The 113,806-nt window shown below is 68.0% G+C and carries 111 protein-coding genes and 5 pseudogenes (2 of these 116 running past the window's edge); 35 read left to right on the top strand and 81 right to left on the bottom strand.

Features of this window, described 5'->3' with window-relative positions; all coding sequences use genetic code 11:
• The 7 genes from OG210_RS34035 to OG210_RS34005 all read right to left on the bottom strand — a co-directional run.
• A protein-coding gene (locus tag OG210_RS34035) for a CpaF/VirB11 family protein (protein ID WP_331719892.1) crosses the window boundary here: on the bottom strand, positions 1-78 show its start. Its footprint begins 1,473 nt before the window's first position; the window shows 78 of its 1,551 coding nt (coding positions 1-78); it begins with the start codon at positions 76-78; its stop codon lies off the left edge, out of view.
• Positions 71-946, bottom strand: a complete 876-nt coding sequence (locus OG210_RS34030; protein WP_331719891.1) for a hypothetical protein — start codon at positions 944-946, stop codon at positions 71-73. Before OG210_RS34030 ends, OG210_RS34035 begins: the two co-directional genes overlap by 8 nt.
• A complete protein-coding gene (locus OG210_RS34025) occupies positions 943-1,638 on the bottom strand; it encodes an SAF domain-containing protein (RefSeq protein WP_331719890.1) in 696 nt (231 codons plus the stop codon). The genes OG210_RS34030 and OG210_RS34025 overlap by 4 nt, the downstream gene beginning before the upstream one ends.
• Before the next feature lie 35 nt (positions 1,639-1,673).
• On the bottom strand, positions 1,674-2,669 hold the full coding sequence (locus OG210_RS34020) for an ATP/GTP-binding protein (RefSeq protein WP_331719889.1): 996 nt from the start codon (positions 2,667-2,669) through the stop codon (positions 1,674-1,676).
• The gene (locus OG210_RS34015) at positions 2,663-3,037 is read right to left on the bottom strand and encodes a hypothetical protein (RefSeq protein ID WP_371540811.1); all 375 of its coding nucleotides are present in this window, start codon (positions 3,035-3,037) and stop codon (positions 2,663-2,665) included. Before OG210_RS34015 ends, OG210_RS34020 begins: the two co-directional genes overlap by 7 nt.
• Positions 3,038-3,519: 482 nt before the next feature.
• On the bottom strand, positions 3,520-4,104 hold the full coding sequence (locus tag OG210_RS34010) for a hypothetical protein (protein ID WP_331719887.1): 585 nt from the start codon (positions 4,102-4,104) through the stop codon (positions 3,520-3,522).
• A gap of 104 nt (positions 4,105-4,208) precedes the next feature.
• Positions 4,209-5,414, bottom strand: a complete 1,206-nt coding sequence (locus tag OG210_RS34005; RefSeq protein ID WP_331719886.1) for a helix-turn-helix transcriptional regulator — start codon at positions 5,412-5,414, stop codon at positions 4,209-4,211.
• 128 nt (positions 5,415-5,542) lie between these two features.
• On the opposite strand from OG210_RS34005, the gene OG210_RS34000 reads away from it, so the two are divergent.
• On the top strand, positions 5,543-6,235 hold the full coding sequence (locus OG210_RS34000; protein WP_331719885.1) for a haloacid dehalogenase-like hydrolase: 693 nt from the start codon (positions 5,543-5,545) through the stop codon (positions 6,233-6,235).
• A 68-nt stretch (positions 6,236-6,303) separates the two neighbouring features.
• On the opposite strand, the gene OG210_RS33995 is transcribed toward OG210_RS34000, so the two are convergent.
• From OG210_RS33995 to OG210_RS33975, 5 genes are all read right to left on the bottom strand, one after another.
• The gene (locus tag OG210_RS33995; protein ID WP_331740974.1) at positions 6,304-7,677 is read right to left on the bottom strand and encodes a hypothetical protein; all 1,374 of its coding nucleotides are present in this window, start codon (positions 7,675-7,677) and stop codon (positions 6,304-6,306) included.
• Between the two features lie 139 nt (positions 7,678-7,816).
• Positions 7,817-8,185 (bottom strand): hypothetical protein, encoded by a 369-nt coding sequence (locus OG210_RS33990; protein ID WP_371540806.1) that lies wholly within the window; start codon positions 8,183-8,185, stop codon positions 7,817-7,819.
• Between the two features lie 29 nt (positions 8,186-8,214).
• Entirely contained in the window at positions 8,215-9,159 is a 945-nt protein-coding gene (locus tag OG210_RS33985; protein WP_331719882.1) for a replication-relaxation family protein, read from the bottom strand.
• Between the two features lie 14 nt (positions 9,160-9,173).
• Positions 9,174-11,351 carry an ATP/GTP-binding protein gene (locus OG210_RS33980; RefSeq protein ID WP_331719881.1) on the bottom strand — a complete coding sequence of 726 codons (2,178 nt, stop codon included), beginning with the start codon at positions 11,349-11,351 and terminating at the stop codon, positions 9,174-9,176.
• Positions 11,348-11,815: a hypothetical protein gene (locus tag OG210_RS33975; protein WP_331719880.1), complete on the bottom strand. Its 468-nt coding sequence runs from the start codon at positions 11,813-11,815 to the stop codon at positions 11,348-11,350. Before OG210_RS33975 ends, OG210_RS33980 begins: the two co-directional genes overlap by 4 nt.
• Before the next feature lie 187 nt (positions 11,816-12,002).
• On the opposite strand from OG210_RS33975, the gene OG210_RS33970 reads away from it, so the two are divergent.
• A complete protein-coding gene (locus OG210_RS33970; RefSeq protein ID WP_331719879.1) occupies positions 12,003-12,458 on the top strand; it encodes a hypothetical protein in 456 nt (151 codons plus the stop codon).
• Between the two features lie 315 nt (positions 12,459-12,773).
• Here OG210_RS33970 and OG210_RS33965 read toward each other — a convergent pair whose 3' ends face one another.
• From OG210_RS33965 to OG210_RS33920, 10 genes are all read right to left on the bottom strand, one after another.
• Positions 12,774-13,880, bottom strand: coding sequence for a bifunctional lytic transglycosylase/C40 family peptidase (locus OG210_RS33965; protein ID WP_331719878.1), 1,107 nt, complete (start codon positions 13,878-13,880; stop codon positions 12,774-12,776).
• Positions 13,877-16,417 (bottom strand): hypothetical protein, encoded by a 2,541-nt coding sequence (locus tag OG210_RS33960; RefSeq protein WP_371540801.1) that lies wholly within the window; start codon positions 16,415-16,417, stop codon positions 13,877-13,879. Before OG210_RS33960 ends, OG210_RS33965 begins: the two co-directional genes overlap by 4 nt.
• Positions 16,414-18,969, bottom strand: a complete 2,556-nt coding sequence (locus tag OG210_RS33955) for an ATP-binding protein (protein WP_331719876.1) — start codon at positions 18,967-18,969, stop codon at positions 16,414-16,416. Before OG210_RS33955 ends, OG210_RS33960 begins: the two co-directional genes overlap by 4 nt.
• Positions 18,966-19,490 carry a hypothetical protein gene (locus OG210_RS33950; protein WP_371540798.1) on the bottom strand — a complete coding sequence of 175 codons (525 nt, stop codon included), beginning with the start codon at positions 19,488-19,490 and terminating at the stop codon, positions 18,966-18,968. Before OG210_RS33950 ends, OG210_RS33955 begins: the two co-directional genes overlap by 4 nt.
• A gap of 140 nt (positions 19,491-19,630) precedes the next feature.
• Positions 19,631-19,960 (bottom strand): hypothetical protein, encoded by a 330-nt coding sequence (locus tag OG210_RS33945; protein ID WP_328335763.1) that lies wholly within the window; start codon positions 19,958-19,960, stop codon positions 19,631-19,633.
• Positions 19,957-21,087 carry a conjugal transfer protein gene (locus tag OG210_RS33940; protein ID WP_331719874.1) on the bottom strand — a complete coding sequence of 377 codons (1,131 nt, stop codon included), beginning with the start codon at positions 21,085-21,087 and terminating at the stop codon, positions 19,957-19,959. Before OG210_RS33940 ends, OG210_RS33945 begins: the two co-directional genes overlap by 4 nt.
• The gene (locus OG210_RS33935; protein ID WP_328335765.1) at positions 21,084-21,347 is read right to left on the bottom strand and encodes a hypothetical protein; all 264 of its coding nucleotides are present in this window, start codon (positions 21,345-21,347) and stop codon (positions 21,084-21,086) included. Before OG210_RS33935 ends, OG210_RS33940 begins: the two co-directional genes overlap by 4 nt.
• Before the next feature lie 40 nt (positions 21,348-21,387).
• On the bottom strand, positions 21,388-22,278 hold the full coding sequence (locus tag OG210_RS33930) for a hypothetical protein (protein ID WP_331719873.1): 891 nt from the start codon (positions 22,276-22,278) through the stop codon (positions 21,388-21,390).
• A gap of 522 nt (positions 22,279-22,800) precedes the next feature.
• Complete coding sequence (locus OG210_RS33925; protein WP_331719872.1) at positions 22,801-24,465, bottom strand: DUF2637 domain-containing protein; 1,665 nt, start codon at positions 24,463-24,465, stop codon at positions 22,801-22,803.
• Positions 24,466-24,871: 406 nt separating this feature from the next.
• Entirely contained in the window at positions 24,872-25,399 is a 528-nt protein-coding gene (locus tag OG210_RS33920; RefSeq protein WP_331719871.1) for a hypothetical protein, read from the bottom strand.
• A 719-nt stretch (positions 25,400-26,118) separates the two neighbouring features.
• Here OG210_RS33920 and OG210_RS33915 point away from each other — a divergent pair.
• Positions 26,119-27,006 (top strand): hypothetical protein, encoded by an 888-nt coding sequence (locus OG210_RS33915; RefSeq protein ID WP_371540793.1) that lies wholly within the window; start codon positions 26,119-26,121, stop codon positions 27,004-27,006.
• Positions 27,007-28,042: 1,036 nt separating this feature from the next.
• Here the strand turns inward: OG210_RS33915 and OG210_RS33910 are convergent.
• The 3 genes from OG210_RS33910 to OG210_RS33900 form a co-directional block, all read right to left on the bottom strand.
• Positions 28,043-29,170, bottom strand: a complete 1,128-nt coding sequence (locus OG210_RS33910; protein ID WP_331719870.1) for a ParB/RepB/Spo0J family partition protein — start codon at positions 29,168-29,170, stop codon at positions 28,043-28,045.
• The gene (locus tag OG210_RS33905) at positions 29,167-30,429 is read right to left on the bottom strand and encodes a ParA family protein (RefSeq protein ID WP_331719869.1); all 1,263 of its coding nucleotides are present in this window, start codon (positions 30,427-30,429) and stop codon (positions 29,167-29,169) included. The genes OG210_RS33910 and OG210_RS33905 overlap by 4 nt, the downstream gene beginning before the upstream one ends.
• A 1,126-nt stretch (positions 30,430-31,555) precedes the next feature.
• The gene (locus OG210_RS33900) at positions 31,556-32,062 is read right to left on the bottom strand and encodes a hypothetical protein (RefSeq protein WP_331719868.1); all 507 of its coding nucleotides are present in this window, start codon (positions 32,060-32,062) and stop codon (positions 31,556-31,558) included.
• Positions 32,063-32,337: 275 nt separating this feature from the next.
• Here OG210_RS33900 and OG210_RS33895 point away from each other — a divergent pair, with 275 nt between their 5' ends.
• Positions 32,338-33,000: a hypothetical protein gene (locus OG210_RS33895; RefSeq protein WP_331719867.1), complete on the top strand. Its 663-nt coding sequence runs from the start codon at positions 32,338-32,340 to the stop codon at positions 32,998-33,000.
• A gap of 470 nt (positions 33,001-33,470) precedes the next feature.
• On the opposite strand, the gene OG210_RS33890 is transcribed toward OG210_RS33895, so the two are convergent.
• The 3 genes and pseudogenes from OG210_RS33890 to OG210_RS33880 all read right to left on the bottom strand — a co-directional run bounded on the left by OG210_RS33890 (position 33,471) and on the right by OG210_RS33880 (position 35,717).
• Positions 33,471-34,040, bottom strand: coding sequence for a maleylpyruvate isomerase N-terminal domain-containing protein (locus OG210_RS33890; RefSeq protein ID WP_371540829.1), 570 nt, complete (start codon positions 34,038-34,040; stop codon positions 33,471-33,473).
• Positions 34,041-34,084: 44 nt separating this feature from the next.
• A pseudogene (locus tag OG210_RS33885) lies at positions 34,085-35,204 on the bottom strand (IS630 family transposase).
• A 210-nt stretch (positions 35,205-35,414) separates the two neighbouring features.
• Positions 35,415-35,717 carry a hypothetical protein gene (locus tag OG210_RS33880; protein ID WP_331719865.1) on the bottom strand — a complete coding sequence of 101 codons (303 nt, stop codon included), beginning with the start codon at positions 35,715-35,717 and terminating at the stop codon, positions 35,415-35,417.
• A gap of 35 nt (positions 35,718-35,752) precedes the next feature.
• Here OG210_RS33880 and OG210_RS33875 point away from each other — a divergent pair, with 35 nt between their 5' ends.
• Positions 35,753-35,920: a hypothetical protein gene (locus OG210_RS33875; protein WP_331719864.1), complete on the top strand. Its 168-nt coding sequence runs from the start codon at positions 35,753-35,755 to the stop codon at positions 35,918-35,920.
• Positions 35,921-36,486: 566 nt separating this feature from the next.
• Here the strand turns inward: OG210_RS33875 and OG210_RS33870 are convergent.
• From OG210_RS33870 to OG210_RS33840, 7 genes are all read right to left on the bottom strand, one after another.
• The gene (locus OG210_RS33870) at positions 36,487-36,678 is read right to left on the bottom strand and encodes a hypothetical protein (RefSeq protein ID WP_328380714.1); all 192 of its coding nucleotides are present in this window, start codon (positions 36,676-36,678) and stop codon (positions 36,487-36,489) included.
• Between the two features lie 295 nt (positions 36,679-36,973).
• Positions 36,974-37,411 (bottom strand): hypothetical protein, encoded by a 438-nt coding sequence (locus OG210_RS33865; protein WP_331719862.1) that lies wholly within the window; start codon positions 37,409-37,411, stop codon positions 36,974-36,976.
• A complete protein-coding gene (locus OG210_RS33860; RefSeq protein ID WP_331719861.1) occupies positions 37,408-38,091 on the bottom strand; it encodes a GGDEF domain-containing protein in 684 nt (227 codons plus the stop codon). The genes OG210_RS33865 and OG210_RS33860 overlap by 4 nt, the downstream gene beginning before the upstream one ends.
• Before the next feature lie 89 nt (positions 38,092-38,180).
• On the bottom strand, positions 38,181-38,426 hold the full coding sequence (locus OG210_RS33855) for a hypothetical protein (RefSeq protein ID WP_331719860.1): 246 nt from the start codon (positions 38,424-38,426) through the stop codon (positions 38,181-38,183).
• Between the two features lie 163 nt (positions 38,427-38,589).
• Positions 38,590-39,402: a hypothetical protein gene (locus tag OG210_RS33850; RefSeq protein WP_371540787.1), complete on the bottom strand. Its 813-nt coding sequence runs from the start codon at positions 39,400-39,402 to the stop codon at positions 38,590-38,592.
• Positions 39,399-39,593, bottom strand: a complete 195-nt coding sequence (locus OG210_RS33845; RefSeq protein WP_331719858.1) for a hypothetical protein — start codon at positions 39,591-39,593, stop codon at positions 39,399-39,401. The genes OG210_RS33850 and OG210_RS33845 overlap by 4 nt, the downstream gene beginning before the upstream one ends.
• Positions 39,590-40,318 (bottom strand): AAA family ATPase, encoded by a 729-nt coding sequence (locus tag OG210_RS33840; protein ID WP_331719857.1) that lies wholly within the window; start codon positions 40,316-40,318, stop codon positions 39,590-39,592. Before OG210_RS33840 ends, OG210_RS33845 begins: the two co-directional genes overlap by 4 nt.
• 196 nt (positions 40,319-40,514) lie before the next feature.
• Here OG210_RS33840 and OG210_RS33835 point away from each other — a divergent pair, with 196 nt between their 5' ends.
• Positions 40,515-41,414: an aminoglycoside phosphotransferase family protein gene (locus OG210_RS33835; protein ID WP_331719856.1), complete on the top strand. Its 900-nt coding sequence runs from the start codon at positions 40,515-40,517 to the stop codon at positions 41,412-41,414.
• A gap of 127 nt (positions 41,415-41,541) precedes the next feature.
• Here the strand turns inward: OG210_RS33835 and OG210_RS33830 are convergent, their stop codons facing one another.
• The 8 genes from OG210_RS33830 to OG210_RS33795 form a co-directional block, all read right to left on the bottom strand.
• Positions 41,542-41,952: a hypothetical protein gene (locus OG210_RS33830; RefSeq protein WP_331719855.1), complete on the bottom strand. Its 411-nt coding sequence runs from the start codon at positions 41,950-41,952 to the stop codon at positions 41,542-41,544.
• Positions 41,949-44,096 carry an integrase gene (locus OG210_RS33825; protein WP_331719854.1) on the bottom strand — a complete coding sequence of 716 codons (2,148 nt, stop codon included), beginning with the start codon at positions 44,094-44,096 and terminating at the stop codon, positions 41,949-41,951. The genes OG210_RS33830 and OG210_RS33825 overlap by 4 nt, the downstream gene beginning before the upstream one ends.
• Positions 44,093-45,799, bottom strand: coding sequence for a hypothetical protein (locus OG210_RS33820; protein ID WP_331719853.1), 1,707 nt, complete (start codon positions 45,797-45,799; stop codon positions 44,093-44,095). Before OG210_RS33820 ends, OG210_RS33825 begins: the two co-directional genes overlap by 4 nt.
• A gap of 23 nt (positions 45,800-45,822) precedes the next feature.
• Positions 45,823-47,355, bottom strand: a complete 1,533-nt coding sequence (locus OG210_RS33815) for a site-specific integrase (RefSeq protein WP_331719852.1) — start codon at positions 47,353-47,355, stop codon at positions 45,823-45,825.
• Positions 47,294-47,647, bottom strand: a complete 354-nt coding sequence (locus tag OG210_RS33810) for an AAA family ATPase (RefSeq protein WP_331719851.1) — start codon at positions 47,645-47,647, stop codon at positions 47,294-47,296. The genes OG210_RS33815 and OG210_RS33810 overlap by 62 nt, the downstream gene beginning before the upstream one ends.
• Complete coding sequence (locus tag OG210_RS33805; protein ID WP_331719850.1) at positions 47,644-47,997, bottom strand: hypothetical protein; 354 nt, start codon at positions 47,995-47,997, stop codon at positions 47,644-47,646. Before OG210_RS33805 ends, OG210_RS33810 begins: the two co-directional genes overlap by 4 nt.
• On the bottom strand, positions 47,994-48,506 hold the full coding sequence (locus OG210_RS33800; RefSeq protein WP_331719849.1) for a hypothetical protein: 513 nt from the start codon (positions 48,504-48,506) through the stop codon (positions 47,994-47,996). The genes OG210_RS33805 and OG210_RS33800 overlap by 4 nt, the downstream gene beginning before the upstream one ends.
• Positions 48,507-48,601: 95 nt before the next feature.
• Positions 48,602-49,177, bottom strand: coding sequence for a hypothetical protein (locus OG210_RS33795; RefSeq protein ID WP_371540782.1), 576 nt, complete (start codon positions 49,175-49,177; stop codon positions 48,602-48,604).
• A gap of 262 nt (positions 49,178-49,439) precedes the next feature.
• Between OG210_RS33795 and OG210_RS33790 the strand changes: the two genes are divergently transcribed.
• Positions 49,440-50,021: a YrhB domain-containing protein gene (locus tag OG210_RS33790; RefSeq protein WP_371540778.1), complete on the top strand. Its 582-nt coding sequence runs from the start codon at positions 49,440-49,442 to the stop codon at positions 50,019-50,021.
• Here OG210_RS33790 and OG210_RS33785 read toward each other — a convergent pair.
• A complete protein-coding gene (locus OG210_RS33785) occupies positions 50,003-50,572 on the bottom strand; it encodes a hypothetical protein (RefSeq protein WP_331719846.1) in 570 nt (189 codons plus the stop codon). The genes OG210_RS33790 and OG210_RS33785 overlap by 19 nt on opposite strands.
• 233 nt (positions 50,573-50,805) lie before the next feature.
• Here OG210_RS33785 and OG210_RS33780 point away from each other — a divergent pair, with 233 nt between their 5' ends.
• Positions 50,806-51,423 (top strand): DUF6000 family protein, encoded by a 618-nt coding sequence (locus OG210_RS33780; protein ID WP_331719909.1) that lies wholly within the window; start codon positions 50,806-50,808, stop codon positions 51,421-51,423.
• A gap of 441 nt (positions 51,424-51,864) precedes the next feature.
• On the opposite strand, the gene OG210_RS33775 is transcribed toward OG210_RS33780, so the two are convergent.
• Positions 51,865-52,422, bottom strand: coding sequence for a hypothetical protein (locus tag OG210_RS33775; RefSeq protein ID WP_331740994.1), 558 nt, complete (start codon positions 52,420-52,422; stop codon positions 51,865-51,867).
• Positions 52,423-52,584: 162 nt separating this feature from the next.
• Between OG210_RS33775 and OG210_RS33770 the strand changes: the two genes are divergently transcribed.
• On the top strand, positions 52,585-52,746 hold the full coding sequence (locus tag OG210_RS33770; protein WP_331719844.1) for a hypothetical protein: 162 nt from the start codon (positions 52,585-52,587) through the stop codon (positions 52,744-52,746).
• Positions 52,747-52,866: 120 nt separating this feature from the next.
• Here the strand turns inward: OG210_RS33770 and OG210_RS33765 are convergent, their stop codons facing one another.
• From OG210_RS33765 to OG210_RS33705, 13 genes are all read right to left on the bottom strand, one after another.
• On the bottom strand, positions 52,867-54,954 hold the full coding sequence (locus OG210_RS33765; RefSeq protein ID WP_331719843.1) for a chromosome segregation protein ParM: 2,088 nt from the start codon (positions 54,952-54,954) through the stop codon (positions 52,867-52,869).
• 84 nt (positions 54,955-55,038) lie between these two features.
• Positions 55,039-55,461 (bottom strand): conjugal transfer protein TraB, encoded by a 423-nt coding sequence (locus OG210_RS33760; RefSeq protein WP_331719842.1) that lies wholly within the window; start codon positions 55,459-55,461, stop codon positions 55,039-55,041.
• A 16-nt stretch (positions 55,462-55,477) separates the two neighbouring features.
• Positions 55,478-57,226, bottom strand: coding sequence for an ATP/GTP-binding protein (locus tag OG210_RS33755; RefSeq protein ID WP_371540774.1), 1,749 nt, complete (start codon positions 57,224-57,226; stop codon positions 55,478-55,480).
• A 565-nt stretch (positions 57,227-57,791) separates the two neighbouring features.
• Positions 57,792-58,100: a hypothetical protein gene (locus tag OG210_RS33750; RefSeq protein WP_331719840.1), complete on the bottom strand. Its 309-nt coding sequence runs from the start codon at positions 58,098-58,100 to the stop codon at positions 57,792-57,794.
• Entirely contained in the window at positions 58,097-58,573 is a 477-nt protein-coding gene (locus OG210_RS33745; protein WP_331719839.1) for a hypothetical protein, read from the bottom strand. Before OG210_RS33745 ends, OG210_RS33750 begins: the two co-directional genes overlap by 4 nt.
• Positions 58,574-58,685: 112 nt before the next feature.
• Positions 58,686-61,157, bottom strand: coding sequence for a hypothetical protein (locus OG210_RS33740; RefSeq protein WP_331719838.1), 2,472 nt, complete (start codon positions 61,155-61,157; stop codon positions 58,686-58,688).
• Between the two features lie 198 nt (positions 61,158-61,355).
• Positions 61,356-61,895 carry a hypothetical protein gene (locus OG210_RS33735; protein ID WP_331719837.1) on the bottom strand — a complete coding sequence of 180 codons (540 nt, stop codon included), beginning with the start codon at positions 61,893-61,895 and terminating at the stop codon, positions 61,356-61,358.
• A gap of 103 nt (positions 61,896-61,998) precedes the next feature.
• Entirely contained in the window at positions 61,999-62,208 is a 210-nt protein-coding gene (locus tag OG210_RS33730; RefSeq protein WP_371540769.1) for a DUF5999 family protein, read from the bottom strand.
• A gap of 485 nt (positions 62,209-62,693) precedes the next feature.
• Positions 62,694-63,104, bottom strand: a complete 411-nt coding sequence (locus OG210_RS33725; RefSeq protein WP_331719835.1) for a hypothetical protein — start codon at positions 63,102-63,104, stop codon at positions 62,694-62,696.
• A 174-nt stretch (positions 63,105-63,278) separates the two neighbouring features.
• The gene (locus tag OG210_RS33720; protein WP_371540766.1) at positions 63,279-63,527 is read right to left on the bottom strand and encodes a hypothetical protein; all 249 of its coding nucleotides are present in this window, start codon (positions 63,525-63,527) and stop codon (positions 63,279-63,281) included.
• 40 nt (positions 63,528-63,567) lie between these two features.
• Positions 63,568-63,921 carry a hypothetical protein gene (locus OG210_RS33715; protein WP_371540764.1) on the bottom strand — a complete coding sequence of 118 codons (354 nt, stop codon included), beginning with the start codon at positions 63,919-63,921 and terminating at the stop codon, positions 63,568-63,570.
• A gap of 120 nt (positions 63,922-64,041) precedes the next feature.
• Positions 64,042-64,173 carry a hypothetical protein gene (locus OG210_RS33710; protein WP_331719832.1) on the bottom strand — a complete coding sequence of 44 codons (132 nt, stop codon included), beginning with the start codon at positions 64,171-64,173 and terminating at the stop codon, positions 64,042-64,044.
• 45 nt (positions 64,174-64,218) lie between these two features.
• Positions 64,219-64,968 carry a hypothetical protein gene (locus OG210_RS33705; RefSeq protein WP_331719831.1) on the bottom strand — a complete coding sequence of 250 codons (750 nt, stop codon included), beginning with the start codon at positions 64,966-64,968 and terminating at the stop codon, positions 64,219-64,221.
• 336 nt (positions 64,969-65,304) lie between these two features.
• Between OG210_RS33705 and OG210_RS33700 the strand changes: the two genes are divergently transcribed.
• Both OG210_RS33700 and OG210_RS33695 read left to right on the top strand, forming a co-directional pair.
• Positions 65,305-66,063 carry a GntR family transcriptional regulator gene (locus OG210_RS33700; RefSeq protein ID WP_331719830.1) on the top strand — a complete coding sequence of 253 codons (759 nt, stop codon included), beginning with the start codon at positions 65,305-65,307 and terminating at the stop codon, positions 66,061-66,063.
• On the top strand, positions 66,060-66,749 hold the full coding sequence (locus OG210_RS33695) for an AAA family ATPase (protein ID WP_331719829.1): 690 nt from the start codon (positions 66,060-66,062) through the stop codon (positions 66,747-66,749). Before OG210_RS33700 ends, OG210_RS33695 begins: the two co-directional genes overlap by 4 nt.
• Positions 66,750-66,787: 38 nt before the next feature.
• Here OG210_RS33695 and OG210_RS33690 read toward each other — a convergent pair whose 3' ends face one another.
• On the bottom strand, positions 66,788-67,426 hold the full coding sequence (locus tag OG210_RS33690) for a hypothetical protein (RefSeq protein ID WP_371540759.1): 639 nt from the start codon (positions 67,424-67,426) through the stop codon (positions 66,788-66,790).
• Positions 67,427-68,197: 771 nt separating this feature from the next.
• Here OG210_RS33690 and OG210_RS33685 point away from each other — a divergent pair.
• Positions 68,198-69,664 carry a helix-turn-helix domain-containing protein gene (locus OG210_RS33685; protein ID WP_331719827.1) on the top strand — a complete coding sequence of 489 codons (1,467 nt, stop codon included), beginning with the start codon at positions 68,198-68,200 and terminating at the stop codon, positions 69,662-69,664.
• Positions 69,657-70,346, top strand: coding sequence for a DciA family protein (locus OG210_RS33680; protein WP_331719826.1), 690 nt, complete (start codon positions 69,657-69,659; stop codon positions 70,344-70,346). The genes OG210_RS33685 and OG210_RS33680 overlap by 8 nt, the downstream gene beginning before the upstream one ends.
• A 100-nt stretch (positions 70,347-70,446) precedes the next feature.
• Here the strand turns inward: OG210_RS33680 and OG210_RS33675 are convergent, their stop codons facing one another.
• Positions 70,447-71,949: a hypothetical protein gene (locus OG210_RS33675; RefSeq protein ID WP_331719825.1), complete on the bottom strand. Its 1,503-nt coding sequence runs from the start codon at positions 71,947-71,949 to the stop codon at positions 70,447-70,449.
• Positions 71,950-72,346: 397 nt separating this feature from the next.
• Between OG210_RS33675 and OG210_RS33670 the strand changes: the two genes are divergently transcribed.
• On the top strand, positions 72,347-73,114 hold the full coding sequence (locus OG210_RS33670) for a phage Gp37/Gp68 family protein (RefSeq protein ID WP_331719824.1): 768 nt from the start codon (positions 72,347-72,349) through the stop codon (positions 73,112-73,114).
• Positions 73,115-73,206: 92 nt separating this feature from the next.
• Here OG210_RS33670 and OG210_RS33665 read toward each other — a convergent pair whose 3' ends face one another.
• On the bottom strand, positions 73,207-74,328 hold the full coding sequence (locus tag OG210_RS33665; protein ID WP_371540755.1) for a three-Cys-motif partner protein TcmP: 1,122 nt from the start codon (positions 74,326-74,328) through the stop codon (positions 73,207-73,209).
• 247 nt (positions 74,329-74,575) lie between these two features.
• On the opposite strand from OG210_RS33665, the gene OG210_RS33660 reads away from it, so the two are divergent.
• Together OG210_RS33660 and OG210_RS33655 are read left to right on the top strand one after the other, a co-directional pair.
• Positions 74,576-75,181, top strand: a complete 606-nt coding sequence (locus tag OG210_RS33660) for a hypothetical protein (RefSeq protein ID WP_331719822.1) — start codon at positions 74,576-74,578, stop codon at positions 75,179-75,181.
• Positions 75,182-75,448: 267 nt separating this feature from the next.
• Complete coding sequence (locus tag OG210_RS33655) at positions 75,449-75,874, top strand: hypothetical protein (protein WP_371540751.1); 426 nt, start codon at positions 75,449-75,451, stop codon at positions 75,872-75,874.
• An 80-nt stretch (positions 75,875-75,954) separates the two neighbouring features.
• Here OG210_RS33655 and OG210_RS33650 read toward each other — a convergent pair.
• A pseudogene (locus tag OG210_RS33650) lies at positions 75,955-76,037 on the bottom strand (IS5/IS1182 family transposase); the annotation flags it as partial.
• A 156-nt stretch (positions 76,038-76,193) separates the two neighbouring features.
• On the opposite strand from OG210_RS33650, the gene OG210_RS33645 reads away from it, so the two are divergent.
• Positions 76,194-76,394: a hypothetical protein gene (locus OG210_RS33645; protein ID WP_331719820.1), complete on the top strand. Its 201-nt coding sequence runs from the start codon at positions 76,194-76,196 to the stop codon at positions 76,392-76,394.
• 1,344 nt (positions 76,395-77,738) lie between these two features.
• Here the strand turns inward: OG210_RS33645 and OG210_RS33640 are convergent.
• Complete coding sequence (locus OG210_RS33640) at positions 77,739-78,437, bottom strand: GNAT family N-acetyltransferase (protein WP_331719818.1); 699 nt, start codon at positions 78,435-78,437, stop codon at positions 77,739-77,741.
• 1,049 nt (positions 78,438-79,486) lie between these two features.
• On the opposite strand from OG210_RS33640, the pseudogene OG210_RS33635 reads away from it, so the two are divergent.
• From OG210_RS33635 to OG210_RS33615, 5 genes and pseudogenes are all read left to right on the top strand, one after another.
• Positions 79,487-79,823 (top strand): annotated as a pseudogene (locus OG210_RS33635) (Uma2 family endonuclease); the annotation flags it as partial.
• Positions 79,824-80,137: 314 nt separating this feature from the next.
• A complete protein-coding gene (locus OG210_RS33630; RefSeq protein WP_331719817.1) occupies positions 80,138-81,088 on the top strand; it encodes a NucA/NucB deoxyribonuclease domain-containing protein in 951 nt (316 codons plus the stop codon).
• 61 nt (positions 81,089-81,149) lie between these two features.
• Positions 81,150-81,851 (top strand): hypothetical protein, encoded by a 702-nt coding sequence (locus OG210_RS33625; protein WP_371540747.1) that lies wholly within the window; start codon positions 81,150-81,152, stop codon positions 81,849-81,851.
• 624 nt (positions 81,852-82,475) lie between these two features.
• Positions 82,476-82,997, top strand: a complete 522-nt coding sequence (locus OG210_RS33620) for a hypothetical protein (protein ID WP_331719815.1) — start codon at positions 82,476-82,478, stop codon at positions 82,995-82,997.
• 396 nt (positions 82,998-83,393) lie between these two features.
• Positions 83,394-84,245: a hypothetical protein gene (locus OG210_RS33615; protein ID WP_331719814.1), complete on the top strand. Its 852-nt coding sequence runs from the start codon at positions 83,394-83,396 to the stop codon at positions 84,243-84,245.
• 197 nt (positions 84,246-84,442) lie between these two features.
• Here OG210_RS33615 and OG210_RS33610 read toward each other — a convergent pair whose 3' ends face one another.
• The 6 genes and pseudogenes from OG210_RS33610 to dnaE form a co-directional block, all read right to left on the bottom strand.
• Positions 84,443-84,991: a hypothetical protein gene (locus tag OG210_RS33610; RefSeq protein WP_331719813.1), complete on the bottom strand. Its 549-nt coding sequence runs from the start codon at positions 84,989-84,991 to the stop codon at positions 84,443-84,445.
• 347 nt (positions 84,992-85,338) lie between these two features.
• A complete protein-coding gene (locus OG210_RS33605; protein WP_328380642.1) occupies positions 85,339-85,758 on the bottom strand; it encodes a hypothetical protein in 420 nt (139 codons plus the stop codon).
• Between the two features lie 315 nt (positions 85,759-86,073).
• A complete protein-coding gene (locus tag OG210_RS33600) occupies positions 86,074-87,048 on the bottom strand; it encodes a hypothetical protein (RefSeq protein WP_328380640.1) in 975 nt (324 codons plus the stop codon).
• Between the two features lie 153 nt (positions 87,049-87,201).
• Positions 87,202-87,564: pseudogene (locus tag OG210_RS33595) on the bottom strand (IS21 family transposase); the annotation flags it as partial.
• A 404-nt stretch (positions 87,565-87,968) separates the two neighbouring features.
• Positions 87,969-89,192 (bottom strand): hypothetical protein, encoded by a 1,224-nt coding sequence (locus OG210_RS33590; protein WP_331719812.1) that lies wholly within the window; start codon positions 89,190-89,192, stop codon positions 87,969-87,971.
• 234 nt (positions 89,193-89,426) lie between these two features.
• Positions 89,427-92,972 carry a DNA polymerase III subunit alpha gene (gene dnaE / locus OG210_RS33585; RefSeq protein WP_371540741.1) on the bottom strand — a complete coding sequence of 1,182 codons (3,546 nt, stop codon included), beginning with the start codon at positions 92,970-92,972 and terminating at the stop codon, positions 89,427-89,429.
• A gap of 465 nt (positions 92,973-93,437) precedes the next feature.
• Here dnaE and OG210_RS33580 point away from each other — a divergent pair, with 465 nt between their 5' ends.
• From OG210_RS33580 to OG210_RS33565, 4 genes are all read left to right on the top strand, one after another.
• Positions 93,438-93,842 carry a hypothetical protein gene (locus OG210_RS33580; RefSeq protein WP_331719811.1) on the top strand — a complete coding sequence of 135 codons (405 nt, stop codon included), beginning with the start codon at positions 93,438-93,440 and terminating at the stop codon, positions 93,840-93,842.
• A 214-nt stretch (positions 93,843-94,056) separates the two neighbouring features.
• Positions 94,057-94,596 carry a hypothetical protein gene (locus OG210_RS33575; protein WP_331719810.1) on the top strand — a complete coding sequence of 180 codons (540 nt, stop codon included), beginning with the start codon at positions 94,057-94,059 and terminating at the stop codon, positions 94,594-94,596.
• 143 nt (positions 94,597-94,739) lie between these two features.
• Entirely contained in the window at positions 94,740-95,090 is a 351-nt protein-coding gene (locus tag OG210_RS33570) for a transposase (protein ID WP_331719809.1), read from the top strand.
• Between the two features lie 183 nt (positions 95,091-95,273).
• The gene (locus tag OG210_RS33565; RefSeq protein ID WP_328335841.1) at positions 95,274-95,519 is read left to right on the top strand and encodes a hypothetical protein; all 246 of its coding nucleotides are present in this window, start codon (positions 95,274-95,276) and stop codon (positions 95,517-95,519) included.
• Between the two features lie 79 nt (positions 95,520-95,598).
• Here OG210_RS33565 and OG210_RS33560 read toward each other — a convergent pair whose 3' ends face one another.
• A complete protein-coding gene (locus tag OG210_RS33560) occupies positions 95,599-96,459 on the bottom strand; it encodes an alpha/beta hydrolase (RefSeq protein ID WP_331719907.1) in 861 nt (286 codons plus the stop codon).
• Between the two features lie 220 nt (positions 96,460-96,679).
• On the opposite strand from OG210_RS33560, the gene OG210_RS33555 reads away from it, so the two are divergent.
• Complete coding sequence (locus tag OG210_RS33555; RefSeq protein WP_331719806.1) at positions 96,680-97,795, top strand: hypothetical protein; 1,116 nt, start codon at positions 96,680-96,682, stop codon at positions 97,793-97,795.
• A 60-nt stretch (positions 97,796-97,855) separates the two neighbouring features.
• Here the strand turns inward: OG210_RS33555 and OG210_RS33550 are convergent, their stop codons facing one another.
• From OG210_RS33550 to OG210_RS33540, 3 genes are all read right to left on the bottom strand, one after another.
• Positions 97,856-98,140 (bottom strand): hypothetical protein, encoded by a 285-nt coding sequence (locus OG210_RS33550; protein ID WP_331719805.1) that lies wholly within the window; start codon positions 98,138-98,140, stop codon positions 97,856-97,858.
• A 769-nt stretch (positions 98,141-98,909) separates the two neighbouring features.
• Entirely contained in the window at positions 98,910-99,620 is a 711-nt protein-coding gene (locus OG210_RS33545) for a hypothetical protein (RefSeq protein ID WP_328335843.1), read from the bottom strand.
• 7 nt (positions 99,621-99,627) lie between these two features.
• Complete coding sequence (locus OG210_RS33540) at positions 99,628-101,418, bottom strand: Hsp70 family protein (protein ID WP_331719804.1); 1,791 nt, start codon at positions 101,416-101,418, stop codon at positions 99,628-99,630.
• Positions 101,419-101,701: 283 nt separating this feature from the next.
• Here OG210_RS33540 and OG210_RS33535 point away from each other — a divergent pair, with 283 nt between their 5' ends.
• A complete protein-coding gene (locus tag OG210_RS33535) occupies positions 101,702-101,962 on the top strand; it encodes a hypothetical protein (protein ID WP_328335845.1) in 261 nt (86 codons plus the stop codon).
• A 352-nt stretch (positions 101,963-102,314) separates the two neighbouring features.
• Here OG210_RS33535 and OG210_RS33530 read toward each other — a convergent pair whose 3' ends face one another.
• From OG210_RS33530 to OG210_RS33500, 7 genes and pseudogenes are all read right to left on the bottom strand, one after another.
• A complete protein-coding gene (locus OG210_RS33530) occupies positions 102,315-102,560 on the bottom strand; it encodes a type II toxin-antitoxin system RelE/ParE family toxin (protein ID WP_328335846.1) in 246 nt (81 codons plus the stop codon).
• On the bottom strand, positions 102,557-102,814 hold the full coding sequence (locus OG210_RS33525) for a type II toxin-antitoxin system Phd/YefM family antitoxin (RefSeq protein WP_328335847.1): 258 nt from the start codon (positions 102,812-102,814) through the stop codon (positions 102,557-102,559). Before OG210_RS33525 ends, OG210_RS33530 begins: the two co-directional genes overlap by 4 nt.
• A gap of 132 nt (positions 102,815-102,946) precedes the next feature.
• Positions 102,947-103,120 (bottom strand): hypothetical protein, encoded by a 174-nt coding sequence (locus OG210_RS33520; protein ID WP_328335848.1) that lies wholly within the window; start codon positions 103,118-103,120, stop codon positions 102,947-102,949.
• A 384-nt stretch (positions 103,121-103,504) separates the two neighbouring features.
• Entirely contained in the window at positions 103,505-104,260 is a 756-nt protein-coding gene (locus OG210_RS33515; RefSeq protein ID WP_328335849.1) for a hypothetical protein, read from the bottom strand.
• 443 nt (positions 104,261-104,703) lie between these two features.
• Positions 104,704-105,393, bottom strand: a complete 690-nt coding sequence (locus tag OG210_RS33510; RefSeq protein ID WP_331719802.1) for an HNH endonuclease family protein — start codon at positions 105,391-105,393, stop codon at positions 104,704-104,706.
• A gap of 168 nt (positions 105,394-105,561) precedes the next feature.
• Positions 105,562-105,821, bottom strand: a pseudogene (locus tag OG210_RS33505) (hypothetical protein); the annotation flags it as partial.
• Positions 105,817-107,151 (bottom strand): hypothetical protein, encoded by a 1,335-nt coding sequence (locus OG210_RS33500; protein ID WP_328335851.1) that lies wholly within the window; start codon positions 107,149-107,151, stop codon positions 105,817-105,819. The pseudogene OG210_RS33505 and the gene OG210_RS33500, both read right to left, overlap by 5 nt.
• Positions 107,152-107,525: 374 nt before the next feature.
• Between OG210_RS33500 and OG210_RS33495 the strand changes: the two genes are divergently transcribed.
• From OG210_RS33495 to OG210_RS33465, 7 genes are all read left to right on the top strand, one after another.
• Positions 107,526-108,788, top strand: a complete 1,263-nt coding sequence (locus tag OG210_RS33495; protein WP_328335852.1) for a TfuA domain-containing protein — start codon at positions 107,526-107,528, stop codon at positions 108,786-108,788.
• A complete protein-coding gene (locus OG210_RS33490; RefSeq protein ID WP_328335853.1) occupies positions 108,775-109,923 on the top strand; it encodes a YcaO-like family protein in 1,149 nt (382 codons plus the stop codon). Before OG210_RS33495 ends, OG210_RS33490 begins: the two co-directional genes overlap by 14 nt.
• Positions 109,920-110,798: a class I SAM-dependent methyltransferase gene (locus OG210_RS33485; protein WP_331719801.1), complete on the top strand. Its 879-nt coding sequence runs from the start codon at positions 109,920-109,922 to the stop codon at positions 110,796-110,798. Before OG210_RS33490 ends, OG210_RS33485 begins: the two co-directional genes overlap by 4 nt.
• The gene (locus OG210_RS33480) at positions 110,795-111,808 is read left to right on the top strand and encodes an NAD(P)H-dependent glycerol-3-phosphate dehydrogenase (RefSeq protein ID WP_331719800.1); all 1,014 of its coding nucleotides are present in this window, start codon (positions 110,795-110,797) and stop codon (positions 111,806-111,808) included. Before OG210_RS33485 ends, OG210_RS33480 begins: the two co-directional genes overlap by 4 nt.
• 57 nt (positions 111,809-111,865) lie before the next feature.
• Positions 111,866-112,225, top strand: a complete 360-nt coding sequence (locus OG210_RS33475; RefSeq protein ID WP_328335856.1) for a hypothetical protein — start codon at positions 111,866-111,868, stop codon at positions 112,223-112,225.
• Entirely contained in the window at positions 112,209-113,066 is an 858-nt protein-coding gene (locus tag OG210_RS33470) for a hypothetical protein (RefSeq protein ID WP_328335892.1), read from the top strand. Before OG210_RS33475 ends, OG210_RS33470 begins: the two co-directional genes overlap by 17 nt.
• Before the next feature lie 165 nt (positions 113,067-113,231).
• A complete protein-coding gene (locus tag OG210_RS33465) occupies positions 113,232-113,381 on the top strand; it encodes a hypothetical protein (protein ID WP_328335858.1) in 150 nt (49 codons plus the stop codon).
• A 323-nt stretch (positions 113,382-113,704) separates the two neighbouring features.
• Here OG210_RS33465 and OG210_RS33460 read toward each other — a convergent pair whose 3' ends face one another.
• Positions 113,705-113,806: the 3' portion of a hypothetical protein gene (locus OG210_RS33460; RefSeq protein WP_328335859.1), read on the bottom strand. It continues 423 nt past the right edge of the window; the window shows 102 of its 525 coding nt (coding positions 424-525); the start codon falls outside the window, past its right edge; it ends in the stop codon at positions 113,705-113,707.

The following is a 113,806-nucleotide window of genomic DNA, read 5'->3' as shown; positions in this document are numbered from 1 at the left end:
GAGGAGCCCGGCGAGTTCTTCGCGGCCCATCGGCGCGGGATGCCCGTTGGTGCCGGGGCGCTGGTGGGTGTCAGCCACGGGGGCCGCCCGGCTTCTGCTGGCTGAGCCGCTGCAGCACACCGGCGAGCTGCGGGTTGGCCGGGCGCGGCGGGTACTCGCGCTGGATATGACGGCGCGCGGCGGCCGCTTCGAACGCCTCCGTGGCGGTACGCGCATGCCGCAGCAATGGACTGCGGCTGTAGCCGCGTGGAGGGCGGCCGCCCTGGGTGAGGTAGCCGGCCGTATCCGGGTCGAAGGGCAGCGCGGCCAGTACGGGCGTCTTGAGTGCCTCGGCGACCTGGTGCGCCCGGTAGGCGCCGTCCTCGATCAGCAGCAGGCCCAGGGCGTCGTCACCAGTACCGCGTTCACGCATTTCCGTGCGGAGCGGGTCGATGAGATGGCGAGCCAGTGTCAGGGACTGCTCGGTACCGCGGACAACCAGCAGGACGAGATCGGCCTGGTGGAGGAGCGGGGCGGGAGTCAGCGTGGGATGCAGGTGCCCGGACTCCAGGGCGAGGCGCCCGCCGTCGATGAACACGTCATACCCGGCCTCGGCAGAGAGCACCTGCAGGACGTCCGCGAGGGCAGGCCAGGTGCGGCTGAGAGCAGCCGCCTGAGCCGGATCGGTGAGACCGGGCAGAAGCTTGCGGTGCCCCGCCTCGTCCATCGGCCACAGGTGGTTGATGAAAGTGCTGGCCAGTGCGTCCGGTCCCGTTCGCTCGGCAGCCGCCAGGTGGTAGAGGCCGAACCCGGCGCTGACCGCGCTCTGGAGGAACCCGGCGCGGATCGTGCCGCCGCCCGGATCGCACTCAGCGAGCAGCGAGGCGCGCTTCGAAGCCAGAGACAGGGCCAGCGCGGTGGTGGTGACGCCGGAGGACTTCGCGGAGACAAGAGCGGTGACCGTCATCGGCTGCTCCGCGGTTCGCGGACCAGCGAGATCCGGCCCACCGCAGCGCGAGTGGCCAGGAGCGGGCCGTCAGTGGTCGCCACCGCGAGGTTCACGACCACGGTGCCGGACGCGTCCGGGCGGGACACCGACACGACGATCCCGTTCAGCGTCGACGGCGGCGCCTCGGCGCTCTTGCCGGTGGTGGTGTCGCCCTGGGCCGGGGTCGTCACTGCGAGGACCTTGTCGCCGGGGGCGAGGGTGCCGGCCGGTGACTGGCCGCGCTTGACCTGTACGCCGACCTGCTGCTTGTCATCGCCCAGCCCGGTCCCCGCGCCCAGCTGCGAGGAGGTCAGCAGGCCACCTTTACGCAGGTCGACGGCAGGGCGCTTGCCGACGATGCTGGTCCGCTGCCCGGCGGGGACCGGGGTCAGGGCGCCGTCAGCGGACACTTCGGCCACGACCAGGTCTGCATCGGTGATGGCCTGTCCTGCCGGCACGTCCCGGGCGATCGCGAGGACCTTGACCCGGTCGCTGGAGGAAGTGACGGCCGCGGCCGCCCCCAGCCCGCCGAGTACCGCCAGGACGATGCACAGGGCGGCAACCGACCAGCGGCGCTCGCGCTTGACCGGGGGCGTGGTGGTGATGGGGATCTCGGGGCGGCCGGGGCTCTGCGGGCGCGGCAGCGGCGGCGCGGCGACGGGGGGTTCCATGCGGCGAAGGGCCTTTCAAGTCTTTTCGTGAACGCTTAGTTGAGGACCTGGACCTCAACGACCGTGATGTCCACGGCGCTGTTCCTGACCTCGGTGAGCTGGCCGGTCTGGCCGCCGCCCTGCCAGTCGATCGACCAGGTCGATGTGGCGGTGACGTGGAACTTCCCCGACGGCTGGGTCGAGGACGGTTCGCTGTAGTGGTGGCCGCAGTCCGGCGAGGGGGCTTTGCCGTACTCGGCGCGGTAGGGGGTGCCGGCCGTGGTGCACGTGACACTGGACCCGTCACCGAGATTCCAGACGATTCTGGAGACCTTCGCGGTGGCCTTCACCGTCACACCCCCGGCCGAAGCACTGGCGACGTTCGGCCCGAAGGTCTCTGCACCTTTCGCCGTCCACATGTAGACCGGCATGCCCACGACACCCTTGCCGCCGGGCTTGGGTGTGATCCCGATTTTTGGCCCGAGCAGCGTCATCTTGTCGACGGCTTCCCGCGCGAGCTGTGCAGGGTCTACTGCTGCGGCCGCCGGAGGCTTGGCCATCCAAACGAAGCCCTGCAACTGGGTGTTGTTGGGATCGTCGGCAGTGCCGATGGGGCAGGTGCGCTGGTAGATAGCTCCGCTCCCAGGCTTGTGGCCCTTCCACGCTGGGTCGCTGGCCGGGGGCGGCGGCTGAGCCGGCTTGTAGTAACAGCCACCGGAGAACTGGCCGAGTTCAGGGTCGTTGCAGGGCATTTTGATTGTGCCGTCCTGAGGACCCTGGTCGCCCACGGTGACGTGACCAACGCCGGCGTTGACGGCGCAGGTTGGCTTCTTTCCCGGCTTCCGCGCTGCGGTCTTGCCGGTGCGGCCATGTTCCGGGGCGGCGGGCTTATTGTCCGAGCCATCAATGCCTGCCCCGATACAGACGGACATGTCGCCGCAGTCTGTGGGCGGGGCGACGGTCGGCTTCGGGTTGGGGTTCGCCACCGCGATCGGGGCACCGGCAAGCGTCAGTACGATCGCGAGCCCGGTGCCTGCGGCTCTCCTCAGCATGTGTGCTGCTTGTCGACTGCGTAGTCCACAACCATCCACCGATCGCCGATCGTGCGTACTGAGCCGGTCACTGTGTAGCGGTGGACCTGGTTGGGGCTGGTGACGTTCTTGCCGCTGTCCTTCTTCACCGCAGTCCAGTCCGTAGTGATGAAGCACTCGGACACCGTGGCCTTGTGGGGAGACTGTGCGAGATCGATAGCCGTCACCTTGGCGACACTCTTCGGCTTGCCCTTGAAGACGACGCCGGCCTGCCGGTACTGGAAAAGCTCACCTTCGATCTTGGCGAGTGCCTTGTCCGAGGCGTAGGTATTTAGCTTCGTCCCGGAGTCCTTTCCCACCGCGTACGCCTTCGTCTGCTCCTGCCGCATGCCGGCATAGGCAGTCAGTACAGCCCCCCGCGCTTTGGCTTCCTTCGCGTCCACGGTAGGCGAGGGGGAGGTACTGGTCGGCTTGTTTTCGACGGGATCGCCACCGTCGGAACTGCAAGCGGACAACGTTACGAGGGTGCATGCCGCGAGAAACACTACTGCGGGCCGAACTCCTCGGTTGCGAACCCGAAGGTGAGCTCGCTCCGATCGTGCTGGCTGTGCCACTACGCCTCCCCGTACGTTCTCGACGGCACCATGCTGACCTGCGGCGTGACGCGCTTGCTGGCTGCACCAGCAGCCACAGGTGACCGCCTGTTCCCCTACGTTACGCAAAGATCCCCCAACAACACAGCCCGTATTGCCAGTTCACACCACGCCTCGGGCCATAAACCGACACAATCCCGCACGGCGGGAAGAGCAGAGGCGATTCTTCGGCTGCCTGTCCCTTCTGGCGGGCTCCGGGATCAGAGCGCGCGGAGAATTCACGGGGCGGCATTGTCGATTCGTCGGCAGACGGGATTGCATGCCCACAGTTCGGTCGGATCCTGCAGTAGGAGGTCTCCTGTACAGAACACGCCGAGGCTTCGGGTCGCATACAGCCGCGCCCCGCATAGAGCGCATGCCAGTCCTTTGACCTGGTCGATGTTCTGCCTCTCAAGGTCCGGTCGGTCCTGGCTCTGTTCATTGTCGGGGGGTCGGGGCCCAAGGACGGTCCGCAGTGCGGCATGGAGAGCGTCCGCGCTGGTGCACAGGCGACCCCGTCGCGGGGAGACGAGCCAGTACGGACCGGGCGGGATTTCCTTGTCGTCGGCGGGAAGGACGATGTGGCTTGTCTCGCCGAGTGCCGTCGTCTGGGGCAGGTTCCAGGTTCGTGTGGTGCCGGGTGGAACGAGGAAATACACCCGCCGGTTGCCGGGATCCATCACGATCGCGCCTTCCTGCCCGACGAGGTGGTTCAGGGCCTGCAATCCGATGAAACGTGGGACGCGCACGGCGTCCCACCGCTGTCCAGCTGCCGCGATCAGTGTTCCGTTGTGGCCGGGGATTCCGGCTGCCGTTGGGCTCATGCGCATGCTTCCCGTGATCGGTCTTCAGAGGTGTGGGGACCGTACGGGCAGAGGGCCTGTTCCACCCGGACTGAGAGACCGGGTGTGCTCGCAGACCGGGCTCGTCAGAGCAGGCTGAGCCGCTCGGCCAGAGCCGTCGCCTGTTTGCGGTAGGTGGGCCGGGAGCGCTGCACCAGAGAGATGACGAGCTCCCGAGCGAGGGGACTGCGCTGGAGATCCTCGGGTGCGAGCACTTCGAGCTCCAGGAGGTGAACGAGGACGGCGGCGTCCTCTCTCCGCAGGGCGTAGCAGCGGGCTACCTCCAGGCCAAAGGTCATGCGCCGCTCGCGGGAGGGGAGCTGGTCGGTGTCGACCTTGTCGGCCAGGCGCAGGCCCTCGACCGCGTTGCCGTCGAGCATCTCTACGGAGACCGCATGGAGCTCGGTGTTCACAGGGCCGAAGACGGTCCACATGGTGTTCCCCTCCCCCGCTTGCTTCGCGAGCGGGGCGACACGGTTGGCCAGCCTGTCCCGGGCCGCCCAGGCGCGGTGGGTGCGGGCTTCTGCCACGACTGCCACCAGCTCCAGCGCGCCCTGGACGGCATCCGCCTCGGGGCCCTGCAGTTCGCGCTGGAGGGCGTCGGCTGCGCGAAGGGCGGTGTCGTGGGCGGCGTGTTCCTCTCCTGGCTGGGAGAGCAGTACGTGGCCGAGGTTCCATTGGGCTGCTGCGATCCGCAGCGGGTCGTCCGCGTCCTCGGATGCGCGGAGCGCCCGGTCGGCGACCATCAGCGCGAGGTCGAGGCGGCCGGCCCGGCGGCAGTATGAGCGCAGCAGTCCGTACAGGTCTGCGGAGATGCGCAGCAGCGCGCGACGCTCGCCGCTCTCGGTTGTGTGCCGGCTGGCTCGTACGGCGGTCTCCACGTCTGTGATCAGGTCCGGCAGCAGAAGTTCGGCGTCGGTGAACCGGGTGGGTGAGGTCTGCCAGATACGCCAGAGGTTCTCCACCCGCTCGCGCAGTGCCACCGCGTTGGTGGGCGCGGGGCCGGCGCTGGGCTGTTGACCCAGGAGCGCGCGCACCACGTCAGCCCCCGGCGTCGCCGGTGCGACCGGGAGGTCCTCGACGGGGTCGCCCAGCAACGCTCCTGCGGTCACTCCGAATTGGACGGCGAGCCTGGCGAGCACCTCGGACGAGGGAGTCTTCCGGCCGCGTTCCACCTGCGAGAGGTAGTCCTCGGTGATGCCGCACAAGCCGGCGACGACCGCCTGCGTGCGACCCTGCCGGAGACGGTGATGGCGGATGCGCTCGCCGATAGGAAGCGTGGGCAAGCTCATGTTCGGACCTCACTTCTGCCTGGCGTGCGACCAGCGTATGCGCCTGTATCAGGCGGGCAGTTGGAAGTACACCAACGTGTGACACCGTGATGCCCGGTGGGGAATGGCACGTAATCGGAGGCGGCAGAGTGAAGTTGGTTCTGTGGGATATCGACCACACGCTCATCGCCACACGTGGCGTCGGCCGTGGAATTTTCGCCGAGGGCTTCGAGCGGGTCACTGGAGTGGTGATGCGGGAGCAGGCCGCTGTCGACGGGATGACCGAGCCGGTCATCTTCCGTGAGACGGCGAGGCTTCACGGCATTGACAGTGACCGCCGGATGTTCGAGAGGTTCGCTCGCTGCTCCGCTGAGCTGCACCGAGCGCGTGCCGGGGAGCTGAGGGAGCGCGGCCATGCTCTGCCTGGCGCCGCGGCCGCACTGGATGCGGTGTCCGGTCTGAGCGGGGTGGTACAGACAGTGGTCACCGGCAATATCCGGGTAGCCGCTGAGGTGAAGCTCACCGTCTTCGGCCTGGATGCGCACATCCGCTTCGAGCTGGGCGGGTACGGCGAGGATCACGATGAGCGTGCGGAACTGGTGCGCGCGGCCATGAGACATGCTGGTGAGGGTCGCTCCGATGTCGCGGCGGATGATGTCCTTTTGGTCGGCGACACGCCTGCTGACGTCGCTGCCGGCCGTGACAACGGCGTGAGGGTGCTGGGTGTGGCCTCTGGACGCAGCTCAGAGCAGGATCTGCGGACAGCCGGTGCAACGGCGGTGGCACGTGACCTGACGGATCGCCGGGTACTCATGGACCTGATCACCGCAGCCTCGCGCTGATCTCTTCGAGACGATTCCCCTGGGCCGGCCGGTCCCCGCCCTGGTGCCCGGGCTCCTCCCCTGGCTCATCACTGAGCCTGAGCCGAAAGAGCGTGTTCGGCTTCCCAGTTCTCCAGTTCGGCGCGCAGCGCGGCGCAGGCGCGCTCTGCTTCCTGCTGGTCGCGTAGGTGCTCCAGCCATCCGCGGTCGTCCTCCGGCTCGGCACGGCCGGCGGGACTCGACAGTCCCATCGCGCGGGCCTGGTAGACGTCGCGCGCGGACACGTCTTCGCCCCAGGACTGAGTTGGCAGTGCCGCGGCGAATGCCCGTTCGCTCTCGCGGGTCATCGGCTGGTAGTCCACGCGCTGCGGGGCCCGCACTTGGGCGTTCGCGCGTACTTGGGCCTGCCGGCGACGTAGGTCGGGCCGGATCTCATTGAGGTAGCGCTGCCAGACTGGGTCGCTCTGTTCTTGTCGGCGGCGGAGCATGGACCGGTGGCGGAGACCGGTGTCGTCGACCTGGTCGTTCCGCACGGCTGGTGTGGCAGGGCCGGGCAGGCCGGCGTGTTGCTGGCGGCGCTGGAGCTCGTGACGTACGTATGCCGCCGGATCGCGAAGGTGGCCGGGTACACCCCAGGTCAGAAGCTCGGCGGCCAGTGCCTGAACGGTCCAGCCGCTGGTCGTCAGCGGGCGCAGGACGTAGCCGAGTCTGCGGGCGCAGCCGCGGTTCAGCCACCACACCTCTCGCTGCAGTTGCTCGGCGAGAGCGATCCCGCGGGCGCATTCGGCCGCGGAGACGCTGGGGTGAGTGGAGGACGGGAGGGAGGGCATATGCGGGTTCTTCGCGCGCTTGCGCGGGGTGTATTTCTTACCTCCCACTACCTGCATCTGACGGTGGTCCTGTGGGACCACCAAAGAAGGGGTGCACGAAGTGCTCCTGGCCTGGGTCTTCGTAGAGGCACGGCGGGCCGTGTCGATAGCGTGTGCCCGGCCCTGCTCGGTGACTCCGATGGGCCGGCCTGTGTAGCCGGTGCCGTCGATCCTGCGGCCCTCTGCGTCGTCCCAGACGGAGGGTGCGACTGCGGCGAAGATGGTGGCCGTGCGGCGGTACCCGTGTGCGGCTGTCCAGGCTGCACCGTGGCGCGTCCGCAGCGCGTTGGTCTTCGATCCGTGTTCCACGTAGGCGAGAAGGCCGAGCTCGCGCAGGTACTTCGCGTGGGCGAGAACCGTGCGCCGGCAGAGGCCGAGTTGCCGTGCGGTCGCCTCGACGCTGAACGGGAGGTGCCCGTCTTTACTCCGCTCCATGCGGGCCGCGAAGACCTCCGCGAGGCGCAGCGTCGTGCGGCCGGCCTTCGGATGGATACCCCGGCCGATCATGAACCGTGCGGCGGCTCGGAAGTCGCCGGCGCGGCGCAGTTGGCGGGAGGCGGTCGTGCCCATCTCGTGTTCGGAATCATCACGCACGAGAGTGAAGGCCGGGCCCGGAGCCGGCCGGTGCCGGGCCCGGCGGTCAGGTGTCACGTCGTTCAGGGGGCCTTGCCGGCCGCCCCTCCCCGAACGGGGAGGGGCGCAGGGAGTCTGCTGGATGGCCGGTGGTGTGTGCTCACGATGCAAGGTGGTGGTCCCGGGTGGCCGCGTTCTCGGCGGCCCGGGTTGTGGGGACTTCCGCCGTGCGGGATTGACGGGGGTGGATGAGGAGGTCGTCGATCGTGCCTTGATCGTCGGTCTGGTTCTGCCAGCCTTCGAGCAGGTGGTGGATGATCTGGCGGGCTGTCACCCGGTATTCCTCGAGGCACTTCTCGCTCTGGGAGAGTGCCCCGATGGGACGGGTGTGGCAGTACACGGCAAGCAGTTCGCCGATGAGCGGCGAGAACGGGCGGGTGAGGGCGCCGAGATCGTCGCAGGCGCGGTAGTCGACCGGGGCCGGTGCGGCCGGGGGCGGCGTTGACTTCCTGAAGCGGCTGAACAGCATGAGGTGGTCGTCCTTCCAGAAGGGGGCGGTCAGGCGGCGATGGGCTGCGGGCGCAGCCATGCGTCGCTGAGGTCGGGGCTGCCCAGCACGGGCGTGAAGACGGGGGCGAACGGGCCCCGGTCGCGGAGCTGGTCCAGGGTGGTCACACCAGCCCGCACCGCGGTGGTGGCGAGCATCGGGTCGCTGGCGGCGAGGCTGCGAAGGTCGGCGATCCTGCGGTCCAGGCGGGCTTCGGACGCGCCGGTGAGGACCAGGAGCAGTCGGGGGAAGACCGCGTAGCGGCTGCGCCAGGCGGGTGCGGAGCCGGGCCGGCGTACGGGGCGAGCGCCGCGGGGGACGGAGGGCTGGGGGGTGAACTCGTAGTAGGCGGCGTATGCATGGAGCTTCTGCGCGAGCCGGGCGATCGTCATCTGGGTGCGGTCGACCTCGATGAAGAAGGTCAGCAGGGTGCGCTGCCTGGCTTGGGTGTCGGTGTGGACGTAGCTGAGGACGGCGTCGGGGATGAGGCAGAGGTCTTCACCGGGGCGGCTGTCGTCGCGGTAGTGGTGCGCGGTCTCGGGGGACCAGTCGAGGGGGCCGCATTCGTGGCCGAGGCGTCGGGCCCAGTCGACGAAGGCGAGACCGGATTCGACGGTGGCCAGGGTGTGTTCCTGCAGAGGGCCCAGCGCTGCTTCGGGGCTCATCCGGTAGGGGCGCTGGGGCAGCAGGCCGACCGCCTCGACGGCCCGGGCGCCCTGGTCCGTGAGCCACCACAGCAGTTCGGTCTGCCCGGTCAGGCGTCTGCCCACCGTGTCGGCCATACCGGCTGCCCGCAGGGTGTGGAGCTGGCGGCGCAGGAACTCGGCGCGGGTGTGGTGGGGGGTGATGAGCTGGTGCATCTGCCGGGTGGAGACCAGGCGGTGCTGGTAGAGGACCTGCATGGCCTGCTGGGCGGTCTGTCCGAGCCCGGTGGGGCCGGTGTGCGGGTACGGCATGACGTTCTCCGGTGCTAGTCGAGGAGGGTGGTCGGGTCCCCAGCACGGCCGGGCTGGGATCCGGTGAAGTGGGCGAGGATGTTCGCGTCGAGGTCTTCGAGCTCGTCGAGGATCTCGGCGAGGGGCCGGCGGCTCATGCTGGCGTCGATCGCGGCATCGAGTGCGGGGACCCCGGCCGGGTTGTTGTAGTGGGCGAAGATCTCTTCGACGGGCAGGCCCCGTACCCGGAACGGTGTGCTCGGGGCGCCGTCCAGGTTGATCGACACCACGTAGTGGTACTTGGGCAGTTCAGTGATGGTCTCGGCGCTGACCTGCCCGTTCCAGCGGCGGGCCACGAACGTGGCTTCGTCGAAGTCGGCGGCGCAGGTCGACAGCATGGACTGGTTCTGCAGCAGCGCCTGGCGGGTGATCGCGGAAAGCCGCAAAACCATCTGTGTCATGCCGACGAACCGCACCTCGTACTTGCGCAGCTGCTCGGCGATCGCGGCGAGGAAGCCCTTGGAAGAGGAGTCCAAGGCGGTGAGTTCGTCTCCCCAGGCCCAGAAGGTGCGCCGTTGGTGGCGGTGGGTGTCCTGGCGGGAGAGGCCGGCACGGTGCAGGTCGTGGATGAGCAGGCAGGAGACAAGGTCGTCGGATTCCGAACCACTGGGGCACACGAACACGACCCGGCCGGTGTCCATGGCGGTGCGCACGTCGTAGCCGGAGCGCGGGGAGCCGAAGAACGCCTGCAGGGCCGGAGACGTGTCGAGGCGGTCAATGGCGTACGTGACGGTGGGCACCGAGTCCGACGCGAGCTTGGGAAAGGTCTTGGTCCAGTAGTTCTGCACCCGCCGGGGCAGTTGTGGCAGCAGCGCCTCGCGCCAGTCCTCGTCGGTCAGCCAGGACCGCACCTGGAACAGCGTGCACTGCAGATCCGGCCTTCCGGCCTCCACGGCCTTCATGTTGAGCAGAGCCAGCGCCTGGGCGGAGCGGGCGAGGATCGTCCGGGCCCGGGGGGCATGGTCGCCCCAGTTCTGGGCGGCCGCGATGCCCTCGGTGACCGCGCGCACGATCTTCTGGATGTCGGAAGCCTTGCGCCGCTCCATGGACAGCAGATTCCAGGAGACGACCAGCTGGTCCGGCTCGGCGGCGGCCAGATCGATCTCCCATACCCGGCACTGGATGTGCGGGTGAGCCAGGTACGGCTTCGCCCTCGCCCATGCCTCACCGTGCGGGTCCAGGAACCAGGTGCCGTACCCGTTGTGAGCGAGCGCGATGGCCTGGACGAGAGCGGCCTCTGTCTTGCCGTGCCCGCTCTTGCCGAGCAACAGCCCAAAGAGCAGGTCCTTCACACGGGCGGCGCCGATACGCTCGCGGCCGTCCGGGTAGGTCACAGCGCCGAGCGGCACCAGATCAGACTGGCCCGTGTAGACGGGGAGCTTCGCTGGTGCGGGCGGGACGAGACCGCCTGAGCGGACGACGCTGGAGGCGTTGCACTTGCAGGTCGGCGGTTTCAGGAAGCCGGTCAGCTCCGGGACCGTCAGCCACTGCCTCTTGTGCGGACGGAACTCGCCCCTCGCGAACCGCCGGTCGAAGGACTCAATGGCCCGGCGGGTACGCGGCTTACGGGGCTTGAAGTAGTTCTCCCCCGAGGTGATCGCGAAGGCCGCGAGCAGCTGATGCATACGTTCCAAGGCGGCCTGCGGGTGCGCGGCCTCGGTACGCAGCAAGACCTGCACGGCGAAGACGACACCCGCCCCCGGGCTGAACTTTCCCATGCCGTCACGGACATCCGTCATCCGTGGCAGACGCCCGGCACGCGATCCCGCAGAGGTCTTGCCCCCGTTCAAGCCGGCCGCGACGGACTCCAGCAGCCCTCCCCCGCTGAGACCTCCGGTGAGCTTCTCGCCGTACGCGGAGGGGCCACGCCTTTTCGAACGGGCCAGCAACCTGCGGCGACGGCGGGCAAGCTGACCTTCCCTGACCGGAATCAGATCGAGCACGACGTCGGCGTGCTGACCCGCTTCGGTGCGCACTGTGGCCATTGCGGCAGCGAGCTGTTGCAGCGGATCAGGGTTCAGGCCCAGCGACGCGAGCGGCTTCTGATCGGGCATGGCCAGCACGAGCTCGGCGCGCTCGACGTACCGCGGACCGGTCGAAGGCGGGGCGTTGTCGCTGACGGGTGGCTTAGCGAGGCTGACGGTCGCGCTCACTTCTCCCCCTCCCTCTGGACGGGAGGAGTAAAGCGGACCGGCTTGATCTGCTGCTCAGTATGCGCGGCGCGGACTTCCACTTCGGCGAACCCCTGCATGGCCAGTACGGCCCCGGCCCTTGCCGGCCCCTCGATGTAGCAGCGCATGTGACCCTCTTCAGCGCTGTAGCGCAGGCGGACACCGGCCCCGCGGGCAGGCGTCTTCGCCACGGAGTAGCGCGCCCGGCTCAGCTGGTGTGCGTAGCGCCCGACTTCGCCTTCGCTCGGATCGAAGGTGCTGGTGGGGATGAGCTCCACCGTGACTCGGCCGAGGAGGGACTCTCCGACTCGCCGGGCGCGCTGCCATTGCGTCCAGCCCCAGGCTGCGCCACCCAGGAGCACCATGAGTGCGAGGTACGGGGCTGACATGGCGATCCAGTGCGCGATGTCAAGCAGATGGCCCGGATTCGGGAGGGGGGTGTTCATGCCGACTGCCGGTCAGAGAAGCGGCAGGCTGTGGCGTCGTTCACGATGGCCTCCTGGGTGGTGAGGAAAAAAGTCCTTCACCCTGACCAAGTCCGGTCCGGAGGCTCATCCAGACATCACCCGAGAGGCTTTACCACTGCTTTACTCTTCTCGACTGCGCGACCGACGTTGGGCTCGTTGAGCAGACGTGAACGACGAGAAGGCAGAGTCATCAACGCCCTGGGCGCTGGCCGAAGAAGTACTCCTGGCTGAGTTCCAACGACAGGTGATGGCAGACCCGCAGCTGGCACTGGAGACCGTGAATCGGCTCGTGCTGAAAATGCACTCGGCATCGTGCGAGGCTACCGACGCGGCGCGGATGACAGGCACGGGCTGGCATGAGATCGGGCGCGCACACGCTGCGCTGGAGGGCGCAGGCATTCTCCTCCGGCAGGCGGCGGCGCTGTTCCTGGGCGGGCCTGCCGCTGATCGTGCCGCTGAATGGGAGATGCTCGCTCAAGCCCTCGGCGAGGAGCAGTGCGAGGGAGATGACGAGGCTCAGCTCCCCGAAGACGGATGCAGCACGCCTGTTGGTGAGGACATCTGGTCGGCGGCCGTAGGGCAGTTCCGGAGGAACACACGGTTTTCGCTACCCTCCCAGTAAGCGCCTTGTTCGCCAGCCCAGTCGACCGAGTTCGATGAAACGGACGCGGCTCGGCTCGTTGAGACGAGACAGACACCATCGAGCTCTACGCCGCCCACGGCCGCGAAGCCCGTCGGCCGCTCACCTGATCTCACGTCACAGGTACGGTCACCACCGCGTTTTCTTCGCAGATCGGAAGAATAGCGACGGACAGAATGGGGGCTCAGACGGGCGATCTCCGGCCCTCTGGTGTGATTGGACCTTGCGGACTCCTAGAGGCTGGCACGCGGGCTCTCGACGATTCTTCCCACTGCGACGAGCCTGTTCTGAGGCGAATTACAGGACCCGGCGGATGTCCCAGTCGAACTGCGTCCAGTATCCCGTGGTGACGGCGACCTGCTCGATTGGCTTTGACGGGTTGGGGGCGTCGATCATCTGGCCGCTTCCGACGTACAGGCCGACGTGTCCCCAGGCGCCGTCGTTGTTGAAGACGATGAGGTCGCCGGGCTGCAACTGGCTGCGGCTGGTGACTTTGGTTCCGACGGTGCGCTGGGTCTGTGAGGTGCGGGGCAGGGTGATGCCGGCGCCGTGGTGGAAGGCGTAGAGCATGAGGCCGGAGCAGTCGAAGCCGCCTTTGGTGGGGCCGTTGATGTCGCCTCCGCCCCAGACGTACTTGCCGCCGAGCTGGGCGCGGGCAGCCTCGATGACGGCACCGGCCCGCCCGCCGACAGCTGTGTCGCTGGAGGAAGCGCCGGTCTGGTCGTAGGTGCGGATCCAGCCGGTGACATCGTTGACGTAGGTATGGGAGTGGTTGTAGCGCAAGATCGCCTTGTCGAGCTGTGCCTGCTTGCTGAGGTCGGCGGCCCCGGTGCCGCACAGGTAGACGGCGGTGCTCAGGGCTGCGTCGAAGGCGTTGTGCGGGTCTTTGATGCCGTCGCCGTTCCCGTCCTGCCCGCTGGACCCGTTCCAGGTGCCGGGCAGGAACTGCATGGGGCCCACGGCCCGGTCGAACTGGGTGTCGCCGTCCAGGCGGCCGCCGTCGGTGTCGGTGATCGCGCTGGTGTTTCCGCCGACGCCGCTGCCGTCGAGGCGGGGGCCGAGGATGTGTGGGGTGATGGCTCCGTCGGCTGCGATGTGGCGGCCGGCGGCGTGGTTGGACTCGATCTTCCCTATGCCGGCGACGACCGACCACCGCATCCCCTTGCACTGGGGCCGGATCCGGGTGACGGATTGGGCAGCCTTTCCGTAGGCGTCGAGCATTATCGGGTTGATGCCGTCGACCTGTGCCGGAGTGGCCCACCCGGCGGCGTCTGCGCCGGTGTCGTCTTCGTGGTCGGCAGCACCGCCGGCGACAGCGGCCACGAACAGGGTGATCACTGCGAGGAGCAGCACTCCAGGGCACAGCAGGGCGCCGACGAGCAGAGCTGCTTTCTTTCCGTTCACGGTCGGCCCCCTCGGCGGGGCGCGGGCCGTGCCCGCGGTGGACGAACGGCAGGCGCCGCCGGTGGCGTTGGCTGGTGCGGCGGTGTCGCTGTCTGGCGGGTGCGGATGCGGTGCAGGCGCTGCTGCAAGGCAGCCTGAGCTGTACTGGCAGGGGGTTGCGGAACCCGCGCCGGAACGGGCCGGCGCCGCGCGGGCGGAACGGGAGCCGGGGCAGGGGCAGGGGCGGGGAACGGGGGGTGTGCAGGAACACCTGCTGCCGGAACAGCGGGTCGCCGGCGGGCAGGTGGGGGAGTCGGCTGGTGGCGTGGGATGTAGGGGCTTTGCTGGCTGCGGCCGGTGACGAGGCGGCCGAGGGAGCGCAGGTTGTGGGTGTACTCGCCGGTGAAGTTCTGCGCGGGGTGTACGTATCGCTGCTGGATGTCGGTCAGCCGCTGCTGAAGCTGCTGGACTCCGCCACTCACAGCGCTGGACGCCTGCGCCGGCAGCTGTCGTGCGGTCGAACCCACCAGCCGTGCGGCCCGCGGCCCGTACACCGGCAGCCCCACTGTGGACTTCAGCCCGACCTTCCCCAGCGCAACACCGCCTCTGAGCGCAGATCCTGTGGTGCTGGCGGCGGCCTTCACCGTGCCGCCGATAGCGCGGCCGCCACTGCGGCTGAGCCGGGCGGCCAGAGCGGCACTGCCGCGTACCCCGCCCGTGGTTCCCATGGCGGCGGAACCGGTGCCGCCGGTCGCTGCCATCGCACCGAGCATCAGCGCGCCGACCGCGAGCCTGCGGCCGAGGTGGCCCTTTGGGCTCTGCTGCCCGAGGTCTGCCGGCGCTGCTCCGCCGAGGGGGCTGGAGCCGATCCGGGCGCGAGCGCGCATGGCCATCTTCTTGGTGGTAGCGGTGAGGCGTTTGCGGAAGATGAAGCCGCCGATGCACAGGATGTCGATGACGATGAACCGCACGGTGAGCCCGCCGGGCAGGTCTTTCTCCGGGGTGTTGAGGATCGCCTTGATGACGACGATCAGCACAGCAAGGGAGACGACGGACAGCACCATCAGCGCGAGGGATTTGAGGACGGAGGCACCTCTGGCCCAGAGCCAGGCCCGTCCCGGCCCGGGCAGCACCCCGACGGTGAAGGCGACCCGGGCGATCATCGCTTCGAAAGCGATCCACACCTGAGACATCAGGAACGCTCCGGCCACGATGACGATGAACAGGCAGACCAGGAACGCGGCGAAGGTCATGAAGGCCGCGCCGCCGACCTTGTCCACGGACGCCTTCTTCAGCGCCCCGGTATCGCCCTTGACGCAAGTCTTCTCGAAGTCTTTTACGGGGCCCTCGCCCTGGACCAGGTCGCGCAGGCTGTCGGGGAGCGTGCTGCTGGCGTCGGGGATGAGCGAGCCGATCCAGGGCAGTTTCTTCAGCTGGTCGGTCGACTTGGAGTTCACCGCGTCGTCGACCTGGGCGTCCAGGACGGCCTGCCGGATGCGTGAGTCGCGGAAGCTCTTCGCGCATTTCCCGTCGAAGGTCTGCCCGTAGGAGAGCAGCATCGCCGGGCGTACGACGAACGCGTCGACCAGCTCGTCGGTGATCGGGCGGGCCAGACGGGCAGCGCTGACGGTTTCCCAGCCGCTCATCGTGGCCGGGCCTTTGGGGGTTTCCTCGTTCTGCAGGACCAGGGCGGCCACCTCGGTGGCCAGCTGTCGTGTGGTGCCGACGGCGCCGCTCTGCTCGGAAAGCAGCATCGTCGGCGGTGCGGCGAACGTGGTGAGAGCGAGCGCGGAGATCACCAGGGCGGCGGCTGTCTCACCCCAGCCGCGGACCCGGTTGCCGAACATGAAATGCCAGGCAGCAACGGTCCCGGCGTAGGTCAGGAACAAGCTGGGGAGGCCGAGCTGGACCATGACGTTGGAGTAGAGCGACGTGGACACCGCGAGGGCCGGCTTGAGAAAGAGGCCGGCCAGCTTGAACGACAGGGACCAGGCGATGAGGAAGCAGGCGAAACTGACCAGCCACTTCGAGGCGAGGAAAAGATTTTCGACGAGGAACGAATCGATGTGCAGGTCCCAGTCCTTCCAGCTGCCGGTATCGGAGAACACCCGGTAGGAGGAGACGGGGTTGCCATCCCTGTCCGTCACCTCGAACGCGGACAGGACTCCGCCGTTGCGCCGATCCTTCTTGTACTGCGCAACACGCTTGTCGAACTGGGAGAGCCGCTCCTTCTCCGTCTCCCCCTTGCTCGGCTTACTCGGTGTGCTTGTCGGCGGCGCCGGTGTAGCGGGTGCAGTCGTGCCGCTCGGGGAGGGCGACGCGGGCGGGAGGAGATTGGCCGGCCCGGCCGGCGTCAGTCCGGGAGTCGGGCCCGGGACAGGGGCTGTGTCGTCTGCCCCGGCCGACCCGGCGAGCAGCAGCGACGTGATGAGGGCGAGCAGCAGCATGACCACTGCGGCGAGCACGGCCCGCCCGGGGTGCACTACCCACCAGGCTCCGGCCCTGACATCTTGTGCCTGGCCTATGCGCGGCCGCTGTCCCGCTGTGTACCCGTTCATGCGGCAAGGACGGGCTGGGAATGGATGGCTTCTTCCACCTTCGGGTCGGCGGGGATGCCGACCTGCATGGTGCCGATACGGCCCATCAGGTCCCGGTGCAGGCACTCCCCTGCGCGTGCCGCCTGTTCCTCGTCCGACAAGTTGATCGGTGAGAGGCCGCTGGTGACCAGGGCGAGGAAGTCCTCGTCCTGCGGGTCGCAGCCCAGGAACTCCAGACCGCGCCGCGCGAGGGCGGCATCCTGGTGGCGGAAGAGGAACTTCCGGGGAATGAGCCCAAGGAGGATCCGTCCGAGTTCGCTGCTCGCGGGCCCGATGTCGTCCGGGTCGTGAGAGCCGACCAGGGCGCCGGTGTTGTGCTTGCGGCCGTCGCGGACGATCTCGACCAGGAGCTCCAGACCTTCCGGACTGGAGGTCAGCCACCAGCACTCGTCCCACACCACGGCGACGAACTCTTCCGGCCGGGCGTAAGCGATCTTCCGGCACAGGGCGGCGATCAGATACATCGCAGCCCGCCCGAACAATTTCTCCCACTCCATGCGGTCCAGCCGGCCGCCCTCCATCTCCCGCTTCTTGGGCAGTGCAAGCGAGGACACGGAGAAGACCACCGTGTCAGCGTCAGAGTCACGCACCACGGGAAGCGACTCGTCGAACAGCGCCCTCGAGAGGTCCTTGCGCTTGACCGCAGCCAGGCGCCGGTACACGGTCAGCGAATGCGGGTCCTCAGCGCCCCGGGTGGCGAGCTCCTCGGCCAGGCGCCGCAGGGAGGGCGCTTCCTCGGACAGGACCGACTCGATCGCCTCGGACAACGCGATCCCCTCGTCGTCCATCGGCGACATCCCCAGCAGCAACGTCAGGAAGGACTCGGTGAACCGCTGCGCCTCAGCTTTCTTGGTGAAGATCCGCAGCGGGTCCAGCGACACCGAGGCGGTGTTGTCGATGGTGATGACTTGCGTTTCGCCGGGGCAGGAGCGCGCGAAGCGCACCCATTCCTGCTGGGGCGTACGGTCCACGATCACCGCACGCCCCCGGCTGGTGCGCGACCCCGTCCGGTGGCCCGCGGCCAGGGCGAAATACACCGCAGCCTTCATCGCCACGGACTTGCCCGCGCCGAGCTCGCCGCAGTAGGCGGCGCTGGCCGAGGCGTGCTTGCGTGGGCCCCGGCTCCAGTCGATCAGGACAGGTCGTACCCCGCCGCCGGTCAGCTGCAGCCCGTACAGCGGCCCGCAGTCGTCGCCCAGGCCGCCGCCGGTGAAAGGGCCGGCCATCGCGAAGTCCCGGGCGAGGAGGTATTGCGCGTACTGCATCATCACTTTCGGGGTGCGGGCGCCGGGCAGCATCCCGTACCAGAGGCTCTCCTGCTCACCGCGCGGCCGGGCGAAGGTGTACTGGTTCCCGGCGAAGTACCCGGCGAGCTCACCGGCCCGCCGTTCTGCCTCCTGCGGGGTGCCGCCCCACACGCACAAGGCACCCATCGCCCGCACCTCTACCTCTGTGGTCGAGGCGGTCAGGCGCTCCCGGTACTCGTCCAGTCCGCCGACGGCCTTGTCGACAGAGGCCGGCACACCCGCGGTCTCGCCCTCGTACTCGCTGTACTGGTTGGCCAGCTCCCGCGCCTTGCGGCGGGTCTTTGCTTCCGCTGTGGCGCCGTCGCTCACCGACAGGCGCACCACCCAGTCCACGGGGAAGCTGAACTGGTCGAGGTTGGCGAAGTATTCGGAGCCGGGGAAGGTGAACGCTTCGGGCATCTCGGCCAGGGCGAGCATGGCCTGGTAGGAGGGCCCCCATTCGGTGGTCACCTCCAGCCACCGCCGGGCGAACGGATTTCCCGCACGCCGCCGCCCCCGGCTCTGGCCCTTCGCCTCCCTCAGGTCCTCGGCGATGTGCTCACCGCCTTCGGCTAGGACTACCTGCCCCAGGGCTGCCGCACCGCGGCCGCGGCCTCGTCCCGCCGTGGCGCGCTGGCCTTCCGGCAGCAGCGGCTCGAGGACACCGCGCCGGGCGCTGTGCCCGTAGACCCACAAGATCTCCGCCGATGTCGCGGGCCGCATCTGAATACCCGAGGGCCACATTGACGCGAGCGCCGCCGCCTGGTCCAGGCGCTCCATCTCATCGGCGGCTGAGATCGCAGCAGGCAGCAGCCCCAGCTGGAGGGCGACTTCGGCCCGCGCGGCTGCGACCGCGTCGCGGACCGTCTGCCGGCGCGATGCGGGCAACGGCACCGCGAGCCAGTCGGTCCGCCCGGTCAGCTCCAGCTGCTCCAGCTGGTCCAGGACCCGGTGCGCGAGCTGCGTGTACCGCGGGGAGGCGTCCATGTTGATGCCCGCGGTCATCTTCTTGACCACGGAGACCGGGTCGACCTGCGGGCACAGCGACAAAAGCATCGATTCGCCGCGCAGCTGCTTGACCAGAGACTCCAGCATTCCCAGCCGCTGCTGCTTGGCCTTGCGCGAGGTGTTCGCCTGATCGGCGCCCTGCACCCGAAACAGCGCCCACACCGTGCCGTTGACCGTCCAGACGACGTTCCCGGCCAAGTGGCGTACTGGCATCCTCATCGCGGCATCACTCCCTCATCGGTTGAAGATTCAGACAGCGGCCGCCGGGGGCTGTCGTCGATCGGGCGGGCGGCGAGCAATGCGCTTGCCCTCGACTGCACCCGCTGCTGTCCGGGCGGCCGGGCAGCAGTCCGAGCGGTGTTGGGCGCGGGCACCATGGGTGCGGCAGCCGCGATCACTCTCGGGGCCCGGGCGCGCGGGGCCCACGACGCGACGGGTCCCGGCGCTTCCTCCTCGGTGCGCTGCGGGTCCCAGGTGAGGGTGCAGGCCCCGATCAGCCTCCGGTGGCCGGGCGAGCTGAGCGGGCGCCCGCCCATCCGGCCGCCGTGCGGCGTCGCGAGCATCCCGACCGCGCTGGCAGCCACCGCCAGCGGATTGCGCCCGTCGATGTGGATATGCCGCACCAGGAGCGACAGCCCAAAGGGCACACCGAGAGCGATGAGAACGTCCACCAGCCCGAAATGCGCCCACAGCGGGCGGGTGAGGATCAGCAGCAGGAACGAGACGACCAGCACGATCACTTGCGGCACCGTGTAGGGGCCGCCCCACAGGCGCCCCCGCCCACCGGGCATCCTGCCGATCATCAAAGGGTGCCGTCGGGCTTTGGTGTAGCACCGCCCGACCAGCACCTCACTGTCCGCTCCCCCGGCCGTCGCGGTACTCACTGCTCACCTCGCACCGCGGGGAGGGTGCCGGGAATGTCGGCAACTACGTGCACCACGGCCGACTGGGACTGGCCTGACGGGTTGAGGTCCTCACCGGTCTTGTCGCGCAGCGTCGCGAGGTTGGTAACGCCCCACCAGACCGCCCCTGCCGCGACGCAGGCGACCAGAGCGGTCACCGCCGACTTGGTCTTGAACCACGACCAGACCACGAAGGCGATGCACATCAGCGGGACGATCACGTTGATGAGGATGTCTTTCAGGTTCGCGCCGAGCGTCCTGATGTCGCCGAGCTCTCCGGCCGCCAGTACTGCGTGCGTTGTCATCATGGGGTTTCTCCTTCTTGCCCGGCCGTGGCCGGAACGGTCTTCAGAGCGGGCGCCGCGGCGAGGGATGAGATCTCCCAGCGCCCGGCGCGCGCTTCCAGTGCGATGGCGTAGGTCAGGGGCCGTGTCTGGGCGTCAGTCCCGGTGGCATCGACGGTGACCAGCAGCTGGCGCTGTGCCCTGTCGGGCAGTGCCTTGCCTGCGGGCCAGTTGCTGCCTGGCTCGTCGGTGCCGTGCTCGGCGAGCTGGACGATCTGCACCTGCTTGTACGGCGCAGGCGAGATGGGCGAGAGATGCGTCTGCGGGGAGAGGTAGCGGTCCACGTCGTCGCTCCCGCCGGTCAAATACGCGCCCAGGAACCCCTGCAGCGTTTTGACCGCCGCATCCGAGGACTGGGCCGGGGCTGCGAGCCCGTAGTCGAGCTCCGGCGACGCTCCCGGGCCGGGGGCCGAGACCTCGGCGGGCAACGCCACCGCGACCAGGGCGCCCGAGCCGGCCTCCTTGACCGGGACCTGGAAGTACCGCAGCGCGTTGCCGGCGGGCTGATCTGCTTCTTCAGCGGTGTTGCTGGCGGACTCGTTCGTCTTCGATCCCCTGGTGGCAGGGATCCGCGCGGCGACCGTGACCGACCAATAGCCGGCGGACATCTGCTTCACCCGCACTGCGGCTGCCTGCTCCGCTTTCTGTGACCCGGGCTTCGCGCTCAGGGTGAGGTCACGGACATCCGGGAAGTACGGGCTCAGCGAGCTTTCGGTGCCCTGCCCGGCTGCGATGTACGCCGTCACATACAGGGCGGCGAAGCCGGCCGGGCCCGCCTGGCCTTCCGCACCGCGGCTCCTCTGTACAGCCGGCGGGGGCGCTGCGGTCACACTCGGCTGGCTGGCGAGGGCGAGCAGTCCCAGCAGAGGCCCTGACACCAGCAGGGCCCAGGCAGTCCACCGGATCACGGCCACGGTGTTGGCCACGGCTCCCACCGAGGCAGTCGCCCAGCCTCCTTGCTCTGCCGGATACGCCTCCTGGCTGTGGCTGTCCTCTTCTCCCATCTCGTCCACGAACCAGCCCTGCTCGTTCGCGTCGGCCTGCTCCGTGCCGGCACCTCTTGCCCGTTGGGGCCGCAGGGGCGACTTCACGCTGTGCCCCCGAGCGGAAGCAGGTGGTGGCCGCAGAGTTCAGCGATCCGCTTGCGCAGCTCGGCCTCGGGCCGTTGCTCCAGCACGCGCAGGGACATCAGGACCGTCTCGGCGTCATCGCTCAGGAAGGCGCGCAGCCTCTCGTGGGTGGCGACGTCGAACGGGTGGTGGACGAGGGCGGCACCGAGGCCGATCAGTAGCCGGTGGGCGCGGGTGACGCGCTCCTCGTCCGCGTCCAGATTCTTCTTGAGAGGGGGCATGGGTACTCCGTTCGTATCGGGGTGGGTGGATCAGGGAGGGTCAAGCGGCCGTTTGGAGGCTGGTCTTCAGCCGCTGCACGGCGCGGCTGCGTCGGCGCTGCCATGCGGCGGGGGTGGTGTTGGAGAGAGAAGCGGCCCGGGCGTCCGGGACGGGAGTGGTGGTGTAGTGCCAGGCGATCGCCCGCCCGTCGTCGGGTGAGAGGGTGCCGGCCTCCATCGCGTCCAGGACGAGCTCAAGGAGCTCCAGACGCGCACGGCTGACTTCCGCTTCGTCACGGGTGAGTTCCGGTTCGAGTCCTGCGGCCGCCGCGGCGGTGCTGACCCAACTCGCGCGAGCATGGACGGCAGGCCCGGGTGCGGAGTCGGCGAGATCCTCGGCGACGTCCAGGGATTCTCCGAGTTCCTCACACTCGAGGGCGATCTCACGGCACACCCGGTTCAGAGCGTCGAGTGCGATGTTCGCGGCCGGCCGGCCGGGCCGGTGGTGGATGCGGCCAGAGCGCGCCACCTCGAAGAGAGCGACGACCGTCACGTGGCCGATGTGCTCGAAGGACCGGCCGCCGAAGGGGCGGACCTGACCGCGCGCCATGCGGACCGCGGCCGGGATCATCGCCTGCACGATGATGCGAGCGGCGAGCGTGGCCGATCGGTCATGACCGGCGGCGCGCACGAGGAGGGCCCGCAGCACGGCATCGGCCAGTTCGTCCGGCAGTTGCGCAGTGCGCGGCTTGAGGATCGCGAGCAGCTGCGCGGGGCCCAGAGTGCGCACCCAGGTATCGGTCACGGCTGCGACGTCGTCGGCCAGGTTGTCGGCCATGAGCCAATCGGCCACGGCGTTCTGGACGGAGGTGTCCGCGCACAGAGTCGCCCAGTCAGCGTCCAGGCGGTCGAAGATCCCGCCAGCGGTCGGGGCGGAGTACAGGTTGAGCACGGCACAGCTCCTCTCGGATCTCGTGCCGTGAACTCTCCTCACCCGGGCTTGCCCGAAAGCTTGCCCATTTCCCGAACGGCGCAGGTCACAGGCAGAAAGTGCCGGATTCGCCGGTTGGGCAAGCCCTCTCAGGGGGTGGGCAAGCCCCCTCATGACCGGGCCGTGCAACAGTGGGCAAGCCCCCTCGGGGGGTGGGCAAGCCCTTCTTCATCACGTGCCGGATGACCGATCGACACGGCACAGCAGCGGCTACTCGGCCATGGCCGATCCCGCGTCTTCGGTCATGGCCGATGACCGGTGAACACGGATCGGCCACCGCCCCCGGTCCGCAGAACCGGTCACGAGCCTGTCGGTCACGGCCCGCGGAAACCGGTCACGGCCCCATCGGTCACGGCCCGCCGAATCGGTCATGGCCAAGTCGGCCATTGGCACCGAGGGAATCGATCGGCCACGCGGCGGTGCCGGAACATGACGGTGGCCCGACGACCGCAATCGGTCATCGGGCCACAGGAGACAGACCGGTCAGCGATCAGCGACGGACCGGAGATGGGCGCGGCCGTGCTGCCGCAACTGCTCCTCCCGGTACTTCTTCGCCGCTCCGAGAGCACGCTGGCCGGTACGCGGAGAGACATCGAGACGGCGCGCGACCTCCGCACCCGAGAGCTTCCTGTTGCTCTCCTCCGCCTCGGCCAGCCACCCGGCGACCATCCGGATCCGCTGCTCCTCCGCATCCAGTTCCGGCTCCTGGTGCTCCGGCTCCGCCGCCCGCGCGGTCGCCTCCCCCGTATCGGTCACCGCAGCCACCCAGGGAGCAGCCGACTCTGTATCCGGCTGGGACGGAGCCGATCGTTGGAACGACGCACCGATCGACAACTGCTGGGGCACTCCCCCGCCATCCCTCTGGTCCGGGACCGCGGATCCGGTCGGCGCCAGCACCGGCTCCCGCGTGGAGGGCTCAGCCTGCGGCGGCTGCCCCGGGGCGTCGGGGTCGAGCTCAGGGTCAGCGTGAGGCTCAGCCGGAACGTCGGCGGTGGGCAAACCAGCATCCGTCTCGAATTCCGCGGGCTGGTCGGGCCGCGGCTCGAACCACGGCGACGATGCGCGTAGTTCGTCGGGGAGGTAGAACTCCGGGAACGTCTCCTGGAAGGTGTCGCGCAGTTCCTCCAGGTGTGGCCCGATCCGCTGCTCTGGGATGACATCGCCCGTCTGCGGGTCGACAACCCCGTGGAAATCTCTGAGGTACAGGGCGAACTGGCGGTCTGTCGGGACTGTGTCGTACGCGGCGACGTACTGGCGGAACTCGGAGGAGTAGTCGAAGTCGAACCCACCAGGCTCGAACGCCACTCCCCCGGTCGGCGGTTCATCCCCCGGCGACGCCGCCTGGCGGTTCTGCTCAATGGGCGGTGCGGGCTCCAGGGGCCGCTCCGTCAGGGCGGCGTGTGCCAGTTCCGCAGGGTCGAAGCCCAGGTGCTCTGCCGGCGCTCCGGGTTCACCGATGCCGGCGGCCGCCAGCCCGGACGGGGCCGTCTCCGCGAGCGGAACCCCGTACCTCGCCAGCCGCAGCGGCATCAGCGACTCGATCGGCGCCTTGCGCCGCCACGCCCGCCCGAACCGGGCCTGGAGCCGCGCCTGATAGATCAGCCGGTCCTGTTCGAGCTTGATGACCTCGTCGTACCTGCGCAGCTCCCACAGCTTCATCCGGCGCCACAGCAGAAACGTGGGGACCGGCGCGAGCAGCCAGCGGGTGAGGCGCACGCCCTCCATGTGCTTGTCGGCCGTGATGTCGGCGATCCGGCCCACCGCGTGGCGAGCCGCCTCGACACAGACCACGAACAGCATCGGGATCACCGCGTGCATCCCGGTACCCAGCGGGTCAGGCCAGGCCGCGGCGCCGTTGAAGGCGATGGTCGCGGCCGTCAGCAGCCACGCGGTCTGGCGCAGCAGCGGGAACGGGATACGGATCCAGGTCAGCAGCAGATCCAGCGCGAGCAGCACACAGATCCCCGCGTCGATACCGATCGGGAAGACCGTCGAGAAGGCGCCGAAGCCCTTCTCCTGGGCGAGTTCGCGCACGGCCGCGTAGGAACCCACGAAACCGATCCCGGCGATGATCACCGCGCCCGCGACCACGAGCGCGATGAGTATCCGGTGTGTACGGCTGAGTTGAATCCTGGTCCCCGCGGCCACCTGCTGGAGCCTTTCCCTGTGCTGTCGTGATGATGAACGGGTTTCACACTCTCACGGTGTGATCGGTCCGCTCACGCCTTCACGTACTTGAGATCACCAGCTGGGAGTGCCAACGGCCGCCGGCATGGACGGGTAGGTGATGACCCGCCTCAGCCAACGGCCGTGAAGCGATACTTGCCTCGCCGAAGCCATCAGCCCAGACCTCGTCGGCGGCGCGAGGACGGAGGACGAAGCCTGCCCTCTGGCCTCGGAGGCCGTAACCGATTCCGTGGAGCTTTGCCGAGTGGTTGAGGCGAGCCCGAGTCACGAACGTTCCAGGCTGCCGGGCTGGCACCGTGGCCCCGGCCCCCATAAACGTCGACGGGCTCCGATCCCCCCAGAGAGATCGGAGCACGTGCTCGTGTGGCTATCGGGTCTGGAGTGCGCCGCGGTCGATGAGGCTCTGAATGTAGGGCGGCCAGTCCCGCTCCAGGCTCGTGGTGATAGCGGCGTGAACGTCAGCACGTACCTGCGGGGTGACATGTTCGACGTCGCCGCCCGCGTAATACAGGCGCACCCCATCGCGGCTGGCGTCACACAGGATCGCGTGGGCCTTCTGGACGAGCGTCATGTAGAGCTGCGGGACCGGAGCCTTAACGAGTTCATCGATGACGGCTTCGTAGTCGGCTCCGAAATCCGCCCAGTCCTTGCCCTGCTTGTCGAGCCAGAGGGTGACGTCGGAGAAGAAGACAGCTTTGCCCGGCCCGTCGTTCGGGTCGCGGGCCAGGCCGGTCGCGAGATCGAGCGCGATGCCGGCGCCTTTGCTGACGAGGCGGCGGGGGATCATCTCCGGGGCGACAGCCACCGCGCACTCACCCCAGCCATCTTGGGTCTGCTCCGGCCAGGGCAGTCCCACTACGAGCCAGCCGTCCGGTGCCAGCAGCTTGTTGCTCACCGTGCTCTCCCCCTCAGTTGTGGATGGTCCGCATCTGATCCTTCCGCCCTGGACCGGTAGCAGGCAAGACGCCCTCAGGACACCCGCCCGCGTGCCGGCTACCGGCGCGGCCGAACAGGCCAGTTCTTCTTCACCTCCGCTTCGGCCGCCTCCCGGGCCGGCATCCTCCGCCAAGCGGCGCGCGGCCTTCTCCGCCCTCACCTGTTCATGCTGTGCGTCCAGGCGCGGCCAGCACAGTTCGTCTCCCTCACGCCATCGGGACGACCGGCTCGACTGCCAGCGCTCATCGGTGAACTCCTCCCCGCAGCGGGCACACACCGGCCGCTGCGTCTCCCGCGCCGCGGCCCCACGCTCTTACTGCCGTCGGCGGGCATCCCTCAACTGCACCGCGCACAGGCGGTCGCCGCACGAAGGGCGACGCTGTGACGTGCTCGCGAAGCCGACGCCCGGCAGGACCGGAGGCAGCGGTGCGCCGACCGCAAGGGCTCCCGCATCGACCAGCGTTACAACCGGCGCAAAGGAACTTCTGGACGACAGCCCCGGGTATGCCCTGGCTACGGACATCTCCGGCCCCTGGAACACGGCGCGACCTGAGCCAGCCAAGTCACAGCCCTGGGCGTGATGCAGATCACCAGCAGGGGCTCAAGAAATATTGACGCCAGCCGGTCTGCCCAAGACCGATAGGTGAAGACACCTCATTAGGCAAGGAAGGCAGCAGGTTGACCATCTCTCACAGCAACCCCACACCCAGGACCCTAAATAAGGCACCGCAATCAACGCAGCACGATCCGTCTGTTTGGGGCGGTCCTAGCTTCCACGGGATACACATCACCGCACTCCTCACCAACGAGGGGCACAAGAGGCCAAAGGCCATAGCAGGCACGGAATCCGGCGTTGCCCTGGTCGATGTATCCGTCAGCAAGCGGCTGCACGACACGGAGAAGTACGACGTGACTTACCGTATCCCCGGTCTTCCGTCGGAGATGGCTCCTGACCTCTCCGCGGCACTGAGCGTTCAGGAAGCTTTGCTCACCCGGGAGCTGGCCAAAGAGGTGCAAGAGCGGTGCGTGGACAGACTGGCGGCCAACAACCTGCTCGTCCCCCGCAGCGACCGGTGGCGTGAGGCGATCTCGACTGCCCTGCTCGGCGGCTGGAGTGCACCGCTATGGTCCGAGGGCCGGCTGTCCTCGACCGCTGTAGCGGCGCTGAAAGCGGAGGCCCACATGCTGCACCGGCAGCTGGTACCAGTGTGGCGGCGCAAGACTCGGCATGGCCGGGTCCTGTCCCTCGACGTCGCCCTCGGAAACGGACTGTCGCTGTATGACCTGGTTGCGGCCGACGTCGACCTGCTGCAGCGCGTGGCGGGCAGGGTGTTCGAGGACGAGCGCCTCAATGCTGTCCTGCGCGGCCTGACCTCGGCTGAACAGCAGGTGGTGTTCGCGTACGCGGAGGGTGAGGGCACTACCTGGGTGGAGGCTGCGGCATGTGCTGGCGCCACGGACCCGGAAGCCTTCGGCAAGCGGGTGCGATGCAAGGCTCGGCGTCTGGCCGCCGAGCAGCGCCGTCGTCGCGAACTGCGTTCTCCCGGAACGAACCCCATGGCGTAAGCCTGCCCACCCGGCAGAGGCGCCTCCGTACCGGTCCTGCGTGGCGGAGGCGCCCCCCGCAGAGTCCAGCCGCCGAGGAGGAGTTGCACCGCTAACCCCTCATCGGGGCAGGGACTGTCATTCAGGCCCGGGCCCGAAAACCTGCAGGTCGTGGCATTGAATTTCGGATTTGCCTGTGCGCAATCTGGGATTGCCGCTGGGGCTTGCGCCGCTAACCCCCCGCTCCCCCATTCTTCGGGCTGTCAGATCCGTTGCCCGCGGCGCATGGGCTGGGACTGCTGCACGCTCCGCCCCGCGCGCGCATTTGGCGCGTCCGCCTCCGAGCCCGAAGGACCACCGTTATGAGCGTCCGCCCCGCTGCACGCCGCCTCATCATCTGGGCTGCCCCGCCCGTCGGCCTTGGGGCCATTGCCCTGGCCGGCAAGACATATGCGGGTACGCCCGGTTGGGTTGCTGCCCTCATCGCTGCGGCCGGTGTCGTCAGCGGTGTCCTGCCGGCGCTTCTGCCTCAGGAATCCGAGCACCGCCGTGACGTATGGCGAGACTGGCTCCACCACCGGGAACGCATGGCGCGACTTCGTATCGCCACCACTGACGCACACCCTCACGCTGCGGCCTTGGGAAATGATCACCACGGATCCAGGTGACCGGGAAGGCGCGCCCCGACGACTGGGCCTCCATCGGACTTCATACGAAAGGTCTCTGGTCCCCGGATATGCTCCCCGGCTCTGGAGTCCAGACGTGGTGTGACGACCGCTCAGGAGAGTTACAGGGCGGAAGGCGCGCCCCGGCAATACAAAAGGCCGCATACGCCGATGTGACGGCCTGCCAAACACGCCAAGGTCCGATCACACCGGGGGCCCAGAGTTCGGCCGCCTAAGGTGCCATTCTGGAGGCCGTCTTTAGCTACGCTCCGTCACATTTGCGCGCTACGTACGATTTCGTCCGTCAGCCCGCTTGGAGCCAAGGGCGGTCATCGACAGCGTCCTGCATCCTGAATGCAGCTGGATGCAGGACACGTCCGAACTCAGTGGAGTCACACCTTTGCTGCTTGCGTCGAGGCTGCGTTGTTTTCACGCTGCTGGATGAGTTCCTGGATGAGGAGCTCGCGCTGATGCTCGGACAGCCTGGCGGCCCCCCAACGGATCTGCGCACTGAACTGACTCTCACTCAGTTTCGCCAGCATGATCTCACCGACCGCCTCCTCGTCGCCCCAGGGCATTTTGATCTGCGGCTTAGCCGGGGGCGCGATGCTGGCAGACGGCTTCGTCGTCGTGCGCGGGTCAGGGATCGTCTCTTTCCGCGGCGCCACTTCTTCGGCGTCGGGTTGCTTTTCGCCGCGCGGGCGTCCGTCGGCTGGCGCACTCCCCCGCTTGTCAGCTTCGGTTCCGACAGGCTCATCCTGAGGCTGCTTTCGCCGGGCCGCTCGGCGTGCCTCCTTCTCACTGTCTTCCTCGGCCTTCTTCGCTTTCAGCCGTCGCAGGTGCTCTTCCTGTTCATCGGCCTTCTTGTTGCCCACGCGGCGCAGCAGGTCGGCTGGCTCCTCGCCGCTCTGCAGTTTGGCCTTGAGATCGTCGTTCAGGCCGAGCAGGGCGAGCCTTTGGGAGACCCAGCCCTGTGATCGGTGGAGCCGTGCGGCGAGAGCCTCCTGCGTGCCGTGGACCTTGAGGAGTTGCTGGAGGGCGTTTGCCTCGTCGAGGTGGTCCAGGTCGTTGCGGTGGATGTTGGCGACCAGGGCCGATTCGAGGATCTCATCGGGGTTGCTGCCCAGCTCGTCGTCCAGCATGACCTTGACGGTCTTGTTTCCCGCCTCGCGTGCGGCGGCCAAGCGGGAGTTGCCGTCGATGACGACGTACTTCGTTCCCTCTTCGAGTGCATCCTCGGCCTGGTCGGGGTTCGCTTTGAGATAGGCGAACCTGCCCATGATACTGATCGCGGTCTTCTGCCCGTGATCGCGAATACTGCCGGCGAGGTCGGTGAGGTCGCCCAGCGATGTGCGGGGGTTGAGCGGGTTGAGGCTGATCAGCCCCACTTCAAGCTCGACGGGGGGCGGCGTGCCCTCGGTCGGTGCGTTAGTCGCCGCATTCACAGCGGCTCGACGGGAGCTGATGGGACGCGTCCGCTGGAAGGAGGAACCGGACCCCAACGATGCTGCCTTGCTCATGAGATCTCCCGGGCGAGGGCGCGCATTCCGACGGACTGGTCACAGCGGGGGGCATAGGCCAGCAGCGGGCGCTTCACGCGGACCGCCTCCTTCTGTTCCTTGAGGTCGGCGATGACACCGACCACTCGCGGATCCTTTATGTCCATCCAGTTCTCGAGGGAGGACGTAGCGATGTACCCGCGGCGGGCGTCGTAGTGGTTGACCACAATGCCGAGGTAGTCGAGCTCGAGCTGCATGTCGTCACGAAGGTCCTCGATCTGGGTCGTCAGCAGATCGTAGGCATCGGCGGAGCTGTCCTCCGCCTGAACGACAACCAGAGCACCGGAGTTGCCCGTTGCTTCCTCGGGCCGGCGCCGGCCGTAGTAGACGGCGGCGTCCATGCTGAGCCCCAGGCTGGGAGGGCAGTCCACGATCAGTACGTCGTAGTCGGCCTCGACCACCGCCATCGCACGCTCAAGGGCAGCTTCGCGGGCACGGACACCGGAGAGCTTCACGTCCAGGAGAAACGCGTCCGTGCAGGCGGGCAGGAGGTGCAGGCGGTCGCCGAACCGTTCCTCCTCAATCGCGACGATGAGGTCCCGGATGTCGCCCTTGCCCTCGCCCGCCATGTACTTGGTCAGGCTGTCGTCCTCGATCGGCAGCGGCTGCTGACCGAGTTGCTTGGTGAGGTGGCCCTGCGGGTCGAAGTCGACCAGGAGAACCCGCAGCCCAAGACCCGGCAGGTCCTCGTAGTTCAGAGCCGAGTCGGCCTCTGCACTTTCAGGGTCAGCACCGTCGGCTACTGCGAGGACAGCCGCAAAGTGCTTCGAGATACGCACCGGATAAAGCTGGTTGGGGTCCTCCGCAAGAGCCTCCCCCACCCCAGCCGTGATGGCAGTCTTCCCCACCCCACCCTTTTGGTTACAGACAATGATCCGGCGCGGGATCACCGGCCGCTGAACCGTCGGAGCGGGATTCCTCTCCAGCCACAGCGCCACAGACTGGGACAGCCCCTGAATGAGTGACACTCCGCGGGCTGCGCAGTGAGCGCGGAACTTCTCCCACTGCCCCTCGGGGAGCCAGGTGGAGAACGACCTGGCTCCAGCCGTATCAACAGGGGCCAGGTTCGAACCCAGTCCCTGCCAGGCTGCGATGCCCGCCTCAACAGCATGCTGAATGTCGACGCGGTGCTGCGCAGTGCGGATCTTCAGATCCTGCTGCAGCCCGCCTGGGAGTTTCGAGACGACCTTCTCGCGGTCGTTCAGGGAGGGCGAAGTCATGAAGACACCTTACTAACACCAAAGATCGATTCAAGCATCACCACGTTAGATGTTGGCCATCAGTCACCTTGGTGACGAACCATCGCCTCCACTCCCCCACCCACCGGTTCACCGACCGCCACACCCCGCCCGCACATCTGGCCCGCCCAATGACCAGTTACCCGCAAGAGGCCTCCGACGGCGAGCCAGTCCCCACCAGGCCCCGGACTACTCGTAACGGATCTGCTCCACCCGCAAAAGCCAAGCCCTCAAGCACCACTCGGTCGAACAACAACGCCTACCAACCGAGCTGCTCCTCTATTACGACGTAATAGTCGACGAGCTACAGATTCACCTCCTTCCATCCTTCAGCCCCACAGCCCGATCTCGCTACCAGATACTCCGGCTCACCGTCCTGGGGGCAGCCCCCAGACGAGGTACAGCACCTGCCCAATCACACGAAGCGGGGCGTCGAGATCCAGGAGCGCCGTATCACGCGCCCTTCCCTGATGTGAGGTGGACCGCCTACAGAGCCCGGCCCGGGAGGCCCCAGGTCTCCGGCCTACGCGAACTACAGCTGGAACGCGACCTCACCAGAGCACTGTCTGCCAAGACCCCTCCCCCAGCCGACCGGGCCATACATCCAAACCAGTTGGATGACGCGGAGCGCCCGGATGCCCATGGAAGTCGGCCTTGAGACTGCTCCCCCGGTACTTCGACAAGGACGCACGGCACTGGTCAACCAACGACTACGTCCTCTGGGTCTCGACGTGCGCGCACTCCAGGCGACGCTAGGGACGCGAAGGATGGGATTCAGACTTGGGGGAGTCAGCACTACGTCGACCGGATAGCGAGTCGGAACTCTCTCCCCAGTCGTCGCCTACGCGAACCACACCAACCCACTCCAGGGCACCGACGCCACCACCAGCAGCGCTCACCTGATCGCCGTATTACGCCGTAATAATCGACCTGCACCAGCTGTGCTCGCCCACGGAGAGGGCGGCCGGTCTGGCGGGGCTGGTTCGGCGGCTGGCTACTGCTCGACGGAGGGCTGGCCGTCCGTGTCCGGGGAGCCGGTTGCGGTGGCCTCATGGGAGTCCATGCTGGCGCCCGCGTCAGCGCGACCGACCGGCGCTCGGGCAGCTGCTCATGCCGCCTGCGATACCCCGCAGGTGCGGCAGCTGATCCCGGTCAGGGTGCAATTCGTCCTGCACGAACCCCAGTCCAGGCACCGATGGCACTCCTCGCCGCCGTGCTCCTCCGAGGCCGGCGCCCAGCATGTATTGCACACCCAGCAGCCGTTGCTGCGCTGCACGGCGATGGCCATGTCGCTCCACACGAAATGGAACGCACCCACGACGCGGTGCCGGCCGCCATCCATGTCCACGGTGCCCGGGTGCAGTACGTGACGGCAGTACTCCGCAGACCGCTGGGCGCGGAGGGCACGCGCCTTCGCCATCGCAGCCAGGGCGGCATCCAGGTGGCCATCGTCGACCATCCACTGACGCCCGACCTTCACCACCGGGACTGTGCGGTCGTGGATCCAGACCTTGTTGTCCCGCTGGGCTGACCGCCGGTACCAGTCGTACGCGTTGCCGGGCGCGCCCGGCTCCTGCTTGTACCGGTCGATCGCCTTGGGCAGAGGGATGAGCATGGACGGGACGGTAGCCGAACCGCGAAGGCCCAGGAGAGGTAGTCGTAGATCTCATGCTGCTGCGGGTAGTTCGGCCACGACTGGACCCGCACGAACGATGCTGGCGCTGCCACGGGAGGCTGGGTGGCCCGGTAGACAGGGTCACCCAATTTGTTGCCACTACTCGTAGGACAGAGGTGCGAGCGCCTGCCTGTCATCACGAATACGACACAAGACCCACAAGTTCTACACACGAGGCCCTACGGTGAACCATCGATCCATCCCTGGGGGGAATCATGAGTACCCGTACTGCGGCGACTGTCGCTGCCACCACGTTTGTCCTTACCGCCGCTCTCACCGCGTGCGGTGACAGTGATCACGCCAGCACCGAACCGGAGGCCGCGCCCAAGGCCCCGGTGTCGAAGGTCAGTCCGAAGGTGCCGTCGGTGGACTGCTCGGACACCAGCCTCAGCCAAGCCGACTGGGTCGAGCACTGCTCTGGCAAGGCGGGGGCCGACACTGGCGGAGACGGAGGCCCCAGTACAGGGCTGGCCTTCGGTAAGACGTACACGTGGCCTGACGGGCTGAAGGTGACGGTCGTCGAGGCGAAGACCTTCACTGACTTCACCGCGGACGAGGGCGGCCCCGACCCGAAGAACACGGAGTTCCGGGTCAAGCTGAAGCTGACCAACAACGGCAAGCAACTGGCCGACCTGGGAGACATCGACACGATCATCGAAGGGGCGACGAACGGCGGTGAGGCTGCCTCGACCGGTTTCGACAACGGCGCCGCACCCCTCGAAGGCCGGCTCGCTCCCGGGGTCAGCACGGTGAAGACCGATGACAACGCCCTGGAGAAGCAGTACGGCAAAAAGATCGTGATCCGGGTTCAGCGGAGCAGCAACGACGACACCGACGACAGCTTCACGTTCCCCGAGTTCATCGGCACGATCCGCTGACTCCGGCCCGGGCGGTGTCAGAGTGGCGGTCCAGCTGAGGTGAGCTTCTACAGCGCGGCGGGCAGCTGCGGACGGCGGAAGGTTGCAAACCTTCGGCAGCCCACAGGACGACGCCAACCGCCCTGGCCTCCATGCAAGACGCTGCCTCGCCCCAGACCAGCTCCCAGCGGGGAGTTGAGAGGAGGTCATCCAGCAAGGGCAGGACCACCGTATTACGCCGTAATAATCGCCCGCCCCGAGGACCTCGGCCTCACGCGCTCTCAGCAGGCTCCGGTCTACCTGACTCTGCGCGGATGCCTGCACACGACTATTACGGCGTAATACCGCGATGCCCCACCGCAGCACAGTGGGGGAGTGACAGATGAACGCCTTCCGCCTGTGGTCAGCCGCGCAAAACGGCTAGTGCCCCGACCGGGAACGTTCACCGTGTTCGGAGTTCGGGCTCGTCTTGGCCCGCCCGTGTGGACAGCTCAGTCAGAAACAGCTGCTTGCCAGCTCCATGAGGCGCGGCGGGGGCGGTCGTCCAGCTCGCTGCGGCCGGTGCACCACAGGAGGACCTGGGCCGGGTCACCGGGCGGGGCGTCGGGGAAGATGCGGTGGAGCACCTTCGTGGACAACGGTGCTGGTGGCGTCCAGGGCACTCCCAGCCCTTGGGTGATGTCGTAGGTGTGCAGGAGGATCTCGGCGACGCCCATCGCCGCGAAGCCCGATCGGTCGCAGGGTCCCCAGTGCCAGGCTCGCAGTCCCGGATCGGCCGTGGCCAGGACACTGCTGAGCAGCCCTGCGCAGGTGGTGACCACCTGGAGCACCTCGCGCGGGGCGGTGCCGGGGCGGACGGCCAGGTCGAAGGGGAGGTAAGCGTCGGCGGGGCGGGCCGCCACCTGTCCGGCGTAGGCCAGCAGGTCGTGCGCGATGTGGGCGGCCGTTGTCCAGCAGCTCCACTCCAGCGAACCCGCCGGCACAGACCAGTCCTGCGTGTCGTGCGCGCCGAGTACTCGTGCCGTCTCGGCCACGGCCTTGTCGACGTCTTGGTTGTCCAGATAGCGCATCCCGAGAGGCTAATGGTGTGCCCTGGGGATCGTGGTCAGGCTGCCGCGGCTACGAGTGGCCGTCCGCCCCAGCGGATGCCTCTCTCGCTGCGGATGCGGGTGCGCTCCTTGCGCTGCGCGGCCAGGACATCGGGGTGGCGGGCGTTCGCGTTGCGCCAGCGCAGATAGGCGTGCAGCTCGCGGGTCTGGACGGTGTGATTCGGGTGGTTGGAGTTCGCCAGGGTGAACTGCCGCAGCGGCCCGAAGTGCGCTTCTATCGGGTTCGCCCAGGAGGCGTTGGTCGGGGTGAAGCACAGCTCGACCTTGTTCTTCTTCGCCCAGGTGCGGATCTTCGCTCCTTTGTGGGCGGAGAGGTTGTCCATGATCACGTAGATCGGAGCGCTGTCAGGCCGGGCGGCGCGGATCGACCTCAGTGCGGCCAGGGACTGGGCGGCGCCCTTGTGGCGGCGGTTGGCGCCCCACAGGGTGTCGTCGCCGACCGAGTAACAGCCGTGGAAGTAGGTGACTCCGTGGGTGCGGTGGTAGGTCGCCGGGACCCGGTCGGGTCGGCCCGGCTTGGCCCAGCAGGAGCCGCCGGTGGGGCGGATGCCCAGTGGTCCGAACTCGTCGAAGGCGAAGACCCGGTCGGGGTGGTGCTCAAGGACGTGCTCGATCCGGTCGAGTCTGGCATCGCGGTCGGGGTCGGTGGACTCCTTCCACGTTTTCGTGCGCCGGAAGGTGATCCCGCGGCGGGCGAGCAGACAGCGCAAAGCCTCGCGGCCGATGCGGATCATCCGGCCGTGGACGCGTCGCAGGCAGGCGGCGAGTTTGCGGATCGACCAGCAGGTGAAGGGCTGGCCGAGCTTGACCGGGCGGGTGGTGGCCGTCGCCGCGACGAAGTCCTCGTCATCCGGGCTGAGCTGGCAGGGGCGGCCTCCCGCCCACCGAGGGTCCAGGCAGGCCAGACCCATCTCGTTGAACCGGTGGATCACGTCGCGCACCCTCGTCCGCCTGGACCAAGCAGGCGATGACGGGGACGGTGTTTCCGCCGGCCGAGGCCAGCAGCATCATCGACCGCCGGTAGCGCACCGTGCTGGTGCTGCCCCGCCGTACGATCCGCTGAAGATTTTGCCCCTCCTGATCGGTCAGTCTGCGGACCTTGACCGGTTGTGCCACCAAGCCTCCTCACGCCGGTTGGACGTCACCGCGACATCCAACCGGCACCAGCCTGCCCCGCCACCACGACCAGCAACCCGGTGAACCATTCCGGTCACAGCACTAGCTGATCCGGGTGCCAGTGCTGTCCCTTTCCAGCGGCCGGCTGGCCAGCGCACTGGACCGGCTCCCCTGGCGTCCTCTCGCAGTGGGCCTGGGGCAGTCTCGGCCTTACTGGCCCAGGAGACGGCTGGCTACTCGCTGCCCGAACCTGCCTCGCACCCGGTAGAGCTTGCCGAGTTGCGGGTATCGGGAGTCCGCCAGCAGCTGGACTGGGGCTTCGAGGAGCTCGCTCGACAGCTCACCGAGCACCGTACCGCCCGCCTGCGCGGCGCTGAGAAAGTAGTCTCCCTGGCCGCCCGAACACCGGATGGGGAGATCGCGGCCTGGGCCGACCTCTACCTCGACCGAACCGCCGGGCTGGCTCAGCTGGAGGACCTCGTCACCGCTGTGCCGCACCGAAAGCAGGGCCACGCGACGGCGACACCCTGCTCGCCACAGGACTGGCGTTGGCCGCCGCTGCCGGGCTTCCGCAGCTCTTCCTCACCGCGGACGAGACCGACTGGCCGCGCGAGTGGTACTCCTGCCGCGGCTTCACCGAACTCGGCCACACGTACTCCTTCCTCAACCGGCGACGGCAGGGGACGAACCGGGCCCACTGCTACGAGCACTCCTAGCCTGGGCCGGCTACAAACCAGCGGCAGTGCGTCAACTTCCCAGAAAAGAGCGAGGCAAGCCCCAGGACTGCTGCGACAGAACACCCGAGGGGACCTGAAGGAAGATCACCCCAGCCAGGCCAGGACCCACCGTATTACGCCGTAATAATTGCTTGCTCGCAAGGACACATGCGTTGCGCCCACTCACCACGACTGGCCGATCCGCCCCAGCGCGGATGTCTCCTGGTCCCACACGACTATTACGGCGTAATAAGGGCTTCGGCAAGTTCACTCTCCGAGGGTCTCGCGGACGCGGGCGGGGCTGTCGCCGTTTCAGCATGGAGGCGGCGGTGGCGGAGAGGGCGTTGACGGGCATCGTGTCTCCGGTCGTCGGATCGTTGGGGGAGGTGAGGTGGGGGAGTAGGCGTACGAGGTCGTCCTCGTCGCAGGGCAGACCGAGGGGCACCCAGCAGGTCAGCGAGGTCGTCCTTGCCGCGAGCCTGGCGAGCAACCACCAGACAGGCGGCGGCGCTCTGGCCTCTGCCGGGCGGGCTGAGCTCGAAGGCCTCCGCTTCGAGGGGCCTCTTTCATGTCGGTGAACACGTCGGCTCCTCTACGCGGTGCTGGCGCTGGGCGAGCAGCAGAAGCTCGCAGTTGCGCTTCCTCTGGGCGTCGGTGAGCGGCCGGGCCTTCGCGCCGTGGTGGCGCCAGGGAGGGGAGGCGGGCGGCTCGGGATAGGCGAGGGCGTGATCTGCGTCGTGCTGTGGGGTGCTGCTCATGTGGGCCTCCGGTGGGAGGGGTTCAGGCGGATCCGTCGTCGCGCCGGCGCTTGGGCTGGACGTCGGAGGCGAACCCGCCGAGGCGGGCCTCTGTGGGATTCGCGGTGATCCAGCGTTCGGCGCAGCTCTTACGCACGGGCTCCCCGGAGTGGGGGGAGCGCATCGGCGTGGGCTGCTCACACAGGGCGCAGAGGCGGCCCTACCAGCGGTCGAAGTGCTGGTTGTCACGCCAGTCCAGCAAGCCGCCGGGGACCGGGATCAGGCCCGGCCCCCGGCGGCTTCTTGCTGCTGCGGGTCACAGCCGCAGGTGGGGCAGCTGCTGGAGGACTTGGTCCACGAGGTCTTGCTCCGGCTTCCACGCCGGGAGCGCGCCCGTGGCGGGCACCGGCAGCGGCAATTCGTGGACGTCGGTGAGGACCAGGTGGTGAACGTCCCGCTCTGCCCAGGGACCGGGGCAGTACTCGGGCCCCTGGTCCAGGTGACAGTCGATGAGCCGGGCGACGCCGATGACCGCGCCCAAGTGGAGCTCGCGGCCGCGGATCGTGGTGGCCACCAGCGGCTCGCGAAGGGCAAGGCGGTCCAGCTGCTTCCCGGCGTGGAGGAGGAACCAGCCGCGCCAGGGCCAGTTGCCGGTCCTGTTCTCCGTGGTCTTCCCGGCAAGGATGCAGGTGGCCCAGGGCTGGCGGATCGTGATTCCGCGGATCCAGTCTCCGCCGTCGAGTTCGGCGGTCATGCTGCACGCTCCAGCAGTGTGGTGCCGGGGCGCCCGGTCCGGCGGCCGTTGACGGTCGGAGCGTCGAGGTCCTCGATCTCCGCCCAGCCGTACCGGCCGCTGTGCTTGGTCCGGTACATCGAGACGTCCGCGCCACGCAGTAGGGCCGACAAGGCGTGAATGCCTAGGTAGTCGGGAACGGCGGCGCCCACCGACGCGGCAAGGGGGAGCGGGCCGGCCTCGGTGAGCACAGGCTCGTGCAGCGCGCCCATCAACCCCAGGAGGCGTCGCTCCATCGCGTCGTTCCCGGCCCGGGTCTCCACGCGGGTCGCGACGGCGAACTCGTCGCCGCCCAGGCGGCCGACGACTCCGTGCGGTCCGGCCCAGCGGGCGAGGCGCTCGCCGGTCGCGGCGAGCGCTTTGTCGCCGGCGGCGTGGCCGTGGGTGTCGTTGAGGCCCTTGAAATTGTCGAGGTCGACCATGCAGAGCAGGGAGTCGTGTCGGTGCCGGGCGAGCAGGCGCTGGGCGCGGCGCTCAAACGCGGCGCGGCGCTGGGCTCTGGTGAGCGGGTCGCGGCGTTCTGCCGCGAGGCGCCGGTGGAGCGTGAGCGCGTGGACGGTCCAGCCGGTGAGTGGGACCGCGAGGGTGATGATGAGAGCGCGGTGTCCGATCGGGGTCGCAACGCTTGTGACGGGGTCCATACTTGGATCTCCCTCTCGTCTCGTACGGGATGGGTGCCCCGGGGCGGCCGACTGGTTTTCCGGCCTTTGGCGGCCGTGCCGGGGCGGAGCTACAGCACGAAGTCGCCGCGAGCGGCGGTCCAGCTGACGGGGTTGGTCCAGCGGCCGGCCTTCGCGGCGGGCCACTCCATCTGCCAGCCGGGCCTGAGCCCGCTGGCTCCCCAGTTGCCCGGCTGTTTGCCGGGGATCTCGTGTCCGTCCTGATGCGCGGCGAGCGCGGCGTCGGACACCTCGTGGGCGCGCCGCAGGCCGTGGTGGGGGAGTCCGCCTCGCCGGTGAAGACGTGCAGACCCCACCGGGCCGGGTTGGTGGTGTCGTGTATCGGGACGTCTACCTCGTAGAACTCGTGGTTCGGCATGACGTCCATCTCCTCTCTGTGCCTGGTCCTGATGCCTGTTGCGTGAGGGACCACCGCGACCGCCCCGGCCCTGCGTGGGCCGGGGCGGCACGGAGCGTCCGTCAGGCAGCAGCCGGAACGGGGGCGTCGAGGCCCACGCCGCGGAGCGCGTCGAGGACGTACGGCTCGAAGCGGTTCTGGTGCTGGGCGGCGACGGCCAGGCCGCGGGCGCGACCGTAGGCGTACAGGCGCCCGCCCCGGCTGGCGTCGGTGTCGGCGAGCGCCTGGTCGACGGTGTCCTGGGCAAGGTGCTCGATCCAGCTCTGTGCAGCCGACTCGCGGCGGGCGTACGACGTCGCGAAGGCCACCGACTCCGCCCACCGCCCGCTTCCGCAGGTGCGGCCGCCGCACTGCTCCCAGTTCCACTTCCGGGACCACATGCCCTCGGGGTCGGCGTCCCAGTCGGCGGCCCAGCGCGCGGCCCGCTCGGGGATCTCCTGCTGGATGACGGTCAGGACGTCGCGGCCGGCGGGACCGAGCGCGCGGTGGGCGTCGGTCTCCTCGAGGACGCGGATCTGGTGGGAGAGCAGTCGGTAGGGGTAGTAGCGCTGGCTCCAGTTGCCGGTCTCACCGAGCGGTTCCACGATCCACAGCCGGATGGGCCAGGTGACGGGCCAGATGGCGGTGTCCTCCAGGGCCTCGCCGACGCGCTTGACCATGCGGAAGTACGAGAAGTCGCTCTCGTCGAACCACTTGTTGCGGCAGGGGTTGGGGTGTTCGATGATCTGGCCGACGTTGGCGGCGAGGTTCACCGGGGTTCCGGCTCGGCGGGACTTCTCGATGGTGCCGTCGGCGGGGGTGGCGATGTACCAGGTGACGGGCTTGCGGGCCATGGGGTCCTCCACGAAGGGGTGTTGGCGGCCGGGGCCGCTCATAACCGGATGTTGATCGGGGTGCGCGGGTCGTCGGCGGGGTTGTGGACCGTGCGGCGGTGCGCGGCAAGGCCGGCGCTTCCGCCCTGGATCGGCAGCTGACATTCGGGGCATCCGTACGCCCACGGGTCGCCGTCCGGGATGTCGGCCGGGGTGAGCGGGTGCGGGTGTGGGCCGTTGGTGGTGCGGCTCATTCGCGGACCGCGTCCGCGAACTGCGCTTCGAGGTCGGCGCGGCCGTCGGGGTCGTCGTCCTGGTCGTCGGCGTTGTGCGGGCCGTGGACGGTGCAGACGATGTCCTCGTCGTCGTCCAGGTCGCCGTTCAGTGCGCGGAACAGGCAGGTGACGCTGTAGGCAGGCACCCACGCGTAGCCGGTGCATTCGTCGTCGTGCGGGCACGGCACCATCACGTCGAACCCGATGTCGCCCTCGCCGTCCACGTCGGTGCGCAGGGCGAGAGTGAGGTGCATCTGACCGAGGCGGATCTCCGCGACGCGGTCGCCGCCGGCGATGTCCGAGCCGGGCTTCCACCGCCACAGCGGCAGGATCTCCTCGCCGAAGGTCCGGCGTACGAGCAGCAGCTCGCCCAGGCCGTCGCTGTCGTCCAGCCCGAGGTCGCACTGGCGGGTCTCGCTGAGGCGCTCCAGGAACGGAAGCAGCCGGTAGACGTTGTCGGAGTAGACGACCTCGGGGAAGCCCTCCGCCTTGAGGGTCCGGTGCGAATCGACCATGTCCTTGCGCTGCTTGATGACCGTGTCATCCGGCACGCGCCGGTTGGCCGGGCGTGCGCTCTGCCGCTCCACGCAGACCGTGCCGGGTGTGGCGACCATGAGCGCGATGGGGAGCATGTTGTGCCGCTTGGCGGCGGCGAGCAGCGGCTCCCTCGCAGACCTGGTGACGTTAGTGGCGTTCCCTGTCAAGTTCTACTGTTCACATCGAGCGAATCCCGGCGGGGCCATGAACGCGGTTGACTCACTGCCTCAGTTGGTGGACGGGGCGCAGCCTGCGGTGCTTAGCGGTCGGTTTCTTCGAGAGGGCTCGGGAATTCCAATCGGGAAGCTGGATCCCCCCAAGGAGCATGGTCGCCTCCGCATGCGCCAAGTAATGTGACTCCGCATGATCGAAGCCGAATATGAGATCAGCGAGGATCTGGTCCGCGACCTGCTGCGGGACCAGCATCCGGACTTGGCCGCGCTGCCCATCCGCGAGGTGGTGGGCGGCTGGGGCAACCAGATGTGGCGCCTCGGGGACGAGTTGGCGGTCCGCATGCAGCGGATGGACACCAACCCGGATCTGCAGCTGAAGGAGCGCCGGTGGCTGCCGACCCTGGCCTCGGGCCTGCCGCTGCCGATCCCGGTCCCCGTGCGGGACGGTGCGCCGTCCGAGCGCTTCCCCAAGATCTGGACCGTCATGACATGGGTTGAGGGCACGCCGCTGGACCACGGCTCGATCACCCGCAGCGACCATGCGGCCGACATCCTGGCGGCCTTCCTCAAGGCACTGCATGTGGAGGCGCCCGCAGAAGCGCCGGACGCCTCGGACCGCGGCGGTCATCCCAAGGAGTGCACGGAAGGCTTTGAGCACTTCCTGAGGGCGGTGGATCTCGGCGACTTCGCGGAGGACGACATCCGGGCCGTGTGGGACGACGCGGCCGCGGCTCCCGGGTGGGAGGGCCCGCGGGTGTGGGTTCACGGCGACTTGCATCCCGCGAACGTCGTCGTCGCGGAGGGGACACTGGCGGGCGTCGTCGACTTCGGCGATGTCTTCGCCGGCGACCCGGCATGGGACCTGGCGGCCGCCTGGGTGCTGCTCCCTGCGGGCGGCTCCTCGCGGTTCTTCGACAGCTATGCGCAGGCGGACGAGGGGGCGGTCCGACGGGCGCGTGGGCTGGCCGCAATGAAGAGTCTGTTCCTGATGCTGATGGGCCAGAACGGGGACCGCGGCCTGCCCGGTGGCAAGCCGAACTGGGGGCCCGCAGGCCGGTCGGCACTTGATCGTGTCCTGAAGGGCCTTTGACACCGGCATCGATCGACCGGGCCTCTCTGGCCGCCGTGCACTCGGCCGCCGCGTCGCTCACCCCCGCTGTCACTTCGAAGCAGCTCCCGCAGTCACGCAGAATGACAGCCCTGGGAGCCTGACGGCTTCAGGCCTTCGGCGGGCGGAGCGGAACGACGTTGTTCGGTGCAGGTGCGTTTCCTGCTTGCCTGTCGTCCTCTTGAGTGAGCACAGCGCTGGCGAGGGCGAGCCTCGTCACCTGCTGGCGGAGCTCTTCGATCTCGGCTCTCTGATTGGCAATGGTCTTCTTCAGCTTGGTGACCGTTTCCCGGAGTCGTTTCTCGGTCTCCGGGACTTGGTGGGTTTCGACGCGGACACGTTCGTAGAACTCGTTCTTCAGGTCGACGTGCCGTTTGAGGAGGGCCATGCGGTGGACGTCGGCCTCGGCGGCGAGGGCGACGACGGTGAGGCTGCCGTTGGAGGCGGTGGCCTGTCCGGTCAGGAGTCGGTCCATGGCCTCGCGGATGCGGGCGCGCTCGTTCTGGTGCTGGTGGTTCATGTGAGGGCCTCTGCGGGGTGCGCGGTGCTGTCGTGGGTGGCGGCCGTCTCGCGGAGTCGGTGGGCGTTGGCCCGCAGGCGTCTGCTGACCGGGCCGGGGGTGTGGGCGGCGAACTGGTCGAGTTCGTTGGCACGTTCACGAAGAAGGCGGGCGTGGGTGTCCGTGCGGACCGTGTTGCCGCAGCCGGGCCGGCAGTCGTACTGCCGTGGGGCGGTCGCGCCGGGCTCTGGCTCGCAGAGCGCGTTGTCGTGCTTGAAGGCACAGATCAGGAACGCGTCGGGGTTGTCGTAGAGCACGATGCCGTCGCGGGCCAGAAAGGTGCTGGCCTTCCTGGCGAAGGTGCGGGGGACAATACGCCCCTCGAAGCGAGGGGTATGGGCGGCGGCGGTCAAGGCTCGGCGGGCTGCGGGCCCGGATACCTTCTCTCCGGCGGCAACGCGGTCACGCAGCCGCGCTGCGGTGTCGGCGGCGGCGAGGGCCGTTTCGACGTCGAGGATGGCGTGGATGCCGCGGCGGCCGCGGGCGCCGTAGCCACTTGAGGTGCGGGCATCGAGGACGGTCCGCATGTGCCCGTACTGAATGGCGAGCGCGATCAACCCTCCGGGACGTCGGGCAATGTGCCAGGCAAGAGATCTTCTGAACCGCCCCAGACCGATCGCGCCGTGGGGATCGTTCGGGATGGCCTGGTCGGACAACTCCTGCGCCCTGGCCTCGCGGTTCACCCAGGTCACGAAGGCTTCGATGCGCAAGGCCAGCGTGGACTTCTTCAGCGCGCCCCCATATCCGTGGCGCGAGTGGAACTCGTGGTGGGCGGTGCCGAGGAGGAGTTCCCCTTCCGGAACCATCCGCTCCAGCACGCGGATGGCGTGGACCACCGGCGTGATCGCGACCCAGGGCACTTGGCGTACTTCACCAGCCGAGATGTGGTTGCCGTCGTCGTCTGTGACGGTCTTGTAGTGATGGCTGTGGATCAGGTGCTGACCCTCGGCGCCGTCAACGCCTGGTTCGGGGTCGGGGCAGCAGCCGGAACGCAGTCCCTGCATCTCCTGCGGACGCATCCCGGTCAGGTAGAGCAGGACGATCGTCGCGGCCGTACCCAGGTTCCGCATCAGTTCGGCGGCCTCGTTGAAGTCCACATGCTCGCGCCATGGCTTGCCGTTGATCTGCCCGGTGACCGGCACCCGCAGCGGACAGGGCCCTGGCCGCGACGCGGCGATCTCCGCGAGCCCGTGCTGCTTGACGAACCTCCAAACCTGACCGCGGTTGGAGCCGGTGAGTGCGGCGATGTAGGTGGCGGCCACCTGGATCTCGCGTTTGCCAGAGCTCGCCGGCAGCGGGTGACCGGCCCGCGCCATGGGCAGCAACCACTCCTCAAGCCCAGCCCATCCGGCTGGCGTGGCCTTCGTGGCGGCGGCAACGGCGATCAGTCGGCGGCGCTCGGCCCAGGCCGCCAGGATGTCGTCGGCGAACTCGTCGACAAAGCGGATGGCCCAGATCAACAGCGGCCCGAGAACAAGCGGGTCCAACGGCTCCGTCGCGTTCTCCCCGCCCGCGGCCGTCATGGCTGGGGGCAGGAAGTCGTCGACTCCCTCTGTCTCCCATGGAGGTCGGGTGATGCCCGTGGAGCGGGCGCTGAGCTGGTCGAATGCCCACAGGTTCGTCAAACGGACAGCGATGATCGCTGCGGTGTCACGGGACACTCGGACCATGCGCTCGCTTGCATAGGCTCGCCACTGTGTGTCGGTGCAGGCGTGCAGGCTGGTGATCTGGCGTTCGTGCAGCCAGCGGGCGAGGCGCATCCACTCCTGGCAGGTGGCGAGCATATCGGTGCCGCCCGAACGAGATCGCGCCTGGACGCCTCGGGTTTGGAGGTAGGTGGGCCTCAACTGGCCGTTGATCATTGTCCAGGTGGCTAGTTTCACCTGGTCCCGAAGGGGGCCCGGGCAGTTCTTCCAGTGGAGGTTGACCAGACCGGTGCCAGGATTGTCGATGAGCGGCGCCATGGACCACACCTCGTCCTGGTAACGCGAGTTCGGGTGCGTGTTGCCGGGGCTGATCCACTCAGGCAGCACCACGGGACTGTCCGGGCGGGGCATGGCGAGCACGTACGTATCGGTCTCGGCAGCGGTGCCGACGGCGGTCATGGGGCGAGCTCTCCCTTCAGTAGAAGGTGGACCAGGGTGCGGTCCTCGTCGTTCACGCGGGCGAGCGCCGCGTTCCAGGCCACCGGGCCGACCTTGTCGCGCAGGTCCTCAAGACGGAGCACGTGTTCGCTCCACCGCTCGTGCCACGAGCGGTCGGGCAGGACGGAGCGGAGACTGTTCAGCTCTCGGTGCAGCTGGGCGAGCCGTGGGTGATGGCCGGGATGGACACGGGCGTTGGGGCAGGCCAGGCAGAGCATGAAGTCCGCTCCGCAGCCGCCTTGCGCGTCGGGCCAGGGGCTGGACGTCTCGTCCGCGCAGTCCGCGGCCACGGTCTGTCCGTGCCCCGGGTCCGGGGTGTCGGCGATGTCGCCGGCGAACATCACGGCCTGGGCCTGGGCGAGGGCCTCTTTGGCGCCAGCCTCGAAGACGCTCCGCGAGGCCCTTTGAACATGCTCATCTGGCAGCATGTAGATGCTCTCGTGAGTGCCCTGCGCGTGCTGAAGGGGACGCCCCTCTCGTGTCACCGCGGTTCTGCGGGTCCGCTGGAACGGCGCCCCTCCCAGACCATGCGTGATCCCCCAGTGCTGTGCGTCGCCGTTTCCGATACCGAACGACAGAGGGCCCACTGGGCGGGGCCGTTCCGTGTGCTGATGTCGCTTGCTGGGGTAGTGCATACGCGCGACCATCAGAAAGTCGGTGCCGGGCTCCAGCCGGGCGGCAAGAGTCCGTCCGTGTGCGGTGGCCTCCAGCGCCTGAGTGATCAGCCTGCCAGCCGAATCGGCTCCGGAGTCGGTGGCGTTCTCCGTGGAAAACCACCAGCCTCCGCCTTGCCGGCGCTTCTCCACCTGAATCTGGTAGGTCACCGTGGCCGTCCCTCCGGCCGACGGGGCCGTGGTCGGGGCCGGCAACCGGTCATAGACCGATAGATTCCAGCCGAACCGGGCGGTCAACAGCACGGCCAGCGCCGTGAGCTCGGAACGGGAGAGAAACAGCCTGCCCCACGTGCACTCCGAGCCGGTGCCGCCCAGAAGTCGGCGTTCTCTCACGTTCACCGCTCCGCTCGGCGAGACCGTGTGCGGGACGTAGCCGGTCCGCGCAAGGTGGTCGAGAATTTCACCGAGGCGCCCCTCCCTGCTGCCCTCAGTCAGGTCACCGGCCCGCCAGCTCTCCAGCAGGCGTGTGTTCTCACGGATCCGCAGCAGAGCGGTTCGGAACTGCCGCTGTGCCGCCAGCAGCACCCGCTCCCGCTCATCCTCTCCGTACGACTGCTTGATCGGCACCTGCTTAGGAATGCGGCGAGCCAGTTCCTCACCCACCGGCCCGCCGGCCAGCCTCGGATCCGCCCGCAGCAACGGCCTCACCTGACGCAGCACACTCTTCCCGCTGTTGGTGCCGATGTGCGCCGCGCGCCAGCGCTTGAGCATGGCGGTGGTCAGATCCCCCAGGTCTTCCGGGGGATGCTCCAGCTCGGAGACGAAGCGCGCGAACGCCTTCACCGTGATCCAGGAAGCCTGCGCGGTCATATGACTGTTCCAGCCCGCAGACCGGGCCGCGAAGACCCTGGCCAGTGACCGCTGCATCAGCTCGGCAACCGGCAACTCGGCGAAGTCGAACGGCATCTCGTATCCGGCCTTGTTGACGACCGCCACCACGAGCCCGTCGGGAGCCAGCGGCGGCTCGGTGCGGTGATCGGCCGGCGGCAAGGCGGCTCGCCGTCCCCGCCCGGTCACCGGGCCGCCTCAAGGACAGCGTCGATGTCCTGGATGCCCTGCGACTCCCGGGCGAGCCGGGTGAACACACCCTCCAGGTCCTCGACCTGCTGTTCCTCCTCACCGACGGGTTCGGCCGCAGCCAGGATCGACTCCAGTTGCAGGTGCGCGACCGGCGCGAGGTAGTGCCGTTTCGTCACCTCCACGTCCGCATGACCGAGGAGGGTCTTCACCAGCCACCACGGATCGCCGAACAGCAACGCGAAGTCCCGCCGGTCCGCGGCCGAGAGCCCATAGCGTGTCTCCACCAGCTGGTTCAGCAAGACCAGCATGTAGAGGGCCATCGAATGACGCGCGGCGTGCGGCGTGGCGTACGGGCTCTTGCCGCGTACCTCCGCCAGCCGGAAATCCCGCTCGACCTCCCGTTCTCCCACGGTGAGCAGGACTTCCTCACAGCGCAGGTTCGCCGCCCTGAACACGCCGTTCCACCGGTCCGGGGCCATCGGCAGGCCCTGCTCCGTCAGCCACAACCACGCCGGCTCCGGCCCGTCCGGGCCATCCAGGAACAGCCACTGCCGCTCACGCCATCCCAGACGGCTGAGTTCTTGCTCACCGGCGACGCCGTTCGCGTCGACCCACTCGATCTTCGGTCTCAGGCCCCGCGTCACCTTCGTGACCAGCCGCATCATGGGCAGCCGCTCGTAGCGGCCTTCCGCCTGGGCGCGCTGCACCGCCCACGCGCGCTCCGACTCGACGTATGCCTCGGCCTGGCCGACCGCGTCCACCGACACGTAGAAGACCCGGCTCTGCTTCGACCGCGTGACCGCCGCGGCGACGCGGCCATGGCAGTAGCGGCCGAACCGCAAGCGCTGGCTGGGCAGTTCGAAGGTGAGCAGCGAACCACCCTCCTGCCGGCGCAGGCCGGAGCTGAGCAGCAGCTGCACGAAGCTGGTGTTGCGCAACTCCGTCCGCGACTCCCACCCTGGCACCGGCATTCCTGTACGACTGAGGCCGCGGAGCCCGATGTCCGACCACAGACCCCAGGTCCGCGGCGTCAGCCACAGCACCCGCGAGCTCACCGAGTCCGCCGCCCGGTCCCCGCGCCGCACGATGTCCACCGGCATCGGGGCCACCTTCGCCCACCGGAACAGCTTGGTGAACGCGGCCGCCTCACGGTTCCACTTCGTCCCGCTGATTTGGCGCGGATTCTGCGGAGCCCGGCATCTCCAGTGCCGGTAGTCCGCCAAGTCCTGCCTGGTCGCCTGCTTCCATAGAACTCCGCGCGAGGACAGGAAAGTCAACAACGGCCGGATATCCGTCGCGTAATTCCGCTTGGTTTCCCGCTCCAGATCCCGGAATTCGACGGACCGAACGAAATACAGCAGGTCCCGGTCCACCGTTCCGTCCGGCGCCACGAACACCGGATCACCAGGCCGCAGACCGATCCGGGCGACCTCGACCGGCAGGTCCCGTATCCCAAGGACACCCTCAGGCGGCAGCGATCCCCACTGCCCCGGATCGGGCACCCACACCACGTACCAGTCGTGCAACTGACGCCTCCCCTGACGCTTGAACACGCCCAATCATCAGGGAAGTCGCGTCGATGACGGTGAACAGGCGCCGTCGCATCCGCGCCTCGAGGAGCAGGTGCAGCGCAGCGACCGCGCCACCGGTGGCGCCCTGGTCGCCCGCGTCGTCGCTCACGGTCTCGCACAGTGCGTCCAGGGACAGGACCTGGGATGCGGGCCAGGTGTTCGCGATCGTGGACTTGCCGGCGCCGGAGGGGCCGATGAGGACGACCATGCTGTGCTCAGGCAGCTGCGGGTAGACCAGCTCGGTCATGCCGATTCTCCTTGCGGGTGAAGGGCGCGGGCAGCCCAGATGAGGCGCTGTCCTGCGTTGTCGGTAATCAGTGCGGCGGCTTCGTGCAGAGGGCAGGAGGCGTCACCTTCGCGGTCGGGCTCGATCTGCTCGGCACGACGCGCGGCGACGGTGAGCAGCTGCGCGAGGACCGGGATGAAGCCGCCGGGCGGGTCGGTGTCCTCGTCGATGAGCTCGCGCAGGATCGCGGCGAGCTCCTCCTGGTCGACGTCGTCGGCGCTGAGATCGTCCTCGATCTGCTGGAGCGCGAGCTGGGCGATGCCGACCGAGGCGCGTACCCGGTCCAGACGGGTGCAGGGCCGGGCGGTCACCGGCTGGTCGCCTTGGTGGTGGCGATGAGGGCGGCGATCGTCTCCCAGCCGTGGTGCCACGTGCTGTCGAGGTGGAACGCGCCGTTCATGCCGTGCGAGGCGAGCCGGTAGAAGTTCTCCTTGCCGGTCTTGATGGCGAGCTTCTCCAGGACGCCGTCGCCCGGCACCCGGCGGTCCGCGATGTAGTGCGTGCCGAAGGACAGGGCGAGCGCGGCCGCGCCGGCGGCGGGACGGATCCGGATGCCCAGGGCGCGGGACCCGAGTCCGACGACGACCGCCTGCGTCGCCGTGTAGGTGAGGCAGTGATGGAGGCATGCCTTCTGGCCGTCGGCCGCGCCGTGCGTGGTCTTCTCCTTGGTCTGCGGGTCCTCGTAGGTGACGGGGGAGTCGTCGGAGGCACCCTTCACCCGGGCGCAGAAGTCGTTCTGGACCCAGAAGTCGCCGATCTTGCTGGCGGCGCGGGTCAGTCCGAGCAGGGCGGCGAAGACGGCGGGGTTGCGGTGTGCCATGGGGGAGGTCCTTGTCCGGAGGCGGTGCAGGCCGGGCTGTCCGGGCCTCCGCACTGCCCCAGCCCGGCGAGGGGTTGGGGCAGCACGGGGAGCCGTCAGCCGCCGTCCGTGCTGTTCGTCCAGCCGTGCCCGTTGCCGCACTTGAAGGTGTGATTGGACAGCAACTGGAAGTCGCCGCGGTCATCCCAGGCATGCGTGCCCTCCACCGGGGGTTCGCCACAGCGCCAGCAGGGCTCCCGGACCGCCAGCTCGTACGCCGACAGCGGGCGGGGCTCGGTAGACCGTGACTTGCGTTCCGGCGCCGGGCGAACCGGCTTCGCGGCCAGGAGCACCGCCACGTGGTCCACCGGGGGCGGCGGCGAGTACACCGTGTCCGGCGCGCCCCACCGCCTGATCCGGACCGACCAGTTCGCCGCCAGCCCCCAGAACAGCGGTCCTGCGGAGAGCCACACCCCGAGGTAGACCACGACCGCCATGGCGGCTGACATCCACAGCGGCGCCGCCATCCCGCCGTACGCGACGATGCTGCACAGCACCCCGGCCGCCCACGCGACCACTACGTCTGCGTAAAACACAGTGATCGCGGCGGCGGAGAGTGCGATCCGCCGCTTCACTGCGGCCAGCAGACGGTTCCTGCCCTGTGTCACCGCGGGTCGTCCTTTGGTGGTCATGAAGGTCTCCTTCATCGGGTGAAGTGGGCGTCGCAGGTCAGGCGGCCATCGGACTGGCCGGCCCGTTGAGGTAAGAGGTGGGGTCGGCGGGGGTGCCCTCATGGCACTCCAGGCAGATCCCGAGCGAGGTACGTACTGGCGCAGAGCACTTGTTTTTCAGCTGCTGTATTCCTGGGCGAGAGGGTTCGTTGGCCCCTTCTGCGTGGCCCTGAGCCGTGGGAATTCGCTGGTCGAAACCGGGCCCGTACGGGATGCTGCACGCGTGATCGAGCGAGAAGCCGCCGTTCGGGCTGTCGAAGAACAGCTGGAGCGCGACTATCAGCAATGGCGGGCTGTGAGCACGGACGCGGTGAGGATGGCTGTGGTCCGTGTCGAGGAGCACGAGCTGGTGTGGATCGTCTCCTGGCAGTCCGAGGAGTTCGCAAGCACGCGGAACTCGAAGTACATGCTGGTCGGCAATGGGCCGTACCTGGTCGACCGCGTCGACGGGGGACTACACCAGATCGGCGTCGTCTCTGCGGTAACCGGGGAGTGGGAGAACGACTACCGGGCCCGAATACGTGGGTTGCCGGTCCGCACTGCAGTAGACGACCTGCACGATGCGCTCGGAGTCGCCGCTACGCACGGACGCATGCACGCTGCGCGGACACTGCGCCAGAGGTTCCCGATGCTCTCGCCTGCGGAGGCCATCGAGTACGTGAGCACCCTGCTGGACGGTGGCGCGCCCGCGCGCCTTGTGGCCGTCGCCACCAAGGAACTCGTGGAGCCTCTCAACCCGGTACTTGCGGTGAAGACCATTTCGAGTGGAGCAGTGATCCGAACCGGTCAGAGACCCGACGGATGACGGGAAAGCCAGTCGGCATGCCGATCGCGCACCCGGTCCCGTTCCTCGGACGTGGCGAGGAAGACGTCGGCGCCACCGTCGTAGGGGTGATGGATGCGCTGCATCCGGGTGTCGGTGATGAGAACGCCCGCCACCTTGTCGTCGGCGATGTCTCGGAGCGACTCATCGATGCAGCCTCGCCGCCAGGGCCGGCGGGCGGCGAAGAGGTGGCAGTACGTGCGGAACTCAGGGTCAGGATCGTCCTCCACCAGCAAGCTCTGCCAATAGCCCGTGACGGGTTGCGATGACGGAACCTCGGCTTCGGTCGTCCAGAGCGGAGTGATCACGTACACGTCCGCACCAGCGAACAACTCATCGAGGACGGTGTTGTAACGCTCCAGGACGACGGTGTACTCGCTCTCGTCGTCCGCGTACCGCTTCGACTCTGGCAGGCTGTGAAAACGTACCCAAACCTCCCGATACGGGTCACGGAGCTTGTACCCAACCGGAGGGCAACTAGGCCAACTCCGCTGCCACAGCTTCGTCAAATCCGCCTGCCCGTCTCCAGACACCCGCCGCACTCGCCCCTCTCGGTATGGACTTACCGACGACCATGATGCCGGGGCTCGCCCTCGAGCGAAACCGACTTCTCAACTGTCACTTCGCCGGCTGCTGATGCGGCCCGGTCCAGTCGCGCTTGACGAATTTCGTCCAGTCCGACGCGCTGGTCCCGGTGAGGGCGGCCGACGAGGAGGGCAAGGAATGGGCTGGCCTCGTTTTGCACCAGCAAGGCAAGATCGGCCGTGTGATACGCGATCCTCGTGACGATGCCGAGTTGGTGGCCCTGGTTCGCCGCTATGTCACGCCCGAGCGGCGTTATCTGAAGCTCGGCGGCAGCTTGCTGCGCATGCAAAGTCCTGAGTACGACCGATTCATGCGAGATCTCCGTGAGGACGCGGGACTCATCACCGCAGATGAGATCACCACGCTTCTTGAGGGCAGTTGGAGAGAACGGAGAACTGCGGCTTGGCTCGTAGCTGTCTCCCGCAGGACCGAGTTCCGTGAGCGCCTCGGGGAACTCCTGCTGGCCAGCGAGGTCTGCTGCGTTGGGCTGGCCTACAGCGTGGCCCTGGCCAGTTTCGGAACGGCGCGCGACGCTGATCTGCTCGCCGCCTACCTTGATCGCTACCTCCGTCGCCCTGACCTCGCGTACGACCAGACCGTCGTCATGGGCGCTCTCCAGTTCATCGACCTGAACCTTGGAGGTGGTCGAGCCGACCGCTTCCGAGAACCGGGTGGCCCGTGGCAACAGTGGCTCCAGGATGCACCTCACATGCAGGACGACTCGGACCCCACCCCTTTCTACTTGAGCCTCATTCGTCGGCTCGGCGCATTCGTCGACGAATGCGCCGAGGCTCTATGACCTCCCCCGTCTTGCGGTGGTCTCTCTGGACCATGGCCGCCGCCCGGGGGAGCAGTCAGATCTGCGTGCGGGACGCGATGTAGTCGAACCAGTCACGTCTGGCGTATCCGGTCGAGCGGTGTTTCGTTCATCAGAGGCTCCAGAGGCTGGGCTGTTTCCAGGAGGTTCCCCACGCCGCGCGTAGCCGGGCGAAGTGCGGTGTGCCCGGGGTGTCTTCCAGGTCGGTGACCGTCGGCGGGGGCGTCTGGTCGATCAGGTCGAAGAAGCTCGGGCGGTTCGGGTTGGCTGGTTGATGGGCTTGTCGTCGGACTGCATGGCGGGGCGACTCCCTTGTCAGGTGTCCGGGGTTGGTGTGGTGGACGGGTTGTGCGCAGGCCGGACGGCCTGGCCCGCACCCGACCGCGTGGGTTCGGGTGCAAAGCAGGTGGTCCGGAGCGGGGGTCAGAGGCAGCGGGCGTCAGCGAGGCCAGCGGCCTGGTCGAGCATTCGCATCGGGACGCGGCCGTTGCCCCAGGCGTCGTTGAAGGAGGGAACGGAGTCGACGTCCTGCCCGAAGTCGCGGCGGATCGCGTCCATGAGGACCTCCAGGCCGGCTGATGCCAGGCCCTGGTTCCCGCGGGCTTCGGCGTGGATCGCCCCGTACAGGCAGCGGGCGCCTTCCGCGTCGACGAGGGCTCCGGTGCACCAGCCGCCGGTGAGTAGCCGGTGGTGGGCGCGCTTGAGGAGCGCTGCCACCGGGGTTGGGTACGCGTGGGGCGGCGGCTGGAGGGTCGGGGTGAGCGGGATGGTGACGACGTCGTCCAGATCGACCGGCTCGGTGGGGATGTGTGCGGTGTTGACCTCGTAGGCGACGGCTGCCTCCTCCAGCCGGGCGGTCATCACCGCGTTGGTGAACGCCATGCGTTCCTCGAGAGACAGCTCTGTCGGTGGCGCCGGAGCCGTGGCGGTCTGGGTGGTCGGAGTGGGGTGGGTGAAAGCAGGGGCGGGCGTGGCGGGCATCGGGGGCTCCAGGCGGGGTACGCCGGAGGGCGCCGCCGGAGGGCACATTCGGCGGCGCCCTCCGGCGTTGCACAGCGGGTGAGTTGGGGCCTGTGCGCGGGTAGTCACCGCACACGCGGTCCGAGCAGCCTCGGACCGACAGAGCGCGGGGAAGGTGATGCGGTGGAGTTCGTCTTCGAGTGCGGGTGGTGCTGTGGGGACAACTACTTCGTGGGCAAGCAGGTCGGCTTCTGGGTCGACAAGTGGGAGGTGCCCTCGGAGTGGGACTGCCGCTTCTGCGACGAACTCAACTACACCCCCGACCCTCCGTGGACAGAGGCGTAGTCAGAAGCTGGAGAGCAGCGCAGCGGCGGAGATGGATAGAGCCACGGCGGGTCCTCCTTCTTGAGGGTTGGGGCGGGGCCGGCTCTGCTCGGGCGGGCCCCGGGTGATGGTGGGGAGTGGTCAGGCGTTGTTGAGGTGCTTGATGGCCTCCAGCGCCTGGCGTGCGGAGGTGACGGTGTCGCTGCGCGGCGCGACGCCCTTGCTGCTCTTGCCGTGGGGTTTGCCCTTGGGCTTGGGGGCGTCGTCCTCGTCGTCCTCGTCCGGCTCGGGTCCGAACTCGCCGGGCCGGGGCGGTTCGTTCCAGTCGAACCAGAGGTCGCGGGCCCCCAGCTCCCTGATCTCGTGGGCGGTGAGCTCCTTGATCTCATCCGGGAACAGTTCGCCGATGTCCTTGCTGAAGTCCATGAACAGGGTCCGGAGGATTTCGGGCTTCTTGTTCTCCACGATCCATCCGGCGCCGCCGGTATTCGAGTCGGCGGCGGGCTCTGGCTCCCCGTTCATGATCCGGTCGATTCGGCCCGCCTCCGCCCTGGAGAAACTGCGGGGGAGGGGGTCGGGGATGTCCTCCGGGGCGATGCCCAGGTCCTTGAACATTCCGCCGACCTTCTTCGCGGCCACTTTCAGTACGACCGGGATGCAGTTCTCGCGCAGGTTCTCGTTGAGCAGCTGTGTGAAGCCGTCCTGCACGAAGATCGACTGACCGGCCACCTTTTCGCCGATCGCGTACTTGCGGCCCTTGACGGAGACCTGCTCGGCAAGGTCCATGATCTCCGCGCCGTACTCCCCATCGCGGGCCGCGGAGAGGAACTCGTCCAGGTACAGGCTCAGTGGGGAGTACGGGCAGCCCTGAAGTTCCGGGCTCCAGTCGTGGAGTTTGCCGTCAGCCCAGGGCATCTCCGCGCGGATCTCCATGAGTGCGAGCGTCGCCCGCAGGGCCCGGATCATGTAGAGGGAGCCAGCGCCTTGGCGGTTGATGTGCTCGCCCAGCGCGCGGGTCTTCTCGTCCGGGGCCTGGGTGGCCAGCCAGACGACCGCGCCGTACAGGGCGTCGGCGCAGACGGCGAGCGCCATCAGCTGGGTCTTGCCGCCGCCGGAGGGTGCGACGTACAGACCGTGGGCCGCGCCCCGGTCGGTGAAGACCCGGTTGCGAGCGGGCTGGCCGTTGGTCAGGTAGCCGGTGACCCAGCGGCCTTCCTCGTCCGGGGTCAGCAGTTCACGGGTGGCGGGGTAAACCTTGGCGAGCGGGGAGGTGTCCCACACCGATACCAGGATGTCCGGCCCGTCCAGGGTGACGAAGACCCGGCCGTCCTCGTAAGAGGCATCGAGCGCCTTGCACAGGGCGGGCAGGTTCACCCGCGGCTCACCCATCGAGTCCGGCATGTGCGCTGTCCAGTACGTCACGCCCCGCTCGGTGTTCCTCACCTTCCGGACGAACACCGAGCCGGGGATGGTGCCGGCACCGATCGTGTCGGCCCACCACTCGTGGTCGGTCGGGCGCTCGCGGCGCCGCACGGCCTCGTCGGGGGTCAGGTTCACCTCCAGCCAGCCAGGCCCGCCCTGACGGCCGGCCATCTGTGTCACCGGGACGAACTGCACAACGTTTTCATCGATCTGGAATGCGGCGGCGACGGCGGTCTCGGACAAGCCAGAGATCGGGCGGCCCGGCTCGGAGGCGCGCAGCAGCATCGTCAGGTCGTTGCGTGTGCCCGGGTGCGGGATGGCTTTGACCACGTAGGTGCGGCCCGGCATCCCGGCGCGCTCCCAGATGTGCCGCACGCCCTGGGTGAACTTGTCTGCGCCGTCGTCGGCCACAACGGGGGGCGCGGGAGCGGGTCGTAGCTGGGGAGCGGGGGTGTAGCCGAGGGCAGGGCGGAAACGGCGGCGCGCGTGGCGGGAGAGTGGCAGGACGAGAAGTCCGGCGGCCGCCCATCCGGCGGCGATCAGTGCGTCCCAGCCCCAGCCGGGGGTGATCTGGGCTGCCACGTCGACGGCGGCCGCCATGGTGAGCGGGGACCAGCGCACGAGCTTGCGTCCGGCGCCCTCGTCGCTGTTGAGGGCAAGTACCGAGCCACCGATGCCGGCGGCGCTGGCGAGCATGACGACGGTGTTGACCGGTCCGGTGGGATCGATGTTGGGGGCCGCGGCGAGGACCGGCGCGGCCAGCGTGTAGGCGATGCGTTCCAGCACGACGCTGCGGGGAGTGGACACCGGGGCTGGTTTCCCTTCGGGGAAGACAGAGGGCGGCCCCGCCGGTTGGCAGGGCCGCCCATCGTGAGGGGGTCGGGTGGGGGGTCAGTGGGCGAAGAAGCCGGGCTTGGGGGTGCGTTCCTTGCGTGAGGAGCGGATGTCGTCCAGAGCCCCGTACAGCCGGGAATGAGTGCGCTTCGTCTCGTCGGTGAGAGCGGAGACGTCCTGTGCTGCCGCGTGCAGCTTGCGGGCCTCGGCGGCAGCGCCGCCCAAGGCGACCGACACGGTGTTCGTCATCTCGATGAACTTCTTGTCGAGTTCGGCGTTGACGATGGCCTCGGCTGTGCCGTAGGCACGGTCGGCGTTCGTGCGCATGTTGCGCTGCAGGATTTCGAGTTCGATCGAGGCGCTGTCCATGGCGGCCCCGAGGACCTTGAGTTTCCTCTGGAGTGCCTTGAAGCGGTTGTCCTCGTCCGTTTCCGCAGGTGCGGTGCCCTGGCGGAAGACGAGTGCCCTGTCACTGTCCATAGCTGTTCCTCGGTTTCTAGTCGTGATGCGCGGCGGAGGAGGCGTGTGTCAGGCCCGCGTCGTCCATGGCGTCGATGTCCTGGCTGTAGGTGCGGCCGACCGCGCTAGCCGCGAGTGCGGCGGCCCCGGCAGCAGCCGCGCACTCCTGGGAGCAGCGCTCGGCTTGTGACTTCATGCGGGCTGCGGCATCCGCGAGGTCCGAGATCAGATCGATGACTCCGGTGCCCACGTTGTGGTCACCGACCAGGTCCGTGGCAATGTCCCGCAGAGCATTCGCGACCTTGCCCAGTGCGTCGGCCAGTTCCTCGGACCGTTCCTTGTCCGCCTGGGCGGCGAACGCGATGTTCACCATCGTGACCAGGTACTCGTCGAACGTGATGTCGGTGCGGTGCTGCGCTGCCAGGCCGCCCTGGCCCGACCGGGCCTTCGCATAGCTCACGTCGTTCTCCTCGTTCTTCTCGGGGGCTGGCCGTGTGCTACCGGGCCGCTGGGTGTGAGGCTCCGGCGCGGGCGGCAGCCCCTTGATGCCGGTCGTCACAGCTGCGGGATCGTCGGGGATGATGACCGCGTCCTCGATGTCCCCCTCGCCGCCGTCGGCGGGGCGCCGGGGTCGGTTGGGGTGATCGGGCCACTCCACCGTCGGGGTGGGCTCCGGTCCGAACGGGCTGTCCGACGACCGTTTGCGGCGGCCGCGCGGACCGGTGCGTCCGGCGCGCCCCGTGCGGCGGGTACGGCCCCGCCGTCCGGCCCGGCCTGAACTGCCGGTGCGACGGCGGGACCGGCGACGCTTCTTCGAGCCCTCAGACGACCCGTCACCGACCTTGGATTCCTTGCCGGGATCATCGCCCGCCGGGGCGTCCCTTTTGCCGCTGGAGGCCCCGCCAGGGCCTTCCTTGGCGCCCTTGTCACCCTTGCCGTCGGCGCTCTTACCCTTGTCCTTCTCCTTGGTCAGGTTCACCTTCTCCGCGCCGGCCTTGCTGTCCTTCGCGTCGGCACGGCGCTTGTCCCAGCGGCGCTGGGCTTCCTCCGAGAGGGCTCCGCCCAAGGTGGTGCGGCCCGGGTCGGCCGACGCCGCGGCTTCCCGCTTCGCCTTCCTCGCCGTCTCCCGCTCCGCCTTCTTCGCCCGGCGGCCCTCCCAGTCCTTCTGCCGGTTGGCGCGGGCCTGGTCCCGGTCCGCGCTCCGGTCGGCGATGCCAGCGGTGTGTCCGGCGTTGCGCCGCTCCTGACGCCCGGCCTGACGGGTACCCGCGCGGTCCTGGCGGCCGCGGGCCCGCTCCGCACGGGCGTTGGAGGCCGGCCCGTGCTGGCCCCGGCCGCCGTCACCGTTCGAGCCACCGTCCTTCGAGCCGCCACCCTTACCGGAGCCGCCAGAGCCCGCGTGCGAGCCTTTCGAGCCCCCACCGGACCCGGCGCGCCCAGGACCAGTCGCACGGCCGCCAGAGGACCGGTCAGGGCTCTTCGAGCCTCCCTTACCTCCTCCGCCGGTCGATCCGTTCCCGGAACGCCCGCCGGGGCCACCGGAGTTGGAGCCGCCGCGCTGCGACCCGGGCCGGTTGGCTCCCGACCCGGAGTTGTTGCGCGACGGACCGCCGCCTCCGCCCCGCGAGGACCCGCCCCCGCCGCCGGCCTTCGAGCGGCCCTTGTCCGACCCCAGGCCAGAGCCAGGCGACTTCATGCGGTCGGCGTCGGACTTTCCGCGCGCCGACGCCTTATCACCCTTCGCTTTCATCATCGCGGCGTGGAGCTTTCCGTTCTGCTCCATCATCGCGACTTCCTGCGCGGTGCGCCCCTGCAGCAGCGCAGCCTTCCGCGCTATTTCAGCCTCACGGAAAGGCGCTTCGCTTTCGTGGAGCCCCCGTTTCATTTCGAGCCAGTATTCCAGCCAGTCACCGAGACGGTCAGCGAGAGAACGAGGCTGAACATATTCACCCTCGTCATATTCGCCTTCATCTTCTCCGATTTCCGGCGGGGTAATTCCGTCCGAGCGCAATGCCGTTGCCGGATCCGGGGCAGCCGGAATCGTCGGCAATTGCATCGTCGTCTCTTCCGGCGACTCCGGTGGCGCGGCGGGAATGTCCTCCGGCCGTGGAATAGTGTCGGCGTAATCCGGCATCGGCGGTGGCACGTACGAGGAATCACCGCCCCAGGGACCGCGGACCAGGATCCCGTTCGGGTCGTCCACGTCGGACACAGCGCACCTCCTTCCGGTCCCCTCCAGGGACTTGACAGAGCGTGGGGTCTTGTGTGCACGCGTGTGCACGTGCACGTGTGCACGCTTTACGCGAGGCGAAGGCCCCGCCGGAGTCCGGCGGGGCCTTCGTTGGTGACGGTCAGTGACGCGGGGGGTGCTTCGCGACGACCTGCTCCGCGTACTGCAGGAGGTCGTTCCAGATCCGTGCGTCGCCCTCCGCCCGCTTGTCCATCGCGGTGATGAACAGGCGGCAGATCTGCGCGAATCCGACGTGGACGTCGCCGCGACCGGCTTTGACGTCCTTGGCGATTCGAGATCGCGCCAGGCGGAGCCAGAATTCCATCTGCCCCTGCTCGCCGCGAGATTCGCGGGCTTTATCCGCCTCTTCCTTCAGCCACTGCTGCCGCCGTTCGGCGGACCGTTCTGCACTGCTGAGGGGGCGAGTCACGCCGACTCCCTGCTACCCAGGTCGTAAATCGACGCGGGAACACCATAGCCTGATTTGTGGCTCTGCGCACCCTGCTGCGGCGGATTCTGCGGGGCGACCTGGAGCGGCGGGGCATTCTTCCGCACCTTTTCCAGCTCCTTGTCCTTCCTCTTGCGGTCGGTATTCGCGACCGTCTTATCGTGGTCGCGCCGCTTGTACGCGGTCTTTTCCAGGCCCTTGGTAACGGACTCGACCTTCTTGAGTACGTCCTTGAGGGACCTTTCCACTGGCTGCGCGCGCAGCCAGGCGTCGTACCAACGGTCGCCGTCCACGTATGTGTCGCGGCAGTGGATGCGGGTCTCCAGGGCCAGAGTCTCCAGGTTCTTGCCGATGTCCAGAAGGACCCGCTGAATCTCGGCCAGGTAGCGAGCGGTTGCCTCCGGGCTCTGCGCCACATCGCGCAGAGGTGCGTGATTCGGGTCGTTGCTGTTCACGGCTGGGATTCCTCCTGCTGTACTTGGGGGCTGGGACTGCTTCCGGCAGTCGCAGCGAGGGCCAGCCCACTTCGGATGGGCTGGCCCTCACTGGTGTGTGCCGGACGTCGGATCAGGTCAGGTGCTTGTCCGCGTCCTCGGGGCGCAGCAGGCCGGCTTGGGAGAGCAGGCGTACCGCGCGGGTCTGGTTGACGCTGAGCTTGGTGCGTGCCTGGTAGAGGGTGACGAACCCGTCCTGGTCACGCGGCAGGTTCTGTACGAGCGGCAGGAGTTCGGCGTCCGTCCGTACAGCCGTACCGGTACGGTCCGTGCCGCTGGTTCCGGTTGCGAGGGAGGACGTGGTATCCGTACCTGTGCGGGCACCCGGTACACCGTCGCCGCCGGACTGCGTACGGACGCTGGCCGTACCGGTACGCCCCTGTGCTGCCGCTCTGGCCGTACCGGTACGCCCCGCAGCCGGTGTACCTGTACGCGCCGCCCCATCGGGGGTGGTGTGTACGCCGCCTGTACGGTCGCTGTACGGCCTGGTCACCGCCGTTTCTGTCCCGCCGTCGTGCGGCGGGTGGGAGGCGGGGCGTACAGGGTCCGTACCGTCCCGTCCGGTGCCTGCGGCGTCCGGACGTACCGGCTCGTGGCCGGTGTACAGGTCATGGCTGGCGGCCCCTGTACGGCTGGAGAGTGCACCGTCCGTACCGTCTGTACGCCGGTGCGTACCTGTACGAGCGGGCGTTCCGTTTCCGCTGTCCGTACCGGTACGGCCGTCCGCGGTTGCTGTACTGCCGTGCCCGTCCGTACTGGGGTCGTGCATGAGCGTGTGTACGCGCCAGATGACGGCCACGAAGATCAGCACGACGAACGTAGTCAGCCACCAGGGAGCGGACTGGCCCTCGGGTACGAGGTGTGCCTGCTCGGAGAGGTGGAAGATGACGTTCGCCGACGCCATGAGCGTCAGCGCCGACGCGATGTCTCTCTTGGCGCGGAACGCGGTGACGCAGTAGACGTCGATCGACACCGGGAGCAGCGGGGCGACGTACGGGTGGATGCCGACCATGCGGGCCAGCTCGTACTCACCGGAAGCGGCGAGGCCGACGCCGGCGGCCAGCGCGATCCACGGGGCCGTCTTCCACGCCTTCTGGCTGACCTTTCGCTGCCAGCCGTTCCAGCGGGAGTTGGCCTTCTTCGCTTCACGGGCCTCATCGAGCAGCCGGCGGGCGCGGGATTCGTCGGCCTTCGCCCGCTCGGTGATGCTTTTCGCCTTACGCTCCGCCTCCGTGGTGATGCGGTCGGCCTCCTTCTGGGCGGCCTCCCGCAGTTGGGCAGCGACCGTCTTGGCTTCCTCCCGCAGCCGCTCGCGTTGCTTGTCGCACGCCTGCTTGAGCCCGGCGAGTTCGTCGGTGAGGGCTTTGCGCTTGGCGGCGGCCTGTGCGTCGAACGTGTCGGTGAGCTCACGCAGCTTCTCGCGCAGCTCGGTGCGGGCCTGCTCTGCCTCGGTGTGAGTAGCGGCGACGTGCTGGTCGGCGTCGCGACGCCGGTCGTCGGCGGCCTTGAGTGCGTCCGCGTACAGCTGCTCCGCTTCCGCTCGTCGTCCGTCGTACTGCTCAGCCGCCGTCGCCGCGAGCTTGGCGAACCGCTCGCGGGCCTGATCGACCTCCCGCTCCGCCGCGGCCATCAGTTCGTCGGCCTGCTCCTGGGCGCGGGCCAGGATCCCGCTGGCCTCTTCGCGGCGCTGGTCGACCAGCTCACCGATCTCGGTGAGGTCGGCCTTGGCCAGGCGGCGCAGCTCGGCAACGGCCTTGCCGGTCGCAGCACGGTCGGTGGTAGCCAGCTCAGTGAGTTCGGTGACCTGCGCACGGGCCTCCGTCACCAGGGTCTCGGCACGGTCGCGGGCCTCGGTCAGAAGGCGGTCAGCCTCGCTGTGTCCTGCTTCCAGGCCGTTCTTCGCCGCCGCGTGCTGGGCGGTGGCCTCCTGATCGGCGTCAGCGAGGGCCTTCGCGGCGGCCTGAGCGGCCTCGGTCCGGACTTGCTCCGCCTGTGCTGCCGCCGTGGTGGTGACCTCTTCCGCCTGGCGACGGGCGTCAGCGAGAACCTTGTCGGCCTCGTCGGCCGCCGTCGCCGTGACTGTGCTGGCGGCGCGGCGCGCGTCGACGAGCAGCTGCGCCGCCGCTTCGGCGTCGGCGCGGACCTGGTCCGCGTCGGCGGCCGCGGTCGTCGCGGCCTCCGTACGGACCTGGTTGGCGTCCGTCATGGCGACGGCCAGGAGGCGGGACTGTTCCGCGGTGGCGGCCTCGGTGATCGAGGCCGCCTGGGTGCGCGCGCCGTCCAGCAGCTCGATGACGCGCATCTCGCCGTCAGCGAGGATGTGCACGACGTCGTCGGCCGCCAGGTCCCGGAGATCGGCGGCGCGGTCGGCAGCGTCGGCCATAACCGGGTCAGCCTCCGCGAACACCAGCGGCGCGGTCTCCTCGGGGGCGGCGATCTGAGCAGAGGTGGAGGCCGGCGGAGATGTCTTGGCGCGCCGGGCATTGCGGGGCTTCGCAGCCGGGGTGGCCTTGCGCCTGCGGTTGGTGGCGGTCTTGGGGGCCACGGGGTGTCCTCTCTTACGTTCTGGTGCCTCCGTGCAAGAGGGCACCGCGGGTCGGTGTCGATCGGTAGGGTCGTGACCAGGCCTTCCGGGGCCACGGCAGCTCAAATGCCGTGACCCCGGGGGGCCGTGGTGCTGTGAGCAAGTGGCCAGCAGGCGTACGGGAAGACCGGCCTCCCTCACTACGAACAGCCGGTCGACTCAGGCAGCAGCCAGGCCCTCGGCGATGACGCCGGACCCGTATGCGCGAGCGAACCGGACGCCTGCCATCAGCAGAGCTGTGATGTCCTCGGCCGTACGGTGCATCCGCTCCGACCACGCAATAGCCTTCGCGGTGTCCGACCCGGTATGGGCCTGGATCACCAGGTCCAACACCAGCCCGGCCAGACACTTTGTGTCCCCGTCGCCGTCCGCGCTGGCGGAGATCTCCAGCAGCGCGCTGTACAGCGGCCACCGGAGGTCGCCCGGTCCGAAGGCGTTGCGAACCAGGTGCAACACCTCGCTCAACCTGTCCTTGACCGCCGTCTCATCGCCAGTGCGGTCGGCGCTCGTGGCGACGGAGGTGTAGGTGCGGACCCAGCCATCCCGGTCCAGGAGAGCGCGGGTGGCCTCCAGGTGGCAGGCGACCTGCTCGCCGGTGACCTGCTCGCCGGACGGGCAGACCCAGATAGACTTGCTGTACTCGCCCATGGCCTCAGCGGCCACGCGCAGTGTCTCGTCGGTGAAAATCGTCTTCGTCATGCGGGCCTCATCTTTGATCGCGGTCCGGGCTGTCCGGCTCCCAGTCACCGCCCGATCCGGCCGCCAATGGATCGGCGGTCGGTGCGGGCGGATCAGGCAGCCGTCAGGCCGCGACTACGGCGAGGGGCCGGTGCGGGGCGATGATCTGACCGTCCGGCAGCAGCTCGCCGGTGTCCTCGAAGATCAGGACGCCGTTGCACAGCAGGCTCCAGCCCTGCTCCGGGTGATGTGCCACAACCTGCGCGGCCTCACGGTCCGGGGCGATCGCCGCGGGACAGCGTGGCATGTGGAGGCAAAAGGACAATGCGCTCATGTCGTTCCTCTTCGTTGAGGTGAGTGTCAGGGTTCACGCTGGTGCTGGAGGTACTCGTCCTGAAGCCCGGCCAGCCGCTCCGCGAGTGCTACTCCCGTCGGACACGGTCTCGTCAGGCACGCGGAACAGTCGTGCTGGTGAACGCGGTTGGCCGTGGCGGCCTGCATGTAGCGGGTGTACAGGTCGTCAGGTGGCACGACGGCCTTTCTGAGCGGGGTGAGTGTCTGCTACGCGGTGGCCGACGTCCCAGGCGCTCGCGGCCGTCAGAGCGGCGGCCGCGAGCAATAGCTGAGTAGCAGGATGGGACAGACCGCGAACAGCAACGGCCCGGGCCGCGAGGTGCTGCGCGACCCCGGCGCGCCGTATGTGATGCACCTACTTACCGCCGCCGCAGGTGCACGGCTCGTGCCGCACCGACTGGTAAGGCTTTCCATCGGAGCCGATGCTGTTGACCGTCACGAGCCTTGGGGGGTGTCCACAAGAACTCATCGGGCCACCGCTGCCGCGCTCGCCACTGCGGAGCGGGACGGGGGGCAGTTGGTGCGGTCGCAGGTCCAGCGGTGGCAGAGCGGGCATGCGTCGTTCGCACCCGCCATCGGAAGCGGGCGGGTGAGGTGCAGGATCGGCTGTCGCTCGTACCCGGGGGCCATCTCGGAGAGAGTGCGACGAGCCCGACGGCCAGCGGCCCGGGCGCGGTCGTCACCGTCGACGACCAAGCGGTCGACGAGCTGGTACCACTGCTCGGTCTCGCCATGCCGGATGTCGTCGGCAGCAATCCCGACGCGACCCGCGTGCCCTCCCGTGCAAGTGCACGTCTCGAAGTTTCCTTTGCAGACGGGGCAGGTGCCGGTCGCGTTCAGTGTGCCGATGACGGCCTCCAACGACCGTGCGATCATGGTGTTCACAGGTGTTCCTTTCGACGGGACCTGTACAGCGCCGCCCAGGAGGTCAGAGCCCTGGGCGGCGCGCCTGTGTGGTGGGACTGGGGCCGGGACAGTCCGGCGCCCATTACCGGCGCCGCGCCGGGGCGCGGTTCCGGCAAAAGGCGTCAGCTCAGAACCTTCTGAGCCTCAGTTCCAGTCGACGCTGCCGGTTCCGTTGCGACGTTCGTAGCGGTCCCAGAAACTGGCGGTGCGCTCCTTGCTGGCCCGTTCGGCAGCCTGGAACTGGCGCTCGACGCTGGCCTTCCTCCGCGCCGACGAGGTGCGGGCCTCGCGGTCGCGACGCTCTGCACGCGTCTCACGGCGGGCACCTCCGCCGGAGGACGAATCGGCCCCCGGAGTATCGGACTTGGGATACTTCGGGGTGAACAGACCCATGGTCATTTCCTTCCGATCAGAGATTCAGAGACAGGCACTCTCAGGCCGCGTTCTCGAAAACCTGCACCGCAGCCGGGGCCCCCCACCGCACAGCGGCAGGCAACACCGGGGCGACTACCGAAGCGGCGCTGACACGCGCCGCAGGCGTCAGCACACCGACCGGGACCTCCATGCCGCGGTGGGCGACCGTCTGGTGTGCCGCCACGGCGCGGTCGGCCAGTGCCGTCAGAACCGTCCAGGCCCCAGCCGAATCGGGACTCGCGAGGAGCTGCGCGGCGTAGACCCAGACGTCCTGGATCACGTCGTCCGTGTCTGCCAGGCCCTCACCCAGACGGCCGGCCACGTAGGCGGCGAGGCGGGCGGAGTAGCGGGCGTAGAGGGTAGCCAGAGTCATATCCATGGGGGTCCTCAGCTCAAAGGGGAGCCGGCCACCAGGTGGTGACCGGCCGGGAAGAGATTGCAGCGGCCGCCGTCCCCTCAGCGGGGTGGCGGCGGCCGTAGATGTTCGTAGGGGTCAGGAGCGGTTGGCGTCCCTGGCGTCGAGTTCGTCGATGTACTTCTCGTACTCGTCCTGGTCCGTGGCCTCGTAGTCGGCGTGCATCTCCTCCAACTCCGCCTGCCGCGCCTCGTACTCATCCGTCCGCATCGCTGGTACCTCCCTGAGTTAGGGCAATAGTCGTTCGTGGTGCAGTCACGCGGTGACCTGGAGCGGCTCCAGTGGAATCTGGAGGCTGCGGAACTCAGAGACCGCCCCGGAAGCCCGCTCTGAGCAGAGGTTGTTCGCCCTCTCAATCGCTTCGCCACCGTGCTTGACCCACTGCGCCTTGCGCACGGACGGCTCAGCCTGCCTCCGCATGGCACGCCGCTCCTGGCACTCCCTCTGCTCACGCACCTTGCAGCGGCCGGGCTCCTCCCGGAGAGCGCGGACGTAGCGACGGGCCAGGACGCCACCGTCCGTGCAGTGGCGAACGCCGACGCAACGAATGCAGCCCTTGCGGTGAGCGAGATACGACTGGCGGGTCGTTTCCAGGGTGATCTCCGCCGTGATCCGGGAGACCGGGGTGGCGGGGTCCGGGAGGGGCTTATAGAACTGCTGCGCCGCGCGCCGGTTGTCCTGCGGCATCGCGTCCCGCAGCAGGCGGTCCTGCCGGGCCTGCCACCGCCGGACGTCGATGTCGATTTCGACGACCTGGTTACTGCCAGGGCAGCGTTCGTGCTTCTGGCCTTCGGTGACCTTGTCGCTGATGCCGTGCTCGCGGATCTTGAAATCGTACGTTCCCATGATCCGGCGCCAGGTCCGGCAGTCCGGGCACGCGAGCGACTTCGTCTCGCCCGGTCGGACGTTGAAATCCTCCGGGGCCATCGTGCTGAGCTTGAGCGCCTCGCGGCGGTTGTTGCGCTCGGTCCGAACCCGACCAGGACGCTTTCGGTTCCTCGCCATCAGGATCTCCTTCTCTCATGTGAAGCGAGTGCTGCTCCCTCTGCCGCGCCAGGCCGGCCTTTCGGCCGGGAGGTCCTGACGGACAGACAGCGCAGCAGCGCTGTCGAGGTAGATCTGTGGTGCTCGATATTCGGTACAGACGCCTCGGCCGGGGGAGCGCGGGCTACGACCCCATTGCCGCCGCCCCATAGGACGGTGACTCCTGCTGTTTTGCGTTGGTTACTCGGCGCTCCCAGAGGGTCACCGAGGTGTTGCTTACATCAGGTTGCCTCAGGTACCCTCTGGTGTCAAGCGGTATAGTGAGGCAACCTAGACGGATATGAAGGAGGCGAGGACATGCCAGGGCCACCCCGAGCGGACAACCGGCCGCCGTACGCGCGCATCGCGGCTCACTACCGGGACCTCATCAGCTCCGGGGCGCTTTTGCCTGGCGACCTTTTGCCGAGCATCCGAGCTCTGGCCGACCAGTGGGACGTAAGCACCGCAACGGCCGATCGAGCGATGAAGCTGTTGCGGGACGAGAAGTTGGTCCAGGGCATCCCAGGTGTCGGCACTGAGGTGATGAACCGGCCCGTGTCGCTGGCCTCTGGAGCGGAGCGCCACGACCGCAGCAACAAGACGCATTCGTCGTGGGGCGTTGGCGAGAAGTCATCAGGCCACACCGCCGGCATAGCGATTGCCCCAGAAGACGTCGCCGAAGCGCTCGGTATCGATCCTGGTGACGACGTGATTCGCCGAAGCCGCGTCTACCGAGATGCTCACGGCATCGTCTGCCACTCAACGTCCTGGATCCCGGCGGAATTCGCCCGAGCCCTACCTGAGCTGGCGAAGAACGAGCGCCTCAAGGGTGGGCTGTCGCTCGACTTGATTGCCCAGACCACCGGGCGGCTGGTCGCGCGACGTGTGGATGAGGAAACCGCTCGTATCGCGACGGCACGGGACCTTGAGCTCCTAGAGCTGGAGGCAAGCACCGTCGCGGCAATCCTGGTGCTGACCGCGAGATTCCTGGACGCCGACGGCCAACTCCTCGAATACGGCGTCGACCTGGGAGCGCCTGGCCGTACACGGCGCACTACGTCGGAGGTGCTGCGGTGACCACCAGTAACACCGCACTGGACGACGCCCTTATTCACCGCCTCGAAGCCCGTCTCGGCGAACTCCTTCGCGCCGAGCGCGCCGGCACTCTGACGCCGGAAGGACGAGTCGGGATCAGCCGCATCTCTGCAGCTCTGTCCGGTCGTCGGGCACCCGCGCCGCGCACGATCCTCATGGCCGGGTTGCCGGGCGCTGGCAAAACGACTCTCGCGCGCGCCTTCGAACAGGCCGGAATGGTGCGCCTCTGCCCAGATGAAGAAATGTTCCGCCGCTACGGACATTACGGGAGAGACTTCCCCCGCGGGGAGTTCCTTGTCCGGGAGGCGCCCGTCCTCAAAGACATCGCACTGGAGCTGCAGGAACACCTCTCGTCCGGACACAGCGTCGTGGTGGACCACGGATTCTGGACACGTGACGAACGAAGGCAATGGGCAGACACGGCGATCGAGGTAGGTGGCACGCCCCTACTCGTCTACCTGCCTGTGCCGCACGAGGTGCGCTGGGAGAGGATCCGGGAGCGCAACGCTAAGGCCCTCGTCGACGCGAACGCCATAGAGTTCAGCGAAGCTGATCTCCTGCGGTTCGCAGGCCGCTTCTATGCGCCAAATGAAGAGGAGCCGCACATCGTCTACGACGGGAACCCGGACACGCTGCTGGTTGCGCTGTACGGAGGTGAACAGTCGTGACCGACACCTCGCGTCTCAAGACCTGTCGTGGAGCCTTGCTATGGACTGGGATGTGCAGCAATCGGGTGAGCAAGGTGGGCACGCTCTCCGGTGTGTTCTTCCGGGGAGTTGAGACAAAGCGGTCGCAACGCGCGGAGCGCGGCCTGCAGGGTGGGCTCGTAGTCCTTCGGGTCCCAGGCGTCGGGAATGGTCACCTTGGTACGGAGTACGTCGTCGCCCACCCGGTTGATCTTGCAGTCGACGAACGGGATGAGTCCTGCGCCCTTGGCGTGCAGCAGAACAGGGCGGCCGACCCGCACGATATCGATGACCTCAAGTCGGGCGGTCTCGCCGAGGCGGTAGACGTGGCCCTGCCCGCCGCTGCGCTTGGTGGAGCCGACGACAACCAATCCGTCGAAGGTAGGGGCCAGTTGCGGCCAGGCATCTCGGTAGTTGTCCGCGGTGAACACATCGGAAAACTGGAGCAGTTCGACACCAGGAAGCCGATGTCGGATTTTCGCCAGGCGTTCGTCCCATTGGCGGCGCCGCGCGATCTGGGGGGCCGCACAGATGTAGACCCTGACCGGAGCTCCGACCTTCCGGTCGGCATGGATCTGCTTCATAGCCGCGATGTAGGCGCGTTGCTGCGCAGCGGTCGCGTAGGTGACCACGGGCTCCGGGGCAGGCGTGTCAGGCATGGATGCCATTTTGCCCTGAGTGCCAGTCAGCGCGGTTATCTGCTGGGGGAGCTGGGGCCTCGCTCGTGTCGTCAACTCGCTCGCGTCACCCTCTGCTCGATGAGCGATCGAGGAGGTAGGGTTGCCACGATCAAGATCTATCTGAATATGAAAAATCCCCCGCGCCTTGGGAAGCCCGGGGGAGTAGAGAACCTAGCTAGGAGGCTCTCGGTGTTCATGGCACCACTGTACCCGTGGGCCTCGGCCCGCACACAAGATCCCCGCCGTCATCGCGATGTCTCGCGCTGCACGTCAGCGGGGTTTTCTGTATTTCCGGGAACCTCAATCCGCCCTCCGAAGAGGGGGTTGAGATGACCTAGGTCTAGGGGCGGCTTAGCCGCCCGGGACGCCAGCCCCGGTGTTTGCAGCACCTCGACTGGGCGTCCCGCATGTCTCCGGTTCGGCCTGCCAGGGCCGCCCGAAGGAGTTGTTCGACCCGATGCCAGTCGGCTTCGAACGGTTCATTTTTCTGCTCCGCAGCAGATGAAGTGCCCCGAGGGGCTTCTCCATGCCCGCTTCTATACAGAGGAAGGCAACCGCCATCTTGCCCCACCTTTCTGACTTTGGCCAGCCTGCTAGAGCCCGGTTCATCCAGTTTTGCGATGCTGCGGCATTCAGTGTGACGCAGATTGTCTGCCCGGCATTCCCGATATGTCCCGTTGGTCTCTTCGTGCTGATCCGGCACGGCGGGTCGTCAATCTGTCCGGAACGTTGTGTCGCGGTGGTGGGTCGATGAGGACCGCAGTGGTGCAGGCCGCCACGCTGATCCCGTCCCCACGTCTGTCCGGACTCCCCGTCGGCCGCACGGCCTCCGCGCTGCCCGGTCTGTACGTGCCGGAGGCGGGGCAGTGGCTTTCGACCTCGTCAGGACGAATCGCGCCCGAGGGCTACAGCTGGATGCAGGCGGTCCACTGGGTCGCCGGGTCCGGGCTGTACGAACCGCGGCACCGGTCGCATGGGCCGCGCAGCTTCGGGCCAACAACCGTACTGGTCGCCCAGGAACTCGCGCAGCTCTTCCCGTGCCGTCCGGGTATCGAGTACCTCGTGCGCCGCACCGGTCTGTCGAAGCGGACGGTGGAGTACCAGCTGCAGATGCTTCGGGAGGCCGGGCTGCTCGCTTACATCGTGCGGGGCACCCGGGTACGCGGTGAGATGGCCAAGGCGTCGGAGTTCGCCCGGATGATCCCGCTGGAGTTCGACGCCGCGCTGGGGATCCGCACAGTGCAGCGGGATGAGGATGCTCCGGCGTACACCCGCGCGGTGTCGGGGATCGCGGAGGCTGGCCGGGAGCTGATGGCAAAGTTGGCGAAGAAGGCATCGCGGAAGGTGCGCAAGCCACGCTCGAAGACGTTGTCGAAGGGCCCCGCGAGAGAGGCCCGGAAGGGTGCTGTTCATGGGGTTGTGACGGCTGTTTCTGATGAGGCCCGTTGCACCCCAATGGGGGGTAGTTCCCGCAGTGTTCATTCTGCGGGAACTACTTCCTTCCCCCCTGAGAGCAAGCTCGCAAGCGGGCAGAGCGATTCCCCCACCCCGAAGAAGGTCAAGCGCGGCCGCCGGAAGCTCAACGCGGTCGGGCGCCGTTTCCAGCTGGCCTCGGAGCTGATCCAACAGGTGCCATGGATGGGACGCGCCGCCGTTCACCGAATCGCCTGGATCCTGCGGGAGGTCTCAGACGCGGGCTGGACGGCCGAGGATGTGATCGCGTTCCTCGACTGCGGCGACGCCCCGGGCACAGTGCACCGCCCGTCGGGTTTCCTCGCGCAGCGGCTGAGCGGGGCGACGGCCCTGTGGCCGCACGCTGAAGACCGGGCCCGTGCCGTGCAGGGGTACCGCGACTCCCGCCGTGCAGAGCAGGCCCGCCACCAGGAGTGGGTGGGCGAGTGGGCACGGCCGCGCAGTGAGTCGGTCCGCCGCCTGGTGGCCGATGCGTTCACGCTCAACCAGCAGCCGTACGAAGTCCTGGGCGAAGCGAAGCCGGCACTGAACGGGGTCGATGACCTACGCCCGCAGGACATGGCTGACATGCGGGCCGCTGCCTGGGGCGAGTTCATGGCGGGTGAGACCGGGCTCGTGACGATGACGGACGACCTGCTCGGACGGCCCGCAGCAGTAACGATCTTCGGAACTGAGCTAGTCCAGCGCGCACTTCGCCTCGCGAACGGCAGCTCGCTGATGTCCCTGGGAGGCCGGAATGACTGAGACGATCAGCCCCAGCGGGCAGCAGCCCGGTGAGGGCGAGACGGAGCTGTCCGGCGTCGACCTGGCCCGGGTCGCGCTGCACCAGGCGCGCGCGGCCGCCAAGGCCCGCGGTGAATCAGGCACACGTAAGACGCAGCGCCGCACGCGCACCACGGCCTCGCGTCGCGACGGCCGAGAGCCGACCGGGTTCGCTGCCGTGCTCCAAGGCCTGATGGCCGACCGGGCCTGGGACATCCCGGCAGCCGGAGGAAGCGTCCTGGACCAGTGGCCCAACATCGCCGCCACCATCTCCCCGAACCTGCACGAGCATGCCGTCGCCGTCGCCTTCCACGCGCAGAGCGGGCAGCTGGACCTGCGCCCGGACTCCTCCGCGTACGCCACGCAGCTCCGTCTGATCAGCACGCGGATCGTCACCGCGGCAAACGATTCGGTCGGCACGCAGGCGGTGCGCACGGTGCGGGTCCTGGCCGTCGGCGCGACCGCAGCCCCAGAGTTCCATGTGGCGGACCCCACCCCTTCGACGGTCACCGCCGCGCCCGAGGGGCCGATGAAGACCCGCGACATGGCGTCCGGCGGCTTCCACCAGGCGCTCGCCGCCCACCAGTCCGCCTGGACCGACCGATGCGTCGACGTGCGCACACCGCAACAGTCGAACGGCGGAACCGGGCGACGCGCGAGCTGAGCCGACGGGCCCCGAAGGAGGCGCCTGGAGCAGGACCAGGCAGCGTGGGATCCTATCCTCGCTCCTGGGGACGACCGGGCCCTGGCCTGCACACAGGGGGCTAGTGACGCTTCGCTGCCGCAGAGAGCCTGTCAGCTGCCGCCTTTCTGTAGGCGTTGATCCCTTGCTCAAGCGTGGTGGCAGTGAAGCCAAGGACCTGCGGCTGGCCAAGGCGAACCCGTACTTTTCCGCGGTCTGGGCGCTTTACACCGACTCTGTTCAGCAGGGCGACCAGTTGGCCCGCTACGTCTGATGCGTCGCGGTAGACCGGCGTCTCGCGTTGCAGAGCCGTGAATAGCTCCTGGCTGGAGATCTTTCCCCCAGCTTCGTGCGTGGCCTCGCGGGCCCGGACCAGCACACGGGGGACCGAGTCGTCTTCCGTCGGGGCCGCGGCGCTCGGCGGTTCGGGGTGGTGGGGCATGGCGTGGGCGCCGTCCTGGAGTTGGTTGACCACGCCTTGGCGGACCCATTCCCTCAACCAGGCACGTACCTGTGGGGCGACCACGGTGTGCTTCTCATCATCGAGCTGGCGGACCAGCGCCACGTGGGTGATACCCGTCGCGCCGGCTTCCCGGACGATATGCAGTGCGCGCTCGCAGGCGGTCTGAGAAGTATGGGCTGCTGGTGCTTGTGCCGGCGGGGCCTGCGCTCGTTCCGCGTCGGCTTGCACCGGGTCGGCCGCGGGGGTGGCGGCGGGCCCTGATGGCTGGGGTGAGGTTGCCCGGGCGTCGTACAGAGCAATGGCCCGGGCCAGAGTCTCGGCCTTGTAGCCGGGCAGGCGCGGGCCGGTGGTTCCCCCGTAGCGAGCGCGGATCTTGCCGCGGTTAGGGCGGGTGATGCCGACTTCTCGCAGCATGGAGCACAGCTCCCCGCCGACGATCTGCACGTTCTCGTTCAGCGCGGCGGCAAGTTCTCGTGTGGACATCTCTTTGTCCGGTGTCAGAGCGACCACCTGGTGGGCACGTTGCAGCAGTAGCGGAGTTCGGCCAACGGTGCTGCCCAGATACCGGTCTGCGCCGATCTGCTGCACGTCTCCGCTGCGGATCCACTGATCGAACCAGGATCGGGTCTGGGGTTCGGTGACAGTGTGTCCTTCCGCCGCCAGCGTGCGCCGGAGTGTGTCCACGCCGATGCCTGAGGGCCAGCACACCCCGCGCACGATCTGAAGGGCGCGCGATTGCGTGGGGGGCTTTTGTTCCGGCCGTTGTCCAGGGCTGCCGTCCGCGGTGCCCTGCTGCGGGACACGTGATGCCTCACGTGCAGTGGCCGGCTCCGCGGCTGGCAAGTGATGTTCTTCGTGGGCCTTGTCTGTGTGTAGTGGGGAGGGGGCGGACTCTGGGCCCGGCGCCTTGAGGCCGGTGGGCGCCGGCATCTCGTCCAGGCGGGCGAGTACTCGCCCCAGCTCGGCCCACGATGTACCCATCGACACGGCCAGTCCGACGAGGCGTCCGATCTTCTGGCTGGCCTGTTCGGCTTCCGACCACAGTGCCCGCGCTTGCCTCACCGTCTCGTTGTGCCGTTCGACGCAAAGGGCAAGCTCCTGGAGGGAGTTCGTCTGTTGCATGCCTACCAAAACGACCCCGTCTCTTCGAAGATGCGGTCGTGGTGGCGAGTGGATGAAAATCGACACTCAGTAGCTGGTTCGGAAGGCAAAACACGCCGGCCTGCTTCCTGGGCATGGCCCTACGGTGGCGTCAGCTCCTCCCGACACCAGGGACTTCGATGTTGTTCACATTTCCCCCTGGCCGCCGGGCGGTTGGACCGTACGGCGTGATCGACGCGAGTACGCACTGCCACTATTTTCCAAACGGAGGTTCGAATGATGGCATTACGAGCAAGAGTCGGGTTCGATCGGGTACCTGAGTATCCACCCCAGTACTCCCGTGAGAACGGCATCGTTAGGCAGCACACTGCGGGCGGCCCGTACCGGGGCCCGCAGGCGTCGAGAAAGGGGGGAAGCGGTGAGCGACCGCAGTTCGATCGAGTGGACCGAGGCGACCTGGAATCCGACCACGGGATGCGACCGGGTTTCGGCGGGGTGTGACAACTGCTACGCCCTGGCCCTGGCTAAGCGCCTCAAAGCGATGGGGTCGGCCAAGTACCAGAACGACGGTGATCCCCGTACGTCCGGTCTGGGGTTCGCTCTGACGGTGCATCCGCAGGCGCTGACCGTGCCGCTGAAGTGGCGCACCCCGCGTACGGTCTTCGTCAATTCCATGAGCGACCTGTTCCACGCCCGGGTCCCGCTGGACTACGTGCGCCGCGTCTTCGACGTGATGGCCTCCACTCCGCAGCACACCTACCAGGTGCTGACCAAGCGAGCCCGCAGGATGCGGCAGGTCGCCGACCGGTTGGAGTGGCCGGAGAACCTGTGGATGGGCGTGTCCGTGGAGAGCGCCAAGGAGCTCCCCCGGGTGGAGGATCTACGGCTCGTGCCGGCCGCCGTACGGTTCCTGTCCTGCGAACCGCTCATCGGTCCGCTCCCCGGCCTGGACGTGTCCGGGATCGACTGGGTGATCGTCGGCGGCGAGTCCGGCACCGGCGCCCGCCCCATGGACCTGGAATGGGCGAGGGACATCGTCGAAGCGTGCCAGGTATCCGGCACGGCCGCGTTCGTCAAGCAGCTGGGATCGTGCTGGGACAAGGCGCATCACAAGGACATCGACCTCTTTCCGCCGTTCCTGCGCATGCGGGAGTACCCACAGGCGAATGAACAGGCCTCCGTCTAACCCGCGGGATCCACCATCAGGGGCCCGGGCCCGGCCTTCAGATGGTCGGGAGCCCCCGCCGGCTCCGATGCGTTCGGCGTACCGGTGGCGCGTCAGGACCGCACGGGCGCGGGTAGGCTGACCACGCTCTTCGTCGTCAGTTTTCCTGTCGACTGCACGACCAAGGAGCCGTCCTGACGCATGAGCCGGGCGGCCTTCAGTGCGTGGGTGGGCATCCAGCGGCTGGTCTCGGTCAGCAGCCACCGCCCGACCGCTTCCACGGAGACGGAGCCCTGAGATAGGAGCTGGGTGACGAGCTCCACGAGTTCCGGGTCGATGACCTCCTCCATCTGGAAGAGGTCGATCTGTCCGGCCACGGCGCTGCCGCGGTTGCGCGGGTCGCGGAAGCTCTCACCATCGCGGTCGTCGACTTTCCACATCGCTTCCTTCATGGCCTTCAGCCCGGCGGGGCTGCCGGTGCCAAAGACGAGGTAGAGGGGCTGGCCAGTGCGCGGGACGAGTTGAAACTGCAGCTGGTAGCCGAAGCCGGCCCGCTTCAGGGCGTTGCGGTAGGTGTCCAGCCACGCCCGCCACCGTTCGTCGGGCCGGGCCTCTTCGGCGGCCGGCGTCCAGAAGGTGCGACCGCCGAAGACGGTGTCAAGGGTGTCCGGGTTCAGCTCCTCGCGGCGGCTGAACCAGTTCGGGCCGAAGGTGGTGATGACCTCGCTGGACCGGTTGCGGGCGATACGGCTCATCACCTCCAGCGGCACGTTGACGCTGCCCCAGCTGTCGAAGATCCCCAGGATCGGGTTGCCCCACGCACCCAACTCGGTCAGGACCGGCAAGCTGTCCTTCCCGGCTTCACCGCGCCGTACCTCCACCCGGACCGGTAGATCAGCCAGGGGCCCGAACATGGTGGCCAGCTCGGTCATCAGGTGCTTGTAGCGCGCCAGGTCACGCTCGATAAACACCAGGTGCACCCGGTTGCGGTCCAGGTGCATGCGCTCAACGGCGTGGTGGTGAAGCAGGCGGTCCAGAATGAACACGGGCGAGCCGGCTTCCCCGCCTTCGTACCGGCCCGGCCCGGCAAACGCGTCCAGCAGCGTTACTCGCGGAAAGGCGAACCCGGTGCGCTGCGAGGTCTGCAACAGGATCGGCCACCACGCGTCCAAGTACCTCTGGTACAGCCTGTGTTTGGCCGCTGTCGCTGGCTTCAGCTTCCACAGCACCTCCATGCCGCCCTCCCCATTCCACTCGGCCTCCAGTGGCGTGATTGTCCGATAACGCATTGTGATGCGGAAGGGGGCGATCGGAGCCTTCCGCACCGGGGCCATGTCGACCAGGCGACTGACCAGCGGCGCCCCGCCCCGCTGAGCCCCGAGGAGGGCATCTGGTTTGGCCGTTTCCACTTCACCGTCGACGCGGCGCGGACATGCTTGCTCTCAGCAGTACTGAGACAGCGTGGTGTGATCGGGAGGCAGTGTGTTCCAGACCGAATTCGTCAGCATGTACCCGTGGGAGACGGATGAACTCGGGGAGGTGCACGGCGGTCAGCCCGGAGTGGTGAATGAGGACGGAACGGAGCCGGGCCCCATCTCCATCCCCTCCAACTCCGGCAGCGGCGCCATCGGCAAGATCACCGAGTGGTGGGGGTACGACGGCGTGATGGGAGGCCCGGCCGCCACACACCTGCGCGGCTCGTGCGCCTGCGGATGGCGAGGCGCGACGCTCTACCCGGTCGACTGGGACGAAGTCCACCAGGCGCACCCCTACTACGACACCTCGGGCCCGGAGGAGGACTGGAAGGCGCACGTGAGGGAGGTCGAGTCCACCCTCGTGCCACTGCCCGACGATGTCGCGGCGCTCCTGGACCAGCTGAACCAGCGAGTGGACGAACTAGCCGACCGCGAGCCACTGGTCGCCCTGCGCGCGGCCAACATCCTTCAGCGCAACACGCACATGTCCACGCTCTGCGCGGCCACGACCATCGAGCGAGACAAAACCACCCTGGCAACCGTCGGCGCCGCCCTCGGCTGCAGCGCCAGCCAGGCCGAGGCCCGGCTACGCACCTACCGCCGGCACACCTGAACGGCTCTCCCAGGAGGCGTCGAAGCAGGGCTCAAGCCAACTCACCTCCAGAGCCGTCCCCATCGAACTCGCCCCCCGTGCCCACCTGTGGCGGCAGGCTGAGGGGCCGCACTGATCGCGCGGGCTGCGCCCGCGGCGGCCAGGATGGGGAGCACAGCGGCCGAAGACCCGGGGCGGGCCCGGCTCTCGTACCGGAACATCGCCGCGGGGACGGGGCTCGGGGCGCGAGTTGCTAAAGTCGTCGGCCATGTTGCCGATATGGGTGGCATGAGTGAGTCGGAGTTCGAGTACCGCCAGGCTCGCATCGAGCAGGCTGCGAGCTGTGCCGTTCCCAACGACCTGGTTCGGTATCTCCATCGGGTCGCCATGGATACTCACAGCCTGCGGATCGGTCTCGCAGAGGCTGTCACTCAGATGTTCGCCGGCATCGCAGCGCCGGACGAGCCTTCGGCGGGTCTGCCGTATCCGGCGGACGACGTGGAGGCAGCGCTGGTCGAGGACATGATGGGCTCAACCAAGCAGGTCCTCGTCGCTGACCCTGACGTCGCGGTCGCGCTACGGCACTCCATGCGTCTACTCGAAGATGCTGCCCTTGGCGCCAACCTTGTGCGTGCCTCGCTCAAACGATCAGACGGTTCGGCCGCGCGCGACCGGCTCGCAATGGTCGAAAACCAGAGGCTGGCCAGTACCTGAGCCCGACGCCCCGGATACCCGCCCGGCCGCCGGACCACCACCTTCGGCCGCCCCGCCCGAAGCCGCATCCCCCTGGGAGCAGCGCAGTGGCTGGCCGCGCTTTGCCGCGGACCGGCGGCACGGCCTGGATCAGCGGGATCAGTTGGGTGACGTCGTTTCGGTTGCGCTGCACTTGACCTGGGCTTTTACCCCAGTGTCTCAGCGATTTGTCGGCGGTTCCGTCTCATCGATCTGTCGAAATCCTCAGACAGATCGGGCACCTTCTCGGCCCCGACAGATGGGTGAGAAGCTGTCATATCCCAGAAGGAGGGATCGACTTATGACCCACGAAGACTCCCCGCCGTCGCAGGACATCGAACTGGCTGGGACACCCGAGCCGCAGGTCAGAGTGGAGATCGTGGACGAGGTCGAGCTCGTTCTCAAGGAGGCGCGTGGCCCGCAAGAGGCTGAGCTCACCAAGTTGATCATGGAGTCACGGCGTCCGTACTGGCTCTCTGCGGGGAGACAACACAGCTCCTGAGACGCTTGATCTGCGACGTCTCAGGAGCCCGGCATCTCAGCGGCAAAACGCTGAGACAACGAAATTTCCGATGAGAACCTACACCCGCAGTCGTCGCCAGCAGGTCATCCCCGAGCCGAAGGCCAGCTTCTGGAGCAGAACTCCCAGCGGATCCGCGGCGACTCCGGCCCACCCTTTCAGAGACGCCGAAGACCACCCTCGTAAGACTGACAGGAGACACCACGCCCGCGGACCACACTGGCAGCGAAGTATGGACAAGGAAGTGAATGGAACGAGCGTGGCTGCTGTCGACCAAACGGGCCCTGGACCGTCGCGGACGTCCTGGGTTTCCGCCATTCTCGGTCAAGTTCTGCGTGTTGAGCTCAGCAGATCTGGTTCCTGCATCACGAGATTACCGCGCGACGAGCGGGGTGGGTCTGCCAACTCCGGCCGGGTGCAATTCGATAGAACCGTCTGCGTTGAGCACTGCCCGCCGCCCGGGGTAGGTCCGTTCGACTGCGATGACGTCGCGCTCGTCGAATTCTCCGCTGAAGATGAGGACGCCGTTGACCAACTCGGCTTTGAACGTGCTGGTGGGCCATCGATGGAGGAGGGCCTCGACCGTCATTGGCTGCTGAGGGGCGGGAAGATCAGGACCGGGCATGGCACATTCCTCACTGAGGGGAGGGGATCGGGGCGGAGTCGGAAGAACGTGGACGTTACGCGACACGCTAATTCGACGGGAACCGCCACCAGCGGGCATCGTTCTGCCCCCACGGCATCCTGGACGCCACGGCCGACAGCGCTCCGAGTCGAGATCTTGGAGGCCATCAATATCTGCCCGCCCTCCGGGATGATCAGGCCGGACATCGTCGTAACGGACGCGGGGGGCGACCGCCGAGGACGGGGTCAGCGTCAACGCCGACGCCGCCAGCTTGTTGTCGAACTCGTCTGGCCAGGCGACAAGAGCATGGAGGCCGGAAGTTCAAGCCTCTGCTCTACGCGGAGGCCGGCATCCCGACTACTGGCGTCGTGACTGCGACCATGCCACCGCGGCTCATCGTCAGCACACTGGAGACCGTCCGGTAAACGTCGAGACGACGACGTTCTCACAGGAGCGACCGCCCGGCGCGGTACCCCGTTCTCTGTCGACATCGGCCCGGCCGGGCTCGTCGGGAAGTAGCGAGTATCGAGGCCGTGACCGCCGTGGGCCCTCGGTCAGGAAGGCGCCGAGTATCCACTGCACCGACCGCTCCAACCTTGTGGCTGGACGATGCTTCACCCACGCCAACCTCAGACTCTGGAGACCAGGCGGAAGAACTGTGTCCGCCGGCCGAACGACGGCTCTGTGGCGTGTCCTCTTGCTCAGCAAACAGACCTTGCACCGAACAACCACCGCCCATGCGGCGAATCCGCGGGGAGAGTGGACAAATAGAGGAAGGATTTTGAAAACAGGCGCTTCCGAAGAATGCAGGCGTCTACGGCCAAGGGCTTGAACGCGAGAGCGTGGCCGTCGTTCAGGTCAATGAGACTGCTCTCACCGGCAGATGTGTGGATCAGGAGCGCTTCGCCTGGGGACGCGATCGTGAACCCTTGATTTCGGTACCAGCGCAGCGACGCCCAGTTGTCCCACGCCACCTTCGCGAAAAGGACGTCGGTGCCGCGTGTTCGCTCGTCTTCTTCCACCACGGCCAGCAGCGATTGCCCGACCCCTTGGCCTCGGTGCCTCGCGTCGACAGCGAGCAACCCCAGTTCGACGACAGCTCGGCCCAAGGCAGGGCGCAGCGCTATGGGGTGATCCTCGATCCACTCGCGCGGCGAGCAGACGTGGATCATCCCGATCACCTTGTTCTGCTGATCGACTGCGACGCGGCAGACGGTATGACCATGGCGAGTGCGGACAACTCCTCCGCGAGCCTCGATGTGCCCCAGCAGGTCCCTCTCCGGGCGCCCAGTTGCGCGCACTGCCTCATCGGTGTGCTCCAGTGCGTCCTGCGCCAGGAGTCCCACCGCCGCTCCATCACCAGGAGCGGCAATACGAACACTGTGAGTGATCACATTCATGTGGCCCAGTCTACGAATCCGCGTGTGCGCCAGCTCGCACCAGCACGGCCGCCCACCCACGAATCGCAGCGCCCGCCATGTCCAGCGCCAGGTCGCACACTCGGGTGCGGCCTGGGACAGCCGTCAACGAATCCCTGAAGCCGTTGCCGCCTGCTGGACCCTGGAGCGACTGGAGCGACGACGAGGTGGCCGAAACCCCGAGACCGGGCAGGTCAGCGGATGGCCGTGAAGAAGGGTGCGTCGCGGAACTGGACAGCAGCAGCCGGTCCCGGCTGGCTACGACGCCGATGATGGTGTGTCGGCTCAGCTGAGGCCAGTCGAAACGTAGAGGGGAGGGGCGGCCAGCTGCCTTCGCGGCGTGGCCGGCTTGACCTACGCGAAATTGTTCGGCGGCTGCGCCGCCACCACTGATCCCCGCTGACACGGCAGGTCAGACCGACATCGCCTGTCTGGTGTGAGCGCGTCCGTGTTGCGCTTCCCACTCCCGCAGGGCCGCGCGCACTGCGGTGACGATCTCGGAGCTGACGCGCCCGTGGTTCGCAACGCTACGTAGATACGGCTCGGCTCCCTGAAGCAGCGCCGGCTGTGGGCAGCTCAGCACCATTGCCCGGTGAGTGCCCGATCGTCCGACGTGGCTCCACGCGTCGAAGCAGTTACCGTCGGATGTAGGGATGTGACCCTCGACGTACTCTCTCAAGCCGGTCTTCTCGCAGCTCCAGTACGTGTGTTCCGCGCATCGCTCACATGCGAGGGTTCCAAGCATGTCGGGGAATCGGCGCTGCCACTCTGCGTCCAGCTCGCGGACATCCTGGGCGAGGGGAATGTCGCGGCGGCAGAGGCAACAGGTCAGACGAAAAGAGACCGACACGGCGGAGCTTCTCCTTACAGGGCGATGCAATGCCCGGCCCAGTCTGGCAGCCACCCCATGCCACACCCCGCCGCCATGCCGCCAGCAGCGCACCGGCATCACGCAACCAATCGATCGGCCACGGTGCCACCTCCGAACCCAAAGTCGAGGACGTGGAGTTCCTGGCCGAGGATGATCACTGTCGTCGAACTGGTACGTGCCCGATATCGCCGTCGTTCCTGAGGAACTTGCCAGGGGCGGCGGGGCGCTGCTCCCCGATCAGACTTTCCTCGTCGTGGAAGTGACGTCGGAGTCGAACGCTGAATCCGACCGGATCGTGAAGCGGCGCCGGTATGCCGAGTACCGGGCCCCGCTCTACCTCCTCGTCGACCGGATCGAGGGCAGCATCACCCTGTTCTCCGAGCCCGGACACCTGGGCTACACCCGCGTTGACCCGCCCGCACCCGTTCGGTGCGATGGTACGACTGCCGGACCCGTTCAACCTGGACCTGGACACCAGCGGCCTATCGCCGGCCTGAGTTTGAGCCGGTAGCTATACAACGGAAATGAAGATCGATCCAAGTCTCGCGATCCGGGTGCTCTCCCATTCGGGAGCGGTGAGTGCGTTCTGCTGCAGGTGAGGGGAATCGGCCATTCCCGTGCGGTATTTCGTCGTTTGGGTGGGATGGGCAGGGTGTGGTGGAGTGATCGGCCGTAGTTTCGTCGCGCTGTCGTCATGACGGGTGCACAGGGTGCCTGAGTGGTACGACGGCGAGGGGGAAGTACTTTGTTGTTCGGACGAATGCGTACGGCTGTGACCGCTGCCGTGGCGCTGACTGTTGCGGGTACGTGTATGGGGGCAGCTCAGGCCGACCCGGCCCACAATGAGCTGAAGGTGACGCAGAGCCCGGCGGCCATGGCTGCCAGTGCCGGCGCGGCCGCTGGCGCCACCTGCAGGGTCAACGCGGTTGTCTACAACCGGAGCGTGGCGTGCCAGACATCTCAGGCGAGCGTCCAGGTGCTGCGTAACGGCAAGGAGGTCGGGCGGGCCACGTTCACGATCAGCCACGAGATGACGCTCAACAAGAAGTCGCTGAAGTGGTCGGAGACCACACGCGTCAGCAAGGCGGCGATCGCCGGTAGTGCCAGCGGTATCCGTATGGCGACATCGGTCTCCTGCGGCAGCCCGTGCAAGGCGACCAGCCACGTCTCCAGTCACACGCTGGGGTCTGCCTTCTCCGGCAAGGTCGACTACAGCGACGGGGTCAAGAAGAACAAGATCCACAGCAGCGCGGCCAAGTACACCTTCACGTTCAGCAAGCCCGGCTACACCCTGGGAAGTTTCTCGTATTCCTCACTGGGCTTCCGCTGCGACGACTCCTTCTGGAACGCGGCCAATACCCGCCGCATCCTGAGCCCCGGCTGCGTCTTCCCGAAGTACAAACCCACTCTGACGACCATGAGTACCCTGCCCGACATCGCGAAGAACATCCGCCGGATCCAGGGCAAGGGCGGGCACTACGGCAAGCCCGGCTCCGGGCACCCGCTGCGCCGACTCACCAGCGACGCGAAGGCGAACGCGAACCGGCGGGCTGTCTGCGGAAAGGTGAAGCCTGTACCCGGCAAGTCCTGCGATGAGTATCCGTTCGCCAGGACCTACGAAGGCGGCACGGCGCTGCCGGCAGCCAGCCGTGGTATTGCCATGGTCCCGGCCACGGAACAGGACAAGCAGGGGGGCCGGATCATCGGCTTCTACAAGCAGGAGCGCGTCATGGACAAGGATGGCTTCTGGGTCGCGGTCTGACGCGACGCGAGTGCTACATGCTGCGGTCCCACTCACCGGTTCGGGTGTGTGGGACCGCAGCATGGTGTCCGAGGTGGAGGATCGGGGAGTGATGGCGGTTCAGGGGCCAGGCCGAGTGCGGGTTTCGCATCATCAGTACGTCATGTTCGACACGGATGCCGAGGCGCCGGATCAGGACATCGACGACAGGCTCGAAGGTAACGGGTTGGTCCGTGTCAATGACGAATCGACCTACGCCTCGGTCCTGACCGGTACTTCCTATGGCGACGTCGATGTCGTTTTCGACGTGACCGGCGTCGAGCCGCCATTGAACTGCGAAGGCTGGGACGAGGTCGTCGAGGTCAGTCTGTACTTCCCAGCCGAGGGCCCCCTGGTGGGCGATCCCCTCTCCGACGACCTGGACGAGGTGCCCCTCCTCGGAGATCCGGAGGAGCACCAGTGGTGGAGGTTCCGGATCCACGCACGCGGCCGGGACGCGGCAGCCGCCGCCGGCGATATCTACGCGGATGAGGGCGACACGGTCCTGGAAGAGCAACTCGTCCAGATTTGGGCCGCCCCGAGGACAGCCGAGATCCGGCACCGGCTCACCGACCAGGCCGGCCGTCGAAGTCGTACGGCCGACACCGATAGGTACGCCGAGACAAAAGCCGCGGAGACGGACCACGCGGCGCTGCCGCCCACCCCGGACCAGTACAAGCACCTCACCCCGCAGTACACCGAACTGAACGCTGACACCCCGGACGGCACCGACAGTCCCGCGTAGCCCCGACACCCGGCCGTATCCGTCCCGCGATCCCGGGGTGCCGGCGGTCGCCCCAGACACCCGCCGCCCGTTCCAGGCATCATGTGCCCGGCGCGAACGTCCGCTCCCTACACGTCCTGGCGCCCGCGCACACGAAGGCCGGCCCGGCCGTGTCGGTTGCCGCGGCTCCACAACCGGCCGCGCCCGCCGTGCCGGCGCAGCGCCGGACTCCGCCGGACGGATATCGCGGTGCGATCGAGGCGCACGGCCAGGCCGTGCCGCCGCGACGGATGGCCCCGGGCATCGCGGAGGCAGTGGAGCGGCAGAACAGGGCGATGCGCGAGCTCAGCTGCAGGGCCTTCCCCGGGCCGCCCGCAGTGCCGGATGATGCACCGGCTCCGATGGGCCATGCCCGCGTCCAGCGTCGCCGCCAGGTTGCGGCGACCGAGGCTGCCGCGCTGCGCCGGGCCCGAGCCGAGAAGGCCGGCCATCAAGGAGGGGCGTGCTCGAACTCGGCGATGGAGCCGAGGGGACGTTCACACTGAAGCCCGCGGTTCTCGCTGCGTGCGGGGCTACCCTGCTGATATGCCCACGTGCCCAACTGGCCACCGGTCACTCTCAGATGACTTTTGCGATGAGTGCGGTGTGACGATGCCATCGCCGCCCGAGCCGCAGGTGCCGAAGCAGTCACCTGGGGCCGACGACGGCCCGGATGGCTTCTGCCCGGACTGCGCCACGACGCGAACGGGCCGGTACTGCGAGGCGTGCGGCTTCGACTTCGGCTTCGGCTTCGACTTCGCCAGCCCCGAGCCTGGTTTCGTCTGCCCCCAATTCCAACTCCCCGCGCGTCCTCTTCCCGACCTGGACACCAGCGTCGAGTCCGCCCGGGCAGCCGTCCAGCGCTCTTCCGAGCCGGCGATCTTTGACGAACTGATCACGGGAGGCACGGTGGCAGCCAGCTTCACGGCGGCCGCGGCCATCGCGAAGGCGCAGATCGAGGCCACTACTCAGCGGAGAAGGAACGCACTGGACGCGGAGACCAAGCGCCTGGAGATCGAGTCTCAGGAGCGCCAGGGCACCTTGCAGCAGCGCGAGGAGACCAAGCGGGCACGGATCACGGCTCGAAGCCAGGTGCAGCATCCGGCTCCCGAAGAGGGAGCCGGATGACCACAGGGCGACCCCGTACAGGAAAGAGCGCGGCTGGCACCGACCGTCCGCGTCGGCTCGATCCGCCGATCGGCAGGAAGGGCCGGGGGCAGGGCCGGCTCCTCGGGGCGCGCGAGCTCCTCGGGGGTGGGCACGTGCCGGGTGACGCACGGCTGGCCGCTGAAGTCGACGGTGATCGTGTGCCGCAGCACGTCGGCGTCGTAGCAGACGTGCTCGATCTCCAGGCAGGCCCGGTCAGTAGAGATCCCGAAGTCGCGGGCCTCCATGTCGCTCTGACCCGCAGCAACTCCGCCGCCTGTGCGCCTCACACGGTATTCCAGCAGGTAGACACATTGCAGGGTTGCACGGGAGAGCGATCCGTCACGAGGTAACAGCCCTGCCGGTACGGTCCATGCCATGGGCTTGGAGAAGGTGTCGTACGGGTGGTTGGCACGAGCCACGCTGACGGTGATGGCATGCGGGGTAGCGGCCGTGCGCTGGCAGCATCCGCCCGCTGTCGGCGGCGTCGTGGCGGCCGCGGTCATTACCGCCGCGATCTGGTGGTTCCTGACCGGCTTGTCTCTGAGCAATGCGATCTGGTCCGGCCTGGTGAGCCAAGACATGACCTGGCACGCCCGCCTGCGCCCCGACGGCCCGGTGCACAGGGGCGGCCCGATCGACCCGGACACTGAGTTCATGGTCGGACAGATGCGCCAAGTCGAGGACCGGGTGCAGGACTTCATCCGCGCATCAGACCTGGAGCACGTCTCGCTGGCCGTGACCGGCGGCCGGATCGGCCTGTGGCACGAAGCGGCATCGACCCGCTCCGGACGCAGCGGTCATGTCGACCTGGGGTACTTCTGGCTGTTTCCCGACCGCAGCAACGTCCTGCCCTACATCCTGGAGCACGAGCTTGCGCACCTTCGCCGCAATGATGCACGGGCCCGCCTGGGCACCACGACGCTCCGCGCCGCCCTGATCGTGCTGTGCGCCGGGCTCCTGCCGCTAGCCCAGGCCCTCCTCGTTCTGGCCGTCCTCACCGCCGTCGGCATCGGCTACCAGTGGTGGACTGAGCTGGCCTGTGACCGCGAGGCCGCACGCCACTGCGGCCGCCGCGTCGCGGTCGCGGCCTGGAAGCAGGACCTGGCCGATACCCGCCAAATTCCTCTGGTGCGACGGCTGTGGGCCGCGTTTCTGGCGTTGCGCAGCCACCCGCCGATGCTGCTGCGGGTGTGGTGGGCTCGTCTCGCCCCGTCCGGGAGCGCGTGACGCCTCCGTCGGGTGCTGCCCAACCGGCTGACGTCGGGGCGGTCCCCCGGGCATGATGCGGTCGTCCTCCACCTCGACCGATCCCGCAGGCTTCTGTGTTTCCCGGCCCGCCCGGGGTCAGCGCCGGCATGGTGTGCGGGGAAGATCCCGTGCTGCGGCCGTGGCTCCCGGCGCAGCACACGGCACGGTCGGGAGGGTCAGGAATGCAGGATGAGCTCGGGCATAGAGGATGCGGCGGTGCTCGGCCACATCACCGCGTCGGGGACTCGGCTGTGACCGGCGTGGCCATGTTCTGCCTGGTGGGCCGTATGGACGCGGCCCAGGAGCGCTGTCAGGGCGGGGGGCTCGAAGGTCGCCCTGTGGCCTTCGGCGAGCTCGTGGATCAGGGCGCTGAGCCCGGCACATCCGAAAGTTCGGTGGGCGTAGTCGGTCGCGGCGAGTACCAGGGCCTGGCAGGCGGTCATGTTGGCGGCTGCCACGGTGCTCAGGGCGCTGCGGGTGAGGTCGTTGTCATCAATGGTGAGTCGGCCGCAGTCGCAGAACCCCATGCGCTTGGCCAGGGCGAGGGACTCCCCCTGGGGGAGGAGGTCGGAGATCGCGTCGACAGCCACAAAGCCGAAGTCGATAGCGACCTGGTAGGCGTGATGGCACATGGCCGGGTCGGCGGCGAACTCGCCGGTCAGCGGGGCGTGGGGGCGGTTGACGACTGGTGGCCGCGGTGAATGGCGGCGGCGTGAGGACGGCATGCAGCGTTCAACAGATCCTTGCGCGGGCGGTCACCGCTGCCTCACCCGCTTGGCGTACACGCGTATCTCGTCAACACGACACCCAACACGCCTCGGCCGGAGGCGGCCGGCGGCCGTGCAGGGCGTCCATGCCTTCATCCTCGCCCTGGAACGTCCCAGAGCGGACCCAGCTCCTTCACCTGACAGCGTGCGGTGCGGGCGCCCAAGTAATGGGTCACGGCCCCAGAAACAGCTGTGACTGACTGGGCGCTGGTCACCAATGGGTACCGCCGCCCAGGCGCGCCCGAGCCCAGGTCCGGTTGAACGGGACACTGCTTCGATCGCAGGCGACTGCCCGCTGCCGGGACTCAGCGAGGGCGGGGTCCCAGCACTGCCTCCGCGCCAGGGATCAGCCACAAGCTGCTCAGCCGGTCGTCTTGGGTGTCGCTGGGTACGGATGATCGGCGTGCCCGCAGCGGCGGTTGGGCGGCTGTTTGCTGGTTGGTCTTCTGCGCCGGAGGTGTCGTCAGTTGGCCCGCTGCCGGGATCTGCTCACGGGCGATGCGGCGCTGGTAGGTGATTCCCGGGCGGGTGCGGTACCAGCGGTTTCCGTCGTCGAGGTGCAGCCAGCCCTCGTCCGCCAGGCGCTGCACGGCGCCGCTCAGCCACTCGTCCGGCCATGGAGCGTCCGGGTTCTCGTCACAGTGGGCCGCGACCAGGACGCGCAGGCGCGGGCCGTGGCCGTGGCGCTGGACGTGGTGCAGCGCCAGTGTGTGTCCTCGGCGCACCGAGAGCAGGCGAGGGTCCCCACCATTTTGGGAGAAACGCCGCTGCCACTCCGCGTTCAGTTCGTAGACGTCCTGGGCAAGGGGGATGGTTCTGCGGCATCGGCAGCACTTGATACGGCGGTTTGCTGTCCAACTCCTGCAACCAACGGGAAGGCACGTGCGGGAGGAGTGTGCAGGCCGGGACACACCCCGGCGAGCAGTGCTTCCAGGCCTATTGGGAGACGCCGCCGGCCGGACCGCTGCGCTGGCTGTACGGCAGAGGGTCTATGGCCCACCGCCCCCTTGACTGCCGGGGTATCACGCGAGAGGCGCTTCTCACTCAGCCAGGCCAGCGAAGCATTCGGAGCAGATACTTTCCTCGTCCGTAGGCCTGTAGAGCCGCCCGCACTGCATGCAGTCCTGCAGGTCGTCCTGTACTTCAGCGCAGTTGAAGCAGAGGGGGACCGATCCGCCGCTGGTGACTGTCTCGGCTTCCAGGACGAGCGTTGGCGTGTCGCAGTCCGGGCAGTCCACGAGGGTGTCCTCGTAGGGGTCTCCGGGTGCCGGGGAGTAGCCGAAGGCGTTGTCGTACGTGCTGGCCAGCTCTAGCGGGTCTGTCCAGTCGCGGGGACAGAAAAGACAGCTGTTCGTGTCTCCATCGACGATCAAGGCCAACTGCTGGCAGTCAGGACAGGAAACAGTTCGGTCTTCGTGTCCTTTGAGGTCGTTCTCCTTGAGCCGCTCCATGCGGCTGGTGACGTAGCTCGCTATGCGCGTCAATCCGGTCCGGATCTCTTCCAGATCGTCCGCAATGGCGGCCTCGTCGTCGGCGTCGAGGTCGGGCAGGAGGTGCTGGTCCAGGAAGCGGATCAGGAAGTCGAGCACGTCGGCTGCACGTGTGAGTACGGCGTTGGCCTCTTCGGTGATGCCCCAGTGCTGGAGCTGGTTCCGAGTGGTCGCTAGGTCGAGCAGCGTCTTCTTGTCGTCCGCACTGATGTCGAGGCCGACGGCTTCGACGAGGCGACGGACGGTCTCGTTGTTGGTGGCGCTTTCGAACTCACCCTTCTCGAACTTCTTACGGTTCGTCTTCTCGGCCTTTGAGATGACAAGGCTCCAGTGCTCCTCACGCAGGCGGGCCTTGAGAAGCACTTCGGCGGCCGCTTGGAGGTGGAGGACGGCGTACTTGAGGTCACGCTCGCTCGGCTCGCCACTTTCACGGGCGAGTCGGTCGATGACATCGCGCAGGTAGTCGATTCCGTTTGGGACTGGGGGGTAGTGGATGTGTCTCTTTTGCGCGTCAGCGTCAGCCATAGCTGCCTCGTTCTGCTTCTAGTTGCCTGGGTGCTGAGCTCAACATACGCAGCGTAATGAGGCCCGGGTGGGGAGTTCATCGACAACTAGGCTCGTCCGGATTTTGTGCCACTCCAGGAGGTCCTGGAATGCAACGGCCGCCGGGGCGGTCCCAACCTCGATCAGTGCCCGGGTGCCGTCTCGCTCGCCGTGGATCTTGCGGGCCTGTGCCCACCAGGCGTCGTGGACCGGGGTGAATTTGCCTGCGGACCGGGCCTGTTCGAGTGCCGTGGCGCCGGGGAAGGCGCCGGGCTTGCGGATGAGGGCTTCGAGGTAGTGGTCCAGGTCCAGTCGGCAGCTGCCCTTCGCGATCAGCCTCTTGTGCCGGGCGACTTCGACGTTCCGGTCGTTAACCACCAGGTGGGAGGCGTGCAGAACGACGCGTACCCGCTTGCCGATCAGACGGGTCGGGACCGAGTACCGGTTGGTCCGGACGGCGATCTGGCTGTAGCGGTCGACCCGTGGCGTGAACAGCCGGACCGACGAGCTGTGGCAGGCGCGACATCGCGAGCCGGCGACCCGGTCACACCGGCGACGATCCCTTCAGCACTCCGGGGCGGCACCTCCTGTGCTGAAACGGGGGCCAGCCAGCTCCTCCCGGGCGCCGCTGGGCTCACCAGCGTTCCACGACGGGCATCGTGCGTCCTGAATCGCGCTTGGACCGGATGAACTGAAGAGGGCCCATCCAATCGCATAGCGGGGCAGATCAGGACGTGTGTGGGTTCCTGGTCAGGCCCGTGGGGTGGTCCTGGAGGTGAACGGGATCACCGGGCGAACATGACGGCGAGTTGGTCAAACGGGTCGCCCATCTGGATGGACACAGCGCGGCGCCGCACCGGGGTCTACACGATGGGAAGGGCATGCCAGCGGCAGCCTGTAGATCACGCCTCGTGCTTCCTGCGGCACGAGAAGTGCTCGGGCAGTCCTTCGGGACCGGGGAGGCTTGCGGGCTGACCGCAGCCGAAGCGACAGAGGGGGATCGCCCTTCCGGACGCGTCGACCGGCACTCGCGCTGCCTCGGAACCCCGGGGGCGGGACTCGAGGACGATCGAGCGGCTTCCGCGTTTCTGCGTCGGCTTGGGTCGTACATCCGAGGCCGGGCGGTCCTCGGTGCACTTGTCGCGCCGATCACCGTGCCGTACCGCTGCCTGACTCTCTTTCTTATCCGGGCTGGGCCCGTTCGCGTCGAGGTACTTCTGCCACTGCTGCGCGGGGAGCCACCCGTGGTGACCCCCTCGCTGAAACGGGATCCGCTCGCCGGCCGCGGCTTCGACGATGAACCGGGTGAGGGTCAAGCCGCCTTCTCCGGTGAAGGCGCTCGACTGGTGGGCGGGGACGAGGAGGCGGTGCCAGCCTCCGCAGTATCCGGCGTCGGTGGGGTTCTCCGGGTTATAGGGCTTGTCCGGGCACCGGGTAAGCGCACCGCTCTGAGTGCACTGGCCCTCCTCCAAGACGAAGTTGCCATCCCGGATCGCGATCGGGTTCTTCTGCACGCGAATGACGGAGGCCGGCAGGTTAGGGGTGCGGACGTAGGGCACGGTGCCGATGCCTGAGTGGTCAGGGTCGGCGAAGTCCCAGACCGACTGGATACCGCCACGCCGACGAAACCCTTCCCGTGCACGCATTCCGCGGGCGGTCTGGGCGCTCAGCTGCGGTTCGTAGCCCAGGACAATGCCGTTGGCGCCGGTGATGCGCACATCGAGGCGCGCGTTCCCGTCGGGAGTCTGAGACTCAATCTCGGCGGGGAAACCGTGGTCTTCGGAGTCCTTCGCGACGCGTTCCTTTCGGGCGAGGTGCTCGTCGGACTCGTGGCTGATGGGTTTCTCCCCGGGCTTCCGGTAGTGAGAGGCGAGCCACACGTTGTCGCGCTGGACGAGGTACATGGAGACGCGCCGGCCGCGGAGGTCCCGGCAGTCGGGGCAGATGAGGCCTCGCTTGTCGACGGGCACACGGCCGCGCATACGGATGAGGACGTCGAGGAGACCCTGGCCGTGCGGGACGCCTAGGTCTGCCCGGTCCAGGTCGAGGTTCCGGCCGGCCGGTTCGTAGTAGACAGGGTTGCGGTAGAGGTCTTCGTCGCTGTCGATCTGGAGGTCGTCGTCCATTGGTACTCCCCACAGCCGCCACGAGTAGGACTCATAACGGTACGGGGAGGGTCTGACAACGCTCGGGGGTACCGTCACCCAAGGTCACTCCCGACAACTGAGTGCAACCAATCAAGAGTCAGTGGGTGTCGGGGTGGCGGCGGCGGTGACCGTGGTGTGGGTGGGCGGGCACTAGGTGAGGGGAATCATCCATTCCCGACGGGCCGCGACCCGAAGACGGTGCCCGGGCTTCCTCTAGGCGACGCCCATCCATACGCCGGGGCCGAAGGTGCCCTTGATGTCGGAGGCGACGGACGTCGGGTCGACTTCGAAGCCCAGTTCGTAGACGACGGTTTTCTGCGGGGCGCGGATCTGCAGGCGTACAGGGCTTTCGCCCTTGTGTGCGGACAGGATGCTCTTGAGTTTCCTGACGGTGGGCTCGTTCACCTTGTGGGAGAGGAACGACAGCTGGACGGGGGGCCGGCCGCCGTGTTCGGCGGAGGACACGTCCAGGACCTGGAGCTCCTGGCCGAAGATGCTGACCGCCCCGTCCCTGTCGTTGAGCCTGCCCTCGACGGAGACCACGCTGTCCTCGATCAGTGCGTGCTGGACGAGGTTGTAGGAGGCGGGAAAGTACAGGACTTCCATCTCACCGTCTCGGTCGGCGAGGGTGACGATCGCCCACGGGCTGCTCTGTTTGGTCATGCGGCGGTCGACACCGGTGATCAGGCCGGACAGGCGCACGACGCCTTCGGTGCGCCCGGATCCCAGGAGTTCGCTGATCGTGGTGTCGCGGTGTCGGGAGAGGATGTGCTCGGTGCCGTCCAGGGGGTGTGCGGAGACGTACAGGCCGAGCATCTCGCGCTCGCTGGCCAGGAGCTGTTTCCTGGGCCATTCACCTTCCGCGACGGGGAAGTCCAGCCCGAGCACCGGCTCTTCGCTGTTGCCTGCGCCGAGGTCGGCGAAGAGGTCGTCCTGGCCGAAGGCGGCTGCTTTCTTGACCGGGATGACGGAGGCAATGGCGGGTTCGTGGATCGCGCACAGGCCCTTGCGGGAGTGGTGGAGCGAGTCGAAGGACCCGGCCTTGATGAGGGACTCGACGGCGCGTTTGTTCAGTGCCGGCAGGTCCGCCTTGTCGAGGAAGTCGGCGAAGGAGACGAATTTGCCTTTGGCCTTGCGGCTGGCGACGAGGGACTCAATGACGTTATCGCCGACGTTGCGGACCGAGCGCAGGCCGAAGCGGACGTCGTCGCCGATGGCGGTGAAGTTCGCGACGGACTCGTTGATGTCCGGCTGCAGGACCTGGACGCCGAGCTTGCGGGCGTCGGCCAGGTAGATCGCGGCCTTGTCCTTGTCGTCGCCGACGGAGGTCAGGAGGGCGGCCATGTACTCGGCCGGGTAGTTGGCCTTGAGATAGGCGGTCCAGTAGGAGACGAGCCCGTATCCGGCGGTGTGGGACTTGTTGAACGCGTATCCCGAGAAGGGAAGCATGACGTCCCACAGGGCCTTGATGGACTCTTCGGAGTATTGGTTTCCCTGCATGCCGGCATGGAATTTGTCCCATTCGGCGGCCAGCACCTCGGGCTTCTTCTTGCCCATCGCCCGGCGCAGCAGGTCGGCGCCGCCCAGGGTGTATCCGGCGAGTTCCCGGGCGATGGCCATGATCTGCTCTTGGTAGACGAGCAGGTGGAAGGTGTTGCCGAGGATCGGTTCGAGGGCGTCCTTGAGTTCGGGGTGGATCGGGGCGATTTCCTGGCGGCCGGTTTTGCGGTGCGCGTAGTTGGTGTGGGCGTTGGCTGCCATGGGGCCGGGGCGGTAGAGGGCGAGGGCGGCTGCGATGTCTTCGAAGCGGGAGGGTTCCATGAGCTTGAGGAGGGTGCGCATGCCGCCGCCGTCGAGCTGGAAGACGCCGAAGGTGTCGCCGCGGGCCAGGAGATCGAAGGTGGTTTTGTCGTCCAGGGGGATGGCCTGGGAGCCGTCGAGGGGAACGGTGTCGGTCGTCAGGTTGACCCCGCGGTTCTCGCGGATGTTCTGGATCGCGTGATCGATGACGCCCAGGTTCCTCAGGCCCAGGAAGTCCATCTTGACCAGCCCCATGTCCTCACACGAGGGGTAGTCGAAGCCGGTGATCTTCACGCCGTCCTTGGCGCGCATGTGGAGCGGGATCCGGTCGGTGAGCCGTGTCTTGGAGAGGATGACGGCGGCCGCGTGGACGCCGGTGCCCCGGATCAGGCCCTCGACGCCTTTGGCGCCGTCGACGACCTTCTTGACGTCCGGTTCGTTCTCGTAGAGGCCGCGGATTTCGCCGGCCTCACCGTTGCGCGGGTGCGAGGAGTCGAAGATCCCGGAGATCGGGATCGACTTGCCCATCACGTCCGGCGGCAGGGCCTTGGTGATCCGCTCGCCGTGCGAGAAGGGGTAGCCGAGGATCCGCGAGGTGTCCTTGATCGCGTTCTTGGCCTTCAGCTTGCCGAAGGTGTTCACCATCGCCGTGAACTCGTCGCCGTACTTCTCGACGACGTAGCGCACCATCGCGTCGCGCTGGCGGTCGTCGAAGTCGAGGTCGACGTCGGGCGGGTTGATGCGCTCGGGATTCAGGAACCGCTCGAAGAGCAGGCCATGCTCCAGGGGGCACAGCTCGGTGATGCGGGTGGCGTAGGCGACGATTGAGCCGGTCGCCGATCCACGGCCGGGACCGACGGGGATCTTGTTGTTCCGGGCGTGCTGGACGATGTCCGCGACGACGAGGAAGTAGGAGGAGAAGCCCATCGGGCCGATGACCGTCATCTCGGTCTCGAACCGTTCCATGACCTGGTCAGGGATCGGGGAGCCGTAGCGCATCTCCAAGCCCTTGAGGACGTCCTTGCGCAGCCACGACTCCTGGGTCTCGCCCTCGGGGACGTCCGGGAACTGCGGCATCTCGTCTTCGGGGGCGAAGACCTCTTCGTAGGACTCGATGCGCTCCGCGATGAGCAGGGTGTTGTCGCAGGCTTCGGGCAGCTCGGAGAACAGGTTGCGCATCTCGGCCGCGGTCTTGAGGTAGTAGCCGCTGCCGCTGAACCGGAACCGGTCCGGGTCGTCCTTGTTCTTGCCGACCCCGATGCACAGGAGGTTGTCGTGCGCGTCCGCGTGCTCCTCCAGGACGTAGTGGGCGTCGTTGGTGGCCAGCAGCGGGATGTCCAGGTCCTTCGCCAGGCGCAGCAGGTCGGTGCGGACGTTGCGCTCCAGGTCCAGGCCGTGGTCCATCAGTTCCAGGAAGTAGTTCTCCTTGCCGAGGATGTCCTGGTACTCGGAGGCGACTTTGCGGGCCTCGTCGTACTGGTTCAGGCGCAGCCGGGTCTGGATCGCACCCGAGGGGCAGCCGGTCGTCGCGATGATTCCCTCGGCGTGCTCGGAGATCAGCTCCATGTCCATCCGCGGCTTCCCGGACGGGAACTGGCCCGTGTAGGAGGCCTCGGTCGACATGTAGAACAGGTTCCGCAGACCCTGGACGTTCTGCGCCCACATCGTCATGTGGGTGAAGCGGCCGCCGCCCGAGACGTCCTTTGACCCTTCGCCGTCGTCCGACATGGCCCGCACACCACCGGGCCCCCAGAACTCCTGCTTCCGGGAGCGCCGGGACGAGGGGGCGACGTACGCCTCGATCCCGATGATCGGCTTCACGCCCGGATGCTTCTTCGCCACCTGCTGGAACTCGTAGGCCCCGAACATGTTGCCGTGATCGCTCATCGCGATCGCAGGCATGCTCTGCCGCGCGACCTCCTCGAACATCGGACCCAGCCGCTGGGCCCCGTCGAGCATCGAATATTCCGTGTGATTGTGCAGGTGAACAAAGCTGTCAGCCACCGGGCAGGCACCTCCGGGCAGGTCGTGGGAAGCCCCCACCCTAGTCCTCGGACCCCATCCGAAACGCCGGTCTCCTCCCGCCCCTCGACGGACAGAAACATCCCTGATTCCGTGACCACGGACTATCACGGAAAGTCTCCGACCAGTCCCTGACAGCACCCGCCATGTGCCCCGCCCCGCCGCCCGCAGCCGCGCCACGGGGAGCGAGCGGAACCATGAAATCCCGTCCCGCTGAGGTTGGTCGGCGCGCGCCGTTGCCTCTCGCCAACCCCTCTTGGCTGTCCTACTCTGCAGCTCATGACCGAAGCCGGAGCCCGCAACCGGGCCGCCGCGTTCCCTGCAGCATGCTTGGCCGCTCCCGCGGTCCCCCCGGCGCGCACACCCAGCCGGCGGCCCGTTCATCCCGGTGCGGAGCATCGAGTGCAGGACATCATCAGCCGTTACCAGGACGGCGAATCTGCCAGAGCGCTGGCCGACGCCCACGGGATGAGTGAGCGCACCGTGTTCCGGATCCTGTGCCGGCACCACATCCCCCGAAGGGGCAGCCACAAAGAACTCCCGCTCAGCAATCAGGAGATCGCCCGGCGCTACCTTGAGGAACGCCAGGAGATCCAGCAGATCGCCCAGGAACTCGGAGTCAGCCGGCACACCATCGCGGCCCGCCTGACCGAAGCCGGTGTGAACCGGGCCGTCGGACAGCGCCCCCTCGACCTTCCCGATGACCTCATCACCGAACGCCGCCGCGCCGGGGAATCCGCACAAAAGATCGCCGAAGACCTGGGTATCTCACACACCACCGTCTTCAAACACTCAAAAGTCCTCTGAGGGCAGGCGCACCGCGCCCGCCACCGCTGCTCCCCCCCCGTTCACACTCACCGCGACGGGCCGGGGGCTGCGGTACCGAGCGCCCGTCCGCCGACGGGCGCTCAGCACCCGCGGGTGGAGAAGTATTTGACGAGTGGGGACCCATTGGACCAGCCGGTCCCTACGATGGGCTCACGGGCTGTACCGGCCTGGCTACTGCCTCGGGGAGGCTGCTGTGACGACTACACCGCTGCACACCGGTGAGAGCCCGGCCCCGCCCTCGTATCCGCCGAAGACCCCGCCGCCGCCGAAGAAGCCCGTGGAGCCGCCGCGCCCGCAGCGTGAACCGGTGCGCTCCTACGGACCGCTCGGCGCGGGGACGGCGGTTGCGGGGCGTGGCCGTCCGGTGGTGACGATGGCGAACCGGCGAGGTGCGAACTGGGCCTTGGAAGCCCAGCCGTGGGCGCCTGCGAAAGCCTGTCGACTGGTTGCCGGGCAGCTGGGGGAGTGGGGCTACCGGCCTGACCGGGCAGCCCTGGACCGGGTGGTGACCGCTCTGATGACCGCCGCGGTCGACGAGGGGCCCAGGATCAGTGTCCACCTCGCCGACCAGGACGAGCACGCCCTGGTCATGGTTCTCTCACACCAGCAGCATCAGGCACCGACCGACGACACGCTGCTCCACGAGCTGGCGGTGCTGGGCGTGGTGTCGTGCGGGGTTGATACGGATCAGGAGCACGGCGGCCGCCGCCGTTGGGCGCTCCTCGCCATGTGACGGGCCTTAAGTCAGCGGCGTACTGGGCGCGCCCTCGCACGGGTGACGATCAAACTCCACCTCGCCGTCGACGCCTCCTCCCACGTCCTGGCCACGGTGATCACCACCGGACAGCGGTCCGACGCCCGGTGTTCTATGAAGTCATGAACCGCATCCGCATGCCCAGACTGGGCGGCGGGCGCCCCCGGGTCCGCCCCGACTACGTTCTCGCGGACCGGACGTACTCCTCCCGCGCGATCCGCGAGTACCTGCGTCGGCGGCAGATCCCGCACACCATCCCGGAGAAGCGTGACCAGGCCGGACACCGGATCCGGCGCGGCAGCGCGGGAGGCCGTCCACCTGGATTCGACCGCGAGACGTACGCGCGCAGGCACAAGGTCGAATGCCGGATCGGCCTCCTCAAGCAGGCCCGGGGCGTCGCGACCCGCTATGACAAGCTCGCCGTCCGCTACGAAGCGACGGTCCAGCTCACCCTCATACGACAGTCCCCGTGACCATGCATTACCCGGATACGGGATCATCACCGCATGGACCGGGTGATAGACCTCGACGAGGCCGCCGCTGCCCTCACGGACCGACGGCCCGTCTGGCAAGCCGCAGGACTCACTTGCGCACCACTGACCTGGCGCGATGCGTCGTCCGCGTGGCCGTATCAGCTTGAAACGAACAGGTCCAAAGTGACTGCCCCCGACTCGCTCGGCATCCATATGCACGGCCCGCACGAGGCGGAACTCCTGGTCGTCCTCTACTGCGGCGGGTGGGCGGACATCGACTACATCGCGAGCCTGGACGACGCGGGCACGCTTCCTACGCCAGCAGTGAAGTCGGCAGGGGCTTTCGGCTCTCTGCTCGACACCTGCGTGACTCGTGTCTTCGGCCTCCCAGCTGGCGCCGAGCAGGAAGCGTTCTCAAACACGCCCTAGTTCGAGGACCATTTCGAGACCGGCCCTGCCGCAGTGCCGACAGCCGGGGATGAGGCTGGCCGGCAATCCGGTCGAAGCCCTATGAGCCCACCGTGGCTTGCACGAATCGCCGAAGGTGCGCACGCACGGTGTTGGGCTGCTCCAACCAGGGCTCGTGCCCAGCGTCTTCGACGCGGGTCAGCGGAAGATCGAGCCTGAGCGCGAGTGCTCCAAGGGCCGACACAGGACGGGGGTCGTCGGCCCCACCGAGGAGCTCCGCCTGCGCGGGCAGGCATGCGCGGAGCTCGGCAAGATGCTCATCGAGCGGGTCCGCGCGGCCTTCCTTGCCGAGCTCGCTGTTCATAGCCCAGTTGACGGGGCGACGCTGCCGGGCGCCCTGCGTGGCCCAGTGCCACCCGCGTTCGGGATCGGCGTGGTCGGTGAACCAGGCCAGTGTGAGCAGCTCGACTTCCTGCTCCTCCGTGCGGTGCGGCAACTCCTCCAATGCGTGGAGCCGCTCCTGCTGCGCTGCGGACATGCGGCGGCCTCGCTCCGCTCGGTCCCCGGTACGCCAATCACCGACGAACGGCCCGCACATCAGCAGCATCGCGGCAACCCGGTCCGGGTGCGTCAGGCAGAACCGGCTCGCCAGGTCAGTACCGTAGGAATGCCCGATCAGCACAGCTCTGGGCACGTCCCATGCGTCGAGCAACTCGACGAGATCGTCCACATGCCGGGCGAAGCAGTGGCGCCCCCGCCACGAGGATTGACCCGTGCCTCGCTGGTCGTACCGATACACAGGCGCGAGGTCCGCGACCATGGGGGCGACATCGCCCAGATAGTCCGGCAGACCCGGACCGCCATGCAGCATGACCACGGCCGGCCGCCGAGTCGTGTCCCCCAGCGCCATCCAACGTAATTGCGCCTCGTCGGTCATCGACGTGAGGCCCTGCGTCTCCATCAAGGTCACCGCGGAGAATCTACCGGTGCCACTGAGGCTCCGCCAAAGGTTAAAGAGCAAGCTCAGCCCGGATCGAGCAGCCGGGCAGCGCGCCGTACGAGGTGACGGACGCCCACGTCGACATCAGCGGTCACGGCTGCCGCATGGACTTCCTCAAGCTCATCTTGCCCGCCGACCGGCGGACCCTTCCCACCACGAACGAGACCACGGAGGCACAGGCATGACGGACACCACGACTGAGACCCCGGCGACCACCGAGAGGACCACCGCGGCGGTCCCGCAGCAGGAGCCGTACGTGCCGGAGGCTCTGGGGGCCACCCGGATCGCTGGGCTGCTCGGCCAGCACACCGGCCAGCCGGTCACCCCCGATGACGTCGCCGAACTCGTCGCCCAGGAGCACCTGGAGGTGGTCGACCACTACAAGGGGTGGCCGATGTACTCCACGGCGGCCGCGCGCGAGCTCGACACCGAGCTGGTGCACGCGGTCGTCGCCGAGCGGGTGGCGTGGGAGGCGGCGAGCCTGGCCCGGGACGCGGCCGCCGAACGGATCGGGTGGCACTGGAGCGACCTCGTGCGCATGGGCGAGGAGGGCCGCATCACCACCGGGCGCGGCGGCCGGTACCTCATCACCGACCTGGACACGATGGCCGCCGAGGCCGACGGCGAGCAGTACGTCACCGCGAAGTACGCCGCCACGGACGTGCTGGAGATCCGGGCGAGCGACTGGAAGTACGTGGAGGCCGCCGGATGGATCCGCCCGGCGCAGACCTACGAGAGGGAGGTCGGCCGCCACCGTACGGTAACGGTCTCGCTCTACCGGCTCGGCGACGTCCGCGCGCTCCTGGAGCTGCCCGGCGTCGACTGGGAGGCCGTCCGCGGCCTGACCAAGGGGACGCCGTCCCCGCTGCGGGAGTACGCCAAGCTCGCCCCGACCCGGGCCGCCGCCGTCCGGGCCTTCGCGCAGGGCCTCGCGGTCCGGACCGTGAGGCGTACGCGCGGCTGCTCAACCAGCTCGCGGAGCTCTACCCCGCCCCGGCCGACCGCTGATAAAGCCTGTCGGCCGCCGACACCGGCTCCAGCCACCGCAGCACCTCCATGCCGCCCTCCCCCTCGGACCAGCAGGAGATCGTCCACGCCTGGAAGCGGGCCTGAGTCCCGGGAAGCCCGGAAGGAGGGGCGTGAGCGCAATGGGCCGGGCTTCCCTCCCAGCCGTGCTGCCGGTGGTGAGCGAGCCGAACGACCAGGGCCTCGCGCGCCAGGCCCTGGTCGCGGTCCAGCCGCCGAGGAGCCGGCTCATGCAGCCCCGTCGCAGTTGCCAGGACCCACGGATACGTAAACCACAAGGGCGGTGGTGCCCGCCCGGTCGGCCACCTATCCACGGGTGCGGCTGATGAACTTACGCCAGCGCGGTCCGGCCGGTGTCGGTGATCTCGACAAGGTCGGGTCGCTCGCCGTTGGCCGGCTGCACGATACGGACGAGGTCGGCCTTCCACAGGGAGATGGAAGCCCTGTACAGGCCCAACTGGAGTTCGACCCACGCCTCCCGGTCCGGGTCATCGGCGGCGGCACTACGGGGGAAGTTCGGCGGGTGGATGCCGTGGAAGAAGTCCGACATGGCGACGGGTTCGGCCGCCAGCGAGATCAGGCGGAGAAGTTCGCATTCTTCCTGGTTCAGCGTCATGCCGGTGAGCGTAGAGGAGCCGGTCTCCCCGTTCTGCCATGGTCCCTGTCACGGCGTGGGCTGCGGCCCACCGCCAGTCCGGGGCGCGGCCCACCCACAGACCGTCCTGACGGGGCGATCGCGGCCCACCACGGGCCATGCCGTGGGCGGGGGAGCCTGATCGGGTTCTGGACCTCACGCCCTGACCGCGATCAGAGAGCGCTGTGGCGCTGCGGGAGACACCGTCCCCTGGCGGGGGCCACGGCCGGCGTCACCCACCAGGATCCGTATGCGAGGTGATGGTCCACGGCGTCTCCCGGCAGTTGCAGGCGCCCTGTTGACCCTATCCGGCGTGCGTCAGGCGCTCGCGGCCGCCAGTGCTACGGCAGCCGCGCGGGCCACGTATCAGGGCCTGATGCTCGGCCCCGAGGTTCTCGAAGACGGTGACCAACTGGGCCACTGCGAAGGGAATGCAGTCTTCGGCTGTTGGCTGCTGGGGTAGCCATCGGCGTCCTTCGTTCGGTGGGGCGGCGAGAGGTCGCTGCCCCGCGCGCGGTGACGCGCCGGTCGGTCGCGTCACCGCACCCAACGGCGGGCAGGCCGTCACGACACGGCCCAGCGGCACACGGCTGGGAGCCTCCGGTGTCAGGGGCCGGCCGACGCGTCGGCCCCGGCGGTGACCGCGGCGACCGACGTCGGGCCACCGGTCGGCGGACCCGCGCGAGCGGTGACGGCTGACCAGGGCCACGCGGTGCGCCCCCAGAGTAAGGGGAGCCGAGTGACCGTACTGCTACACGGTGTAGACGTACTGGCGGCCGTACACCCGGCCGTCGACTACGTAGGCCGGCGACATCGCGAAGGCGATGCGATCTGCTGGATCGCAGGCGGGCCAGACTTCCTGCTTCGAGGGCACGATCGCTGTTCCTACCTCGTGAGTGAAGTCCCATGTGTGCCGTAGACCGGCGCGGTGAATGCTGGTGGCCAGTTCAGAGCAGGTGCCGCGCAGGGACGTGACAGCTGCTTCGATGTGTCCGCCATCATTTTCGGGCAGGTGAAGTTTGCGCTGGATGGACCTGCCCGAGGGTGGGTCCGGGACGAAGAGCTGTTTGCTGAGCAAGCTGATCACGTACGGGATGCGTTCGCGCTCCGGCCGTTTCACGGCTCGCTGGCACTTGTCGGCGTAGCGGCGCGCGAAGTTGACGAAGTTCTGCTCTACCAGTGTCCGGGCCTGGCGGGAGAGTCTTTGGTGTTCGGTGTGCTGGGTTCCGGCGAGGTCGTCGCGGCTTTCGGTGCGGGCTGCGAGGAGGGCACCCAGCTGCCGCTCCAGGCGCTCCAGGCGCCGGCTCATGTGGGCGTGCTCCTCCCGGCCCGTATCAAGAGACCGTTCCAGCGCCTCTACGCGTTGCAAGGCCTCGTCCAGGAGGCCGTCCGAGCAATCGCACTCCGCCACCGGCGGCGCGGCTTCGACGCGGGGTTCTACGAACCTGATCAGGTCTCTCATGGGTCCCTCAGTAGTTGGAGTGGAACCGGATCTGTGTGGCCACCTCGTGGTCGCCGTTGACAAGTTCGGCGCGAACCTTGACTTCGGTCTCACCGAACTTCATGAACAGCCGCACTGCCCGGTCCCGTACGTCTTTGAAGCGCTGCACGGAAGAAAGGTCCACGGTGATGGTTGCGAGCTCGTCGCAGCCGTCGTCCGTGACGTAGCGCGGTTCAGGGTCGGGCGTGGCGTAGAGAGTGAAGTCAAGCTCAGTGGCGTCCAGCTCCAGGGGCCAGTACTGGTGTACGACCTCGGCTTCCGTGCTGATCGATTCGCCGGTCCTGGCGAAGGCCGAGAAGCGTTCCTGACAGGTCACCTCACCTCGCGTGGTCACATATCGCTTGGCCTCCGGGTCCACCCCCTCCTCGAACGGAAAGTTGCATTCTGTTCCGTAGGTGAACCGGCTCCGCCTCGCTCGGACCTGGGGGTCGTAGCAGAAGTGAACGGCACCGTTGAGTACCGCGGTCTCCGGGTTCGGGGGGACCATCACCTTGGCGCGGTCGCCGAACCGCTCCCTGACTGCCTGCTGGAGGTAGGGGGAGCTGCTGAAGCCGCCGACGAGGAGGATCACGTCGGGGTTCTTGTTGTCACCGCGGGTGGCGTCCATCTCCTGGAGCTGGGTTTCGATCAGGTCGAGCGTGCCGGGCACGACCGTGTCGAAGAGTGCGTGGATCTGGACCGGCGTGAGAACGATGTTGGTCGTGTTCTTCTTCGGCTGCCGTCGGGCGAGGTGGCGGCGGCCAGCTGCTCCCATCACGCGGTCGATCGCGACGGGGATCTGCAGATTGATGTCGTCGTCCTGGTCGAGCTTGACGGAGACCTTGGCTCGCTCCCACTGGTCAATCAGGTTGAGCAACGCGTCGGGGCACTTCTCCTTGATGTCGTTGAGCGCCGCCTCCCCGCCCAGGCACTCCGCCAGGTGGTCACGCTCGAAAGCCCGGTTGATGAAGTCGGAGCCGAAGCGGTCGCCGAGTGACTTCCCGATCTCGACCATCTTGCCGTCGGGGTCGATCTGGTACGCCGTGATGTCGACTGTGCCTCCGCCGCAGTCCACCACCATGAAGCGCGCTCCGGGTGACAAGAGGTCGCTGGCAGACCCGGTTCCGTCCCCGACCACGTGCACACCGGATACCCGGGCGAAGTGGGCGGCAGCTTCCGGCTCAAGCGACAGCAGGACCCGGCCGTCCTCCGCGGGCAGGCCGGCGTTCTTCCCCGCGTCCCGCAGCAGGGACTTCTGGTAGTCGGTGAAGCAGGCGGGGCAGGTCAGAGTCCAGCGGACGTCGTACTCGTCGTACCCGCTCGCCTTGATCTGCTCCAGCGTCGCGTTCACGACCTGGCGCAGGAGGGTCGTCATCAAGTGCAGGGTCACGCGGTCGGTGCGAGGACTCTCCTGCATGAGCGAGGAGGTCTCGGTGCTTCGCCCGTCTTGGGCCGTGACACCGGGTGCCGCAGCCTCGTCCTGGACTCCCAGATCCATCTTGAAGCCGTGGTGATAGTGGGCGCCCTGAGCGCTGAGCTCGGCCCCCCGGGTGAGCCAGAGCAGCCGGGCCTGGTAGCCCCATGCGATCAGCTCGTCGTCGGCGTTCAGGAGGAGGGCCGAGAGGTTTTTCGCGGTCGGATCGGGCTGCGCTTCCCACTGGTTGCCCAGATGGATCGTTCGGCCTGCTGGGTCGTCGTTGGCTGCCGAGATGACAGCCCAGCCGCCGCCGATGGCGTGGGTGCCGACGTCGATGGCCGCAACAACGCGTGGTGTGAGCAATGGTCTTCCGTTCGTGCGGACGAGAGGCTGAGCTGTACGGGCACAACTGTGGTCCGTCACTGTGCTGTTCAGCCGCACAGCGCCTCGTCGTCGATTCGCTGGTTGACGGACCAAGATGTCGCAGACCAGGGCAGTCGACTCAAGCGCCGAAGGCGCGCCGCACGCCTCTGGTCACCCGCACGGAGTAGGAGGCTGTGCAACATTGCACAGGAGGTGTGCAATGTTGAGCAGCTCTGAGCGCCGCTCCTCTGAGCGGCCCTGTCCACCCTCTAATCTGCCCCGCATGGACACGAGCGGGAGGCACGCCTCCCAACTTCGCATCCCGCAGGCGATCGAGACGACCGCCAGCGCGTATCTGCGGCCGGAGCGCTGCGAGACGGATGTACGAGAACGACTCACTGCCTACCGGAACGCGGTCGCCACACGTGACGACCTCGTGCTCGAAGCCAAGGATCTCGGGCTGAGCGAGGTGGAGATCTCCCAGCTGTCCGGACACTCACGGAACACGGTCCGCACCATTCTCCGACGCAAAAAAGCAGGCTGAACACGCAGCCGGAGTGGATGCAGCGGCCCTGCGGCCGTTGGGCGACTCCATCAGCGCGGGTCGCTGAGTTCGCACCGAGCATGGACACGGCCCTTCATACAGCCAACCATGCTCGGGCTTGGGCTGGGAGCTGAAGCGCTCGCTCTGCACTGCTTCATCGTGCGACACGTGCTGGCGAACGAATGGCTGGCGGAGACGGGCTCCGTGCTCTGGACATTGCGCCCAGGGCAAGCTGCACAGGCCCCAGGGCATCACCTTGCCCAAAGCACGGAGCCCGGCGGTCGCCCGACGACCTGCGGCGGTGGTACCGGCCTCAGGATCGTCGGCCCGGCAGCAGCGGGAGAGGCTGCCGTCAGCGCAGACGGCCGAGATGGATAACGCTGACGCGGACCTGCTGGTCGTTGATCTCGTACATCACGCGGTAGATGCCGACGTGGATGCGCAGCACGTCGGTGCTGCCGAACGCGCCCTCAGGTCTGGGCTCTTCGCCGAGGCGGTCGACGGCGGCGAACACCTGACGGACTCCGTGGGGATCGTCTTTGGCGAAGCGCTCGGCCTGAGCGAGTGCCTCGGGCTCCCAGATGACTTCGTAGCTCACGCCTCATCGCCGAACACGCGGCGGTAGGCCTCGTCATGCGGAACGCCGACGCTCTCGCCGCGGGCCTGGCGGGCGCGGTAGGCGGCGAGCGCGCGCATCTCCTGCAGCTCTAGGGCGTCGGCGGGACTGACCAGTATGGCGATGGTGTGGCCGTGGTCGGTGATGGCAGCCGGTTCGCGGGTGGCGCTGACCTCGCGGGCGATGGCGCCCAGCCGCGCGCGGGCTTCCACGATCGAGTACGTCGTCTCCGTCATGCTCACCAGTGTACAAAAGTGTGCACTAGGGGGTAGGGCTTCGGCAGCGTCCCGCGGACCGACGGGCCGCGACCGCGGCTGCGGCTGCGGCTTTGTCATTCGCACGGAACTCGACCGCAGCGCCGACGCGGGCTACACAGAGAAGGCCGGGTGCAGCGTCCACGGCACTCCTGCGCGGACGGTCGCGGTCTGGTGGGAGGCCCGGTGGTTGCTGACGAACATCCTGCTCGCGGTCAGCTTCCGCTTCCGGCTGCGTCGGTTACGGATGCCCGAAGCAGTGGATGAGAAGTCCACCGTGGTCGTCATGCCAGATTCCGGTCAGTTGCCGAGCAAGGCAACGACGATGGGATCGGGAGAGCGTCATGGGCACGAGGCCCCCAGAGCTGTGACGGCTGGCCGGGGGCCTCATGAATGCGTCCCCGGAAGGGGAGCCGGGCCCACCCTTCACCGACAGTGTGCTCATGCTCGGCACCGACACCAGAACCCGAACCCCAGTCCACGCGAACGAGCAGACATCTGCCTGGCCGGGCGGGACACGAACCGCAGTGGCTCGACGGCATCGCCGCGGATACTCCAGATCGCCATCGGACGTTGCCCCAACGTGGAGTCCCCTGCGCGATGAAGAGCTCTGGCCAGAACCCGGTGATATCCATTTCGTTGTCTGTGACCCGATACACCGGGCGGTCGGCCCTAGCCGACCAGTTCCCCCGCAAGCTGCGGCCTGGGCTGCCGTGGCTCAGCCGTCATTTCCTGCTGAGCTGTTGGCTGCCGAGCAAGGGGCAGCCCAGTTGGCAGCTCCTGACGGCAGCAAGGGCATTGAGGCGTTTTCTCTGGATCGACGCGATAAGGGCCCAGGGTAACCAGACGCGCTTCAATCTCCTGCTGTTCTTTCTTTACCAGAGCTGCAACCAGAGCAGTATGCAGCTTGGTCACTACATCCTTCCGTAGCTGCTTCCGATGCTCTTCCAGTCCCACCCTCCACCACGCCACATCGGAGGGATCAAACGTTGTGCGGCAGCGTTTATTGACAATCTCCACAACCCTGCACAGGTTGACTCGAATGTCTTCCTGCTGGCGGCAACCGTGCCAAAAAGCCTCCAGCACCTGCTCCTCATCGGGGGGACAGTAGGCGCGGTAATCGACTCCGTCCATCGTGCCCGCGTATACATCGACGATGTGGCTCTGAAGCCAGGCTTCCTCAGGAGTTGGATGAAGGCGGGCGCCTGCGTGTGTCTGCCTTTTCTCGAAGCGCAGCAGGTCAACGTCATGCATCTTTTCAGCGACGCGCCGAATGTTATAGATGTCGCTTTTTGACGGGCGGCTATATCCATATACCCGAATGGCCAGGGACCGCCAAGTCATCCAGACCGGATAGGGCTCGGAGGTTCGAGCCGACTCCAAAACATTTCTGATGCGGTCACGGACCGGCGCCGTCTTTGTAGTCACGGATACAGATGCTACTAGCTCAATCGGCAGACGACACGCATGCCGTGTCCAGGTAAATTTACGCCAGCCCCCGTCGCATTCTTGGACTATTTGATATTCACATCGATACCCTAAATGAGTTGCGGAAGCGAGCGTCTGATGAGTCTCAAGCGACTGCCTTCTACGGCAGGGCGAGCAGGGGTCATCAGTACCTCGCCCACCCCGAGAGGCACGATACGAATCCAGGGAAGTTCACTGACCTTGCGGGAATGGACGGGCCAGCTCGACAGCGCAGGCGGGGCCACGTGAAGTACTCACGGGCCAATTCGAGCGCTCAGTCTCATGAGGGCCTGCGCACCGAGCCCGCCACCGCTGCTCCCCCCGTTCATACTCACCGCGACGGGCCGGGCTGCGGTGCTGAGTGCCCGTCCGCCGACGGGCACTCAGCACCCGCGGGTGGAGAACTAGGGGAGGGCGGTCTCGTACTCGACGTTCGTGTGTCCACAGCCGGACGCGATGTGCTCCAGTGCGGTGCGCTCGGCGCTGTCGATGCTCAGGCCCCAGCGGAGTTTCGTGGAGGTCCAGTCGGAGGCGTACTGGCAGCGGGCATCGGCCAGTGGCGGCAGCCAGTCGGTGACGTCCTGGTCGCTCTTGGACCGGTTGGCCTTCGCGCTGACGGCCACCAGGCTGCGGGGGGCGTCGAGGTCATTGGCGTACGCCTGGCGTCGGGCGGCCGTCCAGTTTGAGGCGCCGGAGTCCCAGGCTTCGGCGAGGGGGACCATGTGGTCGATGTCGAGGCCGCCGGGGGCAGCGACGGTCACTCCGTCGTAGTACGAGTACCAGGTGCCCGAGGCGATCTTGCAGCCCGCTTCGATGACCGGTTTCGTGCGGGACTCGGCGATCAGGACTTCGGCCCTCGTGTTGCAGCCGTTGTGGTCGGCGTCGACCCAGTGCTTGAACTTCGTCCGCTCGTACCCCTCACGGTGCTCGGGAGCTACAGGCAGGTCGGCGATCCCGTCGCTGAGCGACATGGTCACCGCAGCGGGCACAGCATGAGGGAGGGGGAGGCTGGCGGCCGGTGCGGGCGCGGCGGCCGCGAGGGGCAGGGAAAGAAGGCCAGCGGCCGCGAGGCCGCGCATCAGGTTCTTGATCACGCACCGTTGATATCGGCTGCGGAGGGGCCGGGTTGGGCCTACCGCACGGTGATCACTCGTCCGTGGAAAGGTCGTATTTGCTGCTCAAGAAACGGCTGCCACCCGTAACGGCTCGCGTGGTGCGGCCTCGTGGTCCGTGATGTTGCAGCAGGGTGGTCGGAGTAAAGCTCATGCCAGGGTGACGTGCATGCCGCCCTCGGCCAGGACGTTGAGGACTTCGGAGAACAGGTCGTAGGGTCGGCCGTCTGCTTCAAGGGTCTGGGACAGGTACGCGCGGGCGGTCTTGGCGTTCTGCCCCAGCAGGGTGGCAGGTGCGGTGTAGCCGATGGTGCCCGCAGGCAGTCGTCCGGGGCGGTGAGGCAGCCGCCGAAGTAGCCGCCCGGCCGGTTCACCGCCTCGGTGAGCGCCAGGTAGGGGCCCGCTTCATCCGGCGAGGATGTCGCGCAGCTCGCGCACCGCGCTCTGCTTGTGGTCGCGGGCGGGGATCGAGTGGTAGAGGTCCAGCACGCGGTGTCGTACGAGTCCGGTGCGGTAAGGACGCGGCAGTGCAGTCAGGGTGGCGGCAGCGCGTCGGCATGCCTGCTCGGGGTCGCCGTCGTAGCGGAGGCAGGCGGCCGCGTCGATGGTGAGCAGGGAGCGTGTCATGGTGCTGGTCGGCGCGGACAGTTCCAGGGCCCGTTGCTGGCTTTCGCGGGCGCGGGCGGTGTCGCCGAGCGTGGTGAAGGCGTGGGAGAGGTGTACGTGGTGCTTCTGCTCGCCGTGGGTCAGCCAGGTGTCGGCGCGGGCGGACGCGTTGAGCCGCTCCATGAGGTTGTCTGCGGCTGTGAGCGCTTGGCGGGCTTGTTCTGGCTGGTGGGACAGGGCATAGGCGCGGGCGGCGACGGCGGCGGCCAGAGTTGCTGCGGCTGTCGGGCGGTTGCCCGCGGTCTGGCGGGCGTGTTCGGCGAGGAGCGCGGCGGCCTGCGGGGCACCGTAGTTGAGCGGGACCATCGCTTCGCGGGCGAGTACCCAGGCGCGCAGTTGCTGGTCGCCGGATTCCTTGGCCGCTGTGGAGGCGGTGGCGAACCATTTTCGGGCTTCTCTGCGGGCGCCGAGGTCGTGGAGCACGATCGCGGTCATCCCTGCCATTTGTCCGGCCGCGCGGCACACGCGGATGCGCGTGGAAGCCGGTTGAGGGCTGTCGAGGTGAGGGCGGAGGCCGGCGAAGTCGTTCGCGAGGTCGGCCAGGAATCTGGTCGGGGGTTGGCCGTGGTAGCCGTAGCTGTACGCTTCGGCGGCCGCTTCGAGGTCGGACAGGTCAGCCGGGGCGGTATCGGCTGCGAGGGCGAGATCCACCGATTGGCGGGTGTCGGTCAGGGCTGTGAGGGCCGTTGCGGTGAGGCCGGCGGCGAGTGTGCCGCGCAGCATTTGGCGGCGGTCCATGGGGTCGTCTCCTTCGTCGGGCTCCGGGTGCGGTCTGGGGGAGCTGTGTTCCCAGGGTCGCGCAGCCAGGCCTAGAAGGGCGCCGGGAATGCGAAGTGCGTCGGCGACGCGCTCGATGGTGTCGAGCGCGGTGACCGTTGCTTCACCGCGGGCGACTTTGGAGATCCGGTCGGCCTTCATGCCGCACGATTCACCGATCCGGTAGAAGCTGATCCCGTTCGCGTGCGCCATGGCGAAGACCGTCGTGAAGTCACGGCTCTGGGCGGCTTGGACGAATTTCGGGTCGTCCAGCACACGGCGCGGAATCTGGGCTGGTGACGGACGTAAGTCGTCCACAAGTCCCCCCTTGGTACTCGTAGCGTGACGGATCGCCCGCCCGGACGATACCCCCACGGTGGGGGCCCGTGGCGGGCTTATCAGCGGTTGCTGTCGCGGCTTCACTGCGGATGTCGAGGCGTGCCGATCGGCCGCTGACTCCCTTCTGCAGGAGGTACCTCATGGTGTCCAAGTCCGCTATCGCCGCCGCCAGCGTTTCAGCGCCGGCGGAGGAGACCGAAGAGATCACCCGGGCCGTGGTCGTCGCCGTCGACGTCGAGGACGAGGAGTAGTCCCCGTTCGTCTTCGCGTCCTGATCCGGGCGTCTCTTGCGTCTCGTCGCTCTCGCGCGGGCCGGGAGGGGCGCCCTCCTGGCCGGGCTCTGGAGGTCCGTTGTGATTCACGTGTTCGTCGGGCCGACGCTGTCCCCGCCCGAGCCGCAACTGCTCGCGCCGGGCCTATGCGTATGGCCTCCCGCCCAGCACGGGTCCCTGTTCGAGACCGCGATCGGTGACAGCGACACCGTGGTGATCGTCGACGGGGTGTATCACCAGGCGCCGGCGCTGCGCCACAAGGAGATCCTGGCCGCGATGGGCCGGGGTGTTCGGGTGGTGGGTGCGGCGAGTATCGGTGCGCTGCGGGCGGCGGAGCTGGCGCCGTACGGGATGCTCGGAGTCGGCGCGATCTATGCCGCCTACTGCCGGGGGGAGTTGTGGGGCGACGACGAGGTCGCGGTCGGCCAGGCCCCGGACGGTGAGCGGGGCTCCCTGACCTGGCCGTTGGTCAACCTCCGGCATGTCCTGGAGCTCGCACGGGTGGCAGGGGTCCTCAAGGCCGAGAATGCCGCACCTGTGTTGGCGGCGTTGCGCGCGGTCTTCTACCCGCAGCGCACGACGGCCGCGGTGCGGGCCGTCTGTCACCGACAGGGCGAGAGCAGGTTCGCCCAGTGGCTGACCGAACAGTGCGAACAGGACCGGCACTTCGGAGACCTGAAGCGTGCGGATGCCCTCGCGGCGGTGCGCATGGCCCTCGGTGGCCTGCCTGCGGGCTCTGATGCCCAGGTGCTGCCTTGGATGTGGGAGACGACGTACTTCCGGCGCTGGTCCAACGCCTTTGCCCGCGAGGAGGTGGACGGCCTGGAGCTGCGGACCGAGGACCGTGTGGTGTACCAGCAGGTGTTCGACCCGGCGTTTCGCCAGACGTGGGCTGCCTACCTCAAGCACCGCTCGCTCGCCCCCACCTGCGGGCCCAGCCTGCCGCTGGAGGTGCGCCTGGCCCAGGCCACCGGGGGAGCCCTGCCGGCCGACCGGGTGTTCCATCCGGCGGTCGACCTGCGGGACAAGGCGACGGTGGCTCTGCTGCTGGCGGGGGAGACCGGCCTGGACCGGCAGTCGGTCGCCCGGTACGCCCAAGCTCTCGTACGGGCCGGCCGCAGCCGGCCAGGGTTCTCGTCCGGGGCAGTACGGGAGGACCTCACCCGCCGGCTTCTGCTGCGCGTGTGGCAGTGCCCCGAGCAGTCCTTCGACGCGGAATCGTCCGCCCGCGGACTGGTCTGCGGTGCACGAGCCGTCCAGGCGGCCAAGCCCCTCGTACCGGGGCTCATCGAGGAGATCAACGAGACGACCGAGCTAATGGAGGCGGCCCGTGACGGGCATTGACGACACGATGGTGCTGTCCGGGACGGTGCGCGCCCGTGCCCCGGAAGAGACGTGGGAGGCGTTGGCCGGGCATCTGCCGGACTACGGCATCACGCGCGTGGCCGACCTGACCGGCCTGGACTGTATCGGGCTGCCGGTCTGGGCTGCGATCCGGCCCGCGTCACGGACTCTGAGCACGTCTCAGGGCAAGGGCGCCACCGACCTGCTGGCGAAACTGTCGGCGGTCATGGAGGCGATCGAGCTGTGGCACGTCGAGCAGATACTGCCCGTCCAAGCCCGCGGCCCGGCCGCCGAAGTGGCCCCGGACTGCCCCCTGGCCGGGCTGCCGCTCACCGTCCCGTATCCCGGGCCGACCCTGGCCCGGATGGTGTGGGAGTGGACGCAGGCCACCAGCCTTCTGGGGGGCGAGAAGGTACTGCTGCCGGTCGACCTGGTCCGCCGCCGGGCCCAGCGACCCGAGTGGAGTCCGGATCTGCTGCGGGCGACCAGCACCGGCTTGGCGTGCGGCAACAGCCGGGACGAAGCGCTGCTGCACGCACTGTTCGAGGTGGTGGAGCGGGACGTGCTCTACCGGGACGGACAGTCCGGTGGGAGCAGCCGCACCCTCATCGAGCCCCGCACGATCGATGACCCTCACGCCCGGGACGTGATCGGCCGTCTCTTGGCTGCGGGCATGTCGCTGGAGATCGCGCTGGTGGACGGCCCGTACGGGCTGCCGGTGTGTCTCGCGTTTGTGTGGTCCGAGGACTACCCGGCCGTCTTCGCCGGCGGCGGTTGCCACAGCATTGCGGGGATCGCACTGACCCGGGCGCTGACCGAGGCGGCGCAGTCGAGGCTGACCGCCATCGCCGGTACCCGCGACGACCTCCCCAGCGATCCCAGCAGCTTCGACATCCCACCCTTGAGCCCGGAGCAGCCCACACCGCTCACACCGTGGCCCCGGGCAACAGACCAATTCGATGCGGCCGGCGGCGGTTTCACCGACCAGACCAAGGACGCGGCGCGGCGGATCGAACGGGTCACCGGACACGAGCCGGTGGTCCTGGACCTGTCCGCCCCGGACAGTGCGGTCCATGCCGTGCAGGTCGTCTGCCCCGGAACCCGGTCACGGATCAGGAGATCGATGCCCCGATGAACCCCACCTTCACTGTGCCACCCGAGCCCGGCACACAGCGCTCCGCCCAGTACGACGCCTTCCACACCGCCCGCACCCGCACCGATCTGGTCTCCCGCCTCTACGCCGCGGCGATGGGCGACAACTACCCGGTCGAGGTCGCGGCCTCCAGCTCCTGCGACTGGCCGCTGCTGGGGCTGCTGACCGCGCGGCTGCGGATGCACCCAGGCCAGCGCCTCGTCGACGCCGGGTGCGGGACCGGCGGCGTCGGCCTGTGGCTGGCCCGCGCACTCGCCCTGCGGCTGGAGGGCTTTGACCTCTCCCCGGTCGCCGTCGCCCAGGCCACCAGCCGCCGCCCACACTTCCTCAGCAACACCGCCCGAGCTGTATTCCGCCAGGCCGAGCTGGAGAAGACCGGACTGCCGGACGCAAGCGCCCACGGCGTCGTGTGCGTGGACGCCCTGGGCCGGGCACACGACCGGGACACGGCGGTTCGCGAGCTCGGACGGACCCTGGCACCAGGCGGCAGGCTCCTCCTGACCCGTTCACTGCGGCATGGCGCCGAACCGGGCTGGGAGAAACAGGCCCGTGCTGCCGGCCTCACGGTGGAGCATGTGGACGAGCGGCCCGCCGAACCGGCAATGTGGGAGCGGCTCTACCAGCTGTGGATCGACCACGCCCATGAACTGCGGCGCGAGCTGGGCGAGGAGCAGGCTCAGCACATGCTGAACGAGGCGCACCAGGTGCTGCCCACGCTCCCCGGCCGACGCGCTGTCCTGCTGACCCTGTTCCGTCCCCCAGGGGCTCCGGCCGGGCCAGATCCGGTCGATAGGATGATCCGGCCCAGCCGCCGCCTCGGTGACGGCCCCGCACCCACCGAGAGGGACCCGCAGTGAGCGAGCACCGTACTGTCCGCGCGGGCGTGTTTTCGGCCGGGTCCTGGGGTACCGCCGTCGCGAAGATCCTCGGCGACGCCGGAGGCGATGTCGTCTTGCACGCCCGCCGCGCCGAGGTCGCGGACGCGATCAACACCCGGCACCGCAACCCGGCGTACTGGCCGGACATCGACCTGCCGGCGTCCCTGACCGCAACTACGGATCCGGCGGCGGCGCTGGCGGGCGCGGACTACCTGGTGCTGTCCATCCCGGCACAGTCGCTGCGGGACAACCTCGCCCAGTGGGCCCCGCACATCGAATCGCGAACCGTCATCGTGTCGTTGATGAAGGGGATCGAGGTCGGCAGCGGCCGGCGGGCGAGCGAGATCATCGCCGAGGTGACCGGTGTCAGCGCCGACCGGATCGTGGTGCTGTCGGGACCGAACCTCGCCGCCGAGATCATGACCGGGCAGCCCGCCGCGGCCACCGTGGCCTGCCCCGACGACACTGTTGCCCGCCGGTTCCAGGCCGCCAGCCACACGTCCTACTTCCGCCCGTACACGAGTACCGACGTGATCGGCTGCGAGCTGGGCGGAGCAGTGAAGAACGTGATCGCTCTCGCGGTCGGAATCGCCGCGGGCATGGGGCTCGGCGACAATGCGTCAGCCCTGCTGATCACCCGGGGCCTCGCGGAGACCACCCGGCTGGCCACGGCCATGGGCGCAGACCCCGCCACGCTCGCCGGCCTGTCGGGGCTGGGCGACCTGGTGGCCACCTGCACTTCACCGCTGTCTCGGAACAGGACCTTCGGAACCCACCTCGGCCAGGGCATGAGCGTGACCGAGGCCGCCGCCGCGACCCGGCAGACCACTGAGGGCGTCAAGACCGCAGGGGCGCTCCTCGACCTCGCCCGCGCCCACGACATCACCATGCCGATCACCGAAGTGATGTACGCGCTGCTGCACGAGAACGTCACGCTCGCCGAAGCCGCCGCCGCGCTGATGCAGCGGCCCCCCAAGCCCGAGCGCTGACCGGCGCCCCCACGGGCGCACCACCACCTTCACCTCCCGTTCCCGGAGGCCCCTTTCATGCACGCTTCATTGGTGCTGCCCGCTGCCCAAATCGCTGTCACCACAGCCCTGGTGGCAGCGATGATCAGCGCGTTCACCCCCTTGCCCGGCCGCTGGTTCCGCTGGCGGATGTTCTGCCGGGGGACGTTCACGATCATCTCGCTCACCGGCACCAAGGGCGGCCGCACCGAGCCGGTGAACATCTACTCCTACCTCTCCCCGGGGAGCTTCCTCGTCGGGCCTCCCCAGCTCCAGGCGATCGTCACCTACCTGACCGACTCCGGCCGCTACGACCGGATCGACGGGCACGGCCGAGTCCTGTCGGCCCACGGCGAGCACCCAGTCGAGGTGAAGGACAGCCATGTTCTGGTTCTTTGACGCCCTCACCTCCGGGTTCCAGCACCCCACCGACCCCGGGCGCCTCCAGCAGTTCCGCATCGTGTTCGGCACGGTCTGCACTGCGCGATTCGCCCTCTCCACCGGCCAGGGCGGCTGGGACCGGTTCGTCCCCAGCTCCATCAGCACACACCTGGCCGAGCAGCGCTTCGGCCCCGCCCGGGCCACCCTCCTCGCCAGCATCTACCGGCCCGTTCTGATCGTCCGCACGGCCGCCGCCATCACCCTGGCCGCCGGCCTGACCCCCCGTCTGTCGCTCCTGCTGGTCCTGGCAGGGATCGCTATGGAACTGCTCTATCTCAAGAGCCCCAACGCCGTCCGCTACACCCTGCTGACCGGCGGGAGCCTGCTGGCCGGGGGAGACCTTGGCCACGGATTCGCCATCGAGCACACTCCGAGCACCACCAACACCTGGCCCCTGTGCCTCCTCGTACTGATCACCACCAACATCTACTGGGGCAGCGCCTGGCAGAAGATCCATTCGCCGCAGTTCCGCAGCGGCCTCTACCTCGCCCAGTGGATACACACCTACACACAGATCAAGGACCAGCTCCCCTACCGGCGACAACACGCCATCCCCGGCTTCGTGCAACGCCACATCGGCAACCTCACCGCCCGCGACATCCGCCTCTGGCGCCTCGTCGCGGCCGCCACCATCACCGCGGAGACCCTGCTGCCTCCCGCGCTCCTCATTCCGCAGACGACGCCGTACGCCGTCGCCGCCGGCATCGCGATGCACGCCGCATTCAGCTGCCTGAAACCGCGCCAGCTCATCACCTTCTCCGGCATCACAGTCGGCACTTACCTGGCATTCGCGGCCTGACGGGCCACTTTCCACCAGGGCCGGAAGCAACCGGAATATCCGTCTCACCCACCGCGGGAGCTCACGTTCCTTCGCGACGGACAGGTGCACCGTCGGGGCCGCCAGAAGCAGCTCCGGCCATGATGAGAGTCTGAGCCTCCTAATGGAGCGGCGACGGGGAGACTGATGGGGGCGTTCGTGCACTGGGGCAATATCAATGTCTGGGTCAGGCGCGTCGTGGTGGCCCCCCGTTCGTCGGCGGTACTGCTGCTCAAAGCCGTGCACATCGACATCACCGCCGACCTGGCGCCTCCCACACCGGTGAACAACCGTTGATGCGAGTCGTGAATAAAGCCAGTCGTATGGGCCTGTCCCGTCTCACTCAATAGTCTGATCCCGTCGTGAGTGAGGCCCCACCGAGATGTCCTCTCAGTCGCCACGGGTCGGCTCCGGCCTTTTATCTCGGCGAACCGGGTCGATCTGTCTCATCCAACTCAGTCCACGCAGGTCACCGTCATGCGGACGACTAGCTGCGTTGAGACAGGACAGGGCCCCAAACATCGCAGCGACAGCCACTCAAGTCGCAGCGGAAGCCGGCCCGCCGGAGGGCGGACCGCCTGCCCGGCCGTGCGGCCACCGGTGAGGGGGCGGTCACAAGGTCAGCCGATTCCGGTTACCTGGAGTGCTGTTGTCCAGTTGGTCTTGATTGCGCTGCGGGCGGCGGCAAGAGTGACCGTGCCGTTGCAGACGGCGTTCTTCAG

Source organism: Streptomyces sp. NBC_00466 (assembly GCF_041433995.1).
GTDB lineage: Bacteria > Actinomycetota > Actinomycetes > Streptomycetales > Streptomycetaceae > Streptomyces.
Note: the sequence above shows the minus strand (reverse complement) of the source record. Positions and strands in the feature narration are given on the sequence as shown.

Coding starts and splice junctions, on each gene's coding strand:
- OG210_RS34030 (WP_331719891.1), bottom strand. CDS start 946: ATGACGGTCACCGCTCTTGTCTCCGCGAAGTCCTCCGGCGTCACCACC.
- OG210_RS34025 (WP_331719890.1), bottom strand. CDS start 1,638: ATGGAACCCCCCGTCGCCGCGCCGCCGCTGCCGCGCCCGCAGAGCCCC.
- OG210_RS34020 (WP_331719889.1), bottom strand. CDS start 2,669: ATGCTGAGGAGAGCCGCAGGCACCGGGCTCGCGATCGTACTGACGCTT.
- OG210_RS34015 (WP_371540811.1), bottom strand. CDS start 3,037: ATGCGGCAGGAGCAGACGAAGGCGTACGCGGTGGGAAAGGACTCCGGG.
- OG210_RS34010 (WP_331719887.1), bottom strand. CDS start 4,104: ATGAGCCCAACGGCAGCCGGAATCCCCGGCCACAACGGAACACTGATC.
- OG210_RS34005 (WP_331719886.1), bottom strand. CDS start 5,414: ATGAGCTTGCCCACGCTTCCTATCGGCGAGCGCATCCGCCATCACCGT.
- OG210_RS33990 (WP_371540806.1), bottom strand. CDS start 8,185: ATGCTGTTCAGCCGCTTCAGGAAGTCAACGCCGCCCCCGGCCGCACCG.
- OG210_RS33985 (WP_331719882.1), bottom strand. CDS start 9,159: ATGCCGTACCCGCACACCGGCCCCACCGGGCTCGGACAGACCGCCCAG.
- OG210_RS33975 (WP_331719880.1), bottom strand. CDS start 11,815: ATGAACACCCCCCTCCCGAATCCGGGCCATCTGCTTGACATCGCGCAC.
- OG210_RS33960 (WP_371540801.1), bottom strand. CDS start 16,417: ATGAACGGGTACACAGCGGGACAGCGGCCGCGCATAGGCCAGGCACAA.
- OG210_RS33955 (WP_331719876.1), bottom strand. CDS start 18,969: ATGAGGATGCCAGTACGCCACTTGGCCGGGAACGTCGTCTGGACGGTC.
- OG210_RS33945 (WP_328335763.1), bottom strand. CDS start 19,960: ATGATGACAACGCACGCAGTACTGGCGGCCGGAGAGCTCGGCGACATC.
- OG210_RS33935 (WP_328335765.1), bottom strand. CDS start 21,347: ATGCCCCCTCTCAAGAAGAATCTGGACGCGGACGAGGAGCGCGTCACC.
- OG210_RS33910 (WP_331719870.1), bottom strand. CDS start 29,170: ATGAGCAAGGCAGCATCGTTGGGGTCCGGTTCCTCCTTCCAGCGGACG.
- OG210_RS33905 (WP_331719869.1), bottom strand. CDS start 30,429: ATGACTTCGCCCTCCCTGAACGACCGCGAGAAGGTCGTCTCGAAACTC.
- OG210_RS33900 (WP_331719868.1), bottom strand. CDS start 32,062: ATGCTCATCCCTCTGCCCAAGGCGATCGACCGGTACAAGCAGGAGCCG.
- OG210_RS33895 (WP_331719867.1), top strand. CDS start 32,338: ATGAGTACCCGTACTGCGGCGACTGTCGCTGCCACCACGTTTGTCCTT.
- OG210_RS33870 (WP_328380714.1), bottom strand. CDS start 36,678: ATGAGCAGCACCCCACAGCACGACGCAGATCACGCCCTCGCCTATCCC.
- OG210_RS33865 (WP_331719862.1), bottom strand. CDS start 37,411: ATGACCGCCGAACTCGACGGCGGAGACTGGATCCGCGGAATCACGATC.
- OG210_RS33860 (WP_331719861.1), bottom strand. CDS start 38,091: ATGGACCCCGTCACAAGCGTTGCGACCCCGATCGGACACCGCGCTCTC.
- OG210_RS33850 (WP_371540787.1), bottom strand. CDS start 39,402: ATGAGCGGCCCCGGCCGCCAACACCCCTTCGTGGAGGACCCCATGGCC.
- OG210_RS33845 (WP_331719858.1), bottom strand. CDS start 39,593: ATGAGCCGCACCACCAACGGCCCACACCCGCACCCGCTCACCCCGGCC.
- OG210_RS33835 (WP_331719856.1), top strand. CDS start 40,515: ATGATCGAAGCCGAATATGAGATCAGCGAGGATCTGGTCCGCGACCTG.
- OG210_RS33830 (WP_331719855.1), bottom strand. CDS start 41,952: ATGAACCACCAGCACCAGAACGAGCGCGCCCGCATCCGCGAGGCCATG.
- OG210_RS33825 (WP_331719854.1), bottom strand. CDS start 44,096: ATGACCGCCGTCGGCACCGCTGCCGAGACCGATACGTACGTGCTCGCC.
- OG210_RS33810 (WP_331719851.1), bottom strand. CDS start 47,647: ATGACCGAGCTGGTCTACCCGCAGCTGCCTGAGCACAGCATGGTCGTC.
- OG210_RS33800 (WP_331719849.1), bottom strand. CDS start 48,506: ATGGCACACCGCAACCCCGCCGTCTTCGCCGCCCTGCTCGGACTGACC.
- OG210_RS33795 (WP_371540782.1), bottom strand. CDS start 49,177: ATGACCACCAAAGGACGACCCGCGGTGACACAGGGCAGGAACCGTCTG.
- OG210_RS33775 (WP_331740994.1), bottom strand. CDS start 52,422: ATGCCCGCCACGCCCGCCCCTGCTTTCACCCACCCCACTCCGACCACC.
- OG210_RS33760 (WP_331719842.1), bottom strand. CDS start 55,461: ATGGACAGTGACAGGGCACTCGTCTTCCGCCAGGGCACCGCACCTGCG.
- OG210_RS33755 (WP_371540774.1), bottom strand. CDS start 57,226: ATGATGGAGCAGAACGGAAAGCTCCACGCCGCGATGATGAAAGCGAAG.
- OG210_RS33735 (WP_331719837.1), bottom strand. CDS start 61,895: ATGACGAAGACGATTTTCACCGACGAGACACTGCGCGTGGCCGCTGAG.
- OG210_RS33730 (WP_371540769.1), bottom strand. CDS start 62,208: ATGAGCGCATTGTCCTTTTGCCTCCACATGCCACGCTGTCCCGCGGCG.
- OG210_RS33725 (WP_331719835.1), bottom strand. CDS start 63,104: ATGATCGCACGGTCGTTGGAGGCCGTCATCGGCACACTGAACGCGACC.
- OG210_RS33720 (WP_371540766.1), bottom strand. CDS start 63,527: ATGGGTCTGTTCACCCCGAAGTATCCCAAGTCCGATACTCCGGGGGCC.
- OG210_RS33715 (WP_371540764.1), bottom strand. CDS start 63,921: ATGACTCTGGCTACCCTCTACGCCCGCTACTCCGCCCGCCTCGCCGCC.
- OG210_RS33710 (WP_331719832.1), bottom strand. CDS start 64,173: ATGCGGACGGATGAGTACGAGGCGCGGCAGGCGGAGTTGGAGGAGATG.
- OG210_RS33705 (WP_331719831.1), bottom strand. CDS start 64,968: ATGGCGAGGAACCGAAAGCGTCCTGGTCGGGTTCGGACCGAGCGCAAC.
- OG210_RS33700 (WP_331719830.1), top strand. CDS start 65,305: ATGCCAGGGCCACCCCGAGCGGACAACCGGCCGCCGTACGCGCGCATC.
- OG210_RS33690 (WP_371540759.1), bottom strand. CDS start 67,426: ATGCCTGACACGCCTGCCCCGGAGCCCGTGGTCACCTACGCGACCGCT.
- OG210_RS33685 (WP_331719827.1), top strand. CDS start 68,198: ATGAGGACCGCAGTGGTGCAGGCCGCCACGCTGATCCCGTCCCCACGT.
- OG210_RS33680 (WP_331719826.1), top strand. CDS start 69,657: ATGACTGAGACGATCAGCCCCAGCGGGCAGCAGCCCGGTGAGGGCGAG.
- OG210_RS33675 (WP_331719825.1), bottom strand. CDS start 71,949: ATGCAACAGACGAACTCCCTCCAGGAGCTTGCCCTTTGCGTCGAACGG.
- OG210_RS33665 (WP_371540755.1), bottom strand. CDS start 74,328: ATGGAGGTGCTGTGGAAGCTGAAGCCAGCGACAGCGGCCAAACACAGG.
- OG210_RS33655 (WP_371540751.1), top strand. CDS start 75,449: ATGAGTGAGTCGGAGTTCGAGTACCGCCAGGCTCGCATCGAGCAGGCT.
- OG210_RS33645 (WP_331719820.1), top strand. CDS start 76,194: ATGACCCACGAAGACTCCCCGCCGTCGCAGGACATCGAACTGGCTGGG.
- OG210_RS33640 (WP_331719818.1), bottom strand. CDS start 78,437: ATGAATGTGATCACTCACAGTGTTCGTATTGCCGCTCCTGGTGATGGA.
- OG210_RS33630 (WP_331719817.1), top strand. CDS start 80,138: ATGGGGGCAGCTCAGGCCGACCCGGCCCACAATGAGCTGAAGGTGACG.
- OG210_RS33625 (WP_371540747.1), top strand. CDS start 81,150: ATGGTGTCCGAGGTGGAGGATCGGGGAGTGATGGCGGTTCAGGGGCCA.
- OG210_RS33615 (WP_331719814.1), top strand. CDS start 83,394: ATGGGCTTGGAGAAGGTGTCGTACGGGTGGTTGGCACGAGCCACGCTG.
- OG210_RS33610 (WP_331719813.1), bottom strand. CDS start 84,991: ATGCCGTCCTCACGCCGCCGCCATTCACCGCGGCCACCAGTCGTCAAC.
- OG210_RS33600 (WP_328380640.1), bottom strand. CDS start 87,048: ATGGCTGACGCTGACGCGCAAAAGAGACACATCCACTACCCCCCAGTC.
- OG210_RS33590 (WP_331719812.1), bottom strand. CDS start 89,192: ATGGACGACGACCTCCAGATCGACAGCGACGAAGACCTCTACCGCAAC.
- dnaE (WP_371540741.1), bottom strand. CDS start 92,972: ATGCTCGACGGGGCCCAGCGGCTGGGTCCGATGTTCGAGGAGGTCGCG.
- OG210_RS33570 (WP_331719809.1), top strand. CDS start 94,740: ATGAACCGCATCCGCATGCCCAGACTGGGCGGCGGGCGCCCCCGGGTC.
- OG210_RS33560 (WP_331719907.1), bottom strand. CDS start 96,459: ATGGAGACGCAGGGCCTCACGTCGATGACCGACGAGGCGCAATTACGT.
- OG210_RS33555 (WP_331719806.1), top strand. CDS start 96,680: ATGACGGACACCACGACTGAGACCCCGGCGACCACCGAGAGGACCACC.
- OG210_RS33550 (WP_331719805.1), bottom strand. CDS start 98,140: ATGACGCTGAACCAGGAAGAATGCGAACTTCTCCGCCTGATCTCGCTG.
- OG210_RS33545 (WP_328335843.1), bottom strand. CDS start 99,620: ATGAGAGACCTGATCAGGTTCGTAGAACCCCGCGTCGAAGCCGCGCCG.
- OG210_RS33535 (WP_328335845.1), top strand. CDS start 101,702: ATGGACACGAGCGGGAGGCACGCCTCCCAACTTCGCATCCCGCAGGCG.
- OG210_RS33525 (WP_328335847.1), bottom strand. CDS start 102,814: ATGACGGAGACGACGTACTCGATCGTGGAAGCCCGCGCGCGGCTGGGC.
- OG210_RS33520 (WP_328335848.1), bottom strand. CDS start 103,120: ATGACGACCACGGTGGACTTCTCATCCACTGCTTCGGGCATCCGTAAC.
- OG210_RS33485 (WP_331719801.1), top strand. CDS start 109,920: ATGAACCCCACCTTCACTGTGCCACCCGAGCCCGGCACACAGCGCTCC.
- OG210_RS33475 (WP_328335856.1), top strand. CDS start 111,866: ATGCACGCTTCATTGGTGCTGCCCGCTGCCCAAATCGCTGTCACCACA.
- OG210_RS33470 (WP_328335892.1), top strand. CDS start 112,209: ATGTTCTGGTTCTTTGACGCCCTCACCTCCGGGTTCCAGCACCCCACC.
- OG210_RS33465 (WP_328335858.1), top strand. CDS start 113,232: ATGGGGGCGTTCGTGCACTGGGGCAATATCAATGTCTGGGTCAGGCGC.